This window comes from Paludibacter sp. (assembly GCF_009712605.1).
GTDB lineage: Bacteria > Bacteroidota > Bacteroidia > Bacteroidales > Paludibacteraceae > Microbacter.
Window position 1 is genome coordinate 110,194 of the sequence record NZ_WASO01000003.1, and the last position, 115,343, is coordinate 225,536.

83 protein-coding genes and 1 pseudogene (2 of these 84 only partly in view) are annotated in these 115,343 nt (G+C 45.6%); 52 read left to right on the forward strand and 32 right to left on the reverse strand.

Going from position 1 to position 115,343, the window contains the following annotated elements; all coding sequences use genetic code 11:
- The 36 genes and pseudogenes from F8N35_RS04510 to F8N35_RS04685 form a co-directional block, all read left to right on the forward strand.
- A protein-coding gene (locus F8N35_RS04510) for a sodium:solute symporter (protein WP_293050164.1) crosses the window boundary here: on the forward strand, positions 1-1,321 show its 3' portion. It extends 221 nt beyond the left edge of the window; only the last 1,321 of its 1,542 coding nucleotides appear in the window; its start codon lies off the left edge, out of view; the stop codon is at positions 1,319-1,321.
- A gap of 80 nt (positions 1,322-1,401) precedes the next feature.
- The gene (locus tag F8N35_RS04515) at positions 1,402-2,550 is read left to right on the forward strand and encodes an iron-containing alcohol dehydrogenase (protein ID WP_293050165.1); all 1,149 of its coding nucleotides are present in this window, start codon (positions 1,402-1,404) and stop codon (positions 2,548-2,550) included.
- 91 nt (positions 2,551-2,641) lie between these two features.
- Positions 2,642-3,670, forward strand: a complete 1,029-nt coding sequence (gene pdxA, locus F8N35_RS04520; RefSeq protein WP_293050166.1) for a 4-hydroxythreonine-4-phosphate dehydrogenase PdxA — start codon at positions 2,642-2,644, stop codon at positions 3,668-3,670.
- Positions 3,667-4,845 (forward strand): four-carbon acid sugar kinase family protein, encoded by a 1,179-nt coding sequence (locus F8N35_RS04525; RefSeq protein WP_293050167.1) that lies wholly within the window; start codon positions 3,667-3,669, stop codon positions 4,843-4,845. The genes pdxA and F8N35_RS04525 overlap by 4 nt, the downstream gene beginning before the upstream one ends.
- Before the next feature lie 47 nt (positions 4,846-4,892).
- On the forward strand, positions 4,893-6,479 hold the full coding sequence (locus F8N35_RS04530) for a glycoside hydrolase family 28 protein (RefSeq protein ID WP_293050168.1): 1,587 nt from the start codon (positions 4,893-4,895) through the stop codon (positions 6,477-6,479).
- A 9-nt stretch (positions 6,480-6,488) separates the two neighbouring features.
- On the forward strand, positions 6,489-7,880 hold the full coding sequence (locus F8N35_RS04535) for an acetylxylan esterase (RefSeq protein WP_293050169.1): 1,392 nt from the start codon (positions 6,489-6,491) through the stop codon (positions 7,878-7,880).
- Positions 7,881-7,914: 34 nt separating this feature from the next.
- The gene (locus tag F8N35_RS04540) at positions 7,915-10,365 is read left to right on the forward strand and encodes a glycoside hydrolase family 95 protein (protein WP_293050170.1); all 2,451 of its coding nucleotides are present in this window, start codon (positions 7,915-7,917) and stop codon (positions 10,363-10,365) included.
- A gap of 225 nt (positions 10,366-10,590) precedes the next feature.
- Positions 10,591-13,902 (forward strand): glycosyl hydrolase, encoded by a 3,312-nt coding sequence (locus F8N35_RS04545; protein ID WP_293050171.1) that lies wholly within the window; start codon positions 10,591-10,593, stop codon positions 13,900-13,902.
- A gap of 328 nt (positions 13,903-14,230) precedes the next feature.
- Entirely contained in the window at positions 14,231-15,676 is a 1,446-nt protein-coding gene (locus F8N35_RS04550) for a glycoside hydrolase family 140 protein (protein WP_293050362.1), read from the forward strand.
- 87 nt (positions 15,677-15,763) lie between these two features.
- Positions 15,764-20,374, forward strand: a complete 4,611-nt coding sequence (locus tag F8N35_RS04555; RefSeq protein WP_293050172.1) for a family 78 glycoside hydrolase catalytic domain — start codon at positions 15,764-15,766, stop codon at positions 20,372-20,374.
- Between the two features lie 92 nt (positions 20,375-20,466).
- Positions 20,467-21,183 (forward strand): L-rhamnose mutarotase, encoded by a 717-nt coding sequence (locus F8N35_RS04560; protein WP_293050173.1) that lies wholly within the window; start codon positions 20,467-20,469, stop codon positions 21,181-21,183.
- Positions 21,184-21,291: 108 nt separating this feature from the next.
- Positions 21,292-23,526: an alpha-xylosidase gene (locus F8N35_RS04565; protein ID WP_293050174.1), complete on the forward strand. Its 2,235-nt coding sequence runs from the start codon at positions 21,292-21,294 to the stop codon at positions 23,524-23,526.
- A 59-nt stretch (positions 23,527-23,585) separates the two neighbouring features.
- Positions 23,586-24,644, forward strand: a pseudogene (locus tag F8N35_RS04570) (cobalamin-binding protein); the annotation flags it as partial.
- A 290-nt stretch (positions 24,645-24,934) separates the two neighbouring features.
- Positions 24,935-26,500, forward strand: a complete 1,566-nt coding sequence (locus F8N35_RS04575) for a sodium/solute symporter (RefSeq protein WP_293050175.1) — start codon at positions 24,935-24,937, stop codon at positions 26,498-26,500.
- Positions 26,501-26,565: 65 nt separating this feature from the next.
- The gene (locus tag F8N35_RS04580; RefSeq protein ID WP_293050176.1) at positions 26,566-27,234 is read left to right on the forward strand and encodes a cobalamin-dependent protein; all 669 of its coding nucleotides are present in this window, start codon (positions 26,566-26,568) and stop codon (positions 27,232-27,234) included.
- Positions 27,235-27,346: 112 nt separating this feature from the next.
- On the forward strand, positions 27,347-28,345 hold the full coding sequence (locus F8N35_RS04585; protein WP_293050177.1) for a uroporphyrinogen decarboxylase family protein: 999 nt from the start codon (positions 27,347-27,349) through the stop codon (positions 28,343-28,345).
- 143 nt (positions 28,346-28,488) lie between these two features.
- Positions 28,489-29,190 carry a vitamin B12 dependent-methionine synthase activation domain-containing protein gene (locus F8N35_RS04590; RefSeq protein ID WP_293050178.1) on the forward strand — a complete coding sequence of 234 codons (702 nt, stop codon included), beginning with the start codon at positions 28,489-28,491 and terminating at the stop codon, positions 29,188-29,190.
- A 148-nt stretch (positions 29,191-29,338) separates the two neighbouring features.
- Entirely contained in the window at positions 29,339-31,174 is a 1,836-nt protein-coding gene (locus tag F8N35_RS04595) for a right-handed parallel beta-helix repeat-containing protein (RefSeq protein ID WP_293050179.1), read from the forward strand.
- A gap of 15 nt (positions 31,175-31,189) precedes the next feature.
- On the forward strand, positions 31,190-33,346 hold the full coding sequence (locus F8N35_RS04600; protein WP_293050180.1) for an alpha-rhamnosidase: 2,157 nt from the start codon (positions 31,190-31,192) through the stop codon (positions 33,344-33,346).
- A 128-nt stretch (positions 33,347-33,474) separates the two neighbouring features.
- Complete coding sequence (locus tag F8N35_RS04605) at positions 33,475-35,508, forward strand: glycoside hydrolase family 127 protein (RefSeq protein ID WP_293050181.1); 2,034 nt, start codon at positions 33,475-33,477, stop codon at positions 35,506-35,508.
- A gap of 178 nt (positions 35,509-35,686) precedes the next feature.
- A complete protein-coding gene (locus F8N35_RS04610) occupies positions 35,687-36,763 on the forward strand; it encodes a uroporphyrinogen decarboxylase family protein (RefSeq protein ID WP_293050182.1) in 1,077 nt (358 codons plus the stop codon).
- A gap of 6 nt (positions 36,764-36,769) precedes the next feature.
- Positions 36,770-37,891 (forward strand): uroporphyrinogen decarboxylase family protein, encoded by a 1,122-nt coding sequence (locus F8N35_RS04615; protein WP_293050183.1) that lies wholly within the window; start codon positions 36,770-36,772, stop codon positions 37,889-37,891.
- Between the two features lie 190 nt (positions 37,892-38,081).
- Positions 38,082-38,375 (forward strand): SemiSWEET transporter, encoded by a 294-nt coding sequence (locus F8N35_RS04620; protein ID WP_293050184.1) that lies wholly within the window; start codon positions 38,082-38,084, stop codon positions 38,373-38,375.
- Positions 38,376-38,377: 2 nt separating this feature from the next.
- Complete coding sequence (locus F8N35_RS04625) at positions 38,378-41,056, forward strand: hypothetical protein (RefSeq protein ID WP_293050185.1); 2,679 nt, start codon at positions 38,378-38,380, stop codon at positions 41,054-41,056.
- Between the two features lie 221 nt (positions 41,057-41,277).
- The gene (locus tag F8N35_RS04630; protein WP_293050186.1) at positions 41,278-45,729 is read left to right on the forward strand and encodes a malectin domain-containing carbohydrate-binding protein; all 4,452 of its coding nucleotides are present in this window, start codon (positions 41,278-41,280) and stop codon (positions 45,727-45,729) included.
- Between the two features lie 200 nt (positions 45,730-45,929).
- Positions 45,930-49,184, forward strand: coding sequence for a glycoside hydrolase family 2 TIM barrel-domain containing protein (locus F8N35_RS04635; RefSeq protein ID WP_293050187.1), 3,255 nt, complete (start codon positions 45,930-45,932; stop codon positions 49,182-49,184).
- Between the two features lie 85 nt (positions 49,185-49,269).
- A complete protein-coding gene (locus F8N35_RS04640; protein WP_293050188.1) occupies positions 49,270-52,146 on the forward strand; it encodes a glycoside hydrolase family 2 TIM barrel-domain containing protein in 2,877 nt (958 codons plus the stop codon).
- Positions 52,147-52,236: 90 nt separating this feature from the next.
- Positions 52,237-53,664, forward strand: a complete 1,428-nt coding sequence (locus tag F8N35_RS04645) for a sialate O-acetylesterase (protein WP_293050189.1) — start codon at positions 52,237-52,239, stop codon at positions 53,662-53,664.
- Positions 53,665-54,074: 410 nt separating this feature from the next.
- Entirely contained in the window at positions 54,075-54,500 is a 426-nt protein-coding gene (locus F8N35_RS04650) for a hypothetical protein (protein ID WP_293050190.1), read from the forward strand.
- A 50-nt stretch (positions 54,501-54,550) separates the two neighbouring features.
- Positions 54,551-57,154 carry a glycoside hydrolase family 2 TIM barrel-domain containing protein gene (locus tag F8N35_RS04655; RefSeq protein ID WP_293050191.1) on the forward strand — a complete coding sequence of 868 codons (2,604 nt, stop codon included), beginning with the start codon at positions 54,551-54,553 and terminating at the stop codon, positions 57,152-57,154.
- A gap of 212 nt (positions 57,155-57,366) precedes the next feature.
- Positions 57,367-58,692 (forward strand): deoxyguanosinetriphosphate triphosphohydrolase, encoded by a 1,326-nt coding sequence (locus tag F8N35_RS04660; RefSeq protein ID WP_293050363.1) that lies wholly within the window; start codon positions 57,367-57,369, stop codon positions 58,690-58,692.
- A 144-nt stretch (positions 58,693-58,836) separates the two neighbouring features.
- Positions 58,837-59,406 carry a 30S ribosomal protein S16 gene (locus tag F8N35_RS04665; protein ID WP_293050192.1) on the forward strand — a complete coding sequence of 190 codons (570 nt, stop codon included), beginning with the start codon at positions 58,837-58,839 and terminating at the stop codon, positions 59,404-59,406.
- Positions 59,407-59,617: 211 nt separating this feature from the next.
- Positions 59,618-60,559 (forward strand): glycosyltransferase family 2 protein, encoded by a 942-nt coding sequence (locus tag F8N35_RS04670; protein ID WP_293050193.1) that lies wholly within the window; start codon positions 59,618-59,620, stop codon positions 60,557-60,559.
- A 14-nt stretch (positions 60,560-60,573) separates the two neighbouring features.
- On the forward strand, positions 60,574-61,359 hold the full coding sequence (locus F8N35_RS04675; RefSeq protein ID WP_293050194.1) for a polysaccharide deacetylase family protein: 786 nt from the start codon (positions 60,574-60,576) through the stop codon (positions 61,357-61,359).
- A 4-nt stretch (positions 61,360-61,363) separates the two neighbouring features.
- Positions 61,364-61,795: a GtrA family protein gene (locus F8N35_RS04680; protein ID WP_293050195.1), complete on the forward strand. Its 432-nt coding sequence runs from the start codon at positions 61,364-61,366 to the stop codon at positions 61,793-61,795.
- A 302-nt stretch (positions 61,796-62,097) separates the two neighbouring features.
- Complete coding sequence (locus tag F8N35_RS04685; RefSeq protein WP_293050196.1) at positions 62,098-62,739, forward strand: porin family protein; 642 nt, start codon at positions 62,098-62,100, stop codon at positions 62,737-62,739.
- A 76-nt stretch (positions 62,740-62,815) separates the two neighbouring features.
- Here F8N35_RS04685 and F8N35_RS04690 read toward each other — a convergent pair whose 3' ends face one another.
- Together F8N35_RS04690 and pheT are read right to left on the reverse strand one after the other, a co-directional pair.
- The gene (locus tag F8N35_RS04690) at positions 62,816-64,504 is read right to left on the reverse strand and encodes a glutamine--tRNA ligase/YqeY domain fusion protein (protein WP_293050197.1); all 1,689 of its coding nucleotides are present in this window, start codon (positions 64,502-64,504) and stop codon (positions 62,816-62,818) included.
- A 33-nt stretch (positions 64,505-64,537) separates the two neighbouring features.
- Positions 64,538-67,000 carry a phenylalanine--tRNA ligase subunit beta gene (gene pheT, locus F8N35_RS04695; protein ID WP_293050198.1) on the reverse strand — a complete coding sequence of 821 codons (2,463 nt, stop codon included), beginning with the start codon at positions 66,998-67,000 and terminating at the stop codon, positions 64,538-64,540.
- A 310-nt stretch (positions 67,001-67,310) separates the two neighbouring features.
- Here pheT and dut point away from each other — a divergent pair, with 310 nt between their 5' ends.
- From dut to F8N35_RS04725, 6 genes are all read left to right on the forward strand, one after another.
- Entirely contained in the window at positions 67,311-67,745 is a 435-nt protein-coding gene (gene dut, locus F8N35_RS04700) for a dUTP diphosphatase (RefSeq protein ID WP_293050199.1), read from the forward strand.
- 88 nt (positions 67,746-67,833) lie between these two features.
- Positions 67,834-69,180: an RNA-binding domain-containing protein gene (locus tag F8N35_RS04705; protein ID WP_293050200.1), complete on the forward strand. Its 1,347-nt coding sequence runs from the start codon at positions 67,834-67,836 to the stop codon at positions 69,178-69,180.
- 56 nt (positions 69,181-69,236) lie between these two features.
- Positions 69,237-70,007: a 3-deoxy-manno-octulosonate cytidylyltransferase gene (gene kdsB, locus F8N35_RS04710; RefSeq protein WP_293050201.1), complete on the forward strand. Its 771-nt coding sequence runs from the start codon at positions 69,237-69,239 to the stop codon at positions 70,005-70,007.
- 77 nt (positions 70,008-70,084) lie between these two features.
- Entirely contained in the window at positions 70,085-71,428 is a 1,344-nt protein-coding gene (gene purB, locus F8N35_RS04715) for an adenylosuccinate lyase (protein WP_293050202.1), read from the forward strand.
- 30 nt (positions 71,429-71,458) lie between these two features.
- Entirely contained in the window at positions 71,459-73,297 is a 1,839-nt protein-coding gene (locus tag F8N35_RS04720; protein WP_293050203.1) for an ABC transporter ATP-binding protein, read from the forward strand.
- A gap of 228 nt (positions 73,298-73,525) precedes the next feature.
- Complete coding sequence (locus F8N35_RS04725; RefSeq protein ID WP_293050204.1) at positions 73,526-74,029, forward strand: DUF6252 family protein; 504 nt, start codon at positions 73,526-73,528, stop codon at positions 74,027-74,029.
- An 82-nt stretch (positions 74,030-74,111) separates the two neighbouring features.
- On the opposite strand, the gene F8N35_RS04730 is transcribed toward F8N35_RS04725, so the two are convergent.
- The 7 genes from F8N35_RS04730 to F8N35_RS04760 form a co-directional block, all read right to left on the reverse strand.
- Positions 74,112-76,553, reverse strand: a complete 2,442-nt coding sequence (locus tag F8N35_RS04730; RefSeq protein WP_293050205.1) for a TonB-dependent receptor — start codon at positions 76,551-76,553, stop codon at positions 74,112-74,114.
- Positions 76,554-76,890: 337 nt separating this feature from the next.
- Positions 76,891-77,547: a hypothetical protein gene (locus F8N35_RS04735; protein ID WP_293050206.1), complete on the reverse strand. Its 657-nt coding sequence runs from the start codon at positions 77,545-77,547 to the stop codon at positions 76,891-76,893.
- Positions 77,548-77,597: 50 nt separating this feature from the next.
- Complete coding sequence (locus tag F8N35_RS04740) at positions 77,598-78,005, reverse strand: GntR family transcriptional regulator (protein ID WP_293050207.1); 408 nt, start codon at positions 78,003-78,005, stop codon at positions 77,598-77,600.
- A gap of 3 nt (positions 78,006-78,008) precedes the next feature.
- Positions 78,009-78,782, reverse strand: coding sequence for a hypothetical protein (locus F8N35_RS04745; protein WP_293050208.1), 774 nt, complete (start codon positions 78,780-78,782; stop codon positions 78,009-78,011).
- Positions 78,783-78,789: 7 nt separating this feature from the next.
- Entirely contained in the window at positions 78,790-79,629 is an 840-nt protein-coding gene (locus F8N35_RS04750; protein ID WP_293050209.1) for an ABC transporter ATP-binding protein, read from the reverse strand.
- Between the two features lie 184 nt (positions 79,630-79,813).
- Positions 79,814-80,644 carry an ATP-binding cassette domain-containing protein gene (locus F8N35_RS04755; RefSeq protein ID WP_293050210.1) on the reverse strand — a complete coding sequence of 277 codons (831 nt, stop codon included), beginning with the start codon at positions 80,642-80,644 and terminating at the stop codon, positions 79,814-79,816.
- 23 nt (positions 80,645-80,667) lie between these two features.
- Complete coding sequence (locus F8N35_RS04760) at positions 80,668-82,104, reverse strand: monomeric [FeFe] hydrogenase (protein ID WP_293050211.1); 1,437 nt, start codon at positions 82,102-82,104, stop codon at positions 80,668-80,670.
- A 227-nt stretch (positions 82,105-82,331) separates the two neighbouring features.
- On the opposite strand from F8N35_RS04760, the gene F8N35_RS04765 reads away from it, so the two are divergent.
- Positions 82,332-83,246 carry a type II CAAX endopeptidase family protein gene (locus F8N35_RS04765; RefSeq protein WP_293050212.1) on the forward strand — a complete coding sequence of 305 codons (915 nt, stop codon included), beginning with the start codon at positions 82,332-82,334 and terminating at the stop codon, positions 83,244-83,246.
- Between the two features lie 83 nt (positions 83,247-83,329).
- A complete protein-coding gene (locus F8N35_RS04770) occupies positions 83,330-84,013 on the forward strand; it encodes a ComF family protein (protein ID WP_293050213.1) in 684 nt (227 codons plus the stop codon).
- 5 nt (positions 84,014-84,018) lie between these two features.
- Here the strand turns inward: F8N35_RS04770 and F8N35_RS04775 are convergent, their stop codons facing one another.
- From F8N35_RS04775 to rsfS, 4 genes are all read right to left on the reverse strand, one after another.
- A complete protein-coding gene (locus tag F8N35_RS04775; protein WP_293050214.1) occupies positions 84,019-84,693 on the reverse strand; it encodes a phosphatidylserine decarboxylase family protein in 675 nt (224 codons plus the stop codon).
- A 53-nt stretch (positions 84,694-84,746) separates the two neighbouring features.
- Entirely contained in the window at positions 84,747-85,574 is an 828-nt protein-coding gene (locus F8N35_RS04780) for a phosphatidate cytidylyltransferase (protein WP_293050215.1), read from the reverse strand.
- Between the two features lie 27 nt (positions 85,575-85,601).
- Positions 85,602-87,671, reverse strand: a complete 2,070-nt coding sequence (gene ftsH / locus F8N35_RS04785) for an ATP-dependent zinc metalloprotease FtsH (protein WP_293050216.1) — start codon at positions 87,669-87,671, stop codon at positions 85,602-85,604.
- A 75-nt stretch (positions 87,672-87,746) separates the two neighbouring features.
- A complete protein-coding gene (rsfS, locus tag F8N35_RS04790; protein ID WP_293050217.1) occupies positions 87,747-88,103 on the reverse strand; it encodes a ribosome silencing factor in 357 nt (118 codons plus the stop codon).
- A gap of 460 nt (positions 88,104-88,563) precedes the next feature.
- Between rsfS and rplM the strand changes: the two genes are divergently transcribed.
- From rplM to F8N35_RS04815, 5 genes are all read left to right on the forward strand, one after another.
- Positions 88,564-89,019: a 50S ribosomal protein L13 gene (rplM, locus tag F8N35_RS04795; RefSeq protein WP_293050218.1), complete on the forward strand. Its 456-nt coding sequence runs from the start codon at positions 88,564-88,566 to the stop codon at positions 89,017-89,019.
- Between the two features lie 5 nt (positions 89,020-89,024).
- On the forward strand, positions 89,025-89,411 hold the full coding sequence (gene rpsI, locus F8N35_RS04800; protein WP_068702336.1) for a 30S ribosomal protein S9: 387 nt from the start codon (positions 89,025-89,027) through the stop codon (positions 89,409-89,411).
- 164 nt (positions 89,412-89,575) lie between these two features.
- Positions 89,576-90,412: a 30S ribosomal protein S2 gene (rpsB, locus tag F8N35_RS04805; protein WP_293050219.1), complete on the forward strand. Its 837-nt coding sequence runs from the start codon at positions 89,576-89,578 to the stop codon at positions 90,410-90,412.
- 146 nt (positions 90,413-90,558) lie between these two features.
- Positions 90,559-91,557 (forward strand): translation elongation factor Ts, encoded by a 999-nt coding sequence (gene tsf / locus F8N35_RS04810; RefSeq protein WP_293050220.1) that lies wholly within the window; start codon positions 90,559-90,561, stop codon positions 91,555-91,557.
- A 162-nt stretch (positions 91,558-91,719) separates the two neighbouring features.
- Entirely contained in the window at positions 91,720-92,241 is a 522-nt protein-coding gene (locus tag F8N35_RS04815) for a gamma carbonic anhydrase family protein (protein WP_068702341.1), read from the forward strand.
- Here F8N35_RS04815 and F8N35_RS04820 read toward each other — a convergent pair.
- The 3 genes from F8N35_RS04820 to F8N35_RS04830 all read right to left on the reverse strand — a co-directional run bounded on the left by F8N35_RS04820 (position 92,238) and on the right by F8N35_RS04830 (position 94,773).
- Entirely contained in the window at positions 92,238-92,978 is a 741-nt protein-coding gene (locus tag F8N35_RS04820) for an ABC transporter permease (RefSeq protein WP_068702343.1), read from the reverse strand. The two genes, F8N35_RS04815 and F8N35_RS04820, sit on opposite strands and share 4 nt — an antisense overlap.
- Before the next feature lie 195 nt (positions 92,979-93,173).
- Positions 93,174-93,998 (reverse strand): 4,5-DOPA dioxygenase extradiol, encoded by an 825-nt coding sequence (ygiD, locus tag F8N35_RS04825; RefSeq protein WP_293050221.1) that lies wholly within the window; start codon positions 93,996-93,998, stop codon positions 93,174-93,176.
- Positions 93,999-94,215: 217 nt separating this feature from the next.
- On the reverse strand, positions 94,216-94,773 hold the full coding sequence (locus F8N35_RS04830; protein ID WP_293050222.1) for an ester cyclase: 558 nt from the start codon (positions 94,771-94,773) through the stop codon (positions 94,216-94,218).
- 396 nt (positions 94,774-95,169) lie between these two features.
- Here F8N35_RS04830 and dnaG point away from each other — a divergent pair, with 396 nt between their 5' ends.
- Both dnaG and rsgA read left to right on the forward strand, forming a co-directional pair.
- The gene (dnaG, locus tag F8N35_RS04835; protein WP_293050223.1) at positions 95,170-97,146 is read left to right on the forward strand and encodes a DNA primase; all 1,977 of its coding nucleotides are present in this window, start codon (positions 95,170-95,172) and stop codon (positions 97,144-97,146) included.
- Between the two features lie 8 nt (positions 97,147-97,154).
- Positions 97,155-98,081, forward strand: coding sequence for a ribosome small subunit-dependent GTPase A (gene rsgA / locus F8N35_RS04840; RefSeq protein ID WP_293050224.1), 927 nt, complete (start codon positions 97,155-97,157; stop codon positions 98,079-98,081).
- Between the two features lie 4 nt (positions 98,082-98,085).
- Here the strand turns inward: rsgA and F8N35_RS04845 are convergent, their stop codons facing one another.
- From F8N35_RS04845 to F8N35_RS04870, 6 genes are all read right to left on the reverse strand, one after another.
- Positions 98,086-99,054 carry an alpha/beta hydrolase gene (locus F8N35_RS04845; RefSeq protein WP_293050225.1) on the reverse strand — a complete coding sequence of 323 codons (969 nt, stop codon included), beginning with the start codon at positions 99,052-99,054 and terminating at the stop codon, positions 98,086-98,088.
- Positions 99,055-99,072: 18 nt separating this feature from the next.
- Positions 99,073-101,892: a DNA polymerase I gene (gene polA, locus F8N35_RS04850; RefSeq protein ID WP_293050226.1), complete on the reverse strand. Its 2,820-nt coding sequence runs from the start codon at positions 101,890-101,892 to the stop codon at positions 99,073-99,075.
- A gap of 99 nt (positions 101,893-101,991) precedes the next feature.
- A complete protein-coding gene (locus tag F8N35_RS04855; protein WP_293050227.1) occupies positions 101,992-103,005 on the reverse strand; it encodes a hypothetical protein in 1,014 nt (337 codons plus the stop codon).
- A gap of 36 nt (positions 103,006-103,041) precedes the next feature.
- Positions 103,042-104,136: an endonuclease/exonuclease/phosphatase family protein gene (locus tag F8N35_RS04860; RefSeq protein WP_293050228.1), complete on the reverse strand. Its 1,095-nt coding sequence runs from the start codon at positions 104,134-104,136 to the stop codon at positions 103,042-103,044.
- 128 nt (positions 104,137-104,264) lie between these two features.
- Positions 104,265-105,143: a rhomboid family intramembrane serine protease gene (locus F8N35_RS04865; RefSeq protein ID WP_293050229.1), complete on the reverse strand. Its 879-nt coding sequence runs from the start codon at positions 105,141-105,143 to the stop codon at positions 104,265-104,267.
- Positions 105,144-105,145: 2 nt separating this feature from the next.
- Complete coding sequence (locus F8N35_RS04870) at positions 105,146-105,829, reverse strand: rhomboid family intramembrane serine protease (RefSeq protein WP_293050230.1); 684 nt, start codon at positions 105,827-105,829, stop codon at positions 105,146-105,148.
- A 122-nt stretch (positions 105,830-105,951) separates the two neighbouring features.
- Between F8N35_RS04870 and F8N35_RS04875 the strand changes: the two genes are divergently transcribed.
- Positions 105,952-106,293 (forward strand): HU family DNA-binding protein, encoded by a 342-nt coding sequence (locus F8N35_RS04875; RefSeq protein WP_262496832.1) that lies wholly within the window; start codon positions 105,952-105,954, stop codon positions 106,291-106,293.
- A 99-nt stretch (positions 106,294-106,392) separates the two neighbouring features.
- On the opposite strand, the gene trkA is transcribed toward F8N35_RS04875, so the two are convergent.
- From trkA to F8N35_RS04925, 10 genes are all read right to left on the reverse strand, one after another.
- On the reverse strand, positions 106,393-107,727 hold the full coding sequence (trkA, locus tag F8N35_RS04880; protein WP_293050231.1) for a Trk system potassium transporter TrkA: 1,335 nt from the start codon (positions 107,725-107,727) through the stop codon (positions 106,393-106,395).
- A 119-nt stretch (positions 107,728-107,846) separates the two neighbouring features.
- Positions 107,847-108,398 (reverse strand): HAD family hydrolase, encoded by a 552-nt coding sequence (locus tag F8N35_RS04885; RefSeq protein ID WP_293050232.1) that lies wholly within the window; start codon positions 108,396-108,398, stop codon positions 107,847-107,849.
- Positions 108,374-109,060: a nucleotidyltransferase family protein gene (locus tag F8N35_RS04890; protein ID WP_293050233.1), complete on the reverse strand. Its 687-nt coding sequence runs from the start codon at positions 109,058-109,060 to the stop codon at positions 108,374-108,376. Before F8N35_RS04890 ends, F8N35_RS04885 begins: the two co-directional genes overlap by 25 nt.
- Positions 109,061-109,147: 87 nt before the next feature.
- Complete coding sequence (locus F8N35_RS04895) at positions 109,148-109,720, reverse strand: SIS domain-containing protein (RefSeq protein WP_293050234.1); 573 nt, start codon at positions 109,718-109,720, stop codon at positions 109,148-109,150.
- A 72-nt stretch (positions 109,721-109,792) separates the two neighbouring features.
- Positions 109,793-110,815, reverse strand: coding sequence for a dehydrogenase (locus tag F8N35_RS04900; RefSeq protein WP_293050235.1), 1,023 nt, complete (start codon positions 110,813-110,815; stop codon positions 109,793-109,795).
- 290 nt (positions 110,816-111,105) lie between these two features.
- On the reverse strand, positions 111,106-112,515 hold the full coding sequence (locus F8N35_RS04905; RefSeq protein WP_293050236.1) for a capsule assembly Wzi family protein: 1,410 nt from the start codon (positions 112,513-112,515) through the stop codon (positions 111,106-111,108).
- Between the two features lie 68 nt (positions 112,516-112,583).
- Positions 112,584-113,579 carry a kelch repeat-containing protein gene (locus F8N35_RS04910; RefSeq protein WP_293050237.1) on the reverse strand — a complete coding sequence of 332 codons (996 nt, stop codon included), beginning with the start codon at positions 113,577-113,579 and terminating at the stop codon, positions 112,584-112,586.
- A gap of 121 nt (positions 113,580-113,700) precedes the next feature.
- Positions 113,701-113,949 (reverse strand): hypothetical protein, encoded by a 249-nt coding sequence (locus tag F8N35_RS04915; protein ID WP_293050238.1) that lies wholly within the window; start codon positions 113,947-113,949, stop codon positions 113,701-113,703.
- Positions 113,936-115,336, reverse strand: coding sequence for a sulfatase-like hydrolase/transferase (locus F8N35_RS04920; protein WP_293050239.1), 1,401 nt, complete (start codon positions 115,334-115,336; stop codon positions 113,936-113,938). Before F8N35_RS04920 ends, F8N35_RS04915 begins: the two co-directional genes overlap by 14 nt.
- On the reverse strand, positions 115,315-115,343 hold the end of the coding sequence (locus F8N35_RS04925) for a class I SAM-dependent methyltransferase (protein WP_293050240.1). The gene runs 1,348 nt beyond the window's last position; the window shows 29 of its 1,377 coding nt (coding positions 1,349-1,377); the start codon falls outside the window, past its right edge — the gene reads right to left on this strand; its stop codon occupies positions 115,315-115,317. The genes F8N35_RS04920 and F8N35_RS04925 overlap by 22 nt, the downstream gene beginning before the upstream one ends.

The window sequence follows — 115,343 nt, forward strand, 5'->3', positions numbered from 1 at the left end:
GAACTGGATATTGCTGGTACAGGGCCTGATGGTACCGGTGGTACTGGTCGGTCTGATCGGATTTATCGTGCCATTGTTCAGAAAAGCGATTAAGCTAAGTACGTACGAATATTTCGAACGTCGGTTCGGCGTATTTGCCCGCATGTACAGTTCTGTAGCGTTTTTGCTGACTCACTTTTCGAAGATGGGAACGGTGCTTTATCTTGTTAGTATTGCCTTGAGTAGTTTCACCCATTTCCCGGTGCTGACTGTGATGCTGGTGCTTTCCATCGCAATTATCACCCTGACGGTTTTGGGCGGAATGGAAGCCGTAATCTGGATGGACGTGATTCAGGGAGGCTTGTTGATTGGCGGCGGATTGCTCTGCTTGGGCATCCTCTTGTTCCGTCCCGAAGGCGGACCAACTGTGGCTTTGAGTCAGGCTTTCCAAATGGGAAAAATTGATGTCGGACCGTTCAATTTCAACTTTTCCGAGCTCACTTTTTGGGTGATGGTAGTCAACGGAGCCTTTTATGCACTGCAAAAATATGGTACCGATCAAACCATTGTGCAACGTTATCTGGCTGCAAAATCCGACAAGGACGCGAAACATGCGGCTTTGATCGGGGTTGTCATGAGCGTGGCTGTCTGGACATTGTTTATGTTGATCGGCTCGTTGCTGTATGTTTACTATCACAATGGTACGGCAACGTTACCCGAAGGCATTTCGGCCGATAAGGTATTCCCGCTCTTTATCAGTACGCAATTGCCGGTAGGTGCTGTTGGTTTGGTACTTGCGGCATTGGTGGCAGCTGCACTTGCCAGTTTGCAATCCGATCTGAACTGTATCTCTGCCATTGGAATCGCCGACTATTATCGCCGTTTGAAACCGAACAGTACGGACAAACAACAGTTACGGATGGGTCGGATTTTAGTGTTGGTGGCAGGTGTGCTAATGATGACGGTGGCTTATCTTTACGTTACCTGGGAAGGCGAAGGCGTGCTGGGAGTTGTCTTTGGTCTTTATGCCATCTTCTCGGCCGGTATTGTGGGCATCTTCCTTTTGGGATTGCTCTCGCGTCGTGCCAACTGGCAGGGTTTGTACATCGGAATTGCAGTTTGCATCTTGTTTACTGCCTATGCCGTTTTGACCACGACAAAAATAGACGATACGCCGATTCTCGATCTGGGGAAATTCAATTTCCCGCATCACAAATATATGTTGGGTGTTTATAGCCACATCATCGTGCTGGTGGTGGGTTACATTGCCAGCCTGTTCTTCAAATCGGAACCGGCAGACGAACACCTGACCATTTATGGGTATATAAAAAGCAAAAAATAAATATCAATGTTGAAACGTGTAATCGTTCAAACGTTGTTTCGGTTCAACGATTACACATTCAACGCATAAACGACTCTCTAATGAATTCTGTAGTTTTACAACAACCGGGAACCATTGTTTTCGGTGAAGATAGCATACAACAACTGGCCGAATGCCGGTTTATCACATCATCCGAGCAAATATTAATGTTGGTTGCCACTCCACTTTTAGGGGCGCTGGCACCTTCTGTTGAAGCCATCAAATCCTCTGGTAAAAAGGTGGAATTGGTGGAATATAACTTTCCCGGAGAACCTACCTTTGCACAGTTCGATACATTGCTGGCAATTTCGGAAAAGTTCAATCCCGATTGCGTAGTCGGAGTAGGAGGGGGTAGTGTTTTGGATTGTTCCAAATTGCTGGCTGCACTTACCGGGAATACTCAAAAATTGGCGGAAGTAGTAGGTATTGGGATTCTTAATGGCCGTAACCGTAAACTGATTTGCGTGCCGACCACCTCAGGAACCGGTAGCGAAATGTCGCCCAATGCCATTTTACTTAACGAAGCAACGTTGGCAAAAAGCGGTATCATCAGTCCGTATCTTGTTCCGGATGCCTGCTATATTGATCCGGCACTGACAGTTTCTCTTCCGGCAAAACTGACCGCAGAAACCGGTATGGATGCTCTTTCTCACTGTATCGAGGCGTTTACCAATAAGTTTGCCCACCCGGCAGTCGATACGTATGCTTTGAAAGGAATTGAACTCATTGCAGCAAACCTTCAACGTGCCTGCGAAAACGGGAAGGACATGGAAGCCCGTGCCGCTCTGTCGCTGGGTTCCATGTACGGTGGTTTGTGTCTGGGTCCGGTGAATACGTCGGCTATCCATGCTTTGTCGTATGGTTTGGGTGGTAAATTTCATGTGTCGCACGGCCTGGCTAATGCTATACTGATGCCGGAAGTATTGCGTTTCAATATGATAGCATCGCCTGAGCGTCATGCACAGCTTGCACTGGCATTGGGAGTTGAACAACAGTCATCTGATGAAACGACTGCGTTGGCAGGTATCGAGAAAATTGCCGCTATATCAAAAGCATGCGGCATTCCGCAACATTTGACTGAGATTGGTATTGGCAAAGAAGATTTGTCAGAATTGGCCGATATTGCCATGAACGTAACCCGATTGCTGAAGAACAATCCGCGTGAAGTAACCAAAGCGGATGCAATAGAAATTTATACGAAACTATTATAACGTGTAATCGTTGAATCGAATAATCGTTAAATCGCGAAACAGCAGATTGACGATTAAACGATCAACAATTGAACAATTAAACAAAGGTTTTATGAACCCGATTATAGGAATTAGCATGGGCGATCCCGCCGGGATTGGTCCTGAAATATGTATCAAAGCGCTGTCGGATGCTACTGTTTACGAACGTTGCCGTCCGGTAGTGATTGGTGATGCGGCTGTGATGGCTCAGGCTGCCACACTGTTGAATGCTCCGCTCAAGGTAAATGCAATCGAAAAAATTGCAGATGCAACCTTTGCTTTCGGAACGGTGGACGTGTACGATCTGAAGAACGTTACTCTTTCGGAACTCAAGCCGGGTGAAGTATCGGCCATGGCAGGGAATGCCGCTTTTGAGGCGGTGCATAAGGTAATTGAACTGGCTTTGGCCAACGAAGTGGATGCTACGGTTACGGCTCCCATCAACAAAGAGTCGATTCACAAAGCAGGGCACCATTTCTCGGGACATACCGAAATTTATGCTCATTATACCAATACAGCCAAATATGCCATGTTGCTGGCCGATGATAACCTGCGCGTGATTCATGCCACTACGCACGTTTCGCTTCGTCAGGCGTGTGATTTGTGCAAGAAAGAGCGTGTGCTGGAAGTTATTTCACTGTTGAACGATGCTTGTGTGCAGTTCGGTTTCGAAAAACCGCGTATTGCAGTTGCAGGATTGAATCCGCATGCCGGCGAGAACGGGCTGTTTGGAGATGAAGAGATCAATGAAATTATACCTGCCATTAAAGAGGCGAATGCCAAAGGCTACAATGTGGAAGGCCCGATTCCTCCCGATACCATCTTTGTGAAAGCCGTTCAGGGAAAATATGACGGTTGCGTGGTGATGTACCACGATCAGGGTCATATCCCGTTCAAACTGGAAGGATTTCAGTGGGACAACGAAAAGCAAACCATGAAAAGTGTGAAGGGTGTGAATATTACCCTCGGTTTGCCGATCATCCGTACTTCGGTCGATCATGGTACGGCGTTTGAAATTGCAGGTAAGGGCATTGCTTCGCCCGACGCCATGCTGGTAGCTTTGGATTATGCAATCTTGATGGCTAAAAACAGAAAAAAATGATAACGGTAATTGCAGACGACTTGACGGGTGCCGCCGAAATAGCCGGTGTGTGCCTACGTTACGGATTGAAAGTGGCTTTCGGACTAGATTCTGTGCCAGAAGAGCCGGCCGATGTAATAGTAATTGCTACCGATAGCCGGTCGGGCACAATCGATGGAGCCTATCGTATTCACCGTCTGATGGCAACAAAAGCATCGACGGCAGATGATACGCTTATTTTTAAGAAGGTGGATTCCGTGCTGAGAGGGTATATCGTGCAGGAAATCAAAGCCGTGATGTCGGTGACGGGTAAATCGAAAGTTTTACTTCAACCGGCAAATCCTGCGGCAGGTCGTTGCATCCGTGATGGAAAATATTTTTTAGGAGATACATTGCTGGAAGATACCGGTTTTTCTGCCGACCCTGATTTTCCGGCGGGCACATCAGAGGTGGCTGAGCTTTTGAATGAAAGAGCTCTGGTGGGCGATAAGGCCAACCAGTTTCCAATCATTACCGGCGATGTTCGGGATTTTCAGGAAAAAGCAATATATCTTCCTGATTGCAGCTCTGAAAACGAACTCGGATTGCCTCTTGCAAATTGGGAGCCGGATACATTGTTGGCCGGTAGCGCAGCATTTTTTGAACAGGTGTTGCTCAAGATTACCGGGGCTAAGAAGGCAGTGGCAACCAAATCGATAGATATTTCGTCGTCTTTTCTTATCGTTTGCGGAACAGCACACCCTCAGGGTCAACGATTTCTCGAACGTCTTAAGACCGAAGCAGGTTGCCCGATTCGTTATTTCCCATCTCAATTCTTGCAGGAAAAAATCTCGGAAGGCGAATTCTCCCGTTGGGCAAAATCATTGATTCCCGACTGGAAATGGAGCAATAAAATGGCGATTTCCGTCTCTCAGTCCAAGGTCTCGTTCCCGGGAAGCTCTTCTTTGTTGCGCTTGCGTATGGATGAGGTGGTTGCCGAACTGGTGAAGAATTGTCCGGTGCAGGAATTATTGATTGAAGGTGGTGCTACTGCTTACAGTGTGTTGAATTACCTGAAGTGGAAAACGCTGATTCCCGAACAGGAGCTCGAACCCGGCGTTGTGCGTATGCGGGTAGGACGGAAACCTTCGCTGTTTCTCACGATCAAACCGGGAAGCTATTCCTGGCCGTCGGGCATTGCCGGAATCAAAAACTAAATATGGTAAAACGGGATCTTGAACTTTGAAATTTTGAACTTGAAATAATGAAAAAACTACTGACAATTTGCCTGTTGGCCTTGTCTGTGCAATGGGCTGTTGCCGAGGTTGTAGACATGCAGAAAGCCGGTGCTGTAGCCGACGGCAAGACTCTCAATACGGCAGTGATTAAGAAAACCATCGATCGGTTGGCGGCTCATGGCGGTGGAACGCTTTTCTTTCCGGCTGGAACCTATCTGACCGGTCCCATTGTGTTGAAAAGCAATATTACTATCGACATAGAATCGGGAGCAACAATCCAATTTTCAACAAACTACGACGATTATCTTCCTTATGTCGAAATGCGTTACGAAGGGGTGGTGATGAAAAGTTTCTCACCGCTTTTTTACGCTTACAATCAGGAAAATATAACGATCAAAGGACGGGGTAAAATAGACGGAAACGGTCAGGCGTGGTGGAATGCCGTTTGGGCGCTCGAAGGTGCCAAGAAAGATGAGGCGCTGGCAGCCCGCGTGCAAAAATACCGTGCGTTGTGGGATAAAGAAAATCCTGATTTCCAGATCGAAGCTAATTCCGATTGGAAAGGAACGCTGGCAAAGAAATTCTTCCGTCCGTCGTTTATTCAGTTTTACAAAAGCAAAAATATTCGTATCGAGGGGATTACGTTGGTCAACTCGCCGTTCTGGACTGTCAATCCCGAGTTTTGCGAAAATGTAACGGTTGACGGAATTACGATCAATAATCCTTATTCGCCGAATACTGACGGGATTAACCCCTCGTCGTGCAAAAATGTACACATAGCCAACTGCCATATCAGCGTGGGCGACGACTGCATCACCATCAAATCGGGCCGCGCTGCACAGGGTCGCAAATACGGTGTCCCCTGCGAAAACGTTACGGTGACTAACTGCACCATGCTGGCCGGTCACGGCGGAGTGGTTATCGGCAGCGAGATGTCGGGTAGCGTGCGCAAAGTGACCATCTCTAATTGTGTGTTCGACGGTACTGACCGGGGAATCCGCATCAAATCGGTTCGTGGTCGTGGCGGTTATGTTGAAGAAGTACGGGTGAATAATATTGTGATGAAAGATATTAAAAAAGAAGCGATTGTGCTGAGTTTGTTCTACGGAAAAGCACCACTCGAACCGCTTTCCGAACGTACTCCGATCTTCCGGAACATCCATATTTCAGGAATGACCGGCAGTAATGTGAATGCTGCATGTCTGGTCGAGGGAATAGAGGAGATGCCGGTGTCGGATGTCTCATTCGAGGACATCAACATGGATGCACAGAGTGGTTTCGATATTAGCCGTACAAAAGATATCCGCCTGAGCAATGTGCAGGTGAATGCTCAGATGGGAGCTGCGTTTAAGCTTTCGGATGTAACTAACGCTTATCTGGGCAATGTTTCTACGTTGAAATCTATTGCCGATAAATCGGTGATCGAAGCCACCAATGTCTCAGACCTGTTTATCACCGGTTGTTTCCCACAGACAGGTAGCCGTTCGTTCCTCTCGCTTAACGGAGAAAAGAGCAACAATATCATCTTGTCGGGCAATTATCTGAATCGGATTCCTAATCCAATTGAGAAACAGGCTGGTCTGAATAAGAATTGCATTATCGTTGAAAAATAAAAGATAGAAATGAAAAAATTACTGACAGCATTTTTGGTGCTTCTGTTTGCAGCGCCGCTTTTTGCCCAAACAGCCGACGAGGGCAACAGTCGTCCGTTGGCAGATGTACTGCAATCGATCGAAAAGCAGTTTCATATTCAGTTCAAGTACGACAAAAAAATGATCGACGGCAAGCAATTGCAGGGTGCCGATTGGCGTATCCGTCCATGGAGCCTCGAAAAAACATTACAGGCAGTGCTCTCTCCGTTCGATTACACTTATGTGATGGATCATGGCAAGTACAAAGTTAAGGCTTACGAATATGCTCGCACCACCGATGAAGAGGGGAAGGAGTTTCTCGATTATCTGAAAACGCTTTACAACGATAAAGATAGCTGGGAGAAACGGAAAGCCGAGCTGAAATCGTGTATGCGTGAGGCCTTGCGTTTCCCGGTACTGGTTCCGGCCAAACCCGATTCAAAAATCATTCTCACACCGAAGCGGAAATACGACGGTTATACGGTCGAAAATTTTGCCATCGAAACACTTCCGGGTGTTTACGTGTGTGGTTCAATCTACAAACCGGCAAAAATAAAGGGTAAATGTCCGGTTATGCTAAATCCGAACGGCCACTTTGGTGACGGGCGTTATCGTGCCGATCAGCAGAAACGTTGTGCCATGGAGGCTCGCATGGGTATTATTGCGGCCGACTGGGATCTCTTTGCATGGGGCGAAAGTCTTTTGCAGTTCGATGGAACACTGCACCGCATCAGCGCTGCTCAAAGCATCCAAACCCTTAATACCACTCGCGTACTCGATTATTTGCTGACATTGAAAGAAGCCGATTCGAAACGCGTCGGCATTACAGGCGGATCGGGTGGTGGTAGCATGACGATGCTGGTTTCGGCCATTGACGACCGTATCACACTGAGTGTACCGGTGGTAATGCTCTCATCGCACTTCTCGGGTGGATGTCCCTGCGAAAGCGGAATGCCGACCCATCTTTGCGGTAACCGTACCAACAATGCAGAGGTGGCTGCCATGTTTGCCCCGAAACCGTTGCTGGCCATTACCGATGGTGGCGACTGGTCGAGCACCGTTCCGACCTTGGAGTATCCTTTCCTTCAACGCACTTATGGATTTTACGGTGCCGAAAGTCAGGTGGAAGATGCCCATTTTCCCGCCGAAGGGCATGATTACGGTTTTTCCAAACGCAAAGCGATGTACGAATTTGTGGCAAAGCATTTTGGCTTGAATATCAATGTGTTGAAAGATGCTGCCGGTGCATTCGATGAAAGCAAAGTGACCATAGAAAAAGAGCCTCAAATGTATGCTTTCGGTCCAAAAGGAGAGAACCTTCCGGTCAATGCCATTAAAGGAAAAGAAGCTTTGATGGCGATGCTGAAAAAAATCGGATTTTGATGATTTTTGTCCCGTGATATAAAATTATAGATGAATGAATAAGCGCTTTTTATTGACTCTTTTATTTTCGACTGTGTTTTTGTCGGCACTTTTTGCTGTCGACAATAACCCGATGGTTCTTTGGTACGATAAGCCGGCAGCCGACTGGAATGCTGCTTTGCCTGTGGGGAACGGACGGTTGGGTGCCATGATTTTCGGAACTCCCGCAGTGGAACGCATTCAGTTGAATGAGGCTACCGTTTGGGCCGGATCGCCAAATAATAATGCCAATCCTGCTGCAAAAGAGGCTCTTCCGAAGGTTCGACAGTTGATTTTTGAGGGTAAATACGGAGAAGCTCAACGGATGGTCGACGATAAAATGATGCCGGCGACCAACTCCGGAATGCCTTACCAGTCGATGGGCGATTTTTATATCTCTTTTCCGGGACATAGCAATTACACTGATTATTATCGCGATCTCAACATTGGCAAGGCCGTCGCTTCGGTCTCTTACAAGGTGGACGGAGTAACTTTTCGTCGTGAGGTATTTTCGTCGTTTACCGATCAGGTAGTAATTGTGCGCTTGACGGCAGATAAACCCGGCAGCATTTCCTGTAATACCTTATTGACGACCCCGCATCAAAAGTATGCGATCTTTAACGACAAAGATGTTCTGACGCTTTCGGGAACAACCGAAACGCATGAGCGTCAGAGCGGTAAAGTAAAATTTTGTACTCAAATCAAAGCAAAAGTTTTGGGAGGCACGTATTCGGTGAAAGATGCTATTATTTCCGTGCAAAAAGCCGACGAGGTTATTTTTTATATTTCGATGGCTACCAACTTTACCGATTACAAAACTTTATCGACAGATGAAATTGGTAAGTGCTCCGGTTTTCTGACAAAAGCCATGACCGTGCTTTACGAAACAGCAAAACAACAACATACAGCTTATTACAAGAAATTTTTTGATCGTGTGGATCTCAACCTCGGTTCGAATGATGCGGTGAACGATCCGATAGATGTGCGGGTAAAAGAATTCCGTTCACGTTTCGATCCGCAACTGGCTGCTCTCTATTTTCAGTTTGGCCGCTATTTGCTGATTTCCTGTTCGCAGCCCGGTGGGCAACCGGCAACTTTGCAAGGTTTGTGGAATGAACAAATTTTGCCGTCGTGGGATAGTAAATATACCACCAATATTAATACTGAGATGAACTACTGGCCTTCTGACGTGGCGAATCTTGCAGAAATGGAAGAGCCATTGTTCGGGATGATTCGTGAACTTTCGGTGACAGGCCGGGATGCCGCGCGTATTATGTATGGCGCGAGGGGCTGGGTGCTGCATCACAACACCGATATCTGGCGCATAACCGGCACTGTCGATCATGCACCTTCGGGTATGTGGGTTGCAGGTGGGGCATGGACATCTCAGCATTTGTGGGAACGTTATCTCTATCAGGGAGATCGTAAATTTCTGGAGTCGGCTTATCCCATCATGAAAGAAGCCGCGCGTTTTTTTGTCGACTATATGGTTCCTGATCCGAAAGAAGGATACTTAGTGGTAACACCTTCACTTTCTCCTGAAAATGCATTCGGGAAGGAGAAGAAGTTCAATATTGCTTCAGGATGTACCATGGACAATCAGCTCGTTTTCGATCTTTTTTCCAATGTGATACGGGCTTCCGAAATTTTGGGTCAGGATAAGTCGTTTGCTGACTCGATCAGGGTTTTCCGGAGCAAAATTTCGCCAATGCGTATCGGTCGCTTCGGGCAATTGCAGGAATGGCAGCAAGACTGGGATGATCCGGCGGATACCCATCGCCATGTCTCTCATCTTTATGGTGTTTTCCCAAGCAATGAAATTTCGCCATACCGTACTCCCGAGCTTTTCGATGCGGCACGTACCTCGTTGATTCACAGGGGTGATATTTCCACCGGTTGGGCGATGGCCTGGCGCATTTGCATGTGGGCTCGCTTCCTCGACGGTGACCATGCGTACAAGTTGCTGACCAATCAATTGGATCTGGTATCGAACGAAAAGAAAAAGGGAGGAACCTATCCTAACCTCTTTGATGCTCACCCGCCATTTCAGATTGACGGTAATTTTGGTTGCACAGCCGGTATTGCAGAGATGTTGGTACAGAGTCACGACGGATTTATCTATTTGTTGCCGGCTTTGCCATCGGTATGGAAGGATGGTTCTGTAAAAGGACTTAAAGTGCGCGGTGGCTTCGAGATTGATATGAGCTGGAAAAACGGGCAGGTGGAAACTCTTACTATTCATTCTTCGTTGGGACGAAATTGCCGGTTGCGGGTGAAAGCTCCATTAAAGGGTCAAGGGTTGGTTAAAGCCCGGGGAAGCAATCCGAATCCGCTTTTTGCCGTGCCTGATATAATGAAACCGATCGTTTCGCCCGAAGCAAAATTGAATAGAGTTGTTGTAGCAGATACCTATCTCTACGATATGAAAACGGAAGCCGGAAAAACCTATGAGGTAAAACGGAAATAACTCCGAATAGATGTTTCAGATAGATTTATGGAAACGTATAAAGTGTTAATATTTAGTTTTATAATTGATTTTTCCTGAAAAGTGGAAAATATGTTTTTAGTGAAGTTGTGTGGTTTGTCTTTTTTCGTAACGGGACAGAAAAGAGAACCCTCTTACTGTGAAAAACAGCTTCTTCTTTCTGTGAATTTCAGCTTTACTTCGTATTTTTGTAATCCAATTCGTATTATGCAAAAAAGCTCTTCTAAATATCTTCTTTGTACTTCCGCTATTCTGATTTTTCTTGTCGGATTAACTCCATTTTTTTCGGTCAATATTCGAGCTGCTGTCCCTGAAAAAGGGAAGCTGGCTGAACTTTTCCACAATCCACCTGAATCCGCAAAGCCATGGGTGTTCTGGTATTGGATGAAGGGAGCCGTTACTCCCGAAGGAATCAAAACCGATTTGAAAGCAATGAAAGAGATGGGTCTGGAGGGTGCCTATCTTGTTCCTATTCAGGAATCGACCAATCCGCCGATCGTCACTCCGGCTGCCGATACGTTTTCCCCCCGTTGGTGGGAAATGCTACGGTGCGCATTCACGGAAGCGGAACGGTTGGGACTGAAATTCACCATGCATCCGGGCGACGGTTTTGCTACCGCCGGAGGAACATGGAATACTCCCGAAATGTCGATGCAAAAAGTTACCTGGAGCCAGACTCAGGTGCAGGGAGGACGCTTGTTTTCCGATACACTTCCACAACCGGAAATGCTTCACAACTATTACAAAGAGATTGCAATTCTGGCATTTCCATCACCGACAGGAACCGGTATTTCTACCGAAACCGTTGTCCCGAAGATTACCACCAGCACTGGCGAAGACGCCTCTTTTCTGGTGCAGAAGAACGGAAAGGGATCCTTCAAAAGTGATGCTGCATGTTGGGTACAATATGAATTTGCACAGCCATTTACCTGCCGATCGATCCTAACCGCAGGAGCTACATATAATTACCGCGCTCACAATTTGCGAATTGAGACCAGCGACGATGGCGTTCATTTCAAACCGTACTACAAGCTGAGTACCGGTCGTAACGGCTGGTTTGATGCCGATGCCGATTACACGCATTCCGTGCCTGAAGTGACGGCTCGTTATTTCCGTTTTTATTCTGATAAAGACGGAATTGAACCCGGTAGCGACGACAACGAAATGGGTAAATGGAAACCGACCCTGAAGTTGCAAAAACTGGAACTTTCTTCGGCGGCAGTCATTAACCAGTACGAAGGGAAAAACGGTGAAATATGGCGCATTGCACCCAAAACACCGGATAACTTACTGGCAAGCTCGGTTTGCGTACCTTTCGATAAAATCATTGACATTACCGATAAATACAAGGACGGAAAACTTACATGGCAGGTCCCTGCCGGTAACTGGACGATTTTCCGTGTCGGTTACACCACCACCGGACATCAGAATATGACTGCCGGAGCCGGTAAAGGGCTGGAGTGTGATAAGTTTAACCCGGTGGCTGTGAAGCAACAATTCAACAACTGGTACGGTGAAATTCGTCGGCGGATGGGAGACGCGTTGACATCCAAAGTTTTGAAACGCATCCATGTCGATAGCTGGGAGAGCGGTAGCCAAAACTGGTCGCCGGTATTTCGTGCCGAATTTATCAAACGCCGCGGTTACGATCCCAAGCTCTATCTTCCTGCGATGGCGGGAATTCCGGTGCAGGATGCTGCAACTTCCGAAAAGTTCCTGTACGATGTTCGCCAAACTATTTCCGACCTGACGAACGAAAATTTCTTCGGCGTACTCGATTCGTTAGGCAAAAAGAACGGCTACGAGTTTTCGGCCGAATCGGCTGCTCCGGTTATGAGCGGCGACGGCATGTTGCACTATAAAATTGTGGATGTGCCCATGGGGGAATTTTGGGTGAACAGTCCTACGCACGAGAAGCCGACCGACATGACCGAGGCGGTTTCGGGCGCTCACATCTATGGCAAAAATATTGTTCAGGCAGAAGCATTTACCACGCTGCGGATGGACTGGAACGAATATCCGGCTATGCTAAAACCGATCGGCGACCGCAATTTTGCACTGGGCGTCAACCGTTTTGTTTTTCACGTGTTTACTGAAAATCCGGTTCCCGATAAAAAACCGGGGATGACGCTTGGACCTACCGGCGTTTTCTTTCAGCCAACGCAAACCTGGTGGAAACCGGCTAAAGCGTGGGTCGACTATACCCGTCGTTGTCAGGCTCTGTTGCAGTTCGGAAAACCGGTGGTCGACATTGCCGTGTTTACGGGCGAAGAGTTGCCACGCCGTGCCATTGTCCCCGAAAAACTAATCAATACCTTGCCGGGACTGATTGGAGAAGAGGCTGTGGCGAGAGAAAAGAAGCGCCTAGAAAACAGCGGAGCTCCGATGTGGAGTAAGCCCGATGGCATTATCAATTCGGTGAATACCAGCCATCCTGCCGATTGGGTCGATCCGTTGCGGGGCTACAAATACGATTCGGTAAATCCCGATGCGTTGTTTAATCAGGCTAAGGTGGCAGATGGCAAATTGAATCTTTCGGCAACCGCTTCGTATCAATTGCTGGTGTTGCCGCAAAAGAATACAATGATGCCCGACACCACACTGTCGGAAAAAATGCGGACTCAAATAGACAGGTTGAAACGTCAGGGCATAAAGGTAATTCGCTATTGGGACAAGCCTACATTGGACGCTTTAGGCATCGAACGGGACGTAATCGTGAAAGATAATCAGGGAAAGACGTTGGGTGATTTTGCATGGAACCACCGGACGGCTCCGGGAGTCGATATCTATTTTATTGCCAATCAAAAAGCCGGGCAACAGGAAATTTCTTTGTCGTTGCGCGTGAGCGGTCGCATTCCCGAAATCTGGAATCCGGTGACGGGAGAAATCCGACAGGCCGGGCAATGGGCGATCAAGAACGGACGCACCGAATTGCCCTTGCTTTTGGATGCCAACGGATCGTTGTTTATTGTGTTGCAAACGCCAACCAAACAGACCGAAAGTGCGAAAGGTACCAATTGGATTGAAACTAAAACTGTTCAAACCGTACCCGAAAATTGGTCGGTACAATTTGATCCGGCTTTCGGAGGGCCGAAAGAACCTATGAAGTTTTCGACTCTGACCGACTGGACGACAAATGCCGATTCGGCAGTGAAATATTATTCCGGAACGGCAGTTTATTCTTCTGATGTCGAAATAAATAAAATAGGAAAAGGTGAGCGGCTTTGGCTTGATTTGGGTCGTGTGGAGAAAATTGCAGAAGTGAAAATAAACGGCGTTTCTTGTGGCGTTGCCTGGACATCGCCTTATCGGGTTGAGATTTCAAACGCTTTGAAACCTGGCAAAAACAAAATAGAAATTGCCGTTTCCAACACATGGATCAACCGTTTGATTGGCGATAGCTTGTTGCCCGAAAAACAACGGATTACTTACACGTACAACCCGATTTACCGGTTGGATGATAAGAAAATTACACCGTCGGGTCTGATTGGGCCGGTACGGATTTTGAGTGAAAAATAATAAAACCAGATCTCTCCCTAAAGAGAATGTCTCAAAAGTCAATGTTGTTATTGATAAACTTATAAACTGAAAGACTATTTCATTTTTCTGCCCCTAAATCCCCTTAAGGGGACTTTTGCGCCAATAAAAATAGCAGATTTAAGCCCCTTCAGGGGTTTGGGGTAGAAGGACAAATATCTACTTTCGATTCGTAAGTTATTATAAAATCAATATCCCTTTAGAGACATCCTCCAGGGCATCGACAAAAAGAGACTTTTGTCGATTTATTTCACGAACTGTTCTTTCTCTCTATGGGAGAGGAGGTTAGGAGTAGAGATCAGTAATAAAAATAAAGTATTTTATGAATCGAATTCTAACATTGCTTTTCGCAACATTGCTATTGACAACGCTTTCCGCTCAGGAAAAGAAAGACCGGTTTGACATCCCCTGGAAAAACGGCAAACTGAAAGTGAGTGACAATCACCGTTTTCTTCAGTTTGAAAACGGAAAGCCATTCTTTTGGCTGGGTGAAACCGCCTGGTTATTGCCTTCGCGCAGTAACCGTGAGGAAGCATCCTACTTTCTGGGCGAAACGGCAAAAAACGGATTCAATGTGGTGCAAATTTCTATCCTGCACGATATCAATGCGATGAATACCTATGGGCAGTGGGCTTTGCCGAACGGCTTCGACTTCAAAAACATAGACAAAAAAGGCGAATATAACTACTGGCAGCATGTGGACTATATTGTGAAAGAGGCCGAAAAACGCGGGCTTTATATCGGTCTGGTTTGCGTGTGGGGCGGCAATGTGAAGGCCGGACTTGTTTCGGTGGATGATGCAAAAAAATACGGCAAATTCTTAGCCGAACGCTACAAAGATGCTCCGAACGTTATCTGGATCATCGGCGGAGATCAGCCGGGCAGCATCAAACCGGAAGTGTGGGAAGCGATGGCTACCACCATCAAAGGCATTGACAAAAATCACCTGACGACCTACCATCCCTTTGGTCGGACGACTTCAGCAACCTGGTTCAACAATGCTCCGTGGCTCGATTTCAATATGTTCCAGTCGGGACACCGCCGCTACGGACAGGTAAAAGGTGATGGGGATTTGACGGTAGAGCCGAATACCGAAGAGGATAACTGGCGTTTTGTGGAACGCAGTCAGGCCATTCAACCCGTGAAACCGGTGCTCGATGGAGAACCTTCGTACGAGGATATTCCGCAGGGATTGCACGATTTTACCCAACCCCGCTGGAAAGCCGAAGATGTGCGTCGCTATGCTTACTGGTCGGTTTTTGCCGGTTCGTTCGGGCATACCTACGGCAACAATTCTACCATGCAGATGCTGCATCCGGGTTATTCACCGGCTTATGGGGCTACACGTCCCTGGTACGAAACCATTCACGATGCCGGTTGTCAGCAGATGAAATACCTGAAGTCGCTGATGCTGACTTTCCCTTATTTTGATAGAGTGGGAGATCAAAGCGTAATTAGCGGAACGAACGGAACACAATACGAACGTGTCATTGCAACCCGAGGGAACGATTACATGCTGATCTACAATTATACAAACCACCCCGTAGAAATCGATCTGTCCAAAATTTCGGGCGAAAAGAAATGCGGCTGGTGGATGAATCCAACCGACGGATCGTTGGAATATATCGGTGAACTGAAGAATGCAAAACAGACCTTTTTCCATCCCAGCGGATACCGTGCCGGCAATGACAGAGTGCTGATTATTACCGACGCTGCGACATCTTATCTGAGTAAGGATCAGAAAAACATATTGTAACATTAACGTTAAAGAACAAACCCGATTAAACCCAGCTGTGCTGAAACGGGTCAAAATATAAATTTCCGTTTCCAATAGAAATATAATATGAAGAAAATTGCTTTATTGATAGTGAGTTATATCTGTTTTCTGACTGCCGGTGCTGTTGGAGTGACCAATTTACGAACCGAAATGCTGGTCGATCCGATCGGGATAGACAATCAGCATCCGGCTTTAGGTTGGATATTGACTTCACAGGAACGGAATGTTGTTCAAACGGCTTATCAGATTGTAGTGGCTTCGTCGCCTGAAAAACTGGCTGCCGGAGAGGGCGATTTGTGGAATTCAGGCAAGGTGGAATCTGACCAGTCGACAAAGGTAGTCTACAACGGCACGGCGCTGAAAAGCGGCCAACGTGGCTACTGGAAGGTGAAGGTTTGGACTAACAAAGGCGAAACCGTTTGGAGTACTCCTGCAAAATGGGGCATGGGTTTGCTTTCCAAAAGCGATTGGAAAGGCAAATGGATTGGTCTTGACAAGGCTTCTTCGTGGGATAGTATCTCGTTCCATTCCCGTCTCTCCGCACGCTACCTGCGAAAAGAATTTGCAACCACAACCAAAAAGCAGATAAAACAGGCAACTGCAAGCATTGTCGGTCTGGGAATGTACGAACTCTATATCAATGGCAAGAAAATCGGGAATCAGGTGTTGGCTCCTTGTCCGACCGATTTCGCACAAGATTCAAAATACAACAGCTTTGATGTAACTTCTGAACTGAAACAAGGCAAGAATGCGCTGGGCGTGATTTTGGGTAACGGGCGTTATTTCAATATGCGCCAAAAGACAAAACCGCAAAAAATCAAAGTCTTCGGTTTCCCGCGGATGCTGTTCCAACTGGATGTGGAATATACCGACGGGACTCATTCGGTGGTTGTGAGCGACGAAAGCTGGAAACTTACAGTCGACGGCCCTATCCGCAGCAACAACGAGTGGGATGGCGAAGAGTACGATGCCAACAAAGAACTGAGCGGATGGAATTTGGTCGGTTTCAACGATAAGAAATGGAACAAAGCCGAAGTGGTTGCTGCTCCCGGAGATGTGTTGACCGCTCAGATGAACGAAAATATGATCGTTCATGAGGCATTGAAGCCACAATCCATCACCCGTCTGGCGGATGGCAGCTATATCCTCGACATGGGACAAAACATGGTAGGTTGGTTGAGCTTGCAGGCGCGAGGCAAAAAGGGCGACAAGATTACCCTTCGTTTTGCGGAAACCCTTCAGAAAGATGGTTCGCTCTATCTCGACAACATTCGTACAGCGCAACAAACCGATGTTTATACGATGAAAGGCGAAGGCCTCGAAAGCTGGGAGCCCCGTTTTATGTATCACGGATTCCGTTACGTGCAGGTAAAAGGTTATCCCGGAACGCCTACCGTAGATGATTTTGCGGGTAAAGTGGTGTACGACGGTTTTGCTACGGTCGGTTCGTTTGCCAGTTCCAATTCCTTGCTCAACAAAATATATCACAATGCCTACTGGGGCATTCGTGGTAACTATAAAGGCATGCCTGTTGATTGTCCGCAGCGCGACGAGCGTCAGCCCTGGTTGGGCGATCGTTCTACCGGTTGCGTGGGCGAAAGCTACATTTTCGACAACGAAAAACTGTACGTAAAATGGATGGACGACATTCATGAATCGCAAAAGGAGAGCGGACAGTTGCCCGATATGTCACCGGCATTTTACATGACCTACTATGCAGACAACATGACCTGGCCGGGAACTTACCTGATGGTGGCCGATATGCTTTACAACCAGTTTGGAAACACGCAGGTAGTGGCAAAGCATTATCCCTACATGAAAAAATGGTTGTTCTATATGCGCGACAACTATTTGAAAGACGGCATTTTAATCAAGGACCGTTCGGGTGATTGGTGTATGCCTCCCGAGTCACCCAAGCTGATTCACTCGGTAGATCCGGCTCGTCAGACGAACGGCGCGCTGATGTCGACAGCCTATTACTACCATTTTCTGCAATTGATGACCAAATTTGCGAAAGCAACAGGCAATGATGCTGATATTGACGAATATGCCAAAGAAGCTGTGGTTGTAAAAGAGGCGTTCAATAAGAAATTCCTTAACACAACGACGCATCAGTACGATAACAATACGGTAACTGCAAATGTGTTGCCGCTGGCTTTCGGCATGGTTCCCGAAAAAGAGGAGGATGCCGTGTTTAAGCAGATGCTCGACAAAATCGTTATCAAAGACAAGATACATTTAAGTTCGGGATTGATTGGTATTCAATGGTTAATGCGCGAACTGACCAAACGCGGTCGTGCAGATGTGGCCTTTACCATCGCTACTCAAAAAGATTATCCTGGCTGGGGCTATATGGTTGAGAAAGGAGCGACTACCATTTGGGAGCTCTGGAATGGCGATACAGCTAACCCGAGAATGAACTCGCACAACCACGTGATGTTGCTGGGCGACCTTATTCCTTGGATGTATGGCGATTTGGCCGGATTGAAAAATCACCCTACTTATTCAGGGTTCAAGCGGATGTGGATGGAACCGCGTCCTACCGAAAGTCTTACCTATGCCAAAGCTTCGACTGAAACTCCCTACGGTACGGCCAAGAGTGAATGGATGTTGAATGAAGGAACGTTTACCTGGCATGTGGTGGTTCCTGCAAATACACGTGCCAACGTGCTGGTTCCTGCCGAATCGGTGGATGCTATCACCGAAAGCGGGAAGCCGGTTATGCAGGTGGAAGGCCTGAAGTTTGTACGTGTGGAAGATTACCGTGTTAACCTCGAGGTTGGCTCTGGCGATTATACCTTCGTTTGCAAATACGGGCAGGCACAAAACCGCTGGAGAGAAGGAATCGTGGTGGATGAGTTTATCAATAAAGGAGCGCCGTATCCCGAAAGTCATGCCTCTACCATTGCCGAAATTACCGACGGACATTTGGTTGCTTCATGGTTTGGCGGAACAAAAGAGAAGAATCCGGATGTCTGTATCTGGGTGAGTCGCTTTGAAGACGGCAAATGGACACAGGGAGAAAATGTTGCCAATGGCATTATCAACGACACCTTGCGCGTTGCCTGCTGGAACCCGGTGTTGTATCAGGTGCCCGGTGGCGATTTGCAACTATATTACAAAGTGGGCAAAGATGTGGCCGACTGGAAAGGTAAAATGCTTACGTCACAAGACGGTGGCAAAACCTGGTCGAAGCCTGTCGATTTGCCGAACGGATTTTTAGGCCCTATCAAAAATAAACCGGTTTTATTAAAAGATGGAACCTTGATTGCACCTTCTAGCACCGAAGATCATGGCTGGAAAGTCCATTTTGAAACGACGAAGGACTTTGGTAAAACATGGAAATACGTTGGTCCGATCAACGATGGCAAAACTATTAATGCCATTCAGCCCAGTGTGTTGATTCATAAAAACGGCGATTTGCAGATCCTCTGTCGCACACAACAACGTGCCATCGGCGAATCGTGGTCGAAAGACGGCGGCAAAACATGGTCGCCGATGCAGAAGTCATCTTTGCCAAACAACAATTCGGGAACGGATGCCGTTACCCTGAAGGACGGACGTTTTGCTCTGATATACAATCACGTTTTGCCCAACGATACCCTGAAGCGCGGAAAAGGAGAACGGAATCCTCTCAATCTGGCCATCTCGGAAGACGGCAAAACATGGTATGCAGCCTTGGTGGTGGAAGATTCTCCGATCAACCAATATTCGTATCCATCTATCATTCAGTCGTCTGACGGACTTATTCACATTGTCTACACCTGGCGTCGTAAAGCTATCAAACATGTGGCCGTTGATCCGGCGAAACTCATTTTCTCGAAAATTGAAGACGGCAAATGGCCGGCAGCCAACGAAAAAGAAGAGATTCAGGTGATTAATCCCGATCGCTACAAAGTGTCGGTGTGCGACTGGATGATTCTCAAACGTCAAAAAGTGGGAGCCATTACATTGGCCAAAGAAATCGGTGCTGATGGTGTTGAAGTGGACATGGGCGGCCTGGGCAAAAAAGTTGACTTTGAAAACAAGCTGAACGATCAGAAGACGCGTGAACAATTTATTGCCGAATGCAACCGTTTAGGCTTGCAAATCAGTTCTATTGCCATGTCGGCATTTTACGGACAAAATTTTGCCAAACGCGATAACTATTTGCCTTTGACAGAAGAAACCATTGAGGTAATGAAGGCTCTGAAGGTGAAAAATTGCTTCCTTCCGTTGACCAATATTACCGATATGCAGAAAGATGCGCAACTATATGCTTTGGTGGTCGATCGTTTGAAAACAATAGCCAAAAAGGCAGAAGCGGCGGGGGTGGTAATCGGAATCGAGACTTCGATGCCGGCCAAAGAGGAGGCCAAACTGATCGACAAAGTTGCTTCGCCGTCTATTCGCAGCTATGTGAATGTTTCTACGATTTTGAAAAGAAATGGCGATATTTGCAAGGAATTAAAAACGCTGGGAAAAGAGCGGATTGTTCAGATTCATATCACCAATACAGATGGCAACTGGTTGCAAAACGATCCGGCCGTTAATATGGTGGAAATCAAAAAGACACTTGACAAAATGGGCTGGGGAGGCTGGCTGGTCATTGAACGTTCGCGCGACACGAAGGATGTGCACAACGTGAAATGGAATTATGGCGCCAATGCGGCTTACCTGAAAAAGATGTTTCAATAAGGAATAAAGAACAAAGAATAAAGAGCCAAGACATTAAAGCTCGGATTTGTTTTTTGAGAATAATATAACGGTTTGATTAATTCTAAAATGAAATGAGAACAAATGATGTAAAGCAGATTTCATTCTCCTCCCTGAGAGGAGTCGGGGGAGCACTTCTCTTTTTTGTTGTGGTATTGTTGGCCGGTTGTACTCAAAAATCGACACAATATCCGTCGGTGGTTGAGATCATCAACAAAGGAGATGTTCGGTTACATTTATCCGATTTTGTGAAATTTTGCAAGGACAATAAGCTGGATACTACGTCTGTCTACGAATGGAACAAACACTGGGTGATCTATTCGTATTTCACCGACATCAATGCTGTAAAGGCAAAGCTGGAAAAGTCTTTTCCTTCCACTCAGGTGAAGCTTTATGAACGTCCGTTCTATGTTTTCGACCGGAAAAAATGTGCCAAAGACGATGTTGCCAAAGAGTGGACCAATATTATCATGTCGGCCAATCTGGTGAAAGATACAACCATGCAAAAGCAATACATGGAGTATCACCGTACTCAGTTCGAAAAGTGGCCGGAAGTATCGAAAGGTTTTTGTAATGCTAACTTTCAACAGCTTTTGGTATTTCGTACCGGCCGTCAGTTGATGCTGGTCATCAGCATCCCGAAAGGAGAGAAATTCGAAGACCTTAATCCCAAAACATCGGAGAACAACCCGCGTGTCGATCAATGGAACGCCCTGATGAGCAAATATCAGGAAGGAATTGAAGATGCACCCGTAGGAACGAGCTGGGTGTTGTTCGAAAACAGAAAATAGACCTTTAGCACACAGAAAACACAGAAATAACTGAGACAGCAAACTCGTTGATTTTGTGATATTCCGTTATTTCTGTGTAGTCCGTGTGCGAATTATAATATCAAATCCATGCAGCAGACCAACTATCAACTGTTCGATTTTCTTGACTTCAGTACGACGCTCGACAACGGTGATCGCTTGTGGAGAGCGTGTACGCCCACGGAGATTGACGCGAAGAATGGCGACGTGTTTATCACGATCCCTTTTCAAAAGCAACAGAACTCCAACGAGATAAATCCCGATACCTCAGAGCCCCGCAAAAACTATGTGTTGCGCTTGCGGGCTTACGGCCGAAAAATCGTACGGGCAGCCATCGGTTTTGGTACCGAATGGATGGAAGACTCTCCGATGTTGGAACTCGATGCACGCCTTACTCCTAGTCCTTTGCATGTTGAAAAAACAGCATTGGAATGGATTGTAAAGGACTCCCATAACCAAACCAAAGCCATTGTCAGTTTCCGCCAGCCTGAAATAAGCTGGTGGAGCGATCTGGTTCCGGCACCGGCCGAAACCATCGACCTGACTCTTTTTCCCGATGGCGTGCATGAGGTAAAATTTTCCGCTTACGACATGTTTTCACCTGCCCGCCACGATGCTTTTGCGTTGGCATTGGTAGAACGAAATGATGTCCCGAATCGTGTGACCTGTTCGTTGAAAGCCAAAGCCGATGAGTGCTTTGTCGGCACCGGCGAACGTTTTGCCAAGATGGATCTTTCGGGACGGACATTCCAACTGCGGAATCAGGACGGACAGGGTGTCAACAACCGTCGCGCTTACAAAAATATTCCGTTCTACCTTTCGAGCGAACATTACGGACTGTTCCTGCATACCACCTCGTTTGCCAAATTCTCGCTGGCCGATCACTCTACTCGTTCTGCACAGGTGTTGGTGGAAGAGCCGATGCTGGATTTGTTCTTTATTGGTGGCGACACCGCCGAGCAGATTTTGTTCGGCTATCGTCAACTGACCGGTTTCCCGACCATGCCTCCGCTCTGGAGCTTTGGAACGTGGATGAGCCGCATGACCTATTTCTCTGCCGATGAGGTAAACGATATTTGTCGCCGGATGCGCACGGAGGGTTATCCCTGTGACGTGATTCACCTGGATACAGGTTGGTTTAAAACCGACTGGCTCTGCGAGTGGAAGTTCAACGACGAACGTTTTCCCGATCCGAAGAAATTTATCGCCGACCTGAAGAAGGACGGCTACCGTGTGAGTTTGTGGCAATTGCCCTACATTTCATACAATGCCGAGCAATACGAAGAGGCCAACGCCAACGACTATATCAGCAAGAGCGAGCGGAAAATTTCCGGCTCGTCCAACTTCAGCATGGAGGATTATGCCGGTACCATCGATTTCACCTACGACAAGGCAACCGAATGGTACAAAAGTTTGTTGAAAAAACTGCTCGATATGGGTGTCGTTTGCATCAAAACCGACTTTGGTGAAGATATTCACCTGGATGCTGAATACCATTCGATGACACCCGAAAAATTGCACAATCTCTATCCGTTATTGTACCAAAAAGCAGCTTACGAAATCACCAAAGAGGTGGCCGGCGACGGCATCGTGTGGGCGCGTGCCGGATGGGCGGGTTGCCAGCGTTATCCCCTGCACTGGGGTGGTGATTCGGCCTGTTCATGGGACGGACTGGCCGGTTCGTTGAAAGGTGGCTTGCATATTGGTCTGTCGGGTTTCGGTTTCTGGAGTCACGACGTACCGGGTTTTCATGGTGTGCCCAACTTTATGAACTCCGTTTTACCCGACGATATTTACGTGCGCTGGACACAGTTCGGGGTCTTTTCGTCGCACCTGCGCTATCACGGTTCGCACGAGCGCGAACCCTGGCACTATCCCGCCATTGCGCCAATCGTAAAAAAATGGTTGCAGCTGCGCTACCGTTTGATTCCCTATATTTTGGAGCAGAGCGAAAAGGTAACCCATACCGGTTATCCGGTGTTGCGAGCATTGTTGTTCCACCATCCCGAAGATAAGACCTGCTGGCATATTGAAGATCAGTACTATTTTGGAGACAACATGCTGGTGGCTCCGGTGATGAATTCGCAGAACCGTCGGGATATTTATCTGCCCGAAGGCAAGTGGGTAAACTTTTTTACCGGAGAAATACTGGAAGGGGAACGCTGGTTACGCAACGTGGAAGTTCCTCTGGAACAGATGCCAGTGTACGTGAAATACGGTGCCGAAATTCCGGTTTATCCCGAGAATGTGAATTGCACCGACGAAATGGATATGACGAAAGTGGTGAAAATCCGCTTTGATGAAAAAACGGAACGTACGCTATGACACAAAGACGCAAAAGAATTATAGCGTCATAGCGTCTTTGCGTACAACATATTATATTTATGCAAACCTGGAAAACTAACTTTGAAGAAACCAAACAGCACTACCTCAACTGGTGGAACCATAAAGGCATTGTGCTGACCATGTGGGAACACCTGCAAAAAGATGGAGCACCGTATGCCGATGTGGCAGCGCCTGCTCCGCATAAAGATATGAATCAGTTTTGGTTCGATCCGCAGTGGCGGGCCGATTACCTGCACTATACCATGTCGCGCAATTCGTACATGGCCGATATTCTCCCGGTTGCCAATACGCAACTGGGTCCCGGTTCGCTGGCGGCTACCATTGGTGCCGATCTTGAAGGGCGTGAAGACACTATCTGGATCAGAGAAAATGCAGGTTTTGACGGTAATATCCGCTTTGACGAAAATAATAAATGGTACCAACTGCATCTCGATTTGCTGAAAGCTTGCAAGGCGAAAGCGCAGGGCAATTATCTGGTAGGCTGTCCCGATTTGGTGGAAGGCCTCGATACGTTAGCCAGTCTGAAAGGACCGGACAACGTACTGATGGACATGATTCTTGATCCCGACCGTACACTGGAGCAGTTGCAGGCCATCAACGATGTTTATTTCAAGGTATTCGACGACATTTACGATATAATCAACGTGGATGGTGAGATGGCATTTTGCTATTTTTCTATTTGGGGACCCGCCAAAACATCCAAGTTGCAGTGCGACATCTCCATTATGATTTCGCCGGAAGATTTCCGGATATTTGCCTTGCCCTTCCTGAAACAGCAATGCGACAAGATCGATTACACGCTCTATCACCTTGATGGGGTGGATGCTATTCGCCATTTGGATGCGCTGTTGGAGATTGAAAACCTGAGCGCCATTCAGTGGACGCCGGGTTACGGTCAGCCGCAGGGAGGCAGTCCGCAATGGTACGACCTGTATAAGAAGATAATAGCCGGAGGAAAATCCATTATGGCCAATTGGGTGACATTGGACGAATTACAACCGTTACTCGATAATGTGGGTAATCAGGGATTGCACATCAACGTCGATTTCAAATCGGAAAAAGAGATTGAGCAGGCATTGAGAATTGTAGAAAAATACAGATAAATTCATAGACATTATATCGGATAAGAGTTAAGCGATTGAATAATAACATTGTGTTAGGACCTCTCCTCCTAACCTCCTCTCCCAAGGAGAGGAGGAATACGAAGGTGATAATATGAGATAAGACTCATTAATGCAGATATAAAGCCCCTCTCTTCGGGAGAGGTCAATTGTTGAAATCTAACAACGATATAATGAGCCAACAGCAGAAATAATTGATTTTCTTGACAAATTACGTGTACGATAACGGACAATACGTTTAACCTTATACTATAAACTGAATATTCATGAATAACATTTTAGGCACTCTCCAGAGCCTCGATTTTGTGATTATTGCCGTCTACATGGCGACTTTGATCTTTATCGGTTACTGGGTGAGTTTTGTAAAGAAGAAAAAAGAGAACGAGAATATGTTTCTCGCCGAACACTCGTTGACGTGGCCTTCCATCGGGCTCAATATGTGGGGAACTAACGTTGGACCCTCCATGTTGTTGGCTTCAGCAAGTGCCGGATACACCACGGGTATCGTGTCGGGAAATTTTGCGTGGTATGCGTTCATTTTCATATTGATGCTGGCGGTGGTTTTTGCACCGCGTTACATCGGGGCTAAGGTTTCGACTTTGCCCGAATACATGGGAAAACGGTTCGGACAATCGACCCGCCACCTGTTGGCCTGGTACACGCTGATCACGATTCTGATTTCGTGGTTGTCGTTGGGATTGTTTGCCGGTGGCATCATGGTGAAACAGTTGCTGGGCATTCCGATGTGGTCGTCTATCATCATCATGGTGGTTCTCGCAACGTTGCTGACGGCTGCCGGAGGTTTGAAAGCGATTGCATATACCAGTGTTTTTCAGATGATTTTGCTGATCATTGTCTCGCTAACGTTGACGCTGATCGGACTCGATAAAGTAGGCGGTCCTTCGGAATTGTTTCGTCAAACGCCGGGACACTACTGGCAGATGTTTTTGCCGAACTCGGACAAAGACTTTCCGTGGTTGGCCATTATCCTGGGTTATCCCATTATGGGAGTCTGGTTCTGGTGTACCGAGCAGTCGATGGTGCAGTCGGTTCTTGGGGCTAAAAATCTGAAACAAGGACAATTGGGTGCCAGTTTTATCGGTTGGTTGAAGATTCTGGATGTACCTTTGTTTATTTTACCGGGGGTGATTTGCTTTGTGCTCTATCCGCATTTGGCAAATCCGGACGCAGCGTATCTCACACTGGTAACCAATATTTTCCCGATGGGGATGAAGGGGCTGATTATCGTAGTGCTGATGGCGGCGTTGATCGGCAATGTTGGTTCGTCGCTCAATTCGGTGAGTACGGTTTACACGATGGATATCTACCTGAAAAAGCATAAACCAAACGCGACCAATGCCGATATTATCCGAATCGGGCGTTGGGTGACGGTGGTAAGCGCCGTAGTCTCTGTGGTCATTGCACTGGCAATCGATGGCATCAAGGGATTGAATCTGTTCAATGTTTTCCAGTCGGTACTGGGATTCCTGGCTCCGCCGATGTCGGTGGCATTTTTGTTTGCCGTGTTGTGGAAAAAAACATCGCGTCGTGCCATCAATTGGGTTCTGTCGGCCGGAACGCTGGTTTGCCTGACCATCGGGATATTGTTTTACCTGAAACTGATTTTCGCCGATTTGCATTTCCTCTACCTGTCGTTCTTTCTGTTTGTGGGACTGTCCCTTTTCACGGTCGTTTATTCACTGATGGACAAAAGAGCCGAGGATCACGAAAATACGCTGGACTACAAACCGATCAAAGTATCGAATACGGTAAAAATTGCATGGGGATTGCTTATCGTGGTGATGGTTACATTGTACATCATATTCAATTGAAAGACCTGAGCATAAACGCTAAACACTAAACAAAAATATTTACACTAAACAAAACATAGAGCATTATGAATCAGGAATTATTAATGAAACTTTCCGAATGTGTGGAATTCGGGAAAATTAATTTGGCATCGCCTTATCCTCCCACTATGAAGGGGCAACCGGGAGCCGACGAATATACCAAAGAAGCGCTGGAAGCCGGTGCACAGCCATCTGAGATTTTGGACGAACTGGTTGCGGCTATGGGCAAAGTAGGCCAAAAGTTCACTGAAAATAAAATTTTTGTTCCACAAATGTTACTCTCGGCCAAGGCGATGAGCGCGGCAATGGCGCACCTGAAACCTTTCTTTGCAAGCGGCGCCGTACAGCGTAAAGGTACTTTCATTATCGGAACCGTATTCGGCGATTTGCACGATATCGGCAAAAACTTAGTTGCCATGATGGTGGAAGGTGCCGGTTGGGAAGTGATTGACCTGGGTATCGACGTGAAGGTCGAAAAATTTGTGGAAGCCGTACAGCAACATCCGGGTGCAGCACTGGGTATCTCGGCGTTGCTGACCACCACGATGGTGAACATCCAACCGGTGATCGAGGCGGTGAAAGCGGTATCTCCCGACACTAAAATTATTGTTGGAGGAGCACCTTTGTCAGCCGAGTTTGCTGCTTCCATCGGTGCCGATGCCTACGGCAAAACACCGCAGGACGACATCGTTTGGCTGGACACACTGATTGCATAATATTTACGATTGACAATTTACAAAGTACGATTTAGAGTCTGCTTAACGGATTTGTTTCTCAAATTCGTAAGGGCTGTCTTTATTCTTGGCTCTTTGTTCTAATATCTAAAAAATGAAATCCTGGATCGATTCCATTCTTACAAGTAAACAACGCATCGCACTGCCCATTATGACTCATCCGGGCATCGAAGCGATCGGTAAAACAGTAAAAGAAGCCGTCAGCGACGGACAGGTACATTACGAGGCTATCAAATCGGTGGCAGAGCAGTTTGCCATGCCGGCCTGCACCTCCATTATGGATTTGACGGTAGAGGCCGAAGCTTTCGGAGCAACCATCAATCTCCCGGACAATGAGGTGCCGACGGTAACCGGTCGTCTGGTATCGGATGCCGAATCTATTGCCGCACTCGAAGTGCCATCGCTCGAAAAGGGGCGTGTGCCTGCTTACCTGTTGGCCAACAAACTGGCAGCCGAAAATATTACCGACAAACCGGTCTTTTCGGGGTGCATCGGACCGTTCTCGTTGGCAGGTCGTTTGTACGACATGTCGGAAATCATGGTAGGTATCTACATAGAACCCGATGCCATCAACGAACTGTTATCGAAATGTACGCAGTTTCTGATTGACTATTGCAAGGCATTAAAAGCAAGTGGAACACAGGGTGTGGTGATGGCCGAACCTGCTGCCGGCTTATTGTCGAATGAAGATTGTCAGATGTATTCCTCGGGATATGTGAAACAGATTGTTGAGGCTGTGCAGGACGATAATTTTACTGTAATTTTGCATAACTGCGGCAACACGGGTCATTGCACGGAAGCGATGTTGGCAACCGGTGCACGCGCACTCCATTTTGGTAATAAAATCGACATGGTGCAGGCCTTGAACGACTGCCCTGCCGATGTGATTGTTATGGGAAATCTCGATCCGGTCGGCGTATTCAAAATGGGGACTCCCGATGAGGTGTATGCCCAAACCAAGGAGTTGCTCGAAAAGACGACCAGCTATGCCAATTTTGTTATTTCGTCGGGTTGTGATATTCCTCCGCACGCGTCCAATGCCAATATCGAAGCTTTTTTCAGGGCTGTGCAGGAATACAATGAGACGATTTGAAGATTTGAAAATGAAATCTGCTGAAGTCAAATTAGTAGATAACATATTATGAGATAATAATTAAGAATAAAGGATAACGAGCAAAGACTGTAATTCGAACAGGTCAAAGTCTTTGTTCTTTGTTCTTTACTCTTTGTTCTATAATGCAACATACAGAATTTCAAACATACAGTTACGCTTTTGAGGAAGTCGCTCCCACGGTAGTGGAAATTTGCGATTTTCTGAAGTTGGATCCTTCGGAAAAGGAGCATCCGGGAATTGTATTTCTGGAAGAGATTTTGCCGGAGTTGCAATCGAACAAATACATTCGGGGTGGGTATAAAATTCTGCCTGTTAATAAGCTGAGTATTACGGACGGGCAAATTGTTATTGCGGATACAAGCTTGAGGGTTGAGCGTCAGGTGGCCGGTTACCTGAAAGGATCGGAGTATGCGGCGCTGTTTCTCTGTACGGCAGGTGATCTCTTTTCGGAGTTGTCGACCTACCTGAATGATCAGAACGATTTTCTGGAAGCGTATATCGTGGATACTATCGGATCACTTACGGTAGAAAAAGCGATGGACAAGATTCAGGCTGCTTTGGAACTGAAAGCGGCAGCCCGTGGCCTTGAGATCAGCAATCGGTACAGTCCGGGTTATTGCAACTGGCATCTCTCGTCGCAGAAAGCATTGTTCAGCCTTATTGGCGAGAACCCGAGCGGTATTTCGCTCTCCGACTCCTGCCTGATGCAGCCGATCAAATCGGTGAGTGGCATTATCGGCATCGGCAAAACCGTGACCCGTAAAGAGTACGGTTGTGCTGTTTGCCAAAATGAAAACTGCATTTACCGAAAGATCAAACAGTAAATTTGAGAATTTGAAGATGTGGAAATTTGAAAATGGAATCTGATGAACACAAAGCAAACGAAGTTTTCTTTGTGCTCCTTTGTGATGCACTTTGTCCCTTTGTGGTAAGATAATCAAATAGTAAATGAATAAATTGTAAATTTTATATATGAAGTCCTTCTTTCTTGCCGGTTTTATGCTGGCATCGGTTTCGCTTTTTGCCACCGATATTTATGTTTCTCCTTCGGGGAACGATGCTGCCGATGGTTCTGCATCTGCACCCAAAGCCACGCTCTCTGCGGCTTTGCGCGATGCCCGCAACCTGCGTCGTTTGCAGAAAGTAGCCAAAGACGAAGCGATTCATATTATTCTCAAAGGAGGAACTTATTTCCAGTACGAACCGGTTTTCGTTCGTCCCGAAGACAACGGAACGGAGAGCAGTCCTACCATCATTGAAGCCGCTGCGGGCGAACTGCCGGTGCTGAGCGGAGGGATGAAGGTGAGCGGCTGGAAAAAGCAAGGAAAATTCTGGGTAGCCGATGTGCCTGATTTCAACGGCTGTCGACTTAATTTTCGTCAGTTGTGGGTGAATGGCGCTAAAGCTGTTCGTGCCCGCGATGTGGCCGATTTTACCAAAATGAATACTATTTTGAAAAACGACAAAAAGCACCAAACGCTATGGGTGCCGGCAAAGGCCGTCAGAAGTATTGCCAAAGCACCTCATGCCGAACTGGTCATCCATCAGATGTGGGGAGTGGCCAACCTGCGTATTAAATCGGTCGTTTTTCATGGAGATTCGGCCGGCATCAAATTCCACAATCCCGAATCGCGTATTCAGTTTGAACATCCCTGGCCGTCGCCGACTGTTGGCAAACCGTTCAACAATTCGGCTTTCTACCTCACCAATGCCCTGGAATTGCTCGATCAACCGGGTGAATGGTTTTACGATCAGGATAAAGCCAAACTGTATTACATTCCGCGAGCCGGTGAAGATATGAGCAAGTCCGAAGCGATTGTGCCGGCTATCGAAACGCTGGTTACGGTAGAGGGAACGCTTGAAAAACCGGTTCAATATGTTTATTTCAAAGGCATTGCATTTAACCACACTACCTGGACTCGCCCATCGGAAAAAGGACATGTGCCCCTGCAATCGGGCATGTTTTTCTACGATGCTTACAGGATAGATCCTCCGGGTGCCTTGGACAATGAAAACCGCGGCCTTGAAAATCAGGCCTGGTTGGGTCGCCAACCGGCTGCCGTGATGATGAACAATGTGCGTAATATTTCCGTGAGCGGGTGTCGTTTCGAACATCTTGGCGCTGCGGGTATCGATATGGTTACGGGTTGCCAGTACACCAATCTGGAGGGGTGCCTCTTCCGCGACATTGCTGCAAATGGTATTGTTACCGGATTTATGGGCAGTAAAACACTGGAGGCACATCTTCCGTACGATCCGTTGGATGAACGGGAACTTTGTACCGATCAGCGCATTGCCAATAATTATGTCACCGATGTGGCAAACGAAGACTGGTCGTGTGCAGGCATTGCAGCCGGATTTGTCCGCAACATTGCCATCGAACACAACGAATTGTACGATATTCCTTACATGGGCATCAGTCTTGGCTGGGCGTGGAGCAAGAGTGTGAACTGCATGCGTAACAACCGTGTGTATGCCAACTATATCCACCATTTTGCGACGAAAGAATCAGATGTGGCGGCAATTTATATCTTGTCGGTGCAACCGAAAACAATGGTGACCGAAAACGTGGTGGACAGCTGTATGGTGCCTCCGTTTGTACACGATCCCGAACACTGGTTCTACCTCTACACCGACGAAGGATCGTCGTTCATCACCATGAAAGACAACTGGACACCTTCGGAAAAATACCTGAAGAATGCCAACGGTCCCGGCAATACCTGGGAAAACAACGGTCCCCAGGTTTCCGATTCGATCAAAAGCCGCGCGGGGTTGGAAGCAAAGTATTTGTATTTGAAGAAATTGTAATTCGCAATTATATCCATGAGAAAATTATTCTTACTCCTCTTTTTGGCAATTGCCTCACAAACCCTTTTTGCCGAAAAGGTAGCCACCTGGATCTACTATCCGGGCGATTTTGAGATCTGGCTGAGTAACAACGTGCAAAACCGTCGTACCGCCCGCGGCGCTTTCTTTCCTCCGTTTTGGAAGGTGGACAGTCACTATGTGCTGGTGGAGTTCTCCAAAAAGCTCGACCTGACGGCTCCCGAAACTGTATCGTTGAAGGTGGAAGGGCGTTACAACGTGAAGCTCGACGGCAATATGCTGTTCGGTTTTCCCGACAAAGTGACTATTCCGGCAGGCAAGCATTCGCTCAATATCAAGGTGTTCAATCAGGCCACCGTTCCTTCCATTTACGTCAATGGCCCGACCATCAAGTCGGACGGTTCGTGGAAGGTGACCTACGAGGATAAGGAGTGGATCGACGAGTCGGGTAAGGCATCCGACACTTCGTCGGGCACGCTCTATCTGGATGCTGCTTCGTGGAATTTCAATTCGCCCGACGCGCCTCCATCGACTTACAAACTTGCAACCAAACCCCAACCGGCCGTTTCGCACAAGCAGGTCGGCAAAGGAGTGTTGTACGATTTTGGTAAAGAGACTTTCGGTTATCCCAAATTTAACGGACTGAAAGGTAAAGGAACGCTTAGCGTCTACTACGGCGAATCGCCCGAAGAGGCACTTTCGGTAGACAGTTGCGAAACGCTGGATCATCTCTCCATCGATCAACCGGCGGCAAAAGATTACACGGTCGATCTCTCGAAGGCTTTCCGCTATGTTTACGTGGAAAAGGACAATGCACTTTCGTACGATTCGGTGTCGATGATGTACGAATATTTGCCGTTGGAATACAAGGGTAATTTCCGTTGCAACGATGCTTTGGTGAATAAAATGTGGGATGTGGGTATTTACACGCTTCACCTCACTACCCGCGAGTTTTTCATTGACGGCATCAAACGCGACCGCTGGTTGTGGAGTGGCGACGCTTACCAGAGTTACCTGATGAACTACTACTCGTTCTTCGATCCCGATGCGGCGAGTCGTACCATCTTCGCCTTGCGTGGCAAAGATCCGGTGACCAGCCACGTCAACACCATCATGGATTACACTTTCTACTGGTTCATGAGTATTTACGATTTTTATCAATACACCGGAAATAAAAAGATTATCGAACAGCTCTACCCGCGCATGAAGAGCCTGATGGATTTCTGCCTCTCGCGTCGCGATGCCGACGGAATGATGGAAGGGAAGGCTGGCGACTGGGTATTTATCGACTGGGCCGACTTCAAAATGAGCAAGGCAGGACAGGTGAGTTTCGAACAGTTGCTCTTCTGCCGTAGCCTCGAAACCATGGCGTTGTGTTCCAATTTATTGAATAACAAGCAGGATGCCGACAGTTATACCAAACTGGCAACTGACCTGAAGGCAAAACTCTTGCCGGCGTTTTGGTCGGACAAGGCCGGTGCTTTTGTGCATAACCGTGAAAATGGTCAGCAAAGCGCGCAGATAACTCCGTTTACCAATATGTTTGCCGTGTTGTTCGGTTATCTCGACAAAACCAAGACCGAAGCGGTGAAGCAAAACGTGTTGCTCAATCCGCATGCACTGAAGATTACAACTCCGTATATGCGTTTCTACGAACTGGAAGCGTTGTGCGCTCTGGGCGAACAGAAGCATGTGTTGAAAGAGATGCGCGACTACTGGGGCGGCATGATTAAGCTCGGTGCTACCACCTTCTGGGAAAAATACAATCCTGAACGCACCAATCAGACCGCCATGTACGGACGCCCCTTCGGCAACAGTTTTTGTCATGCCTGGGGAGCCAGTCCCATCTACCTGTTGGGCAAATATTATCTGGGCGTGAAGCCGACATCGCCGGGTTACAAAACTTACGACATCGAACCGAACCTCGGTGACCTGCAATGGATGGAAGGCGATGTGCCGACACCCAACGGTAAGGTGCATATCTATGCAAACACGAAGGAAATCAGGGTAAAAGCCGATGAAGGTACAGGAACGCTCCGTTTCTCCAGCAAATCGAAACCTTCGTGCAAAGAGGGATCGATCGTTGCCAAAGGCGACAATAAATACGAACTGGAGATTCAGGCCGGGAAAGAATATAGTGTGAAGTATAAATAACTTAGTGCGCTTAGTGTGAGCTTTGTGTCCTTTGTGGTTGAATTCAGATTTTACCACAAAGAGCACAAAGAATTTAGCTTAGCTGACCGTTGGTTCACGAAGAACGCAAAGTTTAGGTAAAAAATTTTATGAGCAAAAAAAGATTACAGATTGTAGTGTGGATGCTGATCGGAGCAGTAACTGTCTTGACGGCACAAAACAAGAGTTTGGTCAACACTTCGCAAAGTCCGTATGCGAAACTGACTGGGGTAAACATGGGCGATGTGCACTGGACGAAAGGTTTTTGGGCCGATCGTTTCGAGGTGTGCCGCAACTCCATGTCGCCTAAGTTGTTGAAAACCTACATGGACCCGAAACTGGGTCATGCCATTCAGAATTTTCAGATCGCAGCCGGACAGGATACCGGGCGTTTTGTCGGTCCGTCGTTTCAGGACGGCGATTTTTACAAGGAGTTCGAGAGCTTGGTAAGCCTTTATGCCCAGACCGGTGATAAAAAACTCGACCAGCTGATGGACGAGATTATTCCGGTGATCGTTAAGGCGCAGCGTGCGGACGGCTATCTTCATACTCCGACTATTATTGCACAAAGAAATAATCCGAAAGAAGCCGGGGCTTTCGCCGATCGTCTCAATTTTGAGACCTACAACATGGGTCACCTGATGACAGCGGCTTGCCTGCACTACCGGGTTACGGGTAAACGCACTTTGCTGGATGCCGCTATCAAGGCCGCCGATTTTCTCTACGACTTTTACAAAAAAGCTTCGCCCGAACTGGCACGCAATGCTATCTGCCCTTCGCATTACATGGGTGTGGTGGAGATGTATCGCACTACCCGCGATCCGAAATATCTGGAACTGTCGAAGAGTTTGATCGATATACGCGGTATGATGAAAGAGGGCACCGACGACAATCAGGATCGGGTGCCGTTCCGTCAGCAAACCAAGGCGATGGGACATGCCGTGCGTGCTAATTACCTCTATGCCGGTGTGGCCGATGTTTTTGCCGAAACGGGAGATACCTCACTGCTCCGTCCGTTGAACCTGATTTGGAACAATATGGTGGATACCAAAATGTACATCACAGGCGGCTGCGGAGCCCTGTATGACGGCGTTTCTCCTTACGGTACGTCTTACAATCCGGTTGAGATTCAGAAAACGCATCAGTCTTTTGGTCGTGACTATCAGTTGCCCAATATGACAGCCTACAACGAAACTTGTGCCAACATCGGAAACCTGTTGTTCAACTGGCGCATGTTGCAAATTACCGGCGACGCCAAATACGCCGATGTGGTGGAACTGGTTTTGTACAATAGCCTTTTGTCCGGCGTTAGCCTCGACGGAGTCGATTTTTGCTACACCAATCCGTTAAGTCAGTCCACCAATTTTCCGTATAAAATGCGCTGGATGGGAGGCCGTATTCCGTATATCGCCTTGTCCAACTGCTGTCCGCCGAATACCACCCGTACCGTTTCCGAGGTACAGGATTATGCTTACAACCTTTCCAAAGAGGGTTTGTGGGTGAATCTTTACGGAGGTAACGAAATAAATACCACGCTCGAAAACGGCGAAAAAATTCAGGTTGTCCAGACCACCGATTATCCTTGGGAGGGTGCAGTTTCTCTCGAATTGAAGAAAGCCCCGAAAAAAGCATTTGCACTTTTTGTCCGCATTCCGGGCTGGTGCAAGGGTGCTTCATTGACGGTGAACGGAAAAGAAGAGCAAACGAATATGGCGTCTTCTTCGTATGTAAAACTGGAACGGAAATGGAAAGCCGGCGACAAGGTGGAACTCAATTTGCCGATGGAAGCCAAACTGATGGAGGCTAATCCGCTGGTAGAAGAGTCGCGCAACCAGGTAGCCGTAAAACGCGGTCCGGTGGTCTATTGCATGGAAGGCGTCGATCTGCCGGGCAGCAACATCTTTGGTGTGACATTGCCTTCCGACATTAAGTTTGCGCCCAAACCAATTGAAATTGATGGTGCCAAACTGGCTGCTCTTGAAGGCAAAGCTTTTGTTGAAAATACGGGAGATTGGAGCAATACGCTTTACCGTGAAGTATCGCCATTGAAGAAAGAGGTTACAGTTCGCCTGATTCCTTACTTTGCATGGGGTAACCGCGGACAGGGTGACATGACCGTTTGGATGAATTTGCTGAGAAAATAAATTCGATTTGAAGATTTGAGAATGTGAAAATTTGAAGATGAAATCTGATGAACCACGAAGAACACCAAGGATGCACAAAGAACACTAAGTTTTTGTTGCGTTCCTTTGTGATGCTCTTTGTGCCCTTTGTGGTAGAGGCAGTTTGTATTCGTAAATGAATAAATTGTAAATCAAAAATATGTCTTTTAAATCAAATTCCTTATTGGGGAACAATATACTTCCGGTCGATATTGTGCTGGCACCGGAGTGGTGGAATAAAAACGAAGGAATCACCTTCGATCGCGATTTCTTTTTCAATCCGTTGAAACGGGTGGAAGAGGAGCAACACATGGAAAAGGTGTTGTACGATCGTTGGGGGAAATACGGCTTGGGAGAATACCGCAACGAAGCACGTCCTGAGATCGGGGCGGTGCATTTGGCTTCAGGATTTTTGTTGTCGGAGATGCTCGGTTGCACGGTCAATTATACCGAATCGCATCCGCCACAGGTAGTTTGTGCCAATGCAGATGCTCTTGAAATTGAAGTTGAGAAAGCATTTGCTTCGGAACCGTTTCAGCGATTGGAGAAATTGGTTGCAGCTTTAAAAGAAAAATATGGCTACCTTACCGGCGATATCAACTGGGGTGGCATTCTCAACCTGGCGCTTGACGTGCGGGGCGAGAACATCTTTATCGATATGATGATGACGCCCGATGAGGTGAAGGAATACTTTGCCAAAATCGCACAGGTGATCGAACGCTTTACAGCCTATGTACAGAACCTGACCGGAACGTCATCGATCTCGGTAACGCGCAATGTCCGTTTGCTGAAAGAGCCGGTGTTGTTGCATTCCGAATGTTCGCATACCATGATTTCGGAGGACGACTATGAAGAGTTTTTGTTGCCTTTCGACGTGAAATGGAGTGCCCGTCGTCCGTACGGCATCCACTATTGCGGACCCGATCCGCACCGCATGGCAGCCAGTTTTGCCAAAATTCCGCATCTCGACTTTCTCGACCTGGGTTGGGGTGGCGATGTGAAGTTGCTGCGTGAACAACTGCCCGACACGATGTTCAGTATTCGTCTCAGTCCGGTGGAGTTGGCCAAGCAGTCGCACGACGAAATTCGCGGTCACATCACCCGTTTGGTGGGCGAGTCCGGCAATCCGTATCTGACAGCTGTTTGCTGCATCAATATGGACGACAGCGTAACCGACGATAAGATCAATGTCATTTTTGAAACGGTGGAAGAACTCAGAAAAGAGTATTCAAAATAGATTGTTATGAAATTTGATAATACTCTTGCCGATGCACAGGCGACAACAGTAGTTCCGGTGAAGCCTGCCGATTTTGATTTCGATCGTTACGAGGATTATTGCAACGGGTTGAATGCCGGTTGCGAAGCTTTCTGGAAAAGCAATTCAGGGGTGATGGTCTATCGACGGATGCGGGTGGCGGAGTGCTTCTCGTACGGTTGCCGCGACAGGGAGCTTTCGTTGGCATTGCAACTGGGTGCACTTGAAAAGAGCATGCTGTTCAAAGCCGATGTGCCCAATTTTCTGGAACCTTGGTATGGTATCGGAACTATTGCGAGTGCTTTTGGCGGTGATTACCATTGGGTGGAAGGAAATGCCCCTGCCATGAAGCCTCGGTTTACGTCGATCGATGAAGTGTTGGCAAGCGATTACAAAGAAGTTGCAGAAACACCCATTGGGCGACATACGTTGGAGATGATCGAATATTTTATGGATCAAACCAAAGGGCGGGTGCCGGTGTCGTTTACCGATATGCAGTCGCCGCTCAATATTGTGGCGAGCCTGCTACCGTTGGACAGCTTTTTTATGGATCTGATGATGGCTCCCGAAAAGGTACAGGCGTTGTTCGATTTGCTGTCCGACCTGACTATCCGTTTCGACGAAAAACAAAAGGCATTGATTGGAGATGCATTGGTGTTGCCGGGACATGGTTTTGCTTCGTCAACAAAATGGAGTGGGCTGGGCATGAGCGACGACAATGCCATCATGATCGCACCCGAACAATATGCCGAAATGGCAGCGCCTTATGTGGAAAAGATTTGTGCTCCGCTGGGTGGCCCGGTGTTCCACTCGTGTGGCGACTGGTCGGGCTGGATTGATGCCGTGTTGGCAACCAAAGGTCTCAAGATGGCCGATGGTGCTTTCTCTCCGCAAACCGATCCGGGAGCGACCGACAATCTGGAGGCTTTTCACCGTTTTGCCAATACCGGTGTAGCACTCAATGCCCGTATTGTGGGCGATGTAGCAACTATTCGCGAACAACTCTCCCGTCTTTGGACGAAAGGGATGAAAATGGTCGTTGTAACTTATTGTGCCACACCTGCCGAGCAGGAAGAAGCGTATAAGTTGGTGCATGAGATGTGTGAATAAATTTAGGGAGTAGGGACAAGCGACTTCCTTGTCGCTTGAAGATATAATATCAAGCGGTTAGGAAACCGCTTAACCCATAAATAAAGACATTAATTCTTGTCAAGGACGTAGTCCTGATGTCTGCTGAAAATACAGATTTTAATCGTAAATTGTAATTCCGATAACTATCGGGAAAATTGTAAATAGAAATATGGAATTTAATGTTGCTATAGTCGGTTATACCGCAGGTGTCTGCTCGGCAATTTGCCAGTTCCCGCAGGCTTACAAAGTGTTTAAGACAAAAGACACGCACAGCATTTCGTTGGGCATGTATCTCACAATGACGATAGGCGTCATTTTGTGGTTTACCTATGGAGTGCTCATTGAAGATATGCCGATGATGTTGGCGAATGGTGTCGGATTGGTACCATCGTTTTATACTTTATATGTAACAATCCGGAATAGTAAGTCGAAAAATAATTTGAATAACGATATAACTAAATGATAATGAGAAATATTTTATTATTTCTGAGCTTTTTATCTATCACGGCGTTTGCCGCCGAAAAAGTGGTGGTAGTCAATACTTCTCCCGGCAATGCAAGGGTGGAATACGGCATCGAACGTGTAAAAACGGCTCTTGAAAAGCAGGGTTACCTTGCGGATGCCTCTCCCAAAGCCAAAGCATCGAAGAAAGATTGGAAAATTTCAGTAGCCATAGATACCACACAAACCATTGCAAAAGAGGGCTATTCGGTGAAAACCGTCGGGCAGTGGATCGCCATCAAAGGGAAAGATGCTTCGGGCGCATTGTATGGTTGCATCGACCTGATTGCCAAACTGAACGAAAAGAAGGCTTTGCCTGCTGATCTGAATTATTCCGATCATCCGGAGATGGTGTTGCGTGGCGCATGTATAGGCGTGCAGAAACCCTATTACCTACCCGGTCGTACGGTTTACGAATATCCCTACACTCCCGAAGTCTTTCCATGGTTGTACGACAAAGCCATGTGGATCAAGTATCTGGATATGCTGGTGGACAACAAGATGAATTCGGTTTATCTTTGGAACGGCCATCCGTTTGCTTCGTTAGTCAAATTGAAGGATTATCCGTTTGCCGTGGAAGTTTCCGATGAAGATTTCAAGAAGAACGAAGAACTCTTTGCTTTCCTGACGAAGGAGGCCAACAAACGGGGCATCTGGGTGATCCAGATGTTTTACAATATTTTAGTATCCAAACCATTTGCCGAACATTACGGCATCAAAACGCAGGATCGTAGCCGTCCCATCACGCCGCTGATTGCCGATTATACCCGTAAATCGATTGCGGCATTTATCGAAAAATATCCTAACGTTGGTCTGCTCGTTTGCCTTGGCGAGGCAATGGATACCTACGACGATGACCGTGAATGGTTTACAAAAACAATTATACCTGGAGTGAAAGATGGTCTGAAAGCGTTGGGTCGTACTGACGAGCCGCCCATCATTCTACGTAACCACGATACGGATGCCAAGATGGTAATAACAGCAGCCAAGCCCTTGTATCACAATCTTTACACGATGAACAAATACAACGGCGAATCACTGACCACCTATCAGCCGCGCGGCCCCTGGACTGCCGTCAATAAGGGATTGAGTGAACTTGGTTCGGTCTTTATCGAGAATGTCCATATTCTGGCCAACCTTGAGCCGTTCCGTTACGGTTCGCCCGATTTTATACAGAAGGCTGTGAAAGCAATGCACAGTGCACAGGGTGCTAATGCGCTTCATCTCTACCCACAGGCATCGTACTGGGATTGGCCTTATTCTGCCGACAAGGCGGATAAACGCCTGTTGGAGATGGATCGCGATTGGATCTGGTATAGTGCATGGTCGCGCTACGCGTGGAAAGCCGATCGTGATCGTTCGGATGAAATCAATTACTGGAGCGCACGTTTGGATTCAATGTATCAATGCGGTACCGATGCGGCGAAAAATATTCTGGCAGCCTACGAAGAGGACGGAGAGATTTCTCCGCAACTGCTCCGTAAGTTTGGCATCACCGAAGGAAACCGTCAGACATTCTTATTGGGGATGTTTATGAGCCAGTTGGTGAATCCGAAAAAATGGACAACATACCCCGAATTTTTTGCATCCTGCGGACCCGAAGGTGAACTGCTTGCCGATTACATGACCAAAGAGTGGAATCACCAGCCGCATGTGGGTGAGATTCCGCCGCAGATGATAGCTACAGCTGTGGCGCACGGTGCTGCCGGGGTGAAAGCCATCGAACTGGCGGCTCCGCATGTGACGAAAAACCGTGCCGAGTTCGAGCGCTTGCGCAACGATGTGCATTGTTACGATGCGTTTGCCAATTTCTTTGCCTTGAAGGTGAAAGCGGCTATGTTGGCCATGGAGTATGGTCATTCCGGTCGTATTGCCGACCTCGACAGTGCAGCGACTCTTCTGGAAAAGAGTCTGGTTTACTATCGTCGTCTGGTCGAATTGACAAAAGATACCTATCTGTATGCCAATAGCATGCAAACGGGTCAGCGTAAAATTCCCATCAGCAGTGCTGGCGGTAAAAATAAAACCTGGGCAGAGCTGTTGCCTCATTTTGAAGAAGAATTGGCCACGTTCCGTAAAAATATCGCTTTTGTGAAACAAAACGGAGCGAATGCTGTGCGCACCGTTCAACCGCTGAAGGCGGCAGAGGTGACTTTGCTCGACAAATCGCAGCAATTTTATCCGTTGATGAAAGGCGAAAAGGTTTTTGGCGACAAAGATTATCTGATCAATGCTGTATCCGATGAGCTGAAACAGTTGAAAGGAATTCGCTTTAACTTTGAAAACCAAGCTAAAGAGGGCACTACCGTTGCCTTTGAAAACAAGAAGCCGGTGAATGTGCTGGTGGGCTATTTTAATACCCCCAAGGGTGAATATGCCAAAGCGCCGAAATTGGAAATTGATGCCAGCGCCAACGATTTTGGACAGGCCGACGTGAAGATATTCAATGCGGTGGAGATTCCCGATCGTGCAGCGGTCAATGTACACAGCTATACTTTCCCGGCGGGTAAAAATAAGCTTACACTAGGCAAAGGAGCTTTGATGATTCTCGGCTTTACCGATGCTTCGGAAAAGATCACGCCCCGCAATGCCGGATTAGGTGGCGAAGGTGATGCCGGTAACGTGGACTGGTTGTTTAATTAAGATATATCGCACACGGAATACACGGATAAATATTTGAATATAAAAATATTAACGTTTTGTTGTTATCCAACCCCTCCGCTTCGCTCGTCCCCTTTATCAAAGGGGACACCCTTGTTTGCAAGATTCTGGTTCAATTTTAGGATATTGCTTAAATTGCAGATTAGTCTCCCCTTTTGATAAAGGGGAGTACCCGCAGGGGGTGGGGTTAGATAAAGATGATTATGAAGAAATTTTTTATTATACTGAGTTTTTTTGTCGTAGTGTGTACGACTTTGTTTGCTGCGCCGACTACCGTGCCGCAGGAGGTGATGAAACGTGTTTATGAGGAGGTGAAAACGCCTTACAAATACGGTTTGGTGGTGGCACCAGCCGACAATTATCACAAAATAGACTGTCCTACCGTTTTCCGCGAAAAGGGAAAGTGGTACATGAGCTATATCGTTTACAATGGTAAGGAAGGACAGGATGGTCGTGGGTATGAAACCTGGTTGGCCACCAGCGATGACCTGTTGCACTGGCAGACGCTCGGGCGCATTCTTTCCTATCTGAAGGGCGAAGAATGGGATAAAAACCAGCGTGCCGGTTACATCTCGTTGATTGATATGCAGTGGGGTGGAAGCTATAAAGCGCAGGAATTTAACGGGAAACATTGGATGTCTTATTTTGGGGGCAATGTCACCGGCTACGAAATGGGAATGCTCAAGGAGTGCATGGCCTACACCGACGGCGACATAACAAAGGCCCATGAATGGACACCGCTGGAAAAACCGGTTCTGACTCCTACCGATCCCGATGCGGGTTGGTGGGAGAGCCTTACACAGTACAAATCGTCCGTTATCTGGGATAAATCGAAGAAACTCGGGCATCCGTTTGTGATGTATTACAATGCCGGAGGGGTTAATCCGACCAACAAAGTGAAGGCCGAGCGTATCAGCATTGCTCTTTCCGACGACATGGTGCACTGGCAACGTTACAAGGGTAATCCTATTGTCAATCACGAGGAGGGAATTACCGGCGATGCGGTGATTCAGCAGATCGGCGATGTCTACGTGATGTTTTATTTTAGTGCGTTCCGGAAAAATCGTCCCTACAAGGCTTTCAACACTTTTGCCTGCTCCTACGATTTGGTGCACTGGACCGATTGGACGGGTGCCGATCTGGTCATTCCGGGCGAAAAATACGACAACCTCTTTGCACATAAATCGTATGTAGTAAAATGGAACGGCGTGGTCTATCATTTCTATTGCGCCGTGAATGACGATAATCAACGGGGCATTGCGGTGGCAGTTTCCAAAGATATGGGCAAAAGCATCGTTCGTTTTCCGAAGCCCGAAAAGGTGACTTTCCGCAAGGAAATTTCGTTGAATAAAGGATGGTTGACCGCAGAAAATGACTCAAACCGTACGGCCTGCTCCGGTTTTGAAAAAGCCAGTTACAGCACTGCCGGATGGAAGCAAGTGGATGTGCCGCACAATTGGGACACCTACGATGGTGCCCGTCGCCTGAAGCATGGCAATAAACACGGATACGCTTGGTATAAAAAGAGTTTCACGGTGCAGAATCTGGGTGCCGACAAGCGCTATTTTCTCTATTTCGAAGGGGTCGGTTCCTACGCTACCGTTTGGCTCAATGGCAAGCAGGTGGGTTACCATGCCGGTGGGCGCACTACCTTTACGCTCGACGTGACCGACGCTATCCATTTTGATGCGCCTAATGAACTGGCCGTAAAGGCCGATCATCCGGCAATGATTACCGATCTGCCGTGGGTATGCGGTGGCTGTTCGTCTGAAATCGGCTTTTCAGAAGGTTCGCAGCCTATGGGTATTTTCCGTCCAGTGACACTGGTAGTGAGCAATTCGTTGCGGGTGGAGCCTTTTGGCGTGCATGTTTGGAACGATGCCCCGAAGGACGAAAAGAATCCCTCGTTTGCCCTGAATTTTGAGACGGAGGTAAAAAACTACAGCGATCGTACCCGTCGTTTTGTGTTGGTAAACAAACTGTTGAATAAAGAAAATATTCAGCAAGTGCGGGTAGCTGATACGCTGGAACTCAAACCGGGTGAAGTGAAGATCGTGAAGCAGACCTCGCCAGATGTGAAGAATCCGATCCTCTGGAGTCCCGAAAATCCCTTCCTTTACAAGGTGGTGACCATGGTACGCGAAAATGGCAAAACGGTGGACGAGGAATATACCCCTTACGGTCTGCGCTGGATTAGCTGGCCGCAAAGTCGCAGCGACAAGGATAAACGTTTTTACTTGAATGGAAAGCCGCTGCTTATCAATGGCGTCGGCGAATACGAACATCAGTTGGGCAACAGCAGTGCGCTCGACAGTACCGAAATCGAAGCGCGCATCAGCCTGATCAAAGCGGCCGGTTTCAATGCATTTCGTGATGCGCACCAGCCGCACAATCTCTACTACAAAGATTTGATCGACAAAAATGGATTGCTATTCTGGTCGCAACTCTCGGCACACATCTGGTACGATACGCCTGAATTTCGTAAAAACTTTAAGAATAATCTGATTGAATGGGTAAAAGAACGTCGTAATTCTCCCTCAGTCATAATGTGGGGATTGCAGAACGAAAGCGCTTTGCCCGAAGATTTTGCCCGTGAATGTACCGAACTGATTCGGCAACTTGACCCGACTTCGCCGTCGCAACGGCTGGTGACTACCTGCAATTTCGGCAGCGGTACCGACTGGAACGTGATACAGAACTGGTCGGGCACCTACATCAACAGCGGCGATCCGAATAATTATCCCGGGGTGCTGAAAAAAGAATTGCTGAACGGCGAATATGGGGCATGGCGCAGCCTCGATCTGCATATCGAAGGAGCTTTCGATCAAAACGGAAAACTGAGTGAAGACCGCATGAGTCAGTTGCTGGAGATGAAAATCCGTCAGCTCGATCAGGTGAAGGACAGCACTTGCGGGCAGTTCCTCTGGACCTACAATTCGCACGACAATCCCGGTCGTGTGCAAAACGAAGAGGGTCTCCGCGAAATCGACCGCATCGGACCTTTCAATTACAAAGGCCTGCTCACTTTGTGGGGCGAACCGGTGGATGCGTTCTATCTCTACCGTTCCAATTATGCACCGAAAGAGAAGGAGCCGATGGTTTATATCGTGTCGCATACCTGGCTCGATCGTTGGGACAAACCGGGCGTGAAAAACGGCTTGACGGTTTACTCCAATTGCGATGAGGTGGAATTGTTCAATGACGTGAAATCGTTATCATTGGGCAAACGCACCAAAAAATGCATAGGTACTCATTTCCAATGGGATAACGTCGACCTGAGATACAACGTTCTCTATGCTGTGGGTTATGTCAACGGAAAAGCCGTGGCCGAAGACGCGATTGTGTTGAACAATCTTCCCCGTGCTCCTCATTTTAATCAATTGGTTGACAAGGATAATGTTACAAAACCGGAAGCCGGTTATAACTATATTTACCGCGTCAACTGCGGTGGCGCCGATTATACTGACATCAATAAGAATAAGTGGTCGGCCGATCGTCATTTGAGCGGCAAAGATCGTTGGGGATCGCTCTCGTGGACGGACGATTACGGCAACCTGCCGTCGTTCATGGCTTCGCAACGTTACACCAAAGATCCGATTGCCGGCACATCCGACTGGCCGCTGTTCCAGACTTTCCGCTACGGTCGCGATCGCTTGCGTTATCGCTTTCCTTTGCCCGATGGCGATTACCGTGTGGAGCTCTACTTTGTGGAGCCGTGGTACGGAACGGGTGGCGGAATGGATTGCGAAGGTTATCGCGTGTTTGATGTGGCAGCCAACGGCAAAGTGTTGCTCCACGATCTCGATATCTGGAAAGAGGCTGGTCACGACCGTGTGTTGAAGAAAACGGTGACGGCCAGAGCCGAAAACGGCATGCTGGAGATCAGCTTCCCGGGCGTAAAGGCCGGACAGGCAGTTATCTCGGCCATTGCCGTCGCTTCGACCGACAAATCGATACAACCGGCTCCGCAGTCCGAATCGGTTTTTGCCAACGTGAAAGGGGCGGTGACCGGTACTTGGCTCGAACCGAATGCCGATTTTCCCAACCTGAAGCCGGAGATGTACGGTGCCGAATGGCTCGCTTCCGATCCGAAAACGAATGCAGCGCAGATAACTTTTACGCTTACGGCCGATGCTGACGTTTATCTCCGTCAGGATACCGGTTATGTAAAAACAACCTACCGCAAAGGTGAGACAGTAACGCTCCAAAAAGGAAGTCGTGCAGCCGTGGTGCCGGTGGTGAAGTGGGCGGTAGAACCCAACCTTCGTCCCGAACTGACTTTTGAAGCCGAAGCGGCACAGTTGCAGGGCAGCGGTTGGCAGAAAATGGCATTGAAAAACAAAGCAGGAGAAAAAGTTACTGCCGACGGTGCACACAGCATTACCTGGTCGGTAGCACCCGGTGTAGCCAATGTATATGCTTTGCGTTTTAACTATCTGAATCTTACTCCGAATCCGATAGATGCCCGCATCAGAATAACCGACCAGGCCGGTAACGTCGTGCGCGACGATGCCATCCGTTTCCCGGCCACGCCCGAAAAATGGCGCGTGTTGGGAACCTCCACCGGTTCGTATATCAATGCCGGTCATTATAAAGTAATTATCAGCGGCGACAAACTGAGCGGACTGGCTTTTGAGTCGCTGGTGATGCAGTAAATTCAGGGTCAAGCGATTTCCAAATCGCTTATTGAAATACCTGATAGATTGTAAAATATGGGAAGTGAATTTTACTGAAGACAAAGATGGGATTAATTTGTATTTGAAAAGATACAAAACGACAGTTAGAGAATTAATCTGCTATTGCCGATTTTAATTTTCAAATCTTCAAATTCCCAAATTTTCAAATTTTTGATCAGATGAACCGTTTATCATGTTTTATCATATCCCTTTTTCTCGTCGTTTCCACCTTTGCGCAGAAGCACGACTGGGAAAACATTTCGGTGCTGGAAAGCAACCGCGAACCGGCGCGTGCCGATTTTATTCCGTACCAGACCGAAGCACAGGCTTTGCAACGTGTACGTGAACAGTCGCCGTGGTTCCTGTCGCTCAATGGCGTATGGAAATTTCACTGGGTGCCTCGTCCGGAGGAACGGCCGCAGGATTTTTACCGCACCGATTTCGACGATGTGGACTGGAAAACCATTTCCGTGCCTTCCAATTGGGAGATGCAGGGCTACGGCACGCCGCTCTATGTCAGTTCGGGCTACTCGTTCAAAATCGATCCGCCGCGGGTGACGACCGAACCGCCGAAGAACTACACGGCCTACAAAGAGCGCAATCCGGTGGGATCGTATCGTCATTACTTCCGTTTGCCCGAGACCTGGAAAGGGCGTAAGGTCTTTATCCATTTTGCCGGGGTGCAGAGTTTCTTCTATCTCTGGGTCAATGGTCAGAAGGTGGGCTTCAGCAAGGGAAGCATGGAACCGGCCGAGTTCGACATCACCGGCTATGTGAAACCGGGAGATAACCAGTTGGCTGTGGAGGTGTATAAATACAACGACGGTAGCTACATCGAGGATCAGGATATGTGGCGCATGGGCGGTATCCAGCGCGAAGTCTATCTCTTTTCGACCGGTCAGGTGCGGATCTCCGACTTTGCTGTGCGTACCGAATTAGACAAAGATTACAAAGATGCCACCTTGCAGATTGCTCCGAAACTTGCCTCTTATCAGGGAGATACCCTGCGCGGATGGTCGGTGCAGGCACAGTTGTACGACAAGAATGGCAAGGCTGTATTCGTAAAACCGTTGCGTCAGGATGCCGAACCGATTCTCAATATTGCCTACAAAGCAGCCGTGATGAACGACCGTGTGCCGCAGCGCGGTCATGCTAAGTTTGTCTGGCTGGAGGCAAAGGTCGAGAACCCTGCTAAGTGGACGGCCGAAACACCGAATCTTTATACGCTGGTGTTGAGTTTGGTAAACAACGAAAACCAGACCGTAGAAACGGAGAGTTGTCAGGTTGGCTTCCGTTCCGTCGAGGTGAAAAACGGGCAGGTGTTGGTTAATGGCAAACCGGTGCGTTTGCGGGGTGTCAACCGCCACGAGCACGATCCGGCAACGGGCAAAACCATCTCCGTCGAGCGGATGGAACAGGACATACGCCTGATGAAGCAGTGTAACATCAATGCCGTGCGTACCTGTCACTATCCGAACAACACGCAGTGGTACGAGTTGTGCGACAAGTACGGTCTTTACGTGATGGATGAGGCCGATCTTGAGGAACATGGCCTGCGCGGAACCTTGGCCAGTGCACCCGAGTGGGGTGCTGCGTTTCTCGACCGGGCTGTTCGTCTGGCGCAACGCGACAAGAACCATCCTAGCGTGATCTGCTGGTCGCTGGGTAACGAAGCGGGTTACGGACCCAATTTTGCGGCCATGTCGGCCTGGTTGAAGGAGTTCGACCCGACGCGCTTTATCCATTACGAAGGGGCGCAGGGCACGCCTACCGATCCTTCGACGGTAGATGTGATCAGCCGTTTTTACCCCCGGGTGCAGGAAGAATACCTCAATCCGGGTATTGCCGAGGGCAGCGACAAGGAGCGGCCTGAGAATGCACGTTGGGAACGCTTGCTCGATATTGCCCGTAACAAGGTCGATAACCGTCCGGTGCTGACCAGCGAATATGCCCATGCCATGGGGAATGCCATCGGCAACCTGAAAGAGTACTGGGATGAAATTTATTCCAATCCGCGGATGCTGGGTGGATTTATCTGGGAATGGGCCGACGAGGGGTTGTACAAAACCACGCCCGACGGCAAACGTTTCATTGCTTACGGTGGCGATTTCGGAGATATTCCTAATTTGAAAACATTTTGCCTGAAGGGACTGGTCTCTTCCGAGCGTCAGCCCTGGCCCAAATATTACGAGGTGAAAAAGGTGTACCAACCGGTTTTGATCGAACCGGGCAAGATGACTGCCGGTAATACAAGCGTACAAATTACCAACCGGAATCATTTCCTGAACCTGAACGAATTCGATGTTTCGTGGACATTGTTTTGCAATGGAAAAACAGTTCAGTCCGGCGAATTGGCTCCCACCAATATTCCGGCAGGTGAAAAGCGCGAAGTGGCTGTTCCTGTAAAGGCCATCCAGAATCCGGTGGCCGGTGGCGATTATCAATTGCGTATTGCATACCGTCTGAAAAACGATGAACTTTGGGCGAAACAAGGATTTGAGATTGCGTTTGAGCAACTGAAAATGGATGTGCCGGTTCCGGCATTACCGACCGAAAAGCATACAGGGAAGTTAACGGTTACCGACGATTTGAAGACGATTACGTTGTCAGGAAAAGGCTTTTCGGCACAATTTGATCGTGGTAACGCAACGCTTGTTTCTTTGAAATACAATGGTAATGAAATGTTGGTGGCAGCTCCTGTTTTTCAGGGCTTTCGTGCTCCAACCGACAACGACCGCGGCTTTGGCAACTGGCTGGCAAAAGATTGGGCTAACAGCGATCTCAATAAGATGGAGCGCAACGCTGACAGTTGTACAATCATCGCAAAAGCGGATAACTTTGTAAAGATTATGACCGTAGCCCACAGTTCGGCGAAAGAAGGCTCGTTCGTGCATCGCACGCTGTGGACGGTCTACGCCGACGGTGTAATCGAATCCGACAATGCGTTTGTCCCGCAGGGCAAATTGCCCGAATTGCCGCGACTGGGCGTGGTGATGTCGTTGAACAAAGCATTGGAGCAATATAGTTGGTATGGTCACGGGCCCTACGAAAACTATATCGACCGCAGGGAGAGCACTCCCGTCGGATTATACAAAAGTACGGTGACGGAGCAGTACGTGGCTTACGACCATCCACAGGAGACGGGCAATCATGAGGGCATCCGCTGGCTGACGCTGACCGACAAATCGGGCAAGGGAATCGAAATTAAAACCTTGTCGGAAAACATGTCGGCAACGGCAATTCACTTTACGGCCGACGACCTCTACAAAGCCGATCACGCCTACAAACTGACGGCTCGTCCCGAAACGGTGTTGTCGCTCGACGCGGCCATGCTGGGACTCGGAAACAGCAGTTGCGGTCCGGGTGTGTTGAAGAAATATGCCATTGAAAAGAAGGAATATAAACTGAAATTTGAGATAAAACCGGTAAAATGATTAGTGGATGTGAAAATTTGAGGATGTGAAAATAACCAGATTTTTATTCCCAAATCTTCAAATCCTCAAATTCCCAAATTGGAAAATGAAACAATTGAAATTACAGATGGGTTTGCTGCTTGTTGCAGCGTTTGTGAGTGTCCTGAATGTGCAGGCGCAAAAGAAAAGTCCGGCGGTTGCTACGTCGACCGAAACGGCTATTCAGTACCTCTCGGGGCATGGTTCCGACGATGCCGTGGATTGGGATTTCTTTTGTACCGACGGTCGCAACAGCGGTAAATGGACGAAAATTAAAGTGCCTTCCTGTTGGGAATTGCAAGGCTTTGGTACCTACCAATACGGGATGGCGTTCTACGGCAAGGCCGATCCTCCGGGCGTTGCCAAGGAGCAGGGCAAGTACAAATACAAGTTTAAACTGCCGAAAGAGTGGGCGGGTCGCGTGGTGCGCATCGTCTTCGACGGGGTAATGACCGACTGTTCGGCTCAGATCAATGGGCGCAAATGTGTGGGTTTGCATCAGGGTTCGTTCTACCGTTTCAAGGCCGATGTGAGCGACCGCGTTTTCTTCGGCGACAAGGAAAATCTGCTGGAGGTAACCGTCAGCAAGGAATCGGCCAACACGAGTGTCAACATGGCCGAACGCCGTGCCGATTTCTGGAATTTCGGAGGTATTTTCCGCCCGGTATTTGTAGAAGCGCTTCCGGCGCAGAATATCGAACGCACCGCCATCGATGCCAAAGCCGACGGGACTTTTGCTGCCGATGTATATCTTGGTTCGGGGCAGGGATCCGATTTCAAAGTGGTGGCTCAGCTGACGGATAAAGAGGGGAAGAATGTGGGCAAAGCTATCGAAGTGCCGGTACGTGGTGGGTCCGATCGCGTGAAAGTGGAAGGTGCATTTTCCGGCATCAAAACCTGGTCGCCCGAAACGCCGAATCTCTATAATGTGACTTTTTCGTTGATGCAGGGCAACACACTTCGTCATACCGTGAAAGAACGTTTCGGCTTTCGCACCATCGAAGTGCGTCCGAGTGATGGCCTCTACATCAATGGACAGAAGGTGTTGATGAAGGGGGTGAACCGTCACAGTTTCCGCCCGGAGACTGGTCGTACTCTTAGTAAAAAAGATAACTACGATGACGTGAAACTCATCAAGGAGATGAACATGAATGCCGTGCGTTTGTCCCACTATCCGTCCAATCCCGAGTTTCTGGATGCCTGCGACGAACTGGGGCTTTATGTGATGGTGGAACTTTGTGGGTGGCACGGCAACTACGATACGCCCACCGGCAAAAAATTGGTAGAAGAGATGGTGACCCGCGATCTGAACCATCCCTGCGTTACTTTCTGGTCGAACGGCAACGAGGGTGGCTTCAATTTCGATTTGGATAAAGAGTTTCCGGTGCTCGATCCTCAGAAGCGACCGGTGATTCATCCGTGGGCCAACTTCAGCGGCTTCGAAACCATGCACTACCGTTCGTATGGCGAAAGTCAGGAGTATATGCGCAAACCGGAAATTTTTATGCCGACCGAATTTTTACATGGTCTGTATGATGGCGGCCACGGTGCCGGCCTGTACGACTACTGGGAGATGATGCGCAAACATCCACGGGGCGCGGGCGGTTTCCTCTGGTCGTTTGCCGATGAAGGCGTAGTGCGTACCGACCAGAACAACCGGATAGACAACCAGGGCAGCTGGGCGCCCGATGGCATTGTGGGACCGCATTTCGAAAAAGAGGCCAGTTTCTTTACCATTCGTCAGGTCTGGTCGCCGGTACAGGTCAACGTTGCTTCGTTGCCTGAGAATTTCAACGGCGTGTTACCGCTCGAGAACCGCTATGACTTTATTAACCTGAAAAACTGTAAGTTTTCCTGGAAACTGGCAAAATTGCCTTACCTGAAAGAAAAACAGGTTGTTGCTTCCGGTGAAGTTGCGTCACCCGATGTGGCGGCTCATGCTTCCGGTGAACTGAAACTCAGCCTGCCTTCCGATTGGCACAAGGCCGATGTGCTCTATTTTACCGCCACCGATCCTTTTGGAAAGGAGATCTGGACATGGGACTGGAGCTGGAAAAAACCGACCGATTTCTTCTCTTTTGCAGGACAAAAAGGCTCTGTATCTGCCCGTGAAGAGGGTGACAACCTGATTGTAAAAACCGCTTCCGACGAATTGATCTTTAGTAAAAAGTCGGGAGAACTGGTCAACGTGCTTCACGATGGTAAGGCCGTTTCGTTCGGTAAAGGCCCGCGCTTTACTGCAGCCCGCCGTGGCGACCGCTCCATGGACGTGTTCTACAATCACGACGATAAGGATGCCAAGAGCAAAGAACGCATCTACAACGATATTTCGGGCAACGATAAACTTACCGCCTTCACCTTCAAAGCGACGGCCGATAGCGTGACTGTCGATGCAACTTATTTCGGCAACCTGCAAAAAACGCACTGGACGATTTCGGCTGACGGCAACATTCGTGTCGATTATCAGTATGATTACGAAGGCGAAGTGGAATTGATGGGCGTAAAATTCGATTATCCGGAAGACAAAGTGGTATCGAAACAATGGCTGGGCAACGGACCTTACCGTGTTTGGCAAAACCGTGTGCATGGCACGCTACTCGATAACTGGCAACGCGATTACAACGATCCGATTCCCGGCGAGTCGTTCGAATATCCCGAATTCAAAGGCTATTTTGCCAACTGGAAATGGGTGAATTTTACCACCAAAGAAGGTAATTTTGCGCTCGGCAATGACGATCCCGACAGCTATCTTGGCGTGTTCACCCCGCGTGACGGTCGTGATGCGCAGCTCTTCACCCTGCCGCAAACCGGTATCTCGGTGCTGAAGGTGATTCCTGCCATGCGCAACAAGGTGAATTCCACCGACCTAATCGGCCCGTCGTCGCAGGCCAAATGGGTGAGTGGTGCGCAGAAGGGAAGCATTTATCTGAAATTCGGAAAGTGAGATCGATTCCAAAATTTATTAATTTCAAGATTCCAAGTCCCGTTCAGGCAGAGGGTGCCCGTGGGGCGGGAGAGGTAAAAATAAATAATGATGAATAAGTTTTTTTCAATTTTTGTGGCTCTGTTTTTGGTTCTCGGTGCTCATGCCGAAGTGCGTTTGTCCCACATTTTTTCAGACAATATGGTGCTGCAGCAGCAGTCGAAAGTGGCTCTCTGGGGATGGGCAAAGGCCGGTTCCGTGGTGAGAATTACCCCGTCGTGGGATGGAAAACCGGTCGAAACGAAAGCCGGTGTCGATGGCAAGTGGAAAGCTTTTGTAGCGACACCGAAAGCCAGCAAAACGGCTTATCACATCACCTTCAGCGACGGCAAACCGGTAACGCTGAAAAATGTGCTGATCGGCGAAGTGTGGCTTTGCAGCGGTCAGTCCAACATGGAGATGCCGATGAAGGGCTTCAAGGGCAATCCCATTTTGAACGGCAATATGGATATTCTCAAATCGAAGAATCCGATGCTGCGCCTCATCACCGTCAAACGTAACGGACAGCTTGCTCCGGTCGACACCATCTCAGGTAACTGGCAGGAAGCTGCTCCTGAAACAGTGAAGGAATTCAGTGCCACGGGGTATTACTTCGGCAAACTGCTCAATGAAATGCTCGACACGCCGGTCGGTCTGATTCTTTGCTCGTGGGGTGGTTCAAACATCGAAGCGTGGATGAACCGTGAGATGCTGAAAGATTTCCCCGAAACGAAATTTGCCAAACAGGGCGACACCATCAAAGCTCCCAACCGCACACCGCTGATGCTTTTCAACGGGATGCTCAATCCCATCATCGGTTACGGTATCAAAGGCTGCATCTGGTACCAGGGAGAAAGCAATTACGAAAATCCCGATCAATATCCGGCGTTGATGAAAACCATGGTGAGTAGTTGGCGGCAGCTCTGGGGCGAAGGTGATTTCCCTTTCTATTATTGCCAGATTGCTCCTTACAACTACGCTTCCATCTCCCCGAAAGAGAAGTGGGGCGGCAAGTTCAATTCGGCTTACCTGCGCGAAGCTCAGTTCAAAGCGCAAAAGCTGATCCCTAACTCGGGCATGGTTTCGTTGATGGACATCGGCGAGGAATTCTGCATCCACCCCATGCGCAAAAACGTCGGTGGCGAACGGCTGGCATTGATGGCTTTGGCCAAAACCTACGGACAGAAAGGCTTTGCTTACGAAAGCCCGGAGCTGAAAGAAATGACCATCGATAAGGATGGCAAGGCAATTCTGAACTTCGAGAATGCTCCTCTATGGCTTACTTCGTTCGGCAAAGAATTGAAAACATTCGAGATTGCCGGAGAGGATAAGGTGTTCCATCCGGCTAAAGCGGTAATCAACCGTGCGAAGGTGGAGGTATCTTCTCCCGATGTTCCTAAACCGGTTGCCGTACGCTATGCCTTCAAGGATTTTGTCGTTGGCGATCTTTTCAGCAACGAGGGTCTGCCGGTATCATCGTTCCGGACGGATAACTGGTAATGTGCCAATTTGAAAATCAAATTGATAAAAGAATTCTAGCCCTACCCCCTGCGGGTACTCCCCTTGGTCACAAGGGGAGACGAATCTGCTTTAGTAGAATTGTGTGAATGAAAATGGAACGCCTTGCATTCGGGTGTCTCCTTTTGTTAAAGAGAACGAGCGCAGCGGAGGGATTAGAAGGTTAAAAAGACTTTGTGTTCCTTGTGTAATCCTTTGAGTTCTTTGTGGTAGAATAATCATATTCTGATCTTACGATCCGGCACCCTCTCCTTGGGAGGGAGGTGGGGAGGGGGCAAAAACATACAATTGTAGTATTTTGATGAAATTTATAGGATAAAGATATGTTTCTGTGAAGTTTTCCGAGAAGATCCGAATTTCAGAGAATGTCTATATTAAAATGTAGTGTTGAAATGAAAAGTTTATTAGTAATCATAAAAAGCATATTTGTTGTCTGTAACATATATGCAATTTTCTTTTTATTTATTGGAATGTTGCTTTCTTGGTTTACTCAAAGCAAATTTCATCCGCTTACATTTTGTGATTTTCTGCTCCCCAATTTGATGAGTGTTATTATATTGATTTGGGGCACTATTGATCTTTTTGTTAAGAAAATGACTTCTACAAAAATAATAATCGCAACTATAATTTTAGTTTCCTTGGAATCAATTGCTATTCGTTGGCAAATTGAATATGTAGTTTTGGCAATTGCAAATAATTGGATTCTTGCAGAAACAGTAATTCCTATGATCGTTTGTTGGATGATGACTATCTATCTCTTTTTCTCATTAGTGGCAAAGTTTTTGCGTGAGAAGAAAGTTTCACGCTTTAAGTATTAAACTCAGATTCCAATCGTACATCGTAAATGAATAAATTGTAAATCAATTATATGAAATACAAACAGTTACTTTTAATTCTTTTCCTGCCGTTGGCTTTTAGCCTTAGCGCGAAAGAGTATCAGCCTGCGTTTTCGGCGGCGGGATTTTACGACCTGCAAAACAGCGGTCGGCAAGTGTATAACTTCAATGTCGGATGGCGTTTTCACAAAGGCGATGTGGCCGGAGCGGAAAAAGCCGACTTCAAAGATGCCGCGTGGGATGTGGTGAGTACCCCGCACACCGTGGAGTTGGAGCCTGCCGAGGCCAGTGGCTGCCGCAACTATCAGGGCACTGCCTGGTACCGCAAGCATTTCACCCTCGACAAAGCCTATGCCGGCAAAAAGGTGATTCTCTACTTCGAGGCGGTGATGGGCAAATGCAAGGTCTATCTCAACGGTAAGTTGGTGAAACAACACTTAGGTGGCTATCTTCCTTTCAGTATCGATTTGTTGGAAGCCGGAGCGGTGCCGGGTCAGAAATGCGTGGTGGCTGTTTCAACCGACAACAGCGACGATAAGACCTATCCCCCGGGTAAGAGTCAGAAGACGCTTGACTTTCTCTATCACGGTGGTATCTATCGCGATATCTGGTTGGTAGTGAAAAATCAAATCAACATTTCAGACCCGAATGAAGCCGGGAAAGTGGCCGGTGGTGGTGTTTTTGTACATTACGGGGAAATCAACGACAAACTGGCCGATGTTTTTATCGATACGGATGTGCAGAACCAGTCGGACGGTGCTAAGAGTGTAAGGGTGGAGACCGTGTTGCGTGATCCACAAGGTAATGTCGTGGCCAAAACGGTTTCTGGTGTTTCATTGAGAAAAGGGGAATCGAAACAGGTAAAACAGGCCGTCAAGGTCAAAAATCCTGTACTTTGGACACCCGACGAGCCGCTGCTCTATCATGTGGAATCGCGTGTGATTTCGGGTAAAGCTTCGCTCGACGGCGGCATGACCCGCATCGGTATTCGTAAGGCGGAATTCCGTGGTGTCGATGGATTTTATCTCAACGGAAAACCCTACGAAAAACTGATCGGTGGCAACCGCCATCAGGATTTTGCCTATGTAGGCAATGCCGTTCCTAATTCGCAGCAATGGCGCGATGCCAAGAAGTTGCGCGATGCCGGTTGCCGCATCATCCGTTCGGCTCACTACCCGCAGGATCCTTCGTTTATGGATGCCTGCGACGAACTGGGTTTGTTCGTAATCGTACCGACTCCCGGTTGGCAATTTTGGAACAAAGATCCTGAGTTTGCAAATTTGGTCTATTCCGATATCCGCAACATGATTCGTCGCGATCGCAACCACACTTCAGTGCTCATGTGGGAACCGATCCTGAACGAGACCCCCTTTCCGCTCGATTTTTCGCTCAACGCATATAAAATTACCAAAGAAGAGTATCCCTATCCGGGTCGTTACGATGCGGCCGATCTCAACTCCAAGGGTGTGAAAGACAATTTTGAAGTGGTATACGGTTGGCCGCGCGATACAGGCACCGTGAAACAGAGCATCTTTACCCGCGAATGGGGTGAGTATGTGGACGATTGGTATGCCCACAACACACCCAATCGGGCAGCCCGTGCATGGGGTGAAGGTCCGCAATTGATTCAGGCCATGCACCTTGCGAAGATTTATAATGAGATGTGCGACGCACCGACTCAGTTTGTGGGTGGCTGCCAATGGCACCCGTTCGACCATCAGCGGGGCTATCATCCCGATCCGTACTGGGGCGGCATCATGGACAATTTCCGTCAGTACAAGTATTCGTACTATATGTTCCGGAGCCAGATCGATCCGAAAAAACCGCATCCGTTGGCCGATATTAAACCGGTATTGTATATTGCCAGCGAAATCAGTCCGTTCTCAAGTCCCGATGTGACGGTATTTACCAACTGCGATGAGGTACGTCTCATTCGTTACGAACGCGATACGTTGGTGCAGAAGGCTCCGAAAGCGTTGCGAGGAATGCCGCATCCTCCCGTTACTTTCAAAAATGCGTACGACTTCTACGATATGCGTCAGTACCCTTATGTGCAGAAAAACTGGCAACGTGTCAGCTTCAAGGCCGAGGGATTGATTGATGGCAAAGTGGTGGTGACAGAAACGAAGATGCCGTCTCGTCGTTCCACACAAATTCGTCTGCGAATTGATAACGAAGGTCAGCAACTTACGGCTGATGGTTCCGATTTTGCCTGCATCATTGCCGAAGTGACTGACGATCAGGGCAATGTTCGTCGATTGGCCAAAGAACAAATTTTATTTTCGGTTGAAGGTGAAGGCGAGATTATCGGCGATGCTTCTATTCAGGCCAATCCACGGGTTGTGGAATTCGGTTCGGCGCCGGTACTGATTCGTTCCACCACCAAAGCCGGAAAGATTAAGGTGACTGCCCGTCCTTTGTTTGAGGGCGAATACGCACCGAAAGCTGCTACGCTTGAATTCTCGAGTGTCACTCCTTCACGCACCTTGTTGTTTGAAGAGAAACCGACAATAAATGTCGTTAATCAGGGGCCTAACTCTTCAACTCGCAAAACGTTGACAGACGAAGAGAAGCAGAAACTCCTGAATGAAGTGGAACGGCAACAGACCGATTTCGGCGAAGTAAAAGCCAACTAATTTACGATTTAAACATTGACAATTTACGATTGGAACTTGCAATAATCTGTTGATCAGGAAATGAAAGTCGGGACGTTATTTTTCGTTCCGGCTTTTTTTATTCAAAAGTTTCCGACTACGAACTAAAATACGGAACTTTGTGTTGAAATATGGAGATTTCATCTTCAAATTTTCAAATCTCCACATCCTCAAATTTTGAAAATATGAATAGAATGGACTGGTCGCGTTTGCTGACTAATAAACGACTGGGAATGGAGCACTACCACTCCGAATGTGCCGACGATCGCACCGAATTTCAACGCGATTACGACCGGCTGATTTTTTCGGCTCCTTTTCGTCGTTTGCAAAATAAAACCCAGGTGTTCCCGCTTCCGGGTAGTATTTTTGTACACAATCGTTTGACTCACAGCTTGGAAGTGGCCTGTGTGGGTCGTTCGTTGGGTGATAACGTAAGCCGCAAGCTCAAAACAAAATACAAAGATTCGGTGCCCTTTATCGACGAAATCGGTTCGATTGTTTCGGCAGCCTGTCTGGCGCACGATCTGGGTAATCCACCTTTTGGTCACTCGGGTGAGAATGCCATCTCTACCTATTTTTCGGAAGGGAAAGGGCTGGCGCTGAAAGAAAAAGTGGGCGACGAATTGTGGATTGATTTTACCAAATTTGAGGGGAATGCCAATGCGTTTCGTCTCTTGACGCACCAGTTCAACGGCCGCCGCGAAGGGGGCTTTGCGCTCACCTATTCCACGCTGGCATCCATCGTGAAATATCCTTATCTCTCCAATTTTGCCGATCCGAAGAAGTCCAAGTTCGGCTTCTTTCATTCCGAAGAGGAGACTTACCTGAAAATCGCCGATGATTTGGGTATCGTGTCCAATCCCGAAAATCCAAACCGTTTTGCCCGCTACCCGTTAGTCTATCTGCTCGAAGCTGCCGACGATATTTGCTATCAGTTGATGGATATCGAAGATGCACACAAACTTAAAATTCTCACTTCGGAAGAGACGAAAGAGCTTTTGTTAGGTTATCTATCGGAGGAGAAACAAGTAAAAACGAAGGAGATTTTCTCTGTGGTGACTGATATTAACGAACAAATTGCCTACCTGCGATCTTCGGTGGTGGGAATTTTGGTAAGGGAGTGCTCCCAGATTTTTGTCGACAAAGAAGAAGAAATTCTGGCAGGGCAATTTACCGGCTCGTTGATCAAACATTTGCCCGAACGTTCGGCGAAGGCCTATCAACACTGTTCTGATGTCGCTTTCAAAAAAATATACTGTGCTACTGAGGTGCTCGACATTGAACTGGCCGGTTACAAGATTATTCTCACCCTGTTGGATGAATTGATTCAGGCTGTGTTGGCTCCGCAGAAATCGTATTCCAAGCAACTTTTGCGCCGCATTCCGTTGCAGTACGAGACCAAAAGTGATACAATCTATGGCAAAGTGCAGTCGGTGCTCGACTACATTTCGGGCATGACCGACGTGTATGCTCTCGATTTATACCGGAAAATAACGGGCATGAGTCTTCCGTCGCTTTAGAAGCGGAGGTAAAAACGGAAGTCAAAGATTTTCACAGAAATAATTCACCGGCGTAGTATTTTCTGATAAATAATGCCTATCTTTGCACCGCTTTTCGTGTAAAAGCAATTAGGTTTTTATTTACAAATCATTTTACAACCAATCATGGCAACAAAAATCAGATTACAAAGACACGGCCGTAAAGGGTATGCCTATTACCACATTGTTATTGCCGATAGTCGTGCACCACGCAACGGTAAATTTACAGAACGTATCGGTTCTTACAACCCTAACACAAATCCTGCAACTGTAGAAGTTAACTTCGAACGTGCATTGTATTGGGTAAATACCGGTGCTCAACCTACAGACACTGTTCGCACCATCCTTTCTGACGAAGGTGTATTGATGATGAAACATTTACAGGGCGGTGTTAAAAAAGGTGCTTTTGACGAAGCCGAAGCTCAAAAACGTTTCGAAGCTTGGAAAAACGCAAAAGTAGCTTCAACCGAATCTGTAAAAGATAAATTGGCTGCTGCCGCTGCTGCAAAAGCAAAACAAGCACTTGAGGCTGAAATTGCTAAAAATCAGGCTAAAGCCGCTGAAATAGCACAAAAACGCGCTGAAGAATCAGCTGCTCTTGCTGCCGCTGCTGCTGAAGCAGCACAAGAGGCCGCAGCTGCTGAAGCTCCTGCCGCAGAAGAAACTCCTGCCGCAGAAGAAACTCCTGCCGAATAATAGTAAGCAGCGAATAAAAATCATTTTCTTGTAAAGCTGTTCCACGGGTTGGAACAGCTTTTTTTATTGAAAGAGATCTGTTTTTGTGGTTCATTCTCATTAAATATGTATCTTTGCCAGCGTTTATTTCCAAATAAACGTTTCAGGTATTACCCCTCGAAGCCTGCCGCTAAACAGAACTGTTGGGGCGTTTTCAAACTATCAATAATCAATGAAGAAGCTAGTCTCTATAGTATTGCCTGCCCATAACGAATCAGGAAATGTTGGTGTCATTAAAAATAGAATTCAGGAATGTTTTCCGTTTGAATCATATGATCTGGAACTGATTTTTGTTAATGATGGCAGTACTGACGATACCATGGAACAGCTTTATAAGCTGTCGCAGGAAGACAAAAGCGTTTTCTACATTGAACTTTCACGTAATTTTGGGCATCAATGTGCGTTGAAGGCAGGTCTTGATTATGCCCATGGCGATTGTGTTATCTCCATGGATTGCGATATGCAGCATCCGCCCGAATTGATCAAGCCTCTTATAGAAAAATGGGAGCAGGGGTATGATATAGTCTATACCTGTCGTGCGGAATCGGAAACGGCATCCTATATGAAACGTAAAACATCCAATGCGTTTTATCATATTTTTAATTCGTTTTCGGATGTTCAAATTGAGAAAGGGACGGCTGATTTTCGTTTAATGTCCAGAAATGTTGCTGATGTGTTTAAGCGATTTCGGGAGAACGATCTGTTTATTCGTGGAATGATAAAATGGATGGGTTTCCGTCAGGCGCATATTGATTATGAACCGAATGAACGTTTCTCAGGTACAACTAAATATACGGTGCGGAAGATGCTTCGTCTGGCTGTACATGCTGTGACCTCGTTTAGCGTTCGTCCTTTGTATTTGGCAATTTATATCGGATTCGGACTTTCTTTGCTTGCTTTGCTGTATCTCCCCTATGTGCTGTATTCATTCTTCTATTCAGGACATTATGCGTATGGATGGGGATCTGTTATTCTTACCATTGTCTTTTTTTCCGGATTGCAACTTTGTGTTCTGGGTGTCATTGGTTTGTATCTTGGGAAATTGTTTATTCAGGTTAAAGACAGACCTTTATACATAGTTCGTTCGAGTAACTTTGACAATGTTCCTGCTTAATAGTTCTGATTCAGATGATATTTCTAAGCTTTGATATAGAGGAATTTGATAATCCCTTTCCTTGTTCACAATTACTTACTTTCGATCGACAGATGGAGATTTCCATGGTCGGGACGGAGCGGATTCTCGATTTACTTGCCGGACAGAATGTTGTTGCCACATTTTTTTGCACGGCCAATTTTGCTGAACATGCTCCTCATCTTATTTCCCGAATGGTGGCAGAAGGGCATGAAGTGGCTTCGCACGGTTATTATCACAATCGCTTTGAACCTGCTCACCTAAAACAATCACGAGAAGTTCTCGAACGATTGACCGGGTGCAGGGTTACCGGATTTCGCATGCCAAATATGGGAAAGATCAGCGTTGACGAGCTAATAAGCGCTGGTTATTCCTACAATTCCTCCCTTCATCCTACTTACCTGCCCGGGAAGTATAATAATTTTACCAAGCCCAGACGAATCTTTCAGGAAGGTGCTCTCTATCAGATTCCGGCTTCTGTATCTCCTGTGGTGCGTTTGCCTTTGTTTTGGCTGGCGTTGCACAATTATCCTTTATCAATCTATAAGATGCTGGCTCAGGCTTCTCTGAAAAAAGATGGCTACCTGAATCTCTATTTTCATCCATGGGAGTTTATTGATCTTAACAACGCGGGGCTTGATTTGCCGCTATATGTCAAGCGCAATTCGGGCGATGCAATGGTTGACAGGCTAACTTCGTTTATAGCATGTTTTAAGGCTAAAAACGAGCAATTCGGACGGCTGAATGAGTGTGCAGAGGTATTTCTGAATGCTAAATCTTAGGGCTTTGAATATACTTTTCCGCAACCGTTATACCCGCGCAATCGTACAAAATGAGACGACAATGCAAGCTGCCAAATATTTTATAGTGGGTGGTTCCTGTACCGTCTTCGACTTTTCGATGTTATTTGGTTTTACCCACTTTCTCCATATCAATTACCTTATCTCATCCGTTCTTTCTTTTACTATCAGTGCAATTGTCAACTATTATCTCTGTGTAAATTGGGTGTTCAATATTCGGGTGGTTGAGAAACGCCATCGCGAATTTATCTACTATTTCATTCTTTCGGTCATCGGCTTAGGACTGAGTACTTTGCTTATCTGGATGTTTACCGAATTAGTTGGACTGTATTATATGTTGTCTAAGTTAATTGCAACATTTATAACGTATTGGGTGAATTTTGGAACAAGAAAATATTTCCTGCATACCCGAAAATAATCGTTTCTTAGAATTGTAAAACATAGGAATGTTACATTTGTTATATTTCACAACTGTATCATTATTTGAGTGTGTTTTGGGTTATTAAAATTCTTTCGATCCTTTATTTATTTGGATTGATAATTTTTTTACAAGTATAAAATTGTACAGTTGTATTTTCCGATGCCGGATTTCTATCTTTTTTGTAACATTATTTCAGGAGATTGTCTTCTGAATGTGAAGTCTTCTTATTTTTTATCCGCTGTTATACGATAGGTCCAATTTATTGCGTTATTCAATATCATAAGCTTAAATTAATCGACATGAAGAAATCTATCTTATTTATTTTGTTGTTGGGTATTACAGGTATAATGTCGGCACAGACATTTGCTCTTGGACTCAAAGGGGGATACGAAGCGGCAATGAGTTATAATGATTTGCTCAATACCAATCTGGTTACATCCACCGGAGATCAGATTAAATCGGGTTTTGCAAGCGGTTATCAGGTTGGAGCCTGGATGCGATTGGGAGGTAAAAAGGTTTATCTTCAACCGGAGGTTCTTTTGAATGTCAAGAAAACATCTCAGACTTTCAATGTGGGAGGATCAACCTATATGGCAACATACAAAACTCAGGCTATTGAAATTCCGCTTTTGGTTGGCTATAAGGTGTTGTGCGTTGGTCCGCTTGCCCTACGCCTCAATGCAGGCCCGAAAGCTATTATTGACGCCGGATCGAGCTCGAATCTGAATCAGTATGCCGCAGTGGTTTCACAGGACTTTAAAAAAGCTACTTGGGCGGCTGAGGGTGGTATCGGTGTTGACATACTTTCTGTTTCGCTTGATTTGCGCTACTCACAATACCTTTCCAATTCTTACTCGGTGACATTCAATAATGCGCCGGTTATAAACATGAAGAGTAATAAACAAAGCATTTACCTCACTTTGGGGTGGAGGTTGTTTTGATATTATTACTACATAAAAAACGAGGGGAGAGTGTTTCAAAACATTCTCCCCTCGTTTTATTGTGACCTTTGTAGTTTTATTTATTGGCTTTTGCCCAACTGTCTTTCAAAGAAACAGTACGATTGAAAACTAAATTTTCAGGTGTTGAGTCGGGATCTACGTTGAAATATCCGATACGTTGGAACTGGAAGTTGTCCAATGCTTTCGCATTCTTCAACCATGGCTCTACCTTCACATTATTCAGCACCTTCAACGAATCAGGATTTAGTAATTCACGGAAATCCTTGTCTTTTTCTTCCGACGGGTTTTCAACGGCAAACAGACGGTCGTACAAGCGAACTTCTGCATCGATAGCATCATTAACGGTTACCCAGTGGATAGTGCCTTTCACCTTGCGGCTACTGCCTTCCAGTCCGCTACGGGTTTCGGGATCGTATTCCGCGTATACTTCGGTTACTTTTCCTTCCGCATCTTTCTTACAGCCGGTACATTTTACGATGTAAGCGCCTTTCAGGCGTACTTCCTGACCAGGAGTCATGCGGAAATACTTCTTAGGAGCATCTTCCATAAAGTCATCGCGTTCTACGTATAACTCTTTCGAGAATGGCGCTTCATGCGTTCCTCCGTTTTCATCTTCAGGGTTGTTGACCATTGTTACCGTTTCGGTTTGTCCTTCGGGATAGTTGGTCAAAATCAATTTTACCGGATCGAGCACGGCACTTACGCGGGTTGCTTTGGCATTCAGCACTTCACGGGCGGCGTGTTCAAGCAAAGAGACATCAATGATTCCTTCGTATTTGGTATAACCGATTTTTTCGATGAAGTTGTGGATTGCTTCGGGGGTATATCCGCGACGACGCAAACCGCAAAGGGTCGGCATACGGGGGTCGTCCCATCCACTAACCAAACCTTCCTGAACCAATTGCAACATCTTTCGTTTACTCATTACTGTGTAGGTAATGTTCAGACGATTGAACTCGATCTGCTGTGGACGGTAATCATCGGTTTTCAGTTGATCGATAAACCAGTCGTAGAGTGGACGGTGCACCACAAATTCAAGTGTACAGATGGAGTGGGTAACGCCTTCAAAATAATCCGATTGACCGTGCGCGAAGTCGTACATCGGATATGCTTTCCATGTGTAGCCTGTGCGGTGGTGCGGATGATCGGTGATGATGCGGTACATGATCGGATCGCGGAAGTGCATGTTGGGTGAAGCCATATCGACTTTGGCACGCAACACCATTGCTCCTTCGGCAATTTCGCCGCTATTCATTTTTTTGAACAACTCCAGACTTTCTTCAACAGGACGATTGCGGTACGGGCTTTCGGTTCCCGGAACGGTAGGAGAGCCTTTTTGTTTGGCAATCTCTTCGGCCGATTGTTCGTCGACGTATGCAAGTCCTCGTTTGATGAGGTCGGTGGCAAAATCCCACAATTGCTGGAAATAGTCGGAAGCATAGTAAACGTTACCCCATTGGTATCCTAACCACTGGATGTCTTCCATGATGGAATCCACATACTCCACGTCTTCTTTCACAGGATTGGTGTCGTCGAAACGGAGATTGCAAACGCCGTTGTAGTCGCGTGCAATACCGAAGTCCATGCAAATGGCTTTGGCATGTCCGATATGAAGGTATCCGTTCGGTTCCGGCGGGAAACGGGTCTGTATCCTTCCTCCGTTTTTACCATCACGAATGTCTTCTTCGACAAGGGTCTCAATGAAATTGAGGCTCTTTTTGGGTTGTTCTGTCATTTCACTCATATATGATCGTTTTTGCTCTTTGTTTAGTGTGGATTACCGCAATTTAGCACCTAGTTTTTCTTCAAACTGTTTGATAAGCTTTTGCATGATTCCGTCAATCTGTTTGTCGTTCAGCGTTTTTGCATCGTCCTGCAATGTAAAGCTGACAGCATACGATTTTTTGCCGGCTTCCAGATTTTTGCCTTCGTACACGTCGAACAACTGAACTTTTCTCAACAGGTTCTTTTCGGTAGCATTGGCCAGTTTTTCGATTTCGGCAAACGAAACATTCTTATCAATCAAGAGTGCCAGGTCGCGTTTTACTTCCGGGAATTTTGATATTTCCGTGAATGAAACTTTATTGCGGGTACTTTCAACCAACAGGTTGTTCCAGTTCAAATCGGCGAAGAAAACCGGCACGTCGATGTCGAGTGCTTTTAACTGTTTCTTTGCAATGCTGCCAAAAATGGCCAGTTGTTTTCCTTGTTTGGTTTTGATGACTAAAGCTTCGGCAAACAGGTCATTGGTTGTTTCTGTTTCAACGATCAGCTTCTGGAGGTTGACTCCCAGACGACGCAGAATATTCAGCACATATCCTTTCAATTCGAAAACAGATGTTTTCTCGTCGGCACGCACCCAGCTTTGAGCTGTTTTGTTGCCGGTGAGCCACAATCCGAGGTGCATGTCTTCGGAGTAAGCAGCCAGCGGCTTGCCTTCTGCTTTCTTTTCTGCATTGAAATAGTAGCAGTTGCCGAATTCGTAAAATTTCAGATCCTGATTTTTACGATTTACGTTGTAGGCAACGCTTTCCAGTCCACCGAACAGCAATGTTTGACGCATGGCGTTGAGATCGGCGCTGAGCGGATTCATCATCATCACCAGATTGGCAGCGGGGAACGAACTCAATGTTTCGTAGTAACCTGCTTTGGTGAGCGAGTTGTTCAGTATTTCGTTGAAACCGCATCCGGTAAGTTGTTCCGAAATAAGATTTTGCAGTTTGTGGCTGTCGGGTTTCGACGAGTAGCTGATCGACGATTTTACCGATTCACCCGGCAAAACGTTGTTGTAGCCATAGATACGCAGAATATCTTCGATCACGTCCACATCGCGCTGAACATCCACGCGGTAGGTCGGAACGAGCAGTTTCATGCCTTCAGCCGTTTCGCTGGCAATCTCTATTTCGAGGTGATGCAGTATTTTCTTGATTGTCTCTTTTTCAATCTCCTTTCCAATCAGGCTGCTGATTTTGTTGAAGGTAATGTCTACTTCAAACGGTTTGATCGGGGTGGGGTAGATGTCCACAATGTCGCTGGAGATGGTGCCTCCGGCCAATTCTTTAATCAACAGGGCTGCACGTTTCAATACGTACACGTTGTTGTTGGGATCGCAACCGCGTTCAAAACGGAACGATGAATCGGTGTTCAGTCCATGACGACGAGCCGTTTTGCGCACCCATACCGGATTGAAGTAGGCGCTTTCGAGGAACACGTTGGTGGTGCTGTCCGAAACGCCCGAATCGAGACCTCCGAATACACCGGCAATGCACATGCCACCGTTTGCGTCGCAAATCATCAGGTCTTTGTCGCTGAGGCTGCGTTCGGCTTCGTCGAGCGTGGTGAATTTTGTACCTTCGGGCAATGTTTTTACAATCACCTGTTTGCCTGCAATTTTATCAGCATCGAACGAGTGGAGCGGCTGTCCGGTTTCGTGCAAAATGAAATTGGTGATGTCCACCACGTTGTTGATGGGGCGCAGACCAATGGCTTTCAGGTAGTTTTGCAGCCATTCGGGCGATTCTTTGATTGTGACACCGGCAATGCTTACACCGGCATAGCGTGGACAAGCCTCGCTGTTTTCAACGGTTACGCTTACGGATAAATTATGATTCTCAACGGCAAATGCGTCAACCGAAGGTTTGGTGAGTGTTCCTTTCAGCCCGTTTGCAGCAAGATAAGCAGCCAGGTCGCGGGCTACACCGAAGTGTGATGCAGCATCCACACGGTTGGGAGTGATGTCGACTTCCAGCACATAGTCGTCTTTGACGTTGTAATATTCTTTGGCGGGTGTGCCCACAACCGCGTCGGCAGGCAGTACGATGATACCGTCGTGGCTGGTTCCGATGCCGATTTCATCTTCGGCACAGATCATGCCGAACGACTCTTCGCCGCGGATCTTTGAACGTTTGATGGTAAACGACTCTTCGCCCGAATAAAGTACGGTGCCGATAGTGGCAACCACAACCTTCTGACCAGCCGCTACATTAGGCGCGCCGCAAACGATTTTCAGCGGTTCAGCTGCACCCACATTGACGGTGGTTACGTGCAGGTGGTCTGAATTCGGGTGCTCATCACAAGTGAGCACTTCGCCGATAACCAGCCCTTCGAGGCCGCCTTTGATGGTTTGTACTTTTTCAATGCCACCGGTTTCGAGTCCAATGGAAGTTAACGCTTTGGATAACTCTTCGGGAGTTAAATCAGTATCAATGTATTGTTTTAGCCAGTTGTAAGAAATGTTCATTGCAAAAACTATGCTTATAAATGTGGTTTATTTCTCATTATATCAAACGAATAGTGTTTTCCTTAGAGAAATAAAAGGTGATTTGTGATTTTTTTAAATGGAACTGCAAATGTACATTTTTTGCACTAAAAACCGGAAGATTTTGTGTGAAAAACGCTGACAAATACGATTTTGGTGAGTTTAGCCTCTGTTTTTTCATTGCTTTTTTGCAGTTTAGTGGTTTGGCTGCGATGCTATAAGTCAATGGATTGTCGCTCGTTCACAAAAAAACTCGTATCTTCGTAGCTCAAAACCGAACCTCTTACAGACTATGAAAATTAAGATCGTAAATCAATCGAAACATCCTTTGCCTCAGTATGCTACCTCCCTTTCTGCCGGAGTAGATCTCCGCGCTAATCTTGACGAACCGGTTACCATGCTTCCGCTGGAACGCAAATTGATTCCTACCGGATTGTTCATAGAATTGCCCGAAGGTTATGAGGCTCAGATTCGTCCGCGCAGTGGTTTGGCTATCAAAAAAGGGATTACTGTATTGAACTCACCGGGTACGATTGATGCCGATTACCGTGGCGAAATTTGTGTGATTCTGGTTAATCTTTCTAACGAACCGTTTGTAATCGAAGACGGCGAGCGTATCTGCCAGATGGTGATTGCTGCTCACGAACAAGCCGAATGGATCGAAGCTGAAGAACTTTCGGAAACAGATCGTGGTGCCGGAGGTTTCGGACATACAGGGAAACATTAACAAATCCCAGAATCTAAAAGTTCCACAATTCCAGGCAAGCTTAGTTTCGTTTGGGATGTTGAAATACTGAACCTTGAAATAGACAGGAATGCCAGAATCGAACAGGATAGAATACAAACTGGAACTTACCGATAATTTGGAGAAAGAGGTGGTTGCCTTTCTGAATTACCGGGAGGGAGGCTTTATCTATCTTGGCGTCGACGATTCGGGCAATTCCATTGGATTGAAAGACATTGACGGAGACCAGCTCAAGGTGAAAGACAGGCTGAAAAATAACATCTTACCATCCTGTATGGGTCTGTTTGATGTGGTTGTTGAAAAAAGAGCTGGCGTTGATATCCTGAAAATTATTGTGGCCGGAGGCAGCGAGAAACCTTACTTTCTGAAAAAATACGGCATGACCGAAAAAGGATGCTTTATCCGTACGGGCAGTGCTGCCGAGCCTATGCCTCAACAGATGATAGAGGAATTGTTTTCGCGCCGGACTCGCAATTCTATTGGCAAAATTGTCTCCAACCGTCAGGATCTGAGTTTTGAGCAATTGAAGATATATTACGAGAGTAAGGGCATTGTATTGAATGACAAGTTTGCCCGGAATCTGGAATTGCTGACGGCAGATGGTAAACTGAATTACGTGGCTTATCTGATGTCTGACGAAAACGGATTGTCCATAAAAGTGGCAAAATATGCCGGTACGGATCGCGTAAACTTAATTGAAAATAACGAATATGGCTATTGTTCTCTAATCAAGGCGACAAAGCAAGTGCTTGATAAATTGGAACTTGAAAACAGGACAGCTGCTAAAATCACATCAAAGGAACGACTTGAATCCCGTTTGTGGGATCCCATTGCCATTCGCGAAGCAGTTGTTAATGCGATGGTGCATAACGATTATTCGGGAGAAATTCCACCGAAATTCGAGATTTTCTCCGATAGATTGGAGATTACTTTTGCCGGTAGTTTGCCGGAAGGAATTGACCGTGAAGAGTTTTTTGAAGGGATTTCCGTGCCACGCAATAAAGAGATCATGCGGATATACAAAGACCTTGAAATGGTGGAACAGTTGGGCTCAGGAGTTCCCCGTATTTTGCAGGCGTATCCGAAAGATTGCTTCAAATTTACCTCTCATTTTCTTCGCATGACATTTCCTGTTGTAGGTGGACAGAAAGGTGGACAGAAAATCTTGTCAGATAGGCAACAAACTATATTATCCCTTATTTCCGAAAATTCTCATATTACCCGCAAGGAACTATCTGTACAGTTAAATATCAATGAGTCTGTTGTTTCAAAGCATATTAATACTTTGAAATCGTATGGTTTATTGAGGCGGGAGGGTACGTTTAATGGTTATTGGGTGGTGTCTGATTCACCTGCGGAAGATGTTGCAGGTGGACAAACAGGTGGACAAACAGGTGGACAAACAGACAAACATTAAAAATTCCAGACTGAATCGATCTTGTTTGGAATACTGAAATACTGAACTTTGGAATTATGAATTTAAATTTCATCGGAATCATTCCGGCACGATACGCCTCGACGCGTTTTCCGGGCAAGCCGCTTGCCGATATTGCCGGCAAAAGCATGATTCAACGGGTGTACGAGCAGACCTCGCTGGCGCTCGATGCGGTGGTGGTGGCTACCGACGATCAACGAATTTTCGATGCTGTGCTTGCTTTCGGTGGTAAAGCGGTGATGACGTCCGACCAGCACAAAAGCGGTACCGATCGTTGCTACGAAGCACTGACCAAAGCGGAAGGCGAATTTGACGTGGTAATCAATATTCAGGGCGACGAGCCGTTTGTGAAACCCGAACAGATTGAAGAGCTGAAAGCCTGCTTCAATGATGCTTCGACCCAGATTGCCACGTTGGTGAAACCTTTCTCTGCCGATGACGATTTTGAGGTGCTGTTCAATGCAAATTCTCCGAAGGTGGTCTTCAATGCCAATCGCGAGGCGCTTTATTTCAGCCGTTCCGTTATTCCATACTATCGCAATGCTCCGCATACCGAATGGTTAAAGAAGCAAACTTATTACAAACATATTGGCATGTATGCTTATCGTGCGCAGGTGTTGGGCGCAGTAACAAAATTGCCGCAATCACCGCTCGAACTGGCCGAATCGCTCGAACAACTCCGCTGGCTCGAAAACGGTTACCGGATTAAGGTCGGCATCACCGACACTGAAACCATTGCCATCGATACTCCCGAGGATTTGAAACGGGCTAACGAGTGGTTTTTGAATAGAGCAAAGAGCCAAGAATAAAGAGCCAAGACATCCCGCTCGTAACTTAAATTGTAAATTGTAACCCCGATAGCTATCGGGAAAATCGTAAATATAAAATGACATTATCTCCTCTTTTTGCCATCTCACCTGTCGATGGCCGTTATCGTTCGAAAGCAGAACCGTATGCTGCTTATTTTTCAGAGTATGCCCTGATCCGTTACCGCGTTCGGGTGGAAGTAGAATATTTCATCGCGCTTTGCAAATTGCCGCTGGAACAGCTGAAGGATGTAGATGCTTCCGTTTTTCCTGCGTTGCAGAAGATATACACCGACTTTACCGAAGAGGATGCACAACGCATCAAAACCATCGAGCAGACCACCAACCACGACGTGAAAGCGGTGGAATATTTCTTGAAAGAGAAATTCGACCTGTTGGGACTTCAGGATCATAAAGAGTTTATCCACTTCGGATTGACTTCGCAGGATATTAACAACACATCGGTGCCGCTTTCGGTAAAAGAGGCGCTCGAAAATGTCTTTTATCCCGAAGCCGAAAAGGTGGTTGCCACTTTGCAAAAAATGGCCGACGACTGGAAAGATATTTCAATGCTGGCCAAGACTCACGGTCAACCGGCATCACCTACACGTTTGGGCAAAGAGATCATGGTGTTTGTGTACCGCCTCGAAGAACAGTTGAAACAATTGAAGGCTGTACCTCTGTCGGCAAAGTTCGGCGGCGCAACCGGTAACCTCAACGCACACCACGTGGCTTATCCTCACCACGACTGGAAAGCCTTCGGTAATAAGTTTGTAAGCGAATCACTCGGTTTGCAGCGTGAACAATGGACAACCCAGATCTCTAACTACGATAATCTGGCAGCCGTGTTCGACGGCGTGAAGCGTTTCAATACCATTCTGCTCGACTTGTGCCGCGATATCTGGACCTATGTTTCGATGGAATATTTCAAACAACGTATCAAGGCCGGAGAAGTTGGTTCGTCGGCTATGCCGCACAAGGTGAACCCGATCGACTTTGAAAACGCCGAAGGAAATCTGGGCATCGCCAATGCTATTCTGGAACATTTGTCGGTGAAATTGCCGGTGTCCCGTTTGCAGCGTGACCTGACCGACTCTACTGTGTTGCGCAACGTGGGTGTACCTTTTGCTCACTCGATGATTGCCACTCAAAGTATTCTGAAGGGATTGGGTAAACTGTTGCTGAACGAAGATGCGCTTCACCGCGATCTGGAACACAACTGGGCGGTAGTGGCCGAAGGTATTCAGACGATTTTGCGCCGCGAGGCTTATCCTTCCCCCTACGAAGCGTTGAAAGCACTTACCCGTACCAACGAAGCCATCACCGAAAGTTCTATCAAGGCGTTTATCGAAACGCTTGACGTGAACGAAGCGGTGAAAAGTGAGTTGCGGGCCATTACCCCGTTCAATTATACGGGAGTATGATTTTGATTATCAAATACAAACAATACATCTGTGAATAAATTTCTTCAAATTCTTATCCGGTTTATACCCCCGTATAAGAAATATGTAGTGGGCAGTATCGGGAGTAACTTTCTTTCGGCGCTGTTTACTTTGTTTTCTTTCGGTGCAATTATACCTATCCTGCAAATTCTTTTCGGGATCGAAAGCGCTACTTACTCTTACAAAGCATGGAGCTTTAATAATTCCATGAGCGAAATAGGAGCAGCGCTGAAGAATAACGTTTTCTGGTATATATCGGATACGATTCAGAGACAGGGAGCTATTACAACCCTTGCTTTTCTGGGCTTGTTCTTAATCATCGCAACCATGCTGAAGACCGGTTTTTCGTTTTTGGCAAGTTACTATACAGTACCTATTCGTACAGGGGTTTTGCGTGATTTACGCCGCGATATTTATGCCAAGATACTAAGTCTTCCCATTGGGTTCTTTTCTGAAGAACGCAAAGGAGATATTATGTCTCGTATGACAGGCGATGTGGGTGAAATTGAGAACTCGGTGATCAGTTCGCTCGACATGATCTTCAAGAATCCGATTTTGATACTGGTTTATGTTGTTACTCTGTTTTCTCTCAGCTGGGAGTTAACCCTGTTTGTAATGGTGCTGTTGCCGATAAGTGGCTATTTGATTGGTATGGTGGGGAAAAAGCTGAAAGCCAGGTCACTGGTCGGGCAACAACAATTAGGGCAGTTGCTTTCACAGATAGAAGAAACTCTTGGTGGTTTGCGTATTATCAAAGCGTTCAATGCCGAAGATAAGGTGAAAGCACGGTTTGCTCAGATCAACGAAGCGTTGCGACATACCAATCTTCGCATCAACAGTCGCTATTTATTGGCACACCCCATGAGCGAATTTTTGGGAACAGTAGTGATTGCTATCCTGCTTTGGTTTGGCGGTATGTTGATCTTGACGCACCATAGCAGTATTACAGCACCGACTTTTATTTACTATCTGGTTGTTTTTTACAGTATTATCAATCCGGCAAAAGATCTGTCGAAAGCAGTTTATAGTATTCAGAAAGGGTTGGCATCGCTGGAGCGTGTGGATAAAATCCTCAAAGCTGAAAACACGATGAAGGAAGCCACCGAACCTAAAAAGCTGGATGCATTTCGGGATAAAGTTGAATATAAAAATGTATGGTTCAAATATAAGAATGACTGGGTACTGCAGGAAATTAATGTTACAGTAGAAAAAGGAAAAACCGTAGCGTTGGTTGGACAGTCGGGTTCTGGTAAGTCTACTTTCGTCGACCTTTTGCCCCGTTTTTATGATGTAGATAAAGGCGATATCATGATCGACGGAGTAAACATTAAAGATACCAGCTTGTACAACTTGCGGGCATTGATGGGTAACGTGAATCAGGAGGCTATTCTGTTTAACGATACTTTCTTCAACAATATCACATTCGGGGTGGAGAATGCTACGATGGAGCAGGTGATTGAAGCTGCCAAAATTGCCAATGCTCACGAATTTATAATGGCTACAGAAAAAGGCTATGATACCAACATTGGAGATCGGGGAGGGCGGCTTTCCGGAGGACAGCGCCAACGTGTCAGCATTGCCCGGGCTATTCTGAAAAATCCGCCGATTCTTATTTTGGATGAGGCTACCTCTGCTCTCGATACCGAATCGGAACGCCTGGTGCAGGATGCCATCGAGAACCTGATGAAGAATCGTACGTCTATTGTGATTGCTCACCGCTTGTCAACAATTAAGCGTGCCGACGAAATTTGCGTGATGCACGAAGGGCGCATCGTGGAGCGCGGCAAGCACGACGAACTGATCGTTCTCGACGGTTATTACAAAAAGCTGTGTGATATGCAGTCGTTCTGAAAAAAAGCATGTTGATATACATAACAAAGCTATTATTTCACAAGGGAGTGAAATAATAGCTTTGTTTTTTGTGTTGTTTTTAATTAAAAAACTACTATATTTGCATCGATTACTGATTGTTATCGATCAGTAAACCTTCCCATTCATCAAATTCCAAAAAACTATTTTACAAAGGGTAAGTTATGTCGTATTCGTACGATTGTTGTTTAATTTTAAAATATTGTGACCATGAAGAAAATTGTTTTCTCTTATTTGTTGATTTGTTTGGGATTGCTTTCCTGTAGTAAAAACAGCGATGCTGATTTTCAGATTGCATCTCCTTTCAAGGCCATGAAAGACAATAACGCTTGGCTTTCGACATCCAGTTGGGCTAACTTCAGTAAGAAGGATGGCACGTTTACAATTACCGGCAATAAGCATGGTCAGATATACTATGATGACGAGCAGGTTAGTCTTACCTTTAAATCGTCATCCGTTCAATCGTCAGGCGATGTGAAAGATTTCTCTTCCGATTGGAAATATATTGTTGGTGGAGATGCAGTTGCTGATTCGTACACTATTGATCCGTCATTTGACAATCAGTTGAAAATAACTAAAATTGATGCCGAAAACAAAACAATTACAGGCACTTTCGTTGTCAGGATGGTTCGGGATGCACGCCAATCTTCCAAAGGAGAAACTCTTTTATTTAAAAGCGGACAATTCAATCTTTCTTACAGAGTAGTTGATTAACTCCGTTGATGTTGGCTCCATTTAAAAAGCAAGAGAATGTCTCGTTTTCGGGACATTCTCTTGCTTTTTTACGATAGCGTCATCAATTTCCACTGCCGCCACTGCTGCTACCTCCGCTTTTTACATCATCGTTCTGGATGCCCCGGCGGGCTTTCTTAACGTCCATTCCCATTTTCCCAAAATTGTAGGTTACGCTGCATCGCAGGCTTCGGCTCGGATAGGTCGATTCACTGTGTTGCGTGTAGTTTGGATCGTTGTAGTTAGAGGAATATATCTGCATTTTTTTGAAGGGATTCGATACCGACAGGTTTACCGACATTTTTTTGTCGAAGAACATTTGCGACATGCTGATACCACTGTAAGAATAGGTAGACGATTTTCCCTGCAACATAATACTCGGAGAGTAAATTCCGCCGTTGAAACTGATAGAGTTGCCTTTCCACAATACGAAGCGCGCTCCCAGATAATTACTGTAGGTGTACCCCTTATTAGTGATAGAGTAGCCATTGTTGGCTTGCATCTTTGTATAGCGTCCGCTACCATTGTAGTAAATATTGAATTTTTCGCTGGGGCGGTACGACACGTAGACGTTCAGACCGACATTCATATCCGTTCCAATATTTTGGTAGGTTGTCGATTTTATTCCGTCTGTATTAATCGTGGACAAACTCTCGATGGAATTGTTGGTGAAGGCTCCTCTGCCAGTGAGACTGAAATTGAATTTCGGGGTGAACGTGCTGTATCCCAATTCGAACGAATGAGCAATCTCCGACTTAAGATGAGGATTACCGAAAGAGATATTTTGAGGATCGGTGGTGTTTACATATGGATTCAGATACCAGATGCCGGGGCGATAGAGTCGTTGGGTATAAGATGCTTTAATGTTTCTCCCAGGCTTTAACTGGAAGTTGAGCGTAATGTAAGGCACTACATTCTGAAGGTGATTGTTGAATTTAACTTCAGTAGCAGATGTAGAAGTCGCGTTGTTCCACGTGAACTCGGTTCTGACTCCTCCTTTGGCAGTTAATTTCTTTAGCTTTAATACATAACCGCCATATGCGCCGAGTATATATTGATTATAATCCAGTTCATTGCTTTTAGACTGGCTGTAATCCCAATTGCCGGTTTGAGAATTCAGCAGATAGGTATCCGAGTTGCTGTCGTTCTGGCGATAAATGGCTTTTACTCCGCATTCCATCTGATGTTTTGCCGACAGCGGATCGTAATAATCTATCTGAAGAGTTTGCTCCCGTGTCAAAGCGTCGGTTGAGGAGCGCTGCGAATAGGGAGAATAATTAAAGGTGTTTACGATGTCCGATTCATAGTTTGATTTGTTCGGATTATTGTCGAGTTTGTAGGATACGGTGAATGTTTTCTCCGGTTTTTTGAAACTGCGCTGGTAGTCTATATTGCCCGATAGTGTGTTGTAGTTGGTTTTGCCGTTGTTTACATTGTCGAAATATTGCGAACGGGAGTTATTGACGTCAAGGACATTGGTGGAGGAGAGCGAATTGGATCGGTAGTCATATCCGTATCCCCAAAACGATGCACTGATCAGATTTAGCGAATCGATGTCATAACTTGCTTCTCCCGAGAAATTGCCGGACGATCCGTTATAAGTCGAATTCCCTGATGAGTTGGTGGTGTGATAGGTGTCGCTCAAAAAGTTCGTTCTGTCGGAGGTGTATTTGTTTTCAGGCTCTTTGAAATGATTGTACGAGTATCTTCCGGAGAAACTGAATTTGTTGATTTTTGTTGCCAGATAAAGGCCTCCGTTGTATCCTCCTCTGGAGTCGAACCCTGCATTGATGCTTCCGTTATATCCGGCCATTTTCTTCTGGGTGGTGATGATATTGATGATACCGCCTACGCCTTCGGCATCGTATTTTGATGAGGGATTGGTGATTACTTCGATGTCTTTGATGCTATTTGCAGGAAGACTTTTGAGAATATCTTTCAGATTGTTCGACATCATGGATGAACTTTTGCCATTCACCAACACTTTAAAGTTGGATTGACCGTTGAGTGATATATTATCTTCGGAGTCGACTGTAATAAGAGGTATTTTGCGAAGCATTTCCAGTACATTGGAGGTTTTTGATTCCGGATCGGCCTCCACGCTGTAGGTTAGTTTGTCCGGATCTACCTTTACCAGCGGTTTTTGGGCCACAATCGAAACTTCTTTCATTACAACCCCTTCTTCCATAGCTACTTTGCCGACGTCAGTTTTGGCCTCGGTCACGTTGGCGACCACTTTTGCCTCCTTGAATCCCATGAATGACAACACTACGGTGTATTTGCGTTTCTCTTTTACGGCGAACGAAAACTTTCCATTAATGTCGCTGCTGATCTTTTTTAAAACTTTTGCGCTGTCATTTTGCAGCGTAACGGTAGCATACGGGATAGTTTTCCCGTTGGAGGCTTCTACTGCCTGTCCGGCAATTTGGTACGGAAGATTCTTGTTTTCGGCATGTAGCATCAGGGCTCCGAAAAACAAGCAAAGAAGGGTGATTTTTTTATACATGGATTGATTTAATAAATGAACAAAAATAATTTAACAGACTCTGTGCAAACCTACGACAATTTCGTATTTACACAACACCATCAATTTTAATTTAAATATTTTTATTTGTTATGTTTTATATTAAAATGGAAGGTCTCCTCATCAATGCGGGCTTATGTATGGATGGAGAAATGAAAGGAATAAGGAATTTTAAAAAGCAGGAATGTTGTAAATGTTATTTTAATTCACGAATCGGATAAAATTTCGGGGCCGTTACGCCCCGAAATGATGATTTGTATTGCCTTTCAGCAATTGCACTACTAGTCCCAAAGGAACATTTGGAGAAATGTGGTTGAATTTATTTCTTTTGTGCTATCCATTGTAAGGCATTGCCCCAAAGCTCTATCCTGGAATCAGGAGTGACAGTTTGAGAGATTTCACGGATATAGATTCCGGAAGAAAATGTTCCGCCACGAAGTGCAAGATTAAGTTTATTGATCCGGCTGTATTCATCAAGAACTAAATGTCCATGATTACTGGCGGATACGTTCAGATAGTTGATTTTAGAATTGGAGATGCTTATCCCACAGAACTCTTTGGAGACATTCAGCTGCAAAGAATCCAGATCGAAATTAGATATTCGGCAGGATACTCTCCTGACAATAACTTGTTTGATCTTTGGCGTTATCAAGAGACCTTTAGCATTATGGCTGAAGCGAATAACCAATCCGGAATCGGTTGCTTGCCAATGTATATTCGGGTCATTTTCTAGCATCAGGACGTTGTCATTTCCTCTTTTAATGGAAAGAGAATCCTCGTTCCAGAGATCGGCGCTGTCGGGAGCAAAAACATACACGCGATCGAAGGTTTTATTGAGTTTGTGCTTTGTGAAATTGCGATACGGATCATTCCAGTTGGTATGGTCATACATTTTTTTGAGCCCGGCGGCGTTGATTGCAAAGCCAATTATAAACACAACTATGGTGCTTATTATGATTATATTACTTGTTTTCATATGCTTTTATATTACGTTTAGATACAACATGAAACATAAATGTCGGATGCTTACTCGTGCCCGGGAGCATCAACGTTCTTGTTTGTTTCGTTCTGGAAGCCGGCTTTATAGTGTTCAAAGCGAGCTGTAACGTCTTTGAAATCGATTTCCAGCAAGAGAATCGTCTTGAAAATCTCGGGTAGGGTATTCTCCAAAAAAGGATTTTGCAGCGTCTCCATTACTTTTTGTTTAGCATTGGCCGCAATGAAGTAGCCTATCCCCCGCCGGTTGTAGATGATCTCTTTTTGTTCCAGATATTCATAGGTGCGGATTACCGTGTTGGGATTTACTTCCAGTTCGATAGCCATTTCCCGGGTCGATGGAATTTTATCTTCTTCTTTGAAGGTTCCCAGCAGAATTTTCTCGCACACTCTGTCGGCTATCTGGATATATATCGAATGTTTATCTTTGAATTCCATAGATCAGAGTTGTTTTTCTTTCATCTTGAAATAGAGTGCAAACCAACAAACATAAACCAAATAACTCGGCAGATAGAGAATTCCTTTGTAGACCATTTGACCGTATTCGTGGTTTCTCATGTAAGAAATAGTATCGAAGCTACCGTTTCTGAATCCCTCGATGGGAAGTATCCAGTTGAAAGTCACCCCGGGAAGTGCATAAAAGAATAGAAAGAACAAAATGATGATTGCGATAAAGGTTTTAACTATGGCATATCGCTTGAAGGTGTGCATCCCAAGCAATATGAGCGCTTGCAAAGTGAGAAACACCAGAATGGCATCTTTCATTGTAGCTGCTTCATCCTTTGCAAATAGGGTGGTGGTTGTATGATAGAATGAGTCGTAGGCGGAATGCATTACCGGAACTGATATGGACAATGCAGCTCCAAATGCAATTAACATTACCGGAACCATAAACAGAAAAATGGCGGCCAGTTTCTCAAGGGTGCTTGTCGGTTGCGTGTAATAAGCAATTTGCTTGGTATGTGTATTGATGATTCGGAAATAGGTCAGTAAAATAAAGACTGAGCAAACACCTAACGAAAGTATGTAGGCTGCTGAAATATTGAAATGAAAATAAGACGGTTTACGGTTTGCATCCCAGTCGTTATTTTGATACAGAACAAAGAAATCGAAAGCTACAAGGACAATGAATGACCCTATGAGCAGTAGATAATTCTCTAACCACTGCTTGCGAACAAGCAACGCAAATCTTTTAGCGGAAAAAATATTATTCATCTTATGATTAGTTTAAATTAAACAGGTGGTTTATCTTTTCGGGACATTGTTGTACTCCGTTGAATAAAAGTTCCATGTCGAGCTGAGAATCTTCTTGCTCTGCATTTTTAAGCAGAATATTGTGGCCTTTCAATGAACTTTCAGAGTAAATAATGCCCTGGTCATTGCCGACTGTTTGTACGGTCTTGAAACAGAGCTTTTGAGTAATTACCCCGACATTTTCATTCAAAAGAATGTGGTTGTTGTGCAAGATAACCAAATGATCGATCAGAGTCTCCAGATCCCGCACCTGATGGGTGGAGATGATGATGCACTTATCTTCGTTGGCAATGGAGGCCATGATTCGCCGGAACTGTCTTTTGGAAGGAATATCGAGTCCGTTGGTGGGTTCGTCGAAAAGAAGAAGTTTAGTATTGGTGGCAATGCCGAACCCTATCATCACTTTCTTTTTTTCTCCGTACGACAGAGAACGCAGTCTGCTGTCAGGGTTAATTTCAAACTCGTCGAGGTAACGATGAAATTGGTTGAGATCGAACTCCGGATAGAAGGGAGCATTCAGACTAACGAATTTTTTGATCCGCATGTCGGGCATATAAAACTCTTCCGGCAAAAAGAACAGTTCGCGCATCAGCGACGGATTTTTGCGGGCAGCTTTCTCTCCCAGTGTTGTGCACGAGCCGGAGGAAGGGGTTGCCAAGCCGCACATCATTTTGAGCAGTGTGGTTTTTCCGGCTCCGTTTTTGCCCAGCAATCCATAGATGGAGCCCGGCTGAAGTGTCAGATTTAAATTGCTGAACACCTCCTTTTTCTTTGAATAAGCAAAGCTAACGTTGTTCAAGGTTATCATATTCTATTTATTTAGTGTTCTATATAACTAATACACTGCAAATATAGTGGCCTTATTATTTATTTCCAAATATTTCCAGTAAAAAATTAGTTGTATTTTAAAATCAATCTAATAATCAGGCGTTTAAAAATAAAAATCCCGAAACCGTCGGGCTTCGGGATTATCAAATATGCCTGTTCTACATTTAATTTTCAGTCTTTTCTGGAGTCTCGCTGGTTGATTCGTCGCCGGCATCTTCTCCGATTTCGGCATTCAAATCAGCAATAACCTTCGGGAGTTCTTCTGCCGGAACGTTTATTTCTTCAATTTCCGATGAGGCTGATGTTGGTTCATCGCTATCATTTTTGTCTTCTTTCAGATGTTCCGTAACACAATGGAAAACACGTCCGGGAAACTCTTCCACCCAGCGCAGATTATGTGTCGCAATAATCACAGCGGTACCGGCTTTGTGGATTTCATAGAGCAATGAAATCAATTCATGTCCGTTTTCACTGTCGAGATTTCCGGTTGGTTCGTCTGCCAGAATTAGTTCAGGAGAATTGAGCAGCGCTCTGGCAATTGCAATGCGCTGTTGTTCGCCACCCGATAACTGGTGTGTCCACCTTTTGGCTTTCTTCTCCATTCCAACCTGTTCCAGAACCTGAATGACCTGATTTTCGATGGCTTCCTTATTTTTCCACCCGGTGGCTTTCAGTACAAAAGCGAGATTGTCGAACACGTTTCTGTCTGGCAACAGTTGAAAATCCTGAAAAATGATACCAATTTTTCTTCTCAGGAAAGGAATCTGAGTCCGTTTTATTTTACGAAGGTCGTAGTCGAATATGCGTGCTTCTCCCGATTCAACAGGTATTTCTGCATAAAGCGACTTCAGGAATGAACTTTTTCCGCTACCGACTTTGCCGAGAAGATAAATAAAATCACCCGGAGCAACCTTCAGATCTACGCTGCTCAGCACGGTTACATCATCATGACAAATATCAACGTCTTTGTACGAAATAAGTTCTTTGGATTCCATTTCTGATATTGATTTATAAGCAATTATTCTTTGATTTCTTCCATTGCTTTCTGGAAAATTCGGCGGCTTTTCGAACCGTCAATTTTGCCCGAAGGACCGGTGATACATCCATCTTCGCAGGCCATTACTTCAATGAAGTTGCCGGGCGCTTTTCCTTTGGCAAAAGCACGTAACAAAGCTACATTTTTTTTGTCAATATTGGCGACTAAAACGGGTTTTATCGACACGTCGGGATACATTCCCTGCACGGCAGCGGCGACTCCGCCTGAGCGTGCAAAACCTTTACCCGGTTTGGGAGCATCACAGCACATTGCACCATCGCTTGATGGGGTAATTTCAATTTCCAATCCTTCAAACACGGAATCAAGCTCCTCAAATGTCCAAACATAGTCAACGCTTTTGTTGTTGAACATCTCTTTGCGTTTGGCTACGCACGGCCCGATGAATACGATTTTTGCATCCGGATATTTCTGGCGTACGATTTCCGCCGTGTAGTACATGGGCGATTTTGTCGTGGAGACGAATGGTTTCATCTCCGGTACGTGCTTGTTGACCAATTCGGTGTATGCAGGGCAGCAGGAAGTGGTCATGAATTGCTGGCCTTCTTCCAGTTTTTCGCGTAACTCTTCGCCTTCGTTACGGGTAGTAACCATAGCTCCGTGTGCCACTTCTTCCACCGCATGAAATCCGATTGATTTGATGGCTTCGAAAATATCTGCTATCGGGTTGGCATATTGAGACATGACAGATGGAGCCGGTATTGCCACCACTTGAGTACCGTTTTTGATAGCTGTCAGTACATCGAAAATTTCGGATACTTCAAAAATGGAGCCAAAAGGACAGGCGTTAATACATTTGCCGCAATAAATACATTTGGATTCGTCAATCTTTTCAATGCCGTTTTCATCCTTTGAGATGGCCTTAACCGGACACACCTCTTCGCAAGGAATAGGTATATAGACAATCGAATGGTAGGGGCATGCTTCTTTGCAGATACCACAACTGATGCACTTTGAGTTTTCAATGCTTGCCTGTCCGTTTTCCCGGAAAGCAATTGCTCCTTTCGGGCAATTCATGGCGCATGGGCGGGCAACACATCCGCGACACAGGTTGGATACCACATAGTTAACTTTAACGCAAGATGTACATGCTTCGTCGACTACTGTGAGTATTCGTGGGTTTTGAGTACGGGGAGCCAATGCTTCGCGGGCATAATCCGAAAGAGGTCTCAGTTCATCTTCTTCCTGATCAATGCCAAAACCGAGGATTGGCAGCATTTTATATTTGATTACCGCACGTTCTTTGTGGATGCAGCAACGCCCTTTTGCGATACCGTGTTTGGGAGACATTTCAAGGGGAATACGGTCGATGCTCTCGATCATTTTATTTTCTTTCCAGAGTTTAACAAGTCTGGAAATGAGCACTCTACGTACAATCATCGTGTTATTTGCAAATGCCATTTATCAAAAGTATTTGTGTGATTTTTTCTTTTTAATGCTTAATTCGGGTGTGCCAAAAGGATAGTTTAAGGTTGCACGGAGAGAGGTTTGTTTTCGAGTTGCAAAGGTAATACTTTTCGTTTAATTACGGGAAATGAAAAATTATCTTGCGTTCGAAAGTTCTGAATTGTCGTTTTTTCGTTGTTATTTTGATGAGAAAGAGATACTTTTGTTAAAAAAACGGATTTATGTCAAATGTAGATAATTACAAGGATCAACAGACCGGAAAGAAAATGTTTATTCTTATAGGGAGTTCTGTCGGCCTCACATTGTTGACCAGTTTGGTTATATCGGTCATTTTGTTGTTTAAGACGATGGCAAACGGAGGCAACCTGAACGAAATTAGACCCGATATCACGTTCCTGAAAATTTCTCAGCTGATAGTAACGGTTGTTACTTTCCTTGTGCCGGTTTTGCTACTGTCTAAGATAAGCAGAGTTAAAAGTAAGATTTTTGTGAGGGCCGATAAAGGGCTTTCTTTTGTTCCTTTTTTGCTTGCCGTTTTATTGATGTTAGCTATACAGCCTTTAATGAACGCGACTGCCGATTGGTTTTCAAACTGGTCGTTGCCTTCTTCGTTTGCATGGCTTGAGCATTGGCTGAAGAATATGGAAAAACAAAACCTTGAGTTAGTTCGGAACTTTCTGGATGTGAATTCGGCCGGAGGTTTGCTCTTTAATATTCTGGTAGTAGCAATTGCACCTGCCATTTGCGAAGAATTCTTTTTTCGGGGAGGCTTGCAGCAGGTTTTCTATGCCCGGATGAATAAGCATGTCGCTATATGGCTGGCTGCGGCGGTGTTTAGTGCCGTACATATGGAAGTGAGCGGCTTTTTACCCAGAATGGTGCTTGGCGCAAGTTTTGGGTATTTGTTTATCTGGACCGGCTCAATCTGGGCGCCGGTGATTGCTCACTTTGTCAACAACCTTTGCGGAGTGGTTACGGAATATCTGATATTCAACCATATGATTGATAAAAATATTGAGAAGGTAGGAACCGGAGATACTCTTTGGGCAACAGTGCTGGGGTCGGCGGTTTTTCTCGCTTCTTTGTGGCTTGTCTATCGACTTCATAAGAGTGATTTATCAGAATCGAATACCTGAACCCGCTTCCAGTAATTGATAAAGCTGTCGCTCAATGCGATTGTTCCGAATTAATATCAGACATAAAAGCAGTTTATTGACACATGAAGCTTCTGCAACATTTGGTGAATCTCATTTTTCCCAATCTCTGTCTGGCATGTGACGAAAGTCTTGTTAGTGGAGAAGATTCTGTATGCCTTTCATGTTTGGCAGATTTGCCATACACCAATTTCCATCTCCGACAGGCCAATGATATTGAAAAGCGATTTTGGGGTAAATTTTCGGTTGAAAATGCCACGGCGCTTTATTTCTATAAGAAGGCAACTACCGGACAGCATTTGCTTCATGCGCTAAAATACCGAGGAGAAAAACAGCTTGGAATAATACTTGGGCGTCAATTAGGCAGCAATCTCATACAATCGTCATTTTATAGCGATATTGATCTGATTGTGCCTGTCCCGCTTCATCCTAAAAAGTACCGCAAGCGCGGTTATAATCAAAGCGAATGTATTTGCGAGGGTATCTCGGAAGCCATGCAGGTTCCCGTTAATTTCACCAATCTTGTCAGGTTGATTGAGAATCCGACACAAACACGCAAAGGTGTTTACGAGCGTTGGGAAAATACCAAGGGAATCTTTGGGTTGGTTGACGTTTCCGTATTTGCAGGAAAACATATTTTGCTTGTAGACGATGTACTGACCACCGGTTCAACTCTTGAAGCCTGTGCGTCAGCTCTTCTACAAGCCGAAAATGTTAGAATAAGTGTGGCAACTATCGCGGTTGCCTGACGGTTTTACTCGTTAAGACGTGCGATGATTGTTTCGTTACCAACCGTTTTTTCGCCGTGTGTTACGTAAACTTCAGCATCCAGCGGTAAAAAGATGTCGACACGTGAACCGAATTTGATGAATCCGAGATGTTCATTGAGATGACATGCTTTGCTGGGTACGGCGTAAGTTACAATACGACGGGCAAGCAATCCTGCAATCTGACGCACCAAGACCTGAGTCTTCATCGGCGACTCGATCACTACGGTAGTCCGTTCGTTTTCGGTGCTTGACTTAGGAAGATAAGCAGCAAGGTAACGACCATTATGGTGTTTGGTATATTTCACCGTGCCGGCAATAGGATACCAGTTGGCATGAACGTTGAATACCGACATGAAAATGGATATCTGTATGCGTTTATCTTTGAAATATTCGTGTTCAACTGTAGGTTCCACTACCACCACAGTACCATCGGCCGGAGCAATAATCAGACTCGGATCGTCAATATCCCCGGGACGTGAAGGATTACGGAAAAAATAGGTAAAGAACATGAACGTTACCAGAGAAAGCAGGATATTCACAAACCATATGAGTTGGGAAAATTCGAAATAAACCATCAGGTTTATAACGAGCAGTATTACAAATACTCCCAATAATATCCACCGTCCTTCTTTATGAATTTTCATTCTCCCTTTCTTCATTGTTTTTTAGCGCTTTTCGTTTATAATTAAACGAGTAATTTTTAGTCTGATGATTAAATGAAGCAGTTCTCACCGATGAGAATTGCTAGATAAATTAAGATAACCGGGGTGGCAAACAGCAAACTGTCGAAACGGTCGAGCATTCCGCCATGTCCCGGTAGTATATTTCCCGAATCTTTTATGTTGAATGTGCGTTTGAGCAATGATTCGGCCAAATCTCCGAATGTTCCGAATACAACCACCAGAGCTGCAAATCCAATCCATCCAAAGACCGACAAAGATGAGGAAAAATGTGCAAATATCAAAGCTGCCACACAAGCTGCTAAAAAACCTCCGATTGCACCTTCCCAGGATTTCTTGGGGGAAATACGTTCAAACAGTCGGTGTTTACCCAAAGTGACGCCAAAAAGATACGCTCCCGAATCGTACGTCCAGATCAGCACAAACAGCGCCAAAAGGAACTCCGGTTCAAAGGAGTGGTTCAGGATATTCAGCATTGAAAAAGGAACAACTACATAAATCTGGCCGAGAAAGAAATAGGCCCAATTATGTAAAGGATTGCCATCTTTTCTGAATAATTCATAGATAACAATGCCAAAGCAAAAGAGCACATAAACTGCCAGACATATGATTCCTATTTGAGCAGAAACCTGATTCCAAAGCAATGTGGAAAGATACAAAAATGCACTTGCCAGAGTGGCAAATTGTCTGTTGATCTGAGCGCTGCCTTTCGTGTTGATCAATGTGTAAAGTTCCCATTGAGTGAGAACGGTTACCCAGAAAAAAAGGCTTGCAAACGCAATTTTACCCAGAAAAACAGATCCGACGATAGCACCAACAAAAAGGACTCCTGTGATTGCTCGCTGTATTAAATTCTTCATCTCAAGTACGTTTCCTATATGCTATCGTTATGCAAGTTCTTCCGTTTGTTCGGAAGCAGTTGCGGGCTCGTCTTCATTTTTTTGCTCATCTACAATAGCCTGTTCAGTAGGTTCTGTCGTATTTTCAGACCCTGTTTCAGACATCAGTTCTTCGGCGCGCGAAGTCCATGGGCGTTTTCCGAAAATTCCTTCCACATCTTCTGTAAAGATCACTTCCTGGTCGATAAGCAATTCTGCCAGTTGGTGGTGTCCTTCTACGTGTTCCTTCAAGATGGCTTTGGCTCTTTCAAACTGTTCGTTGACGATATTTTTAGCTTCGGCATCAATCAGGTCGGCTGTTCTGTCGCTGTATGGTTTTGTAAAGCCGTATTCGTAAGCACCTGTCGAATCATAGAAACTGATGTTTGAGAGTTTGTCGCTCATGCCGTAATAGGCAACCATGGCGTAAGCCTGTTTGGTAACACGTTCCAGATCGTTCAATGCACCGGTCGAAGGCGTTTCAAAGAACAGTTCTTCTGCTGCGCGTCCGCCCAATGTGGCGCACATTTCGTCCAGAATGTGTTCTTTGGTGGTCAGCTTTCTTTCTTCCGGAAGATACCATGCAGCACCTAATGCTTCGCCGCGGGGAACGATTGTCACTTTTACCAATGGATTTGCATAACGCAACATCCAGCTAACGGTAGCGTGACCGGCTTCGTGGAAAGCAATCGATTTTTTCTCAGCCAACGTGGTGAGTGTGGTTTTGCGTTCCAGGCCACCCACGATACGGTCGACAGCATCTACGAAATCTTGCTTTTCAACAATTGTTTTATTCTTGCGGGCAGCAATCAAAGCTGCTTCGTTACATACATTGGCAATATCGGCACCCGAAAAACCTGGAGTTTGTCGGGCCAGAAAATCGATATCCAGAGCCGGATCGATTTTGATGGGTCGCAGGTGTACCTTGAAAATGGCGATACGTTCGTGCAGGTCGGGCAGTTCGACGTGAATTTGTCTGTCAAAACGTCCGGCACGAAGCAGGGCTTTGTCCAGAATGTCGGCACGGTTAGTAGCTGCCAGAATAATGACACCACTGTTTGATCCGAAACCGTCCATTTCTGTCAGCAACTGGTTCAACGTATTTTCGCGTTCGTCGTTAGCGCCCATATTAGGATTCTTTCCACGGGCACGTCCTACCGCATCAATTTCGTCAATGAAGATAATACACGGTGCTTTTTCTTTTGCCTGACGGAAAAGGTCGCGCACACGTGATGCTCCCACACCAACGAACATTTCCACGAAATCGGAACCCGACATGGAGAAGAACGGAACATCGGCTTCGCCAGCCACCGCTTTTGCCAAAAGTGTTTTACCTGTACCCGGAGGGCCAACAAGCAAAGCTCCTTTAGGGATCTTACCTCCCAGTTCGGTATATTTTGACGGGTTTTTCAGGAACGCCACAATTTCTTCCACCTCCTGTTTGGCGCCGTCAAGTCCGGCAACATCTTTAAAGGTTACTTTGATTTCACCGTTTGTTTTGTCGAAGAGCTGAGCCTTGGATTTTCCTACAGAGAAAATATTACCGGGGCCGCCACCTGATCCACCGCTCATCCGTCGTGACAAGAATACGAAGAATGCAATCATCAGGACGATGGGTAGAATAGAATAGAGGAAAGTATTGAAGTAATCGTTTTCCTTCTGGTAGAACACCTCTCCTGTAAATTGTTTGTTTTCTCTTACCTGAGAAAGAAAGCGCTGTGTCTCTTCTACAGATCCGAACTTAACCGTGATGACGGGATTTTGCTGAAATTTGGCAGAGTCGTTTCCGAATACAGGGGTCATCTTCCCTTTTTTGATAGTCACCAGAGCATAGTTCTGGTTGGATACGACAGTTATTTTGTCAACATAGTTGTTCTTAACATAGCCTTCAAAATCGGAAAAAGAGACATCCTTTGGATTCCCGGTTTGGGCAAAGAAGGTCATACCTACCAAAACTATACCAATCAGGGCATAGATCCAGTAGAGGTAATTCTGGCGGTTATTTTGACGTTTCCGCTGAGGATTCCCCGAATCCTGATTTTGAGAACGCTTGAATTTATTGCTTGAATCTGGTTCCATATATAATTAATGTATAGACAAAATTAAATTTAGAAACACGACTTAAATACAAGGCTGAATTTTTATTGCCTGACTTTAGTCGAGATCAGGGATTTCTGTAATATCGGCATCAGCCCACAAATGTTCGATGTCGTAAAAATTGCGGGGCTCGCGCTGGAACACATGAACGATTACCTGTAGATAGTCCATGGCAACCCAAAGCGAGTTTTCCAGTCCATCCGTGGCAACCGGTTTGGTTTTTGCATGAGTACGGACATAATCTCTCACCGAGCCTGCAATAGCGTTGACGTGGGTGTTTGAATCACCTTCGCAGATGACAAAGTAACTACACCCTGCGCTGTCAAATTTCTTTAGATCAACAACTACAATGCGTTTGCCTTTCTTTTCCTGTATTCCTTCTACAATGGTACGAACTAAAATATTATCTGTCATGTAATAAATGAATGATTCCTGGTGAAACTATTTTGAAAATTAGATATTGGTGGGAAACAGCTTATTATCTGCTTGAAGTATAAGCGGAGACTTCCTAATAATTTGCAAAGATAGTGTTAAATTGCAATATTACCCAACATGTTGAAGCAAACGGGAGTTTCCGTCACAGCAGGGTATTCCCTGTATTCAATCAAAAAGCGTGCCATAAAACGTTAGTGTCTGACACAAAAAAAGTTGTTGAAAAGTTTTGTACTTGGAAAATTTAGCGTACTTTTGCAGTCCGAATTATTATCCCGTGAAGGAAAAAGTGTGCAGAGTTGTTAATGGGGTGAAATCAAACGGATTAGCCTACGGTTGAGAAGTAGCTTTTAATGACTGTGCACGAAGTTATTATTCAAAAATTAATCATCACGCCCTTTTTTCGTATGGTGAACGAAAAACCGGTGTACAAATTATTCGTATGAATACTTTAAGTTATAAAACCATCTCTGCCAACAAGGCAACTGTTCAGAAAGAATGGGTGGTAGTTGACGCTACCGATTTGGTATTGGGACGTATGGGTTCGAAGGTTGCAAAACTTCTTCGTGGCAAATATAAACCCAGTTTTACTCCGCACGTGGATTGCGGTGACAACGTGATTGTGATTAATGCCGAAAAAGTGCAATTGACGGGAAATAAATGGAATGACCGCGTTTACTTGCGCTATACCGGTTATCCCGGCGGCCAACGCGAAATCACTCCTGCTAAATTGATGGCAAAAAGTCCGGACAAACTGATCCGTAAAGTGGTAAAAGGTATGCTTCCTAAGAACCGTCTTGGTGCTCAGTTGTTGCGTAACCTGCACGTTTATGCTGGTGCCGAACACCCACACGAAGCACAACAACCCAAAGTTATTGATTTAAACTCACTTAAATAAGAGATATGGAAATAGTAAATGCCATAGGAAGAAGAAAAGCTGCTGTTGCACGCGTTTTCGTTACCCCGGGAAAAGGTGAAATCACCGTAAACAAGCGTGAGCTTGGCGTATATTTCCCATCGAGCATTCTTCAATATGTTGTGAAACAGCCTTTAACAAAACTTGGCGTTGCCGAACAATACGATATCAAGGTAAACCTTGACGGTGGCGGTTTCAAAGGTCAGGCTGAAGCGCTGCGTATGGCTATTGCTCGTGCATTAGTAAAGATCGATGCAGCAAACAAACCTGCTTTGAAAGCAGAAGGCTTCATGACCCGTGACCCACGCGAAGTGGAACGTAAAAAACCGGGTCGTCCTAAAGCACGTAAGAGATTCCAGTTCAGCAAACGTTAATATTGCCTATGGTTGGGTGGTTTCACCCGACCGGCTATTATTCGTTACTGGCGGATCTATACGAAGTTTAGTATCTAAACCGGAAAGACTTTCCTTCCAGTCTTATTGGAAACTACTTGCCGGTTGAGTACCTCAGAATGTAAACTTATTAAAAAAACAAACAAATGCCTACAACAAAATTCGAAGACTTATTGGAAGCAGGTTGCCACTTTGGTCACCTGAAACGTAAATGGAATCCTGCAATGGCTCCCTACATTTTCATGGAAAGCAACGGAATCCACATTATTGATTTGCACAAAACAGCTGTTAAAATTGACGAAGCTGCTGCTGCTCTGAAACAAATTGCAAAATCAGGCCGTAAAATCCTGTTCGTTGCAACAAAAAAACAGGCTAAAGAAGTAGTTGCTGAAGCTGCTCAGGCAATCAGTATGCCTTACGTTACAGAACGCTGGCCGGGTGGTATGTTGACAAACTTCCCAACAATCCGTAAAGCGATTAAAAAAATGAGTACCATTGACAAAATGGCAACTGACGGAACTTTCGATAATCTTTCGAAACGCGAAAAATTGCAAATCACACGTCAACGCGCTAAACTTGAAAAGAACCTTGGTAGTATTGCCGACCTCGTTCGCATGCCATCGGCTCTGTTCGTAGTTGACGTATTGAAAGAACAAATCGCTGTTCGTGAAGCAAAACGCCTCGGTATTCCTGTTTTCGGTATTGTTGATACCAACTCAAATCCTGGTGAAATCGACTTCGTGATCCCGGCTAATGATGATGCTACAAAATCTATTGATATCATCCTCAAAGCTATGGTTGCTGCAGTTCAGGAAGGTTTGCAGGAATTGAAAATCGAAAAGGTAGAAGCTGAAAATGCAGAAGAACCTCAAACTCACGACAAACGAGTTCGCGGCGCTAAAAAAGTTCGTATTCACAAAGAAGATGAAGTTGCTTTGAATGCCAAGGTAGCTGACAAATTTTTGAAAAATACTGAAGAATAATATTCGGACTTAGTATAAAAGATGCGTTACTGACTTGGGATTTTCTTAGGTTCGTGGCGCATTTTTTTAGTTTAAGGTTCAATCTTAAACCTTGAACCTTGAGCAATAAACAAAATCAAATATAAATCACTTAAAATAAAAATATTATGGCAGTAACAATGGCAGAAATTTCGAAATTGCGTACCATGACCGGTGCCGGTATGATGGACTGTAAGAATGCTTTGACAGAAGCAAACGGCGATTTCGATGCAGCAGTTGAAATTATTCGTAAAAAAGGTCAGGCTGTCGCTGCAAAACGTAGCGATCGCGAAGCTTCTGAAGGTTGTGTTTTGGCAGGAACAAACGGTGGCTTTGCCGCTACTTTGGCTCTGAAATGCGAAACTGACTTCGTTGCTAAAAATGCTGACTTCGTTGCTTTGACTCAAGCGATCCTCAATAAGGCGTTGGAAGCAAAACCTAAAACTCAGGACGAATTGTTGGCGTTGGCTATTGATGGTCGTTCTATCGCTGAACACATTACCGAACGTACCGGTATCACAGGCGAAAAAACAGAGTTGGATTACTATGAATTTGTAGAAGGTGGAACAGTAACAACTTACATCCATCCGGGTAACAAATTGGCTACTATCGTTGCTTTTGCTGAAAAAGATGCTGAATACGAAACCATGCACGGTATAGCAATGCATATCGCAGCAATGTCGCCTGTGGCTATCGATGAATCTGCAGTTCCTCAAAAGGTAAAAGATAACGAATTGGCCGTAGCTATCGAAAAAACCAAAAACGAACTTGTTGCAAAAGAAGTTGAAGTTGCGTTGAAAAAAGCAGGCATCAATCCCGCTCATGTTGATAGCGAAGACCACATTGAATCGAACATGGCAAAAGGCTGGATCACTGCAGAAGATGCAGCAAAAGCCCGCGAAATCAAGACAACGGTTGCTGCAGAAAAATCAGCAACTCTGCCAGAACAGAAAGTAAACAATATTGCCGCAGGTCGTATGGCAAAATTCTTCAAAGAATATACCCTTGTAGAACAAAAATATGAAGGTGGTGGCGAAGGAGCAGGCAAAATAACAGTAAAAGAACTGCTTGCCAAAAAACAGTTGACCTGCGTTGCATTCAAACGTGTAACTTTGAACCAGGAATAATTGTTTCAGCCAATTAAATACGAACAGCCGGCCTTTAAGACCGGCTGTTTTTTTGTAACTTTGTGAAGCAAAAGTCCTGGTATGTAATGACGATTCATCTTCTTGGTGATGGATGGCGTGGGCTGCAATTGTAAATCGTAAATGTCTAAATTGTAAATAAAAATGGCTATTATAAAATCTGTCAGAGGATTTACCCCAAAAATCGGGAAAGATTGTTTTATTGCAGATAATGCAGTGATTGTAGGTGATGTGGAAATTGGCGACGGTTGCAGCATTTGGTTCGGAGCCGTTATTCGTGGCGATGTCAACTCTATCCGTATCGGTAATCATGTTAACATTCAGGATGGCGCGGTACTGCATACTTTATACGAGAAATCGACTATCGAGCTGGGAGACTACGTTTCTGTAGGACACAATGTCACTATTCACGGGGCAAAAGTAAACGATTATGCTCTGGTGGGAATGGGATCAACGGTGCTCGACCATGCGGTAGTGGGCGAAGGTGCCATTGTGGCAGCCGGTGCTTTGGTTCTCAGCAAGACTCAGATTGAACCGAACACAATATGGGCAGGCGTTCCTGCTAAGTTCGTAAAGCAAATGGACGAAAAGCAATCGAAAGAGATCAACCAGCGCATAGCACACAATTACGAGATGTACGCCGGCTGGTATAAGGAAAACGATTAAGCCAGCATGATGTTTGTTATCAGGATGTTGAAAAGCAGAATGATAACGCTGCTGTGAACAACGGCATTGGTACTGGCCACACCCACATCGAGTGCGCCTCCGTAGGCATAATACCCGTAATAGGAAGACACAGAGGTGATAATATAGGCGAAAAAGAGGGATTTAGTCAGTGAGTAAGTGACGTAAAACGGATTAAAAGCATATTGTATCCCGTACACAAAATCGGAGACGGTAATTATATTCGAAAACATACCTACGCCGTAGCCTCCCAGAATACCAAGCGCCATGCTAAAAATAACCAAAAAAGGCATCATCAGAACAAAAGCTACTATTTTGGGTAATATCAGGTAGTTGGCCGAATTGACACCCATTATTTCGAGAGCATCGATTTGTTCGGTAATACGCATGGTGCCAATCTCGGAAGCAATATTCGATCCTACTTTGCCGGCAAGAATCAGGCAAAGAATGGTGGATGAAAATTCCAGTAAAAGCGTATCGCGGGTTACCAATCCGGTGGAATACCGGGGCAGGAGCGGATTAGAAGTGTTCAACTTTGTTTGAATGGTCATAATCGCTCCGATGAATATGGAGATAATCACTACAATACCCAGTGACCGCAAGCCCAGCTTTTCCATTTCCAAAGGGAGTTGACGGAAAAACATACGCCAGTTGTCCGGACGGGTAAAAACCTTCGTCATCAAAAGACAATACTTGCCAATTTGTTGAAATAACTTCATTCAGATACTTTTTAGGAGTACAAAGATAAAGAAAAAAATCCAAGCGGTTTTAGTCTGAATACTCGTTTCATTGTAAATCCTGTTCAGTCATCTTACCAGAAAGGTAGATATGATGCTTTTCAAAAAAGAGAATCATATCTACCTTTGTCTTTACCCTGCTAATTAATTCAACCAGAAAGAAGAGTAAAGTGTAATTCATCCGATTCTTACAGATGTCATACTTAGTGAGCCGGCAACCGTTTTGTCGTTGAAAATGGAAATATCATCATTAGATTCTTTCAACGCCATGGCATAGATTAGAGGAATGTAATGCTCCGGCGTTGGAATTGACATCTCAAAAGCCGAGCCTTGTTTCCGATAATTTACCAGAGACTGCAAATCTCCTGACAAAATGAATTTTTTCGTTTTTTCATTAGTCTCTTCAGCCCAGTCGTATGCAAATTCGCTATTGATTTTGTACCAATCAAGTGTTCGTAAATTGTGAACAATATTTCCGCTACCGACTATCAAAACTCCTTTGTGTCTTAATGCTGCAAGTTCTTTTGCCAAATCAAAATGATACTGTGCATCTTTTGTATGGTCTATGCTCAACTGAATGACCGGCACGTCAGCTTCCGGATACATATGTTTAACAATGCTCCATGTGCCATGATCGAGACCCCAGTTATAATCCAGACCAACTTCTGACTTGGTCACCATTTGCCGGACTTCCTGAGCCAGTTCGGGACTGCCGGGGGCCGGATACTGAACTGCAAAAAGCTCTTTTGGAAACCCTCCAAAATCATGAATAGTTTGTGGTTTTTCCATTGCAGTCACTTGCGAGCCTTTGGTCTCCCAATGGGCCGATACACATACTATTGCGTTAGGTTTTTCCATCGCGTCCCCAAGTCTTCTGAATTCTGAAACAAATTCATTTTCTTCGATAGCGATCATCGGACTTCCATGTCCTACAAAAAGGACGGGCATTTTAGGAGAATGACCTAACCCGGATGTCAGTTGGTTGAATTCGTGTGATTTCATACTATAATAATTTTTTCATCTAAGGAAGTATGGAACTCCATGTTGCTGGTAATTATTACATTCCTCTCGGTTGTTGTGACGCAACATGTTCGTTTCATATTTGTATAAATAAATGGTGCCGTTATTTTTAGCGGCACCATTATTGATTATGAGATATGTACTTTGTTTTCAGTTTCTATAATCAGGAATACTGAGATTTGTTCAGTAATTGTGGGTTTTAGTTTGCTAACCCGATTTGTTTCATGAAGGCAAGATTGTCCCAGAATAACTGTTCTTCAATCATTACCCCGTCTTTCCAGATTCCGATTGTACACATCGGTAATTTAAATGATTTCCCGGTTGGTTGAATGGTTGTCCCATTTGGGAGTTGCATCGGTTTTGTGAATGTACCTTCAATCACGCCTGTTACTGCAGTGTAGTTACCTGATCCGAACCGGTAGGGATGTACTTTGATTTTAGTGTCAGGAGCAAAAGTGAACATTGGGGCCAATTGTTTGATGTGCTCTTCCAACCCATAGGTTACACTTCCATCAGGATATGTTACCTTGATATTTTGTGCATGCGATTCGTGCAGACGTTGCCATTGTTGTTTGCTATAGACTACAAAGTCTAATGTGTCGAACTTAACCAGATTTTGTTCAATCTGTTTGTTGGCTTTCAAAATTTGAGACAGTTGTTTTTTTGCATCCGACAACTCTTTATTTGATTGTGCATTTGCCATAAAAAATGTGCTAACCAGCATCATTGCACCGATAAAAAATTTCATTGTTTTCATACTATAAAAATTTGTTTTTAATGGAAGTATGGAACACCATGTTGCTGTAAAGAACTTTCCGATAGCTATCGGGAACTCTTGAACGTTGTGACGCAACATGTTCGTTTCATAATAGTTTGTTTGATTGTTATGATGCAAAGGTACTATGTCGGAGAAGGCTAGAGGTAACATAATTCAGTAGAATAGTTGCACATTTAAGCAATCATCGGTTTTGACTTGTTTTTTGTATTTAATTCGGGAGATGCAGAGTTCTTTTTGCTGATCCGACGTGTGTGATAGGTTAAGGATTAATGACACTATTCTATTCATTGCTGGCAAAGTTTTACGAAATGGCACTGCATCCTGTAGTCGAAAATCGCTATCTTTGTAAGCTTGTCCGTTTCGTTCAGATAAACAATGATTGACCAAATTACAGTAGACAAAATTATCAATGCTGCCCAGATAGTTGAGGTGGTATCCGATTTTGTGACCCTGCGTAAACGTGGGGTTAACTACCTTGGCTTGTGTCCGTTTCATGACGAACGAACGCCTTCGTTTAGTGTTTCTCCGGCCAAAGGTATTTGCAAATGTTTCAGTTGTGGTAAGGGTGGCAATGCAGTCAACTTTATCATGGAGCATGAGCAGTTGTCGTACTATGAAGCGCTGAAATATCTTGCAAAGAAGTACCATATCGAGGTTATCGAAAAGGAACTTTCTGCCGAAGAGATTGCTCAGAAGAACGACAGGGAGAGTATGCTGGCGCTCAATAAATATGCCCAGGGATATTTCTCAAATATTCTGCATCATTCGCCTGAAGGTAAAAATGTGGGGATGTCCTATTTTCACGAGCGTGGCTTTAGAGAAGATATTATCAAGAAATTCCAGCTCGGATATAGCCTCGACCAGCGGGATGCTTTTTCGGCAGAGGCTTTGGGTAAAGGCTACAAGAAGGAGTTTCTGGTAAAAACGGGACTTTCTATTGAACGGGACGGTGGCAAAATATATGACCGCTTTTGGGGCAGGGTGATGTTTCCTGTACATACACTTTCGGGAAATGTCATCGCTTTTGGAGGGCGTATTCTCAAGAAAGACGAGAAGGCTGCCAAATATGTCAATTCGCCGGAATCGGAGATTTACCATAAGAGTAACGAGCTTTATGGTATTTTCTTTGCCAAGCAGTCGATTGTGAAGCATGATCGCTGTTTTTTGGTGGAAGGCTATACTGACGTGATTTCGATGCACCAGTCGGGCGTGGAGAATGTGGTGGCATCTTCGGGTACCTCATTGACCAAGGGACAGATTCGTATGATTCATCGTTTCACAGAAAACGTGACGGTGATTTACGACGGCGACGCAGCCGGTATCAAAGCCTCGATTCGTGGTATCGACATGCTGCTTGAAGAAGGCTTGAATATCAAAGTGGTACTGTTGCCTCCGGGCGAAGACCCCGACTCATTTGCCAAAAGTCAGAATGCTTCCGATTTTATCGCTTACATAGATGCTCATCAGTCCGATTTTATTCGCTTTAAGACCGGACTTCTGCTTGAAGAGGCAGGAAAAGATCCTATAAAACGTGCAGCATTGATTGGTGATCTGGTACGCAGTATTGCCATCATTCCCAACAGCATTATTCGTTCGGTATATGTAAAAGAGTGCAGCAGCCTGTTGGATGTGGACGAGAAACTGCTTTACGCCGAAATAGGAAAGGTTCATCTTGCAAAACAGGAGCGGGAAGCGGTAGCGCCTGCGCGTGAAACTTCAACTCCAGCTCCTTCTCCGGATGCAGAGTCGATGCCAAATACGGGCAATGAGACTCAGAAACCGGTAAGCTATAAGAATCAGGATGAAGAACGCAACATTATTCGCTATTTGGTACGCTATGGAGATCAGGTGCTCTATTATCTGAAGCCGGATGAAGAAAGTGCAGAAGTGCCGGTCACGGTGGGTCAGTATGTGCTTGATGAGCTTGCGCGGGATAACCTGAAGTTTGAGCATCCGCTCTATGTGAAACTACTTGAGCTATTCGAAAATAACGCTTCCAATCCTGGATTTGTGGCCGAACATTTTTTTGGGCAGCATCCGGATCCGCAGGTAAGTCGTCTGGCAACGGACATGTTGGCTGATAAATACGTGCTAAGTAAGATTCATAGTAAAATGTCCAAGATCGAGGAAGAATCGGATCGCCTGATAGAACTGGTACCTCGCGTGATGTTCGAGTATAAGAATAAATTGCTGCTGGAGACAATGAAAGCTAAAATGTCGGAGCTGAAAAAGGCCAACGAACAGAACGACATTCCGTTGCAGGATAAGTTGATGCAGGAGATTGGAACGTTGAACATTATAAAATCACAGTTGGCCAAGACCTTGGGAGAGAGAATTATTCTAAAATTGTAAATAAATCAATGGAAGGATTGGTAATTAAAAGTACGGGCAGTTCGTATTGGGTGCTTCCTGATGACGGATCGGATGTGTTGGAATGTAAGATTAAAGGTACGTTTCGCACAAAAGGCATCCGCACTACTAATCCGGTAGTGGTGGGCGACAGGGTAGTGGTGGAGGAGAAAGATGGCATTCTTGCGCTGATTACCGGCATTTGCGACCGTAAGAATGTGATTATCCGCCGTGCTTCCAATCTCTCCAAGCAAGGCCATATTCTGGCAGCCAATGTCGATCTGGCTGCTCTGATCATTACTATTAAGCTTCCCGAAACTTCCACGATTTTTATCGACCGGTTTTTAGCTGCCGCTGAATCTTACAGAGTTCCGTCCGTGTTGGTTTTCAACAAAACCGATCTCTATGGGGAGGACGATCTTCGATACCTTGATGCGCTGATTGCTTTGTATGAAAATATCGGGTACAAATGTTTCCGCATTTCGGCGCTGAACCGGGAAGGAATTGAGGAATTGAAGTCGGAACTGCAAGGCAGGATCACTCTGCTTTCAGGAAATTCGGGCGTGGGAAAATCAACACTTTTGAACGTGTTACAGCCCGATGTAGAGGTGAAAACCGGTGATATTTCGGGGTATCATAACAAGGGAATGCATACCACCACGTTTTCCGAAATGTTGCCATTGCCCGAAGGTGGTTTTATTATCGATACTCCGGGGATCAAAGGTTTTGGTTTGCTGGAGGTTACACCCGAAGAGGCCGGACACTATTTTCGTGAAATCTTCGAGACCTCTCAACATTGCAAATTCTACAACTGTACCCATACACACGAGCCGGGCTGCGCTGTTATTGAGGCAGTAGAAAATCTGGCTATTAATCCCTCACGTTATCATAGTTATCTGAGTATTATCGAGGAAATTACGCAGGGGAAGTATCGGTAACCAATCAATTCGACGGCTTGAAATTGGCTCCGATATAATCACCGATTCCGAATTTTTTCTTCATCACCGGTTTGTCGGTTTGCCGTACCTGTTTGTGGATTTCAAGCGGTTGTTTCTTTTGCACCATATTGGTAAGGAACTCTTCTATTTCTCCAATATTTGAAGTCATAGGTGTCTGGGCAATTTCATGCGCGGCATTCTCAACATCGTAGAAATAATAAGGACTTTTCAGTTTGTCAAACTGTTCCGCCAGATTTTTCGACCCGTAGAAACCAAATTTGAGAATTCGTACTTTGTTGTAAGGTACATTGCTGTCCGCATCTCCGTGAAAGAACTGTATGGGAGACGGCTGCTTGTCCCAGTGTAAAGCTCCTTTGGTACTGAAGATGGCTCCGGCAAAGGAGATCACGCCAGCATACCGAAAATTTTCCGGAAGCTTTTTAATTAATTCGTTCCCCGAACAGAGGTAATATTCGGCCTGGAGAACAGAAACGGCTCCGGCGCTAGATCCGTTGATAACGATGTTGTTAGGTTCAATTTTCCAGTCGTTGGACTTGTTCAAAATAAACCGGGTGGCGTCATAAAGATCGGCAACTGCCGTATCAATCGCATTTTCGAGAAGGTGCGGGAATTCCAATTTCCTTACCTTTTCTCCTTTACGCATACGCTCGGCGACGGGTTTCAACCCCAGACGATAGTCAATGGAAAAAACAGAATAGCCTTTTTCTGCCATTTTTTCAAAATAAGCGGTATATCCTTTCCAATCGCGATGACCGCCGACAAACCCACCTCCAAACATGAAAAGCAGACAGGGTTTGTTACTCTTTGAACTGTCCTGTATCGCCTCGTAGCGATCAAGACGTAGGGTATCGGCACCTTTGATGGCATAAACAAAGGTAGTCTTCGTTACCAGAGCAAAAGCCGTTGCAGTGAAGAATAACGAAACGATTGAGACAAAGAAAATACGTTTCATAGGCAAAAGATTAATTAATCAATGCGCTTCCAGCCAGTTTTGTCCGACGCCAACATCCACTTTCAGAGGAACGGAAAGTGATAAGGCGCTTTCCATTTCGCGGGTCACGATGCTTTTTACGATGTACAGTTCATCGTGTACCACGTTGAAGTTCAATTCGTCATGTACTTGCAGAATCATCTTCGAGCGTAGTTGTTCTTCACGGAACCGACGACTGATATTGACCATTGCAATTTTGATGATGTCGGCAGCTGTTCCCTGAATCGGCGCATTGACGGCATTTCGCTCGGCAAAACCACGCACGTTGGCGTTGTGCGAATTGATATCCGGCAAATAGCGTTTGCGGTGTAGCAAGGTTTCTACCCAGCCGTCCACACGAGCCTTCGCGATGCAATTATCCATGTACTCTTTTACTTGAGGATAAGTGGCAAAATAACCGTCAATCAGCTCTTTGGCTTCGCCGCGGGGAATGCCCAGGCGGTCGGAAAGACCGAAAACGGAAATGCCGTAAATGATTCCGAAATTGGCAGTCTTGGCTTTACGACGCATGTCGGAAGTAACCTCCTCCAGCGGAAGATGATATATTTTGGCTGCGGTTGCCGCATGAATATCTTGTCCTGATTTGAACGCGTCAATCATATTGGCATCCTGACTCAGATGCGCCATAATGCGGAGTTCGATCTGTGAATAGTCGGCAGATAAGAAATGGCAATCGGGTTCGGCGATGAAAGCCTTTCGGATCTCTTTACCCTGCTCATCGCGGATAGGAATGTTTTGCAGGTTCGGATTGCTCGAACTGAGGCGTCCGGTAGCAGCTACAGCTTGGTTGAAAGACGTGTGAACCTTGCCTGTTTTCGGGCATATAAGAGCCGGTAGAGCATCGATATAGGTGCTCAGTAGCTTTTTTAGGCCGCGATATTCAAGGATTTTCTCCACAACAGGGTGCTTCCCTCTCAACGATTCCAGAATCTCTTCATTGGTAGAGTATTGTCCTGTTTTAGTCTTCTTGGCTTTTTCGATTATCTTCAGACGGTCAAACAACACTTCGCCCACCTGTTTGGCCGAGCTAATATTGAACTCCATCCCGGCCATGGTGTGCACCTCTTTCTCAATGTTCAGCATGTCGTTCGTCAGAATTTCGGACGACTGTCTCAATGCAACATCATCGAGTAGTACACCGTTTTGTTCCATTTCCGCCAGCACCCGCATCAAAGGCATCTCAATATCGAAGAGCAAGGATTCCAGACCGTTTTCTTTTATTTTCGGTTCGAGTTGTTGTTTCAGACGGAAAGTGATGTCGGCATCTTCGGCAGCGTAATCGGTAATCTTTTCGAGAGGAACCTGACGCATAGTGAGCTGATTTTTTCCTTTAGGGCCAATCAGTTCGTCAATATGGATGGTTTTGTAGGAGAGCATAATCTCCGCCAGATAGTCCATGTTGTGGCGCAACTCAGGTTGCAACAGGTAATGGGCAATCATGGTGTCGAAAAGCTTCCCTTTGATCTCAACGCCGTAGTTGGCCAGCACCAGCAGGTCGAATTTCATGTTTTGCCCGATCTTCTCAATCGCTTCATTGGCAAAGAAAGACTTGAATTCATCCACTATTTGCTGCGCCTCTTGCTGGTCGGCCGGTACGGGCACGTAGTATGCTTCGCCCTCTTTCCAGGCAAACGACATGCCCACCAGTTTGGCAGAGAACACATCCAGCGAATCGGTTTCGGTATCGAAGCAGACGGAGCTTTGTTGTGAAAGATTCTTTATCAAAGCATAACGTTCCTCAGCCGTAGAAGCTGACTGGTACGTATGGGGGGTATTTGCAATCGTTGCCAGATGACTGTAAGCCGATGCAGTTACTTCAATTTCATGTGTTTCTGGATTTACGTCGCCGAAGAGAGACGTCTGTTGCGTGTCTACTTTGGGGGTATTTTTGCTTGTTGGTGTTTGGGTCGCCGATAAATTTTTGCGGGTAAGGAGTGTCCTGAATTCAAGATCAGCATAGAGTGCTGCGAGTTTTTCTTCGTCAGGTTCTTCCAGCACCAGCGATTCCTCGTGCAGTTCAATAGGCACATCTATTTTGATAGTTGCCAGAAAGCGAGAAAATTCGATCTGTTCTTTATTGTTTTCAATTTTGTCTTTGATTGCACCTTTCAGCTTATCTGTATTTTGAAGCAGGTTTTCAATACTACCGAATTCCTTGAGCAGTTTTACGGCCGTTTTTTCTCCTACGCCCGGGCATCCGGGAATATTGTCCGAAGCATCGCCCATCAGACCGAGCAAGTCGATGACTTGTTCATGACTGTCGAGGTCGAATTTTGCTTTCACTTCTTCAGGTCCCATGGTTTCAAATCCTCCCGAATGTTTTGGGCGGTACATGAAAATATGGTCAGACACCAGCTGTCCATAATCTTTGTCAGGAGTCATCATAAATACATCGTACCCGGCAATTTCTGCTTTCTTTGCAAGTGTACCGATCACGTCATCGGCCTCAAAACCGGCCACCTGAAGAACCGGAATGCGGTAGGCTTCGACGATTTCTTTGATAATGGGAACGGCTTTGCGAATGTCTTCCGGGGTCTCTTCCCGTTGTGCTTTGTAGTGTTCATAGGCTTCGTGGCGAAAAGTTGGTCCCGACGGATCGAACACAACGGCTATATGCGAAGGAGTTTCGCGTTTCAACACATCTTCCAGTGTATTGACAAATCCCAGGATGGCAGAGGTGTTCATTCCTTTGGAATTGAAACGCGGGTTTTTGATAAAAGCGTAATATGCTCTGTATATTAGTGCGTAAGCGTCGAGAAGGAATAGGCGCTTTGACGTATCGTTAGGGTTGTTTTCCATGTGTGGAGTTATAATTATAATTTATCCCGATAGCTATCGGGGTTACGATTTACGATTGAAACCTGTTGTTACAGATTCCATTTTCAAATCTTCAAATGATCAAGGTTTGTATCCCGACTGTTCCAGTATTTCCTGATAGTTGTTGTTGGCCATCAGTTCGGGAAGCGTTACTTTGGTGTGACGGTCCATGTATTGCTTTATGACTTGCCAGCCTATCCAGATTCCCACACGTCCCGGCGATTCCTGCGAAACGGCGGAGGTAAACGGAGCATCGTTCAGGTAAGCAGTAGAAAGCATCGGGTCGGAGCTGAACAGTTGACGGTTGTCCATAATGTTGAGCCACATCGATTTTTCGTTGTCCTTGCACCATTGCATCTGGGCTTTGGTGTAACCCATCAACACGTCAGGCTGTTCGTTGGGCATCAGCACCGAAAGCACGAACATGATTTTTCCACGGGATAGCATGTTGTCCAGAAATTTATCGGAGTAAGGTTGCTGGAATTCAGTCATCAGGAAAGCCGTTACGAAGTCGGGAGCTACCTTTTCGCGACGCATGTTATAGCGAAGATAATCGTACACGCCGGCTTTTTGGTAACCATAGTATTTTTCTCCAAGATAATTATCAACGCTCAGCGAAATGATGTTTTCATCCACCACCAACGATTGGTTGAACATGGATACGTGCAGGTAGAGTTGCGGAATTTTCTTATCAGGGAAAAAGTAGTGAATGCGCTTGAAGGCATCGGTTACTTTGGCCTGAATATCAGAAATATCTGCATATTGCCTGAGCGATTCGCGAAATACACCTCTCACGACCGTATCCTTCAGAAACATTTTGGACAGTGCAAGCATCTGGTCGTTATCACCCTTGTTGAGCTGCATGATTTTGCTGAAATAAAGATCAACGTAGGCCGATCCGTATTTTTGTTTCAGGCTCTCAATGGCTTCTTTTACATGTGTAGTGTCCTGTGCATACAGATCCTTGTCAAAGCGGTGGATAGGCACATTGAGAGAAATTTTATCGACATCTACGTCGAACCGTCCATGATGTTTGCACCCGGTGAGCACTAATATTGCACAAATAAAGGGGATCAATAATTTATAACGATGCATGATAGAATGAACTTTTAATCGTTTAAGTGTTCGTTTTTATGGAAGTGCCACTTCTGCTATAACGGGATAGTGGTCTGAATATTTTACATGAGCAACCCGCGATGAGATAGGGCGGAAAGATGGATCCACCATGATGTAATCGATACGGAATGGAAACAACTTGTGGCTGTAGGTGTTGCCATATCCGGTTCCCACGGTGGCATATGTGTCCAGCAAATCTTTTTTGATTTTAGTGTAGGTATACGATACCGGTACGTCATTAAAATCGCCGCAAACCACAACAGGGTAGGGCGATTCGGCGATTGTTTTTGCCACGATGTCGGCTTGTTTTGCCCGGACATTATAGGCTTCGTTCATTTTAGAGGAGAACTTCAGAACAACATCCCGGAACAGGTGTGAATTGAAGTCTCCCACAAGATCTTCATAGTGCTTTCGTTCGTCCATCGTAAACTTATACGATTCCATATGATGGTTGAAAATGCGTATTGTTTTGGAATTAACGGTTATATCGGCATAAATTGTCATGTAGTAACCTTTCGAAAACTGGCAAATTCCTTTGTAATCGATAGGATACTTTGAGAAAATGGCAAGACCTTCGCCAAAAGTCTCTTCCGAAACAGAATAATGAATGAAATGATAGGGGTATTTCCGGAGTCCTTTCAGCACGTTCTTTTCGGTGGTTTTTCCCGACTTGTTGTAAACATAAAACTCCTGAAAACAAACAACATCCGGATTCTTTCTGTTTACAAAATTAAGCAGGCTGTCCATCGTACTTTTTTTGGAAGGAGAGAACTGGCGGAATGCGTCAATATTGTAGGTCATTACCTTGAGTTTGGTGACTTCCTCATTTACTGAAGGCTTGATCAGGTGAATCGGGAACGTATTGCATATGTTGTTGATACAAAGAAAACTGGCTACTAAAGAGATGAAAAGAGCTTTCCATTTTCTGCAAAACAGCCAGAAGAGCATGAAAGCGAAGTTAACAGCCAGAATGAAAGGGAAGAAAAGCCCGAAATAAGCGAATACCAACCAGTGAGCGGGACTCACCATGGTAGTCAGTTTGCCGAGCAGCATGGCAGCAGCGGCAATAACGTTTAAAGTAACAAATAGTATTTTGATGCTTTGTCTCATGAAATCGGCAATTGTTCAAACGGGGAATTGTTGAAGCTGGATAATCTGAAGTTTAAAGAGTAATTACCCTCTGTTTTTACATTCTCAAATTAGCTCCGCTGAAAGTTGTTTCCCACATTTTCAAATTGTTATTTGTTACTGCGGTCGAATAAAGTCTTTTTTTCGTCGCCGGAAAGGCTGCCGTATCCCGAACGCTTTATCTTCTCGAGAATGCGGTTCAGTTCTGCGTCGTTATCCCGTTTCTCCTGACGGTATTCTTTATCTGTTTTTGGACGGGTGCCTGTCACTTTGAACTTGCGGGGTTTCCGTTCGAACAGCGAAATTATTCTGTCAATAAAAAGATTGAACTGCCGTGTGATATCTTTGCCGGCTCTCATTCTTTTTGCAAACCCAAAACCGAGCAAAGCGCCTCCGATATGAGCAAGTTCTCCGCCGGCATTGTTTCCTGTAACACTCAGTAAACTAATTAGAAAAGTGATGATGGCAATGTATTTCAGCTTTATTCTACCCAGTAGAAACAAAGATACAACGTAATCAGGAGAATATGTAGCCACAGCAACGATAATTGCCATAATAGAAGCGGAGGCTCCCAATAAAAGAGTACTATCCTTTACCAGAGCAAAATACGGGAACAAATTGAATGCTGCTATGTACACAACAGCACCGGCAATACCTCCGAAGATATAAACTCCGAACAATTGTTTGGGAGAAAAACACAAGAGAAACAGTTGGCCAAATCCGAACAGACACAACATATTAAACAGGATATGCAGAATATCCGTATGCAAAAACATGTAGGTGATTACTGTCCAGGGGCGAATGGCCAGCGCGGTCAGGTTTGAAGGAAGTTCGAGAAACGACAGCCATACAGGAGCTTCAACCGCGCACAATTTCAATACGATAAGTGCCAGTTGGACAACAATGAAAGTGCCAACGTTGACGTAAATCAGTTTTTTCAGCATGGTAGCCTGCTGAAATGAACGGTTAAAATCGTTTATCAGGGACATGGTTAGAAAAAATTATTTCTGTTTCGTGCCGACCGTTTCCACACCAGAATCAGTATCAGTCCAAATAAGGCACCTCCAAGGTGGGCAAAGTGTGCCACATTATCGCCTGAAAAACTGGCAACGCCCATAAATAGTTCAATAAGAGCATATACGGGAACAAAATACTTTGCTTTGATAGGTATCGGTAGGAAGAGCAACATCATCTTTGCATCGGGAAATACCATGGCAAAAGCAAGCAGGATACCGAAAATAGCTCCTGAAGCCCCTACAGTTAAGGGTTCAATGCCTCCAAAGTTTATATTTGTGATGGCACTTCCTATTTGTGGGTAGATACTCAGACTCCACATCACTTCCTGAGTGAGTGCCGCCCCTATTCCTGTAAAAATGTAAAAAAACAAAAAACGTTTGCTACCCCATACCTGTTCCAATACCGGACCGAACATGAAAAGACCGAACATGTTAAAAAAGATATGATCGAACGATGCATGCTGGAACATGTAGGTGAGTAGTTGGTATGCATGAAAGTCTTTCGATTGCCAGTAATGCAGGCCCAATGCCGTGTTTACATCGATGTTTGCAGCGCCCGGAAGTACTACACTGGCAAGCCAAAATAAGAAATTTATGACCAGTAAATTGAGAATTACCGGCGGAAATGAAGGCGAAATGGACGATTTATAGTCTGTCATAATAGAAAATTTGGAACAAAAATAGAGAAAAATGAGCCCCTTTTATGCTTTTAAACATGTTTTTTGGATAAACTCAATCTTTTTTTGTAAAAAAAAGGTTGTTGAGTTGTTTTGTTAAGGGAATGTTTTATCTTTGCAAACAATATTTGGGATTTGACCCGCTGTTTTCTAACCATTTTAAAACTACAAGTATGAATAAAGGTGAATTAGTTAATGCTATTGCTGCTGAAGCCGGCTTAACAAAAGCTGATGCTAAAAAAGCATTGGATGCAACTGTTGGTGCTATTACCGCTGCTTTAAAAGGTGGTGACAAAGTTAGCCTGGTAGGTTTTGGAACTTTCTCTATTGTTCAAAAGGAAGCTCGCAAGGGAATCAATCCAGCTACTAAAAAACCTATTGACATTGCAGCTAAAAAAGTTGCTAAATTCAAAGCCGGTGCTGAATTGGCTGAAGCAGTTCAATAGTCTTTACCGAAAACTTACAATAGAGGCTGGCCGATATGTATCGGACAGCCTTTATTTTTTTCGTTACCTGCTCTATTCTACAAGTAAAAATGGTGTCATTTAGTGAAAGAACGCATCCAGTTTTCGCACTGAATCACTCATACAGAATACTATAACGTGGTCATTCGCCTGAATGGTGGTATTCCCGTTTACGGTAATTCCTTTGCCATCACGGATAAGACCGCCAATATTCACATTGTTTGGCAAATCAAGATCTTTTACGCTGCTCTGCGTCACTTTCGATCCCTCTTTGACGACAAATTCCATTACGACAGCTTCCACGTTTGTCAGACATTTCACATTCGAAATATTGGCATTCAGTGTAAGCTGGTATATATGACTTGCCGTGAGCAGTTTCTTGTTGAGAATGGCGCCAATGTCCAGACTTTCAGACATGGGGATGTATTCGATATTCTCAATTTCCGCAATCGTTTTTTTGATGCCGAAACGTTTTGCTACAGAACAAGCCAGAATGTTTGTCTCTGAGTTATCAGTCAGCGCAACAAAGGCATCCATATCTTCAATATCTTCTTCCTTCAGAAGTTCCACATCACGGCCATCACCATTGATGACCAATATGTTGTTCAGTCTCTCTCCAAGTGCGTGACTTTTGTCTTTGTCAATCTCTATCAGTTTCACGCGCATGTGATCTGGTAGTTGAGCGGCCGTACATTCAGCAATGCGGCTTCCTCCCATTATCATGATGTTCTGAACTTCATATTCCACTTTCCCTGCCTGTTTGCGTACAAAATCGAGTTCTTCGGGCGAGGTAATGAAGTACACTAAATCGTTTGGCAGAACCTGATCGCTTCCTTTTGGAATAATGGTTTGATCCGGGCGTTTGATGGCAACTACCCGGTAACGGGCGTGATCGAAATATCCGGACGAGAACTGTTTGTTAACAATTTCCGCATTCGAGCGTACCTTGATTCCAACCAGTAACATAGTTCCGTTCTCAAAAGCCATGTATTCACGAAGCCAGGTTGCTTTCAGAGCGTTAATGATCTCTGCGGCAGCCAGATGCTCAGGATAAATCATGGAACTGATTCCGAGTTTATGGAAGAAATCTTTGTTTTCCGGTAGCAAATATTCACTGTTGTCAATACGCGACAATGTCTTTTTTGCACCCAGTTCGGAGGCTAACACGCAAGCCGTTATATTTTCCGTTTCGGAAGGAGTAACAGCCACAAAAAGATCCGCGTTTTCCACTCCGCTTTCTTTCAAACTGGCAATTGAGATGGCTTTCCCCGCTACTGTTTTAATATTTAATGCGGTTTTGAGTTGCTTCAGCTTTGCTTCATTGGCATCCAGTACCGTTATGTCCTGACTCTCCTGAGAGAGAATCTTGGAGAGATGGGAACCGGTTTCTCCAGCGCCTGCAATGACTATTTTCATAGTGTAATGTGGTTTGAATGTCGGAGTTTACATCTAAGCATCTTTTCTTCTCAATGAAGAGAGGTGGAAAAATGTAATGCCGAATCAATGGTTATTTTGGTTAGGTATTGGCTACAAAGTTACTCATTTTCCACGCTTAATGCAAAATCGATGAGAGAAGGATATGCGAAATCGGCAAGTGAAGCATAGGCTGGAGATTCTTTTTTTATTAGCACAGTGGTCATGCCCAGCTGTTTGCCAAATTCGATGTCACTTTTGCTATCGCCAGCCATGATGCTCTGAGAAAAATCTATTTCCGGGAAATCTTGTTTTGCCTGCAAAGCCATTCCTCCGTTGGGTTTTCGACAGGGATGATCCTCATGCAGCGCTGTGCAGTAATAGATCGCGTCGATGTGTCCTCCATGTTCTTTGATACCGGATAGCATAAATTCGTGAATCGCGTGCAGGGTCTCTTCGTTCAGCTTGCCTTTGCTCACGCCCCGCTGATTGGTAACGATAATGATGCGATTGAATCGTTTCGAAAGTATGGCCAACGCTTCGGACACTCCCGGCAGAAACTCGAACTCGTCTATGTTTTTTACATAGTCATTGGGACGGTGAACATTGATTACACCATCCCGGTCGAGAAACAGAAATTGCTTCTCTTTTAATTTATTGCCGGTATTTCCCATTGTGCTTTTTCATAATCGGAAGGAATTCCGATGTCGATGAAGTAGGCATCTTCGACATATCCTCCAACGTTGTTTTTATTGGCTTCAACGACAAGGTAATCCTGTTCGAGAGAAAATTTATCAGGCATCTTTTTAAGAGCCTCTTTGTTCAACACGAACACACCTCCGTTGATGAGCCCGTTTGTACAAAATTGTTTTTCGCGGAATGCGGTAATATATTTTCCATCCAGCGTTACGCTTCCATAGCGGTCGAAATCATACATTGGTTTCAGGCCAAGTGTAACGGAACAACCGCTTTCCTGATGAGTCTTGAATAACTCACGTATATTTAACGAGAAAAGCGTGTCGCCGTTAACTACCAGTGCTTTATTATCAGTGACTTTCTCCAAGGCAAATTTAACTCCACCTCCTGTTCCGAGCGGTTCTTCCTCAACGACAATTTCAACTTCCAGCGGCGTACTGAAGGAGTGCAACCACTCTTCTACCAGTTCGTGTCTGTAGCCGAGCGATAGAATCACTTTGCTGATACCACCTTTATGCAGATAGTCGAACAGGTAGGCCAGAAAGGGAAGTTCCCGTATCGGAGCCAGACATTTAGGCCGGTCGTTGACCACGCTTTGTAACCGGGTACCAAATCCGCCGGCAAGGATTATACATTCCATAATATTGAGTCGACAGTAGTCGATGACTGTTGATTTCGAAAAATGATTATTTGTTGAATCAGATACAATTTCATTTGCACTTTGTTTCTATCCGAAAAGTTGCTCTTCAACTAACTGGCAAATGATGTGTCCAACTGTGATATGAGCCTCCTGAATGCGCGGAGTGTCATTGCTCGGAACCCCAATCCAAAAATCGGACAGAGGAGCCATTTTTCCTCCTTTTTCGCCGGTTAGTCCAACTGTGGTTACCCCTTTTTGACGGCAAACCTCAAATGCCTTGACAATGTTTTCGGAACTCCCCGAAGTGGAAATGCCTACCAGCACATCTCCAGTGGCAAACGAACTGGCAATTCGCGCGTAGGCCTCGTTGTATCCGTAGTCGTTCGCAACGGCGGTGAGGTAAGAGGTGTTGCAGTGCAAGGCTTCCGATGGAAGGATAGGGCGGTCTATGTAAAACCGGCCGGAGAACTCTGCAGCCAAATGTTGCGCGTCGGCGGCGCTGCCTCCATTGCCACAAAAATAGACACGGTTGCCATTTCGGAAGGCCTCGGTCATTATTCCGGCTATCCGGACGATGGCATCCGTTATTACCGCATCATCCGCAATCGCTTCTTTGACCCTGGCAGAGGTCTGTAATATATGTTGTATTTTAGAAATCATTTTTGTTATTTATCCTTCCTACTCTCAACTCTTAACTCTTAACTCATTTATAATTCACCATTAATAATTATCTCAGATGCTCCATGTATAGAGGCCATCATCAACAAATGTATAACGCACGATATGACCTTCAAACTTGTTCAATACTTTTTCTACGCCGTATTTGGCATTGTCGGGACAGTAGAACATCATAAAGCCGCCACCACCCGCACCTGATATTTTTCCTCCCAAAGCGCCTGCTTTTTTGGCTTCCGTGTAAAGCTCTTCTATCATCGGGGTGCTGATGCCGTGTGCCATCTGTCGCTTATAGGCAAAACCCTCGTCTAAGATATGGCCAATGTCGTGTATTTTGCCCGTCAGCAGGGCATTTTTCATGTCCAGCGCTTGTTGTTTCAGCTTGTGCATAGCTTCGACGGAGTGTTTATTATTACTTTTGACGTTCTTTTGCTGTTCTTCGATGATCGCTGACGAATAACGGCTTTGGGCAGTATAATAGAGCAACATGTTGTGTTCCAGTTCGCGCAGGTATTTGTGCCCGATGCGCAGGGGATTCACAATGACCTTATCATCGGCAAAAAACTCCATGTAGTTAACGCCTCCGAAAGTAGCGGCGTACTGATCCTGCTTGCCACCTGCCATTCCCAGATCGACGCGTTCTATATCGTAGGCCAGACGGGCAATCTCGTAACTCCCCAACGGTAGCTTGAACCATTCGACGAAAGCTCCGATAATGGCCACGGCCAGCGTTGACGACGTACCTAAGCCCGACCCCGCGGGAGCATCCACAAAAGTGCTGAGCCGGAATCCGTGATGCTGGCGCATAAAATCCTTGCGGATACGTTTGTAAATGCCTTTGTGTAATGGAAGCAGGCTGTCAATTACAATTTCGTCATCAAGGCTCAGTTCCACGTATTCATTACGGTCGAGGGCTTCCAGAATAACTTTTGGCTGCTTGAGGGGTTCTACCGTGGCGTGAGCGTAAAGAGAAATGGTGGCATTCAGGATTGCGCCTCCGAACAGATCAGAGTAGGGACTTACGTCGGTACCTCCTCCGGCCAGACCGAGACGAAGAGGTGCTTTAGAGCGATGGAGCATAGAGAATAAATAAAATGTGCCTTAGAGATATTGTTTAATAATATTCTAAGGCACAAAAATAGGGAAAATATCTTCAGGTTTGTTATGTCGTATTTATTTAAAAGAACATCAGTTTTTTGTCCCAGAGAGACTAATGATTAAGAGTCCCGCATGCAGAGTAGGAAAATTATGCAACCAATCCTGAACAAGGAATCAACGGTCAACGACCAAAGGAGTTAACAGGACGAAGAGACGATAAGACATCTTAATGAATAACTAAACAGCCATTCCTTCAGAAAATTATGTTGTTTTTAGTAGTGGGTCAGAATCCCCCGTTTGCGGAGGGTGATCATACAGCTGGTGGAGTTGCCGTAAAGCTTTCCGAAGTCTGCTGCCAGAGAACAACCTGCCTCCAGCCCGTAGAAACGGGGGAACGATTTGTGTACTTCTAGTAGCAGAGAAGTATTTCTGATCATGGAAGGGAAAGGGGCGTAATAAGCTCCGTAGTTCTTACTGAAGGAGGCCAACAGCAGATAGCTGTATCCAGACAGTTCTCCTTCAGCTCCGAAATGATGTACCTGCACCCGGCTGTTCAATGTATAAATCATACCGTTTTGGTTATAAAAAGGAGAAGATATAAAAGGTGTTCCGATTGTCCGGTTAAAATAGTTCCACCCCGATTGATAAAGAAAATTCGCAAAATAATCATCACTACCACCATATACGATTCCATCTTTATCATGAAAAGGACCTGACTGGTCGGTGGTCCGGAGGTACTCATAAAGAATACCCTTTAGGAAACGGAACCGTTCTGTTCGCAATGTAACCCCCCACAATCCGTCCGGGGCATTCATCGTAGTGCCGATTAATTCAATGGGACCGTCTTCCGAAATATTTTGCCAATAGGCACTTAAATTGACCACTCCCAGTCGGGCTTCCAACTTCAGATTTTGTGAAATAATGTGGTTGCCGAGGGCATTTATCCGATCTCCTTCATTTGCTGTCGCTCCACCACTCTCACCAGTTACTATTCGGATAAAATCACCGAATCCCTCCGGTTGTCTTCCCTGATCGGCGTTGTAACCGCCCCATTGTGCCACATGATCGATGCCGTATGAAACATGTATTGGCAACCGGCCTCCGACCCTGAAGTATCCGTAGAGGTGGTGCAGGTAAACTCCCTTCATATAGGTGTTGTCGGTAAACCAACCGTGGGCAATAGCCCCTTTCACCTCCAGCAATCCGAAAGTGTAGGGTAGGGGAGTGAAGTGTTCTATGCCGGCCGTTATTTTTGGCATGGGGCGTGCATTCTTTGAAAAGAGGATTCCACCGCACGACAATACCGAATCCTGACAGCCCGGGTATTCTTCCCTTTGGCCGAACACCAGGTCTAATGCCGACAGTTTTCCCTGCACATAAAGTTCCTGAAACCGGGCATCGGTTTGTTTGTAGTCGGTTTGCAGTAACAAGGTCGCTTTGTAGCCGTATTTTAATAGTTGCGGAGCATTACCCGGTTCTTTGCAGACTCCGACAAGAATGTTGGTGCTATTAGGAGAAGAGAGCACTGAGCCGTATCGGATACTTTGTTGCCAGAAAGGAGCATACTTACCGGACGAAGTGAGAGTCATCAGTTGTAGATCGTACTGCAGGCTATCCTTTTGCGCAAATAAAGGAGTGATAGCGTATAAAATAAAAAGCAGAAAGCTAAGTCGTTGTTGCATTTGAGTAATTAGTAACAATAAGTACCAGGTATTTTACCTGCATAAGCAGCTTGTACTCTTTCCCGTCGTTATGGTGTAAAGCTCCAGAAGCTGTTCACCAGTCCGTTATCATCTTCTCCAAGTCCCAGATAAACGGTTCCGTTGATGGTAAATGCCACTGCGTTCTCCCTTTTTCCGTTGGGTATCTCTCCCCGGTCGATCCACTGGTTTGCAGACGGATCATACTCTTTTACATCTGCCCGGAGATATTGGTTGGCGGTAACCGAACCTCTCCAGTAACGACCGGCACACACGAAATAACGATCGCCTACCGCAATGGCAAGGGTATTTTGTCGTCCATGGTCGGGCATGGGTTGTCGTTGTTTCCAGCTATCGGTCCCAGGGGAATATTCCCACCAGTCGTTATAACTCTTGCATTGGTATCCGGTTCCGAAATAGCAATGGTTGTCTCCGTTACAGGCTACTGCTATTTCACGGCTTTCGCCCATAAACATATTGAGGGGCATCCATCGGTCTTCTGCAGGGAGATATTTCCAGAACTTACAGGTAGAGCCATTACCGTTGAATCCCGAACCGACATAAATTTCATTGTTATAGACAAAGCTGGCGCAGGCATCCGTAAATTTACTCGGGAAGTCTGCCTTACGCGTCCATTGGTCGTAATTCGGATCATATTGCCAGAAGTCGGTAGCATAGTTAGCGCTGTCTGCATATCCTCCTGCTAAACCTAAGTATCCCAGTCCAATATAAGCATATCCGTTTGCTACAGCTGCAATCGCTTTGACCCGTGCTTTACCGGGAAAACTGTTTCTTTTCGTCCAGTTATTGGTTGCCGGATCGTATTGCCAGCAATCGTTGAGGAAAGAGCCGTTGCGGTTGCGTCCTAATGCGACATATCCTTTGCCAGCTATTGCAAAGGCGATGGCCGAGGCTCTCCCGCCATCGGGAATGGTGTTTTTTTGTATGTAAGTGAACGGCATTCTTTCTAATAGCTTTTCATTGTTACAGGCAATGAAAAGCAGGATGGGAATGGCGATATATATAGATAGTCTGAGAAATTTCATTTTGACACTAATGATAAATAATGGTCAGGATCTAGGGATTATGAACTGGAAATCAGAAGGCAAACATCAATAGAGCAACCAAAGTACTAAAAACTGTGTACTGAATCCTGAATACTCTTCCTCATCTCAGGTTCTGATGTCCTGCCAACAGCCATTCCCGAATCTCCGATTTTTGTTTCCTGGATTCCTCTTTCATGCTGACTTTGAAAAACAACCAGAAATTGAGAGCGGCAAACCAAAGAATAGCCAGAAGCCCACCGGCAAAGCCTCTCATCAGGCTGCCCTTGGTTTTTCCCAGATGTTGTTTTTCGAGAGGATAGGTGGGTGTGTCGATTCCTTCACTCCCGTACTTGGTATCAGTTGTATCCATTTATCAAACTCCCCAAATCTTGAACTGAATGGAGCTTTTTAATATCATTTTTATCAAAGCCATAAAAGGCCGTAAAAGTATAATGTGGATCGATGCTCGGGCATCCTCTATAACCATGATCACCAGTCAGAATAATTCGATATTTATGTAAGCTTGCAATCACGTTTAGAAGAGAAGATAACTTGATATTTGTAAATTTCCAATATGCAAGATAGTGTTTTGGGTTATTGTCTTGATCTTTGAATTTAATTATCGGACTAAATACCATTGGACCATGTGGCATAAGAAGGTGAACATAAACAAATTGTTTCTTTTGAAGATTTGCCCGTAATGTATCAATAAGCGTGTTTAAAATATATTTATTATGATGCTCTACAGGGTTAAAACTTAAAGCTTCAAGGCTTAAGGGCCTGCCTTGTATAGCAGGATATATGGTTTTGTTGACCAGTAATTCTGTAAATGTCTTGGGATAAATATAGAACAGTCTATTGATAGGCTTGCTCTTGCCAAAGTCAAAAATTCCATAATTAATAATGCTAGTGTTTTTTTTACTAAGGCTATCTGCCAGGGTACATTTGATTAGTTTTTCGGTGCCAATCACATTTATTGACATTTTAGAAAAATTTTTCTCATTCGATAAATTGAAATTAAACAGAGAACTCAGGCTGGATATTGTCGAAATCTCGTGTGAAAAAAAATGATTTTTTACGATCCAACCTTTCTTTTTTAAGTTGTTTGAAAAATAATAAAGGCTGCTGTCTTTGAATATTTTGACAAGGCCGTCAGGAGAGTTGTACTCGTCTGTGATAATTAATATTGTTGGTTTATATTCAGAGCAAGCAGATTTAATAGGGATGCATCGATTGGAGATACTGGTTATTTCTTTCGAATGACTGCTGTTTGTGAAAAAAATAAAGATAATTACACAAAAGAGGATGGCAAAAAAAGTATTCTGAATGAATATGTTTTTCCCCCTTTTCAACGCCACTAAAAATTCAAGAGAAAACACAATCAGGCTGACTATTAGTAAAATTACTCGCCCCCTGATTATCACGCTATGAAATTTTTCGTTTTGCCATCGAACTACAAAATCTTCCACATAATACCCAAACCAAAATATAATAAAAGAACTGACAATAAAAATCGAGATTATCTTTAGAAGTAAGTAATTGCTTCGGTATAATTTACTGACGAGCCACTGAATTATCAAAAGTAAGATAACAAATGCAGTGAACTTAATATTGTTGAAGTAGGGAGAACTATATATGTCACCCCAGTTAAACGCAAAATAAGCAAACGTGATGAAGATAACAGAAGGTATATTCTTATCAAACAATTCTGCAAAGAGTTTTGCAACACTCTTTTTTAACCAACGTTCTTTTTCCATAAATATA

Coding starts and splice junctions, on each gene's coding strand:
- F8N35_RS04620 (WP_293050184.1), top strand. CDS start 38,082: ATGGAATTTAATGTTGCTATAGTCGGTTATACCGCAGGTGTCTGCTCG.
- F8N35_RS04560 (WP_293050173.1), top strand. CDS start 20,467: ATGAGAACAAATGATGTAAAGCAGATTTCATTCTCCTCCCTGAGAGGA.
- pheT (WP_293050198.1), bottom strand. CDS start 67,000: ATGAACATTTCTTACAACTGGCTAAAACAATACATTGATACTGATTTA.
- F8N35_RS04545 (WP_293050171.1), top strand. CDS start 10,591: ATGCAAAAAAGCTCTTCTAAATATCTTCTTTGTACTTCCGCTATTCTG.
- F8N35_RS04535 (WP_293050169.1), top strand. CDS start 6,489: ATGAAAAAATTACTGACAGCATTTTTGGTGCTTCTGTTTGCAGCGCCG.
- F8N35_RS04770 (WP_293050213.1), top strand. CDS start 83,330: ATGAAGCTTCTGCAACATTTGGTGAATCTCATTTTTCCCAATCTCTGT.
- F8N35_RS04595 (WP_293050179.1), top strand. CDS start 29,339: ATGAAGTCCTTCTTTCTTGCCGGTTTTATGCTGGCATCGGTTTCGCTT.
- pdxA (WP_293050166.1), top strand. CDS start 2,642: ATGAACCCGATTATAGGAATTAGCATGGGCGATCCCGCCGGGATTGGT.
- F8N35_RS04660 (WP_293050363.1), top strand. CDS start 57,367: ATGGACTGGTCGCGTTTGCTGACTAATAAACGACTGGGAATGGAGCAC.
- F8N35_RS04610 (WP_293050182.1), top strand. CDS start 35,687: ATGTCTTTTAAATCAAATTCCTTATTGGGGAACAATATACTTCCGGTC.
- F8N35_RS04525 (WP_293050167.1), top strand. CDS start 3,667: ATGATAACGGTAATTGCAGACGACTTGACGGGTGCCGCCGAAATAGCC.
- F8N35_RS04655 (WP_293050191.1), top strand. CDS start 54,551: ATGAAATACAAACAGTTACTTTTAATTCTTTTCCTGCCGTTGGCTTTT.
- F8N35_RS04740 (WP_293050207.1), bottom strand. CDS start 78,005: ATGGAATTCAAAGATAAACATTCGATATATATCCAGATAGCCGACAGA.
- F8N35_RS04900 (WP_293050235.1), bottom strand. CDS start 110,815: ATGCTCCATCGCTCTAAAGCACCTCTTCGTCTCGGTCTGGCCGGAGGA.
- F8N35_RS04630 (WP_293050186.1), top strand. CDS start 41,278: ATGAAGAAATTTTTTATTATACTGAGTTTTTTTGTCGTAGTGTGTACG.
- dut (WP_293050199.1), top strand. CDS start 67,311: ATGAAAATTAAGATCGTAAATCAATCGAAACATCCTTTGCCTCAGTAT.
- F8N35_RS04555 (WP_293050172.1), top strand. CDS start 15,764: ATGAAGAAAATTGCTTTATTGATAGTGAGTTATATCTGTTTTCTGACT.
- F8N35_RS04590 (WP_293050178.1), top strand. CDS start 28,489: ATGCAACATACAGAATTTCAAACATACAGTTACGCTTTTGAGGAAGTC.
- F8N35_RS04815 (WP_068702341.1), top strand. CDS start 91,720: ATGGCTATTATAAAATCTGTCAGAGGATTTACCCCAAAAATCGGGAAA.
- F8N35_RS04765 (WP_293050212.1), top strand. CDS start 82,332: ATGTCAAATGTAGATAATTACAAGGATCAACAGACCGGAAAGAAAATG.
- rsgA (WP_293050224.1), top strand. CDS start 97,155: ATGGAAGGATTGGTAATTAAAAGTACGGGCAGTTCGTATTGGGTGCTT.
- F8N35_RS04750 (WP_293050209.1), bottom strand. CDS start 79,629: ATGATAACCTTGAACAACGTTAGCTTTGCTTATTCAAAGAAAAAGGAG.
- F8N35_RS04745 (WP_293050208.1), bottom strand. CDS start 78,782: ATGAATAATATTTTTTCCGCTAAAAGATTTGCGTTGCTTGTTCGCAAG.
- F8N35_RS04855 (WP_293050227.1), bottom strand. CDS start 103,005: ATGCATCGTTATAAATTATTGATCCCCTTTATTTGTGCAATATTAGTG.
- F8N35_RS04705 (WP_293050200.1), top strand. CDS start 67,834: ATGCCAGAATCGAACAGGATAGAATACAAACTGGAACTTACCGATAAT.
- F8N35_RS04830 (WP_293050222.1), bottom strand. CDS start 94,773: ATGAAAACAATGAAATTTTTTATCGGTGCAATGATGCTGGTTAGCACA.
- F8N35_RS04735 (WP_293050206.1), bottom strand. CDS start 77,547: ATGAAAACAAGTAATATAATCATAATAAGCACCATAGTTGTGTTTATA.
- F8N35_RS04905 (WP_293050236.1), bottom strand. CDS start 112,515: ATGCAACAACGACTTAGCTTTCTGCTTTTTATTTTATACGCTATCACT.
- F8N35_RS04895 (WP_293050234.1), bottom strand. CDS start 109,720: ATGATTTCTAAAATACAACATATATTACAGACCTCTGCCAGGGTCAAA.
- F8N35_RS04860 (WP_293050228.1), bottom strand. CDS start 104,136: ATGAGACAAAGCATCAAAATACTATTTGTTACTTTAAACGTTATTGCC.
- ftsH (WP_293050216.1), bottom strand. CDS start 87,671: ATGGAACCAGATTCAAGCAATAAATTCAAGCGTTCTCAAAATCAGGAT.
- F8N35_RS04640 (WP_293050188.1), top strand. CDS start 49,270: ATGAAACAATTGAAATTACAGATGGGTTTGCTGCTTGTTGCAGCGTTT.
- F8N35_RS04775 (WP_293050214.1), bottom strand. CDS start 84,693: ATGAAGAAAGGGAGAATGAAAATTCATAAAGAAGGACGGTGGATATTA.
- F8N35_RS04645 (WP_293050189.1), top strand. CDS start 52,237: ATGAATAAGTTTTTTTCAATTTTTGTGGCTCTGTTTTTGGTTCTCGGT.
- tsf (WP_293050220.1), top strand. CDS start 90,559: ATGGCAGTAACAATGGCAGAAATTTCGAAATTGCGTACCATGACCGGT.
- F8N35_RS04580 (WP_293050176.1), top strand. CDS start 26,566: ATGAATCAGGAATTATTAATGAAACTTTCCGAATGTGTGGAATTCGGG.
- F8N35_RS04585 (WP_293050177.1), top strand. CDS start 27,347: ATGAAATCCTGGATCGATTCCATTCTTACAAGTAAACAACGCATCGCA.
- trkA (WP_293050231.1), bottom strand. CDS start 107,727: ATGAAAATAGTCATTGCAGGCGCTGGAGAAACCGGTTCCCATCTCTCC.
- F8N35_RS04670 (WP_293050193.1), top strand. CDS start 59,618: ATGAAGAAGCTAGTCTCTATAGTATTGCCTGCCCATAACGAATCAGGA.
- F8N35_RS04755 (WP_293050210.1), bottom strand. CDS start 80,644: ATGGAATCCAAAGAACTTATTTCGTACAAAGACGTTGATATTTGTCAT.
- F8N35_RS04910 (WP_293050237.1), bottom strand. CDS start 113,579: ATGAAATTTCTCAGACTATCTATATATATCGCCATTCCCATCCTGCTT.
- F8N35_RS04625 (WP_293050185.1), top strand. CDS start 38,378: ATGAGAAATATTTTATTATTTCTGAGCTTTTTATCTATCACGGCGTTT.
- F8N35_RS04605 (WP_293050181.1), top strand. CDS start 33,475: ATGAGCAAAAAAAGATTACAGATTGTAGTGTGGATGCTGATCGGAGCA.
- dnaG (WP_293050223.1), top strand. CDS start 95,170: ATGATTGACCAAATTACAGTAGACAAAATTATCAATGCTGCCCAGATA.
- F8N35_RS04730 (WP_293050205.1), bottom strand. CDS start 76,553: ATGTATAAAAAAATCACCCTTCTTTGCTTGTTTTTCGGAGCCCTGATG.
- F8N35_RS04600 (WP_293050180.1), top strand. CDS start 31,190: ATGAGAAAATTATTCTTACTCCTCTTTTTGGCAATTGCCTCACAAACC.
- F8N35_RS04725 (WP_293050204.1), top strand. CDS start 73,526: ATGAAGAAAATTGTTTTCTCTTATTTGTTGATTTGTTTGGGATTGCTT.
- F8N35_RS04845 (WP_293050225.1), bottom strand. CDS start 99,054: ATGAAACGTATTTTCTTTGTCTCAATCGTTTCGTTATTCTTCACTGCA.
- F8N35_RS04920 (WP_293050239.1), bottom strand. CDS start 115,336: ATGGAAAAAGAACGTTGGTTAAAAAAGAGTGTTGCAAAACTCTTTGCA.
- F8N35_RS04690 (WP_293050197.1), bottom strand. CDS start 64,504: ATGAGTGAAATGACAGAACAACCCAAAAAGAGCCTCAATTTCATTGAG.
- F8N35_RS04820 (WP_068702343.1), bottom strand. CDS start 92,978: ATGAAGTTATTTCAACAAATTGGCAAGTATTGTCTTTTGATGACGAAG.
- F8N35_RS04515 (WP_293050165.1), top strand. CDS start 1,402: ATGAATTCTGTAGTTTTACAACAACCGGGAACCATTGTTTTCGGTGAA.
- rsfS (WP_293050217.1), bottom strand. CDS start 88,103: ATGACAGATAATATTTTAGTTCGTACCATTGTAGAAGGAATACAGGAA.
- F8N35_RS04870 (WP_293050230.1), bottom strand. CDS start 105,829: ATGACAGACTATAAATCGTCCATTTCGCCTTCATTTCCGCCGGTAATT.
- F8N35_RS04890 (WP_293050233.1), bottom strand. CDS start 109,060: ATGGAATGTATAATCCTTGCCGGCGGATTTGGTACCCGGTTACAAAGC.
- ygiD (WP_293050221.1), bottom strand. CDS start 93,998: ATGAAATCACACGAATTCAACCAACTGACATCCGGGTTAGGTCATTCT.
- F8N35_RS04650 (WP_293050190.1), top strand. CDS start 54,075: ATGAAAAGTTTATTAGTAATCATAAAAAGCATATTTGTTGTCTGTAAC.
- polA (WP_293050226.1), bottom strand. CDS start 101,892: ATGGAAAACAACCCTAACGATACGTCAAAGCGCCTATTCCTTCTCGAC.
- F8N35_RS04635 (WP_293050187.1), top strand. CDS start 45,930: ATGAACCGTTTATCATGTTTTATCATATCCCTTTTTCTCGTCGTTTCC.
- F8N35_RS04540 (WP_293050170.1), top strand. CDS start 7,915: ATGAATAAGCGCTTTTTATTGACTCTTTTATTTTCGACTGTGTTTTTG.
- F8N35_RS04780 (WP_293050215.1), bottom strand. CDS start 85,574: ATGAAGAATTTAATACAGCGAGCAATCACAGGAGTCCTTTTTGTTGGT.
- F8N35_RS04760 (WP_293050211.1), bottom strand. CDS start 82,104: ATGGCATTTGCAAATAACACGATGATTGTACGTAGAGTGCTCATTTCC.
- rpsB (WP_293050219.1), top strand. CDS start 89,576: ATGCCTACAACAAAATTCGAAGACTTATTGGAAGCAGGTTGCCACTTT.
- kdsB (WP_293050201.1), top strand. CDS start 69,237: ATGAATTTAAATTTCATCGGAATCATTCCGGCACGATACGCCTCGACG.
- F8N35_RS04915 (WP_293050238.1), bottom strand. CDS start 113,949: ATGGATACAACTGATACCAAGTACGGGAGTGAAGGAATCGACACACCC.
- F8N35_RS04575 (WP_293050175.1), top strand. CDS start 24,935: ATGAATAACATTTTAGGCACTCTCCAGAGCCTCGATTTTGTGATTATT.
- F8N35_RS04615 (WP_293050183.1), top strand. CDS start 36,770: ATGAAATTTGATAATACTCTTGCCGATGCACAGGCGACAACAGTAGTT.
- F8N35_RS04675 (WP_293050194.1), top strand. CDS start 60,574: ATGATATTTCTAAGCTTTGATATAGAGGAATTTGATAATCCCTTTCCT.
- F8N35_RS04875 (WP_262496832.1), top strand. CDS start 105,952: ATGTTTTATCTTTGCAAACAATATTTGGGATTTGACCCGCTGTTTTCT.
- rpsI (WP_068702336.1), top strand. CDS start 89,025: ATGGAAATAGTAAATGCCATAGGAAGAAGAAAAGCTGCTGTTGCACGC.
- F8N35_RS04885 (WP_293050232.1), bottom strand. CDS start 108,398: ATGGGAAATACCGGCAATAAATTAAAAGAGAAGCAATTTCTGTTTCTC.
- purB (WP_293050202.1), top strand. CDS start 70,085: ATGACATTATCTCCTCTTTTTGCCATCTCACCTGTCGATGGCCGTTAT.
- F8N35_RS04685 (WP_293050196.1), top strand. CDS start 62,098: ATGAAGAAATCTATCTTATTTATTTTGTTGTTGGGTATTACAGGTATA.
- F8N35_RS04530 (WP_293050168.1), top strand. CDS start 4,893: ATGAAAAAACTACTGACAATTTGCCTGTTGGCCTTGTCTGTGCAATGG.
- rplM (WP_293050218.1), top strand. CDS start 88,564: ATGAATACTTTAAGTTATAAAACCATCTCTGCCAACAAGGCAACTGTT.
- F8N35_RS04865 (WP_293050229.1), bottom strand. CDS start 105,143: ATGTCCCTGATAAACGATTTTAACCGTTCATTTCAGCAGGCTACCATG.
- F8N35_RS04665 (WP_293050192.1), top strand. CDS start 58,837: ATGGCAACAAAAATCAGATTACAAAGACACGGCCGTAAAGGGTATGCC.
- F8N35_RS04565 (WP_293050174.1), top strand. CDS start 21,292: ATGCAGCAGACCAACTATCAACTGTTCGATTTTCTTGACTTCAGTACG.